The 114,643-nt window shown below is 73.0% G+C and carries 95 protein-coding genes, 1 tRNA gene and 1 pseudogene (1 of these 97 cut by a window edge); 66 read left to right on the forward strand and 31 right to left on the reverse strand.

Annotation, left to right across the window (positions count from 1 at the left end; translation table 11 throughout):
• Positions 1-92 precede the first annotated feature (92 nt).
• A pseudogene (locus ACUW6W_RS03925) lies at positions 93-224 on the reverse strand (ArsR family transcriptional regulator); the annotation flags it as partial.
• 78 nt (positions 225-302) lie between these two features.
• On the opposite strand from ACUW6W_RS03925, the gene ACUW6W_RS03930 reads away from it, so the two are divergent.
• The 3 genes from ACUW6W_RS03930 to ACUW6W_RS03940 all read left to right on the forward strand — a co-directional run bounded on the left by ACUW6W_RS03930 (position 303) and on the right by ACUW6W_RS03940 (position 1,793).
• Positions 303-677 (forward strand): ArsR/SmtB family transcription factor, encoded by a 375-nt coding sequence (locus ACUW6W_RS03930; protein ID WP_041103922.1) that lies wholly within the window; start codon positions 303-305, stop codon positions 675-677.
• A complete protein-coding gene (locus ACUW6W_RS03935; protein ID WP_002854089.1) occupies positions 677-1,588 on the forward strand; it encodes a cation diffusion facilitator family transporter in 912 nt (303 codons plus the stop codon). The genes ACUW6W_RS03930 and ACUW6W_RS03935 overlap by 1 nt, the downstream gene beginning before the upstream one ends.
• A gap of 64 nt (positions 1,589-1,652) precedes the next feature.
• Positions 1,653-1,793, forward strand: coding sequence for a hypothetical protein (locus tag ACUW6W_RS03940; protein ID WP_002854087.1), 141 nt, complete (start codon positions 1,653-1,655; stop codon positions 1,791-1,793).
• 271 nt (positions 1,794-2,064) lie between these two features.
• Here the strand turns inward: ACUW6W_RS03940 and merA are convergent, their stop codons facing one another.
• A complete protein-coding gene (merA, locus tag ACUW6W_RS03945) occupies positions 2,065-3,528 on the reverse strand; it encodes a mercury(II) reductase (protein ID WP_049146770.1) in 1,464 nt (487 codons plus the stop codon).
• A 56-nt stretch (positions 3,529-3,584) separates the two neighbouring features.
• On the opposite strand from merA, the gene ACUW6W_RS03950 reads away from it, so the two are divergent.
• Entirely contained in the window at positions 3,585-3,974 is a 390-nt protein-coding gene (locus ACUW6W_RS03950) for a heavy metal-responsive transcriptional regulator (RefSeq protein WP_036382791.1), read from the forward strand.
• A gap of 453 nt (positions 3,975-4,427) precedes the next feature.
• Here the strand turns inward: ACUW6W_RS03950 and ACUW6W_RS03955 are convergent, their stop codons facing one another.
• The 4 genes from ACUW6W_RS03955 to ACUW6W_RS03970 form a co-directional block, all read right to left on the reverse strand.
• Positions 4,428-5,444, reverse strand: a complete 1,017-nt coding sequence (locus tag ACUW6W_RS03955; RefSeq protein WP_036337237.1) for a CNNM domain-containing protein — start codon at positions 5,442-5,444, stop codon at positions 4,428-4,430.
• Entirely contained in the window at positions 5,444-6,865 is a 1,422-nt protein-coding gene (locus ACUW6W_RS03960; protein ID WP_041103920.1) for a hemolysin family protein, read from the reverse strand. Before ACUW6W_RS03960 ends, ACUW6W_RS03955 begins: the two co-directional genes overlap by 1 nt.
• A 339-nt stretch (positions 6,866-7,204) precedes the next feature.
• On the reverse strand, positions 7,205-7,699 hold the full coding sequence (locus tag ACUW6W_RS03965; RefSeq protein ID WP_060973785.1) for a GNAT family N-acetyltransferase: 495 nt from the start codon (positions 7,697-7,699) through the stop codon (positions 7,205-7,207).
• Positions 7,700-8,321: 622 nt separating this feature from the next.
• Complete coding sequence (locus tag ACUW6W_RS03970) at positions 8,322-8,948, reverse strand: DJ-1/PfpI family protein (protein WP_041102686.1); 627 nt, start codon at positions 8,946-8,948, stop codon at positions 8,322-8,324.
• Between the two features lie 1,008 nt (positions 8,949-9,956).
• On the opposite strand from ACUW6W_RS03970, the gene ACUW6W_RS03975 reads away from it, so the two are divergent.
• The 14 genes from ACUW6W_RS03975 (at position 9,957) to pyk (ending at position 26,892) form a co-directional block, all read left to right on the forward strand.
• Positions 9,957-10,220: a phosphoribosyl-ATP diphosphatase gene (locus ACUW6W_RS03975; protein ID WP_041102687.1), complete on the forward strand. Its 264-nt coding sequence runs from the start codon at positions 9,957-9,959 to the stop codon at positions 10,218-10,220.
• 54 nt (positions 10,221-10,274) lie between these two features.
• A complete protein-coding gene (hisG, locus tag ACUW6W_RS03980; RefSeq protein ID WP_041102688.1) occupies positions 10,275-11,123 on the forward strand; it encodes an ATP phosphoribosyltransferase in 849 nt (282 codons plus the stop codon).
• 46 nt (positions 11,124-11,169) lie between these two features.
• Complete coding sequence (hisF, locus tag ACUW6W_RS03985; protein WP_041102689.1) at positions 11,170-11,940, forward strand: imidazole glycerol phosphate synthase subunit HisF; 771 nt, start codon at positions 11,170-11,172, stop codon at positions 11,938-11,940.
• 116 nt (positions 11,941-12,056) lie between these two features.
• Entirely contained in the window at positions 12,057-12,437 is a 381-nt protein-coding gene (gene hisI / locus ACUW6W_RS03990) for a phosphoribosyl-AMP cyclohydrolase (protein ID WP_036315375.1), read from the forward strand.
• Positions 12,434-13,984, forward strand: coding sequence for a chorismate-binding protein (locus ACUW6W_RS03995; protein ID WP_069941448.1), 1,551 nt, complete (start codon positions 12,434-12,436; stop codon positions 13,982-13,984). Before hisI ends, ACUW6W_RS03995 begins: the two co-directional genes overlap by 4 nt.
• Positions 13,984-14,589: a Trp biosynthesis-associated membrane protein gene (locus ACUW6W_RS04000; RefSeq protein WP_036338648.1), complete on the forward strand. Its 606-nt coding sequence runs from the start codon at positions 13,984-13,986 to the stop codon at positions 14,587-14,589. The genes ACUW6W_RS03995 and ACUW6W_RS04000 overlap by 1 nt, the downstream gene beginning before the upstream one ends.
• 125 nt (positions 14,590-14,714) lie before the next feature.
• On the forward strand, positions 14,715-15,038 hold the full coding sequence (locus ACUW6W_RS04005) for an HGxxPAAW family protein (protein ID WP_010078761.1): 324 nt from the start codon (positions 14,715-14,717) through the stop codon (positions 15,036-15,038).
• Positions 15,039-15,043: 5 nt separating this feature from the next.
• Positions 15,044-15,850 carry an indole-3-glycerol phosphate synthase TrpC gene (gene trpC / locus ACUW6W_RS04010; protein ID WP_036338642.1) on the forward strand — a complete coding sequence of 269 codons (807 nt, stop codon included), beginning with the start codon at positions 15,044-15,046 and terminating at the stop codon, positions 15,848-15,850.
• A gap of 29 nt (positions 15,851-15,879) precedes the next feature.
• Positions 15,880-17,205: a tryptophan synthase subunit beta gene (gene trpB / locus ACUW6W_RS04015; RefSeq protein ID WP_070709870.1), complete on the forward strand. Its 1,326-nt coding sequence runs from the start codon at positions 15,880-15,882 to the stop codon at positions 17,203-17,205.
• Positions 17,202-18,008: a tryptophan synthase subunit alpha gene (gene trpA / locus ACUW6W_RS04020; RefSeq protein ID WP_020624216.1), complete on the forward strand. Its 807-nt coding sequence runs from the start codon at positions 17,202-17,204 to the stop codon at positions 18,006-18,008. Before trpB ends, trpA begins: the two co-directional genes overlap by 4 nt.
• Positions 18,009-18,010: 2 nt before the next feature.
• On the forward strand, positions 18,011-19,018 hold the full coding sequence (gene lgt / locus ACUW6W_RS04025; protein ID WP_020624215.1) for a prolipoprotein diacylglyceryl transferase: 1,008 nt from the start codon (positions 18,011-18,013) through the stop codon (positions 19,016-19,018).
• A gap of 204 nt (positions 19,019-19,222) precedes the next feature.
• A complete protein-coding gene (gene gltB / locus ACUW6W_RS04030) occupies positions 19,223-23,875 on the forward strand; it encodes a glutamate synthase large subunit (protein ID WP_135019267.1) in 4,653 nt (1,550 codons plus the stop codon).
• On the forward strand, positions 23,868-25,328 hold the full coding sequence (locus ACUW6W_RS04035; protein WP_049147616.1) for a glutamate synthase subunit beta: 1,461 nt from the start codon (positions 23,868-23,870) through the stop codon (positions 25,326-25,328). Before gltB ends, ACUW6W_RS04035 begins: the two co-directional genes overlap by 8 nt.
• Positions 25,329-25,404: 76 nt before the next feature.
• Positions 25,405-26,892, forward strand: a complete 1,488-nt coding sequence (gene pyk, locus ACUW6W_RS04040) for a pyruvate kinase (RefSeq protein ID WP_010078753.1) — start codon at positions 25,405-25,407, stop codon at positions 26,890-26,892.
• Positions 26,893-26,910: 18 nt separating this feature from the next.
• Here pyk and ACUW6W_RS04045 read toward each other — a convergent pair whose 3' ends face one another.
• On the reverse strand, positions 26,911-27,507 hold the full coding sequence (locus ACUW6W_RS04045; RefSeq protein ID WP_010078752.1) for an ANTAR domain-containing response regulator: 597 nt from the start codon (positions 27,505-27,507) through the stop codon (positions 26,911-26,913).
• Between the two features lie 177 nt (positions 27,508-27,684).
• On the opposite strand from ACUW6W_RS04045, the gene ACUW6W_RS04050 reads away from it, so the two are divergent.
• From ACUW6W_RS04050 to ACUW6W_RS04080, 7 genes are all read left to right on the forward strand, one after another.
• Positions 27,685-27,766, forward strand: a tRNA-Leu gene (locus tag ACUW6W_RS04050).
• Between the two features lie 70 nt (positions 27,767-27,836).
• Positions 27,837-30,710 carry a DUF4040 family protein gene (locus tag ACUW6W_RS04055; RefSeq protein ID WP_044658966.1) on the forward strand — a complete coding sequence of 958 codons (2,874 nt, stop codon included), beginning with the start codon at positions 27,837-27,839 and terminating at the stop codon, positions 30,708-30,710.
• Positions 30,707-31,138 carry a cation:proton antiporter subunit C gene (locus ACUW6W_RS04060; RefSeq protein WP_010078750.1) on the forward strand — a complete coding sequence of 144 codons (432 nt, stop codon included), beginning with the start codon at positions 30,707-30,709 and terminating at the stop codon, positions 31,136-31,138. Before ACUW6W_RS04055 ends, ACUW6W_RS04060 begins: the two co-directional genes overlap by 4 nt.
• Positions 31,135-32,805 (forward strand): monovalent cation/H+ antiporter subunit D family protein, encoded by a 1,671-nt coding sequence (locus ACUW6W_RS04065; RefSeq protein WP_010078749.1) that lies wholly within the window; start codon positions 31,135-31,137, stop codon positions 32,803-32,805. Before ACUW6W_RS04060 ends, ACUW6W_RS04065 begins: the two co-directional genes overlap by 4 nt.
• A gap of 38 nt (positions 32,806-32,843) precedes the next feature.
• Positions 32,844-33,278 (forward strand): Na+/H+ antiporter subunit E, encoded by a 435-nt coding sequence (locus ACUW6W_RS04070; RefSeq protein WP_252411503.1) that lies wholly within the window; start codon positions 32,844-32,846, stop codon positions 33,276-33,278.
• A complete protein-coding gene (locus ACUW6W_RS04075; protein WP_127435056.1) occupies positions 33,275-33,559 on the forward strand; it encodes a monovalent cation/H+ antiporter complex subunit F in 285 nt (94 codons plus the stop codon). The genes ACUW6W_RS04070 and ACUW6W_RS04075 overlap by 4 nt, the downstream gene beginning before the upstream one ends.
• Positions 33,560-33,572: 13 nt before the next feature.
• Complete coding sequence (locus ACUW6W_RS04080; protein ID WP_041102700.1) at positions 33,573-33,950, forward strand: cation:proton antiporter; 378 nt, start codon at positions 33,573-33,575, stop codon at positions 33,948-33,950.
• Between the two features lie 31 nt (positions 33,951-33,981).
• On the opposite strand, the gene ACUW6W_RS04085 is transcribed toward ACUW6W_RS04080, so the two are convergent.
• Positions 33,982-34,500 (reverse strand): PaaI family thioesterase, encoded by a 519-nt coding sequence (locus tag ACUW6W_RS04085; RefSeq protein ID WP_127435055.1) that lies wholly within the window; start codon positions 34,498-34,500, stop codon positions 33,982-33,984.
• A gap of 67 nt (positions 34,501-34,567) precedes the next feature.
• Here ACUW6W_RS04085 and polA point away from each other — a divergent pair, with 67 nt between their 5' ends.
• The 3 genes from polA (at position 34,568) to rpsA (ending at position 40,338) form a co-directional block, all read left to right on the forward strand.
• A complete protein-coding gene (gene polA / locus ACUW6W_RS04090) occupies positions 34,568-37,381 on the forward strand; it encodes a DNA polymerase I (RefSeq protein ID WP_230277975.1) in 2,814 nt (937 codons plus the stop codon).
• Positions 37,365-38,738 (forward strand): GNAT family N-acetyltransferase, encoded by a 1,374-nt coding sequence (locus ACUW6W_RS04095; RefSeq protein WP_135019263.1) that lies wholly within the window; start codon positions 37,365-37,367, stop codon positions 38,736-38,738. Before polA ends, ACUW6W_RS04095 begins: the two co-directional genes overlap by 17 nt.
• 142 nt (positions 38,739-38,880) lie before the next feature.
• On the forward strand, positions 38,881-40,338 hold the full coding sequence (rpsA, locus tag ACUW6W_RS04100) for a 30S ribosomal protein S1 (RefSeq protein ID WP_036315338.1): 1,458 nt from the start codon (positions 38,881-38,883) through the stop codon (positions 40,336-40,338).
• 135 nt (positions 40,339-40,473) lie between these two features.
• On the opposite strand, the gene ACUW6W_RS04105 is transcribed toward rpsA, so the two are convergent.
• The gene (locus ACUW6W_RS04105; RefSeq protein WP_230277976.1) at positions 40,474-41,691 is read right to left on the reverse strand and encodes a class I SAM-dependent methyltransferase; all 1,218 of its coding nucleotides are present in this window, start codon (positions 41,689-41,691) and stop codon (positions 40,474-40,476) included.
• The gene (locus tag ACUW6W_RS04110) at positions 41,684-42,385 is read right to left on the reverse strand and encodes an IMPACT family protein (RefSeq protein ID WP_127445868.1); all 702 of its coding nucleotides are present in this window, start codon (positions 42,383-42,385) and stop codon (positions 41,684-41,686) included. Before ACUW6W_RS04110 ends, ACUW6W_RS04105 begins: the two co-directional genes overlap by 8 nt.
• 154 nt (positions 42,386-42,539) lie before the next feature.
• Here ACUW6W_RS04110 and coaE (ACUW6W_RS04115) point away from each other — a divergent pair, with 154 nt between their 5' ends.
• From coaE (ACUW6W_RS04115) to ACUW6W_RS04145, 7 genes are all read left to right on the forward strand, one after another.
• Positions 42,540-44,909: a dephospho-CoA kinase gene (coaE, locus tag ACUW6W_RS04115; protein WP_041102705.1), complete on the forward strand. Its 2,370-nt coding sequence runs from the start codon at positions 42,540-42,542 to the stop codon at positions 44,907-44,909.
• Positions 44,906-45,553 (forward strand): dephospho-CoA kinase, encoded by a 648-nt coding sequence (coaE, locus tag ACUW6W_RS04120; RefSeq protein WP_041102706.1) that lies wholly within the window; start codon positions 44,906-44,908, stop codon positions 45,551-45,553. The genes coaE (ACUW6W_RS04115) and coaE (ACUW6W_RS04120) overlap by 4 nt, the downstream gene beginning before the upstream one ends.
• 37 nt (positions 45,554-45,590) lie before the next feature.
• Complete coding sequence (uvrB, locus tag ACUW6W_RS04125; protein ID WP_041102707.1) at positions 45,591-47,720, forward strand: excinuclease ABC subunit UvrB; 2,130 nt, start codon at positions 45,591-45,593, stop codon at positions 47,718-47,720.
• A 76-nt stretch (positions 47,721-47,796) separates the two neighbouring features.
• Positions 47,797-48,435 (forward strand): SatD family protein, encoded by a 639-nt coding sequence (locus ACUW6W_RS04130; RefSeq protein ID WP_041102708.1) that lies wholly within the window; start codon positions 47,797-47,799, stop codon positions 48,433-48,435.
• Positions 48,432-49,151, forward strand: a complete 720-nt coding sequence (locus tag ACUW6W_RS04135; RefSeq protein ID WP_049147866.1) for a hypothetical protein — start codon at positions 48,432-48,434, stop codon at positions 49,149-49,151. Before ACUW6W_RS04130 ends, ACUW6W_RS04135 begins: the two co-directional genes overlap by 4 nt.
• 82 nt (positions 49,152-49,233) lie before the next feature.
• A complete protein-coding gene (locus ACUW6W_RS04140) occupies positions 49,234-50,166 on the forward strand; it encodes a TerC/Alx family metal homeostasis membrane protein (RefSeq protein WP_049147867.1) in 933 nt (310 codons plus the stop codon).
• A 16-nt stretch (positions 50,167-50,182) separates the two neighbouring features.
• Positions 50,183-51,442, forward strand: a complete 1,260-nt coding sequence (locus tag ACUW6W_RS04145; RefSeq protein WP_049147868.1) for a TerC family protein — start codon at positions 50,183-50,185, stop codon at positions 51,440-51,442.
• Between the two features lie 53 nt (positions 51,443-51,495).
• On the opposite strand, the gene ACUW6W_RS04150 is transcribed toward ACUW6W_RS04145, so the two are convergent.
• Both ACUW6W_RS04150 and ACUW6W_RS04155 read right to left on the reverse strand, forming a co-directional pair.
• The gene (locus tag ACUW6W_RS04150) at positions 51,496-52,962 is read right to left on the reverse strand and encodes an alpha/beta fold hydrolase (protein ID WP_049147869.1); all 1,467 of its coding nucleotides are present in this window, start codon (positions 52,960-52,962) and stop codon (positions 51,496-51,498) included.
• A 32-nt stretch (positions 52,963-52,994) separates the two neighbouring features.
• Positions 52,995-55,628, reverse strand: a complete 2,634-nt coding sequence (locus tag ACUW6W_RS04155; RefSeq protein WP_454179845.1) for a DEAD/DEAH box helicase — start codon at positions 55,626-55,628, stop codon at positions 52,995-52,997.
• A 42-nt stretch (positions 55,629-55,670) separates the two neighbouring features.
• Between ACUW6W_RS04155 and ACUW6W_RS04160 the strand changes: the two genes are divergently transcribed.
• A complete protein-coding gene (locus ACUW6W_RS04160; protein WP_036382741.1) occupies positions 55,671-56,594 on the forward strand; it encodes a methyltransferase domain-containing protein in 924 nt (307 codons plus the stop codon).
• 30 nt (positions 56,595-56,624) lie between these two features.
• On the opposite strand, the gene ACUW6W_RS04165 is transcribed toward ACUW6W_RS04160, so the two are convergent.
• Positions 56,625-57,305, reverse strand: a complete 681-nt coding sequence (locus tag ACUW6W_RS04165) for an MBL fold metallo-hydrolase (RefSeq protein WP_036315309.1) — start codon at positions 57,303-57,305, stop codon at positions 56,625-56,627.
• Positions 57,306-57,419: 114 nt separating this feature from the next.
• Here ACUW6W_RS04165 and uvrA point away from each other — a divergent pair, with 114 nt between their 5' ends.
• The 11 genes from uvrA (at position 57,420) to secG (ending at position 70,421) form a co-directional block, all read left to right on the forward strand.
• On the forward strand, positions 57,420-60,404 hold the full coding sequence (gene uvrA, locus ACUW6W_RS04170) for an excinuclease ABC subunit UvrA (protein ID WP_036315307.1): 2,985 nt from the start codon (positions 57,420-57,422) through the stop codon (positions 60,402-60,404).
• A 40-nt stretch (positions 60,405-60,444) separates the two neighbouring features.
• Positions 60,445-61,116 (forward strand): lysophospholipid acyltransferase family protein, encoded by a 672-nt coding sequence (locus tag ACUW6W_RS04175; RefSeq protein ID WP_036315306.1) that lies wholly within the window; start codon positions 60,445-60,447, stop codon positions 61,114-61,116.
• Complete coding sequence (gene uvrC / locus ACUW6W_RS04180) at positions 61,109-63,034, forward strand: excinuclease ABC subunit UvrC (protein ID WP_036315391.1); 1,926 nt, start codon at positions 61,109-61,111, stop codon at positions 63,032-63,034. The genes ACUW6W_RS04175 and uvrC overlap by 8 nt, the downstream gene beginning before the upstream one ends.
• Positions 63,031-63,927, forward strand: coding sequence for an RNase adapter RapZ (gene rapZ, locus ACUW6W_RS04185; protein WP_036315303.1), 897 nt, complete (start codon positions 63,031-63,033; stop codon positions 63,925-63,927). Before uvrC ends, rapZ begins: the two co-directional genes overlap by 4 nt.
• Complete coding sequence (locus ACUW6W_RS04190; RefSeq protein WP_036315301.1) at positions 63,924-64,970, forward strand: gluconeogenesis factor YvcK family protein; 1,047 nt, start codon at positions 63,924-63,926, stop codon at positions 64,968-64,970. Before rapZ ends, ACUW6W_RS04190 begins: the two co-directional genes overlap by 4 nt.
• Positions 64,971-65,001: 31 nt before the next feature.
• Complete coding sequence (gene whiA, locus ACUW6W_RS04195) at positions 65,002-65,967, forward strand: DNA-binding protein WhiA (protein WP_036315298.1); 966 nt, start codon at positions 65,002-65,004, stop codon at positions 65,965-65,967.
• Between the two features lie 149 nt (positions 65,968-66,116).
• Complete coding sequence (locus ACUW6W_RS04200; protein ID WP_036315296.1) at positions 66,117-66,743, forward strand: superoxide dismutase; 627 nt, start codon at positions 66,117-66,119, stop codon at positions 66,741-66,743.
• Between the two features lie 185 nt (positions 66,744-66,928).
• On the forward strand, positions 66,929-67,939 hold the full coding sequence (gap, locus tag ACUW6W_RS04205; protein ID WP_041105191.1) for a type I glyceraldehyde-3-phosphate dehydrogenase: 1,011 nt from the start codon (positions 66,929-66,931) through the stop codon (positions 67,937-67,939).
• Between the two features lie 107 nt (positions 67,940-68,046).
• Positions 68,047-69,294: a phosphoglycerate kinase gene (locus ACUW6W_RS04210; protein WP_049147874.1), complete on the forward strand. Its 1,248-nt coding sequence runs from the start codon at positions 68,047-68,049 to the stop codon at positions 69,292-69,294.
• Positions 69,295-69,296: 2 nt separating this feature from the next.
• On the forward strand, positions 69,297-70,088 hold the full coding sequence (gene tpiA / locus ACUW6W_RS04215; RefSeq protein WP_036315288.1) for a triose-phosphate isomerase: 792 nt from the start codon (positions 69,297-69,299) through the stop codon (positions 70,086-70,088).
• 81 nt (positions 70,089-70,169) lie between these two features.
• The gene (gene secG / locus ACUW6W_RS04220; RefSeq protein ID WP_036315286.1) at positions 70,170-70,421 is read left to right on the forward strand and encodes a preprotein translocase subunit SecG; all 252 of its coding nucleotides are present in this window, start codon (positions 70,170-70,172) and stop codon (positions 70,419-70,421) included.
• Between the two features lie 93 nt (positions 70,422-70,514).
• Here secG and ACUW6W_RS04225 read toward each other — a convergent pair whose 3' ends face one another.
• From ACUW6W_RS04225 to tkt, 5 genes are read right to left on the reverse strand one after another with little or no spacing between them, the layout of a single operon-like run.
• Positions 70,515-71,456, reverse strand: a complete 942-nt coding sequence (locus ACUW6W_RS04225) for a glucose-6-phosphate dehydrogenase assembly protein OpcA (RefSeq protein WP_036315284.1) — start codon at positions 71,454-71,456, stop codon at positions 70,515-70,517.
• Positions 71,453-73,015 carry a glucose-6-phosphate dehydrogenase gene (gene zwf, locus ACUW6W_RS04230; protein WP_036315281.1) on the reverse strand — a complete coding sequence of 521 codons (1,563 nt, stop codon included), beginning with the start codon at positions 73,013-73,015 and terminating at the stop codon, positions 71,453-71,455. Before zwf ends, ACUW6W_RS04225 begins: the two co-directional genes overlap by 4 nt.
• A complete protein-coding gene (locus ACUW6W_RS04235; protein WP_036315278.1) occupies positions 73,005-74,606 on the reverse strand; it encodes a glucose-6-phosphate isomerase in 1,602 nt (533 codons plus the stop codon). The genes zwf and ACUW6W_RS04235 overlap by 11 nt, the downstream gene beginning before the upstream one ends.
• Before the next feature lie 56 nt (positions 74,607-74,662).
• A complete protein-coding gene (gene tal / locus ACUW6W_RS04240; protein WP_036338557.1) occupies positions 74,663-75,781 on the reverse strand; it encodes a transaldolase in 1,119 nt (372 codons plus the stop codon).
• Between the two features lie 59 nt (positions 75,782-75,840).
• Positions 75,841-78,015 carry a transketolase gene (gene tkt, locus ACUW6W_RS04245; RefSeq protein ID WP_095353369.1) on the reverse strand — a complete coding sequence of 725 codons (2,175 nt, stop codon included), beginning with the start codon at positions 78,013-78,015 and terminating at the stop codon, positions 75,841-75,843.
• Between the two features lie 262 nt (positions 78,016-78,277).
• Here tkt and ACUW6W_RS04250 point away from each other — a divergent pair, with 262 nt between their 5' ends.
• Positions 78,278-79,261, forward strand: coding sequence for a heme o synthase (locus ACUW6W_RS04250; protein ID WP_049147876.1), 984 nt, complete (start codon positions 78,278-78,280; stop codon positions 79,259-79,261).
• Between the two features lie 87 nt (positions 79,262-79,348).
• On the opposite strand, the gene ACUW6W_RS04255 is transcribed toward ACUW6W_RS04250, so the two are convergent.
• The 3 genes from ACUW6W_RS04255 to ACUW6W_RS04265 are packed head-to-tail and all read right to left on the reverse strand — an operon-like array spanning position 79,349 to position 82,146.
• Positions 79,349-80,365 (reverse strand): COX15/CtaA family protein, encoded by a 1,017-nt coding sequence (locus tag ACUW6W_RS04255; RefSeq protein WP_049147877.1) that lies wholly within the window; start codon positions 80,363-80,365, stop codon positions 79,349-79,351.
• A 42-nt stretch (positions 80,366-80,407) separates the two neighbouring features.
• On the reverse strand, positions 80,408-81,184 hold the full coding sequence (locus ACUW6W_RS04260; RefSeq protein ID WP_134377164.1) for an ABC transporter permease: 777 nt from the start codon (positions 81,182-81,184) through the stop codon (positions 80,408-80,410).
• The gene (locus ACUW6W_RS04265; RefSeq protein ID WP_230277980.1) at positions 81,181-82,146 is read right to left on the reverse strand and encodes an ABC transporter ATP-binding protein; all 966 of its coding nucleotides are present in this window, start codon (positions 82,144-82,146) and stop codon (positions 81,181-81,183) included. The genes ACUW6W_RS04260 and ACUW6W_RS04265 overlap by 4 nt, the downstream gene beginning before the upstream one ends.
• A gap of 143 nt (positions 82,147-82,289) precedes the next feature.
• Between ACUW6W_RS04265 and ACUW6W_RS04270 the strand changes: the two genes are divergently transcribed.
• From ACUW6W_RS04270 to ACUW6W_RS04290, 5 genes are all read left to right on the forward strand, one after another.
• Positions 82,290-82,982, forward strand: a complete 693-nt coding sequence (locus ACUW6W_RS04270; RefSeq protein WP_223247562.1) for a helix-turn-helix transcriptional regulator — start codon at positions 82,290-82,292, stop codon at positions 82,980-82,982.
• 76 nt (positions 82,983-83,058) lie between these two features.
• Complete coding sequence (gene sufB, locus ACUW6W_RS04275; protein WP_036315257.1) at positions 83,059-84,531, forward strand: Fe-S cluster assembly protein SufB; 1,473 nt, start codon at positions 83,059-83,061, stop codon at positions 84,529-84,531.
• A 1-nt stretch (position 84,532) separates the two neighbouring features.
• Entirely contained in the window at positions 84,533-85,771 is a 1,239-nt protein-coding gene (gene sufD, locus ACUW6W_RS04280; protein ID WP_101967463.1) for a Fe-S cluster assembly protein SufD, read from the forward strand.
• A gap of 46 nt (positions 85,772-85,817) precedes the next feature.
• A complete protein-coding gene (gene sufC / locus ACUW6W_RS04285; RefSeq protein WP_127435201.1) occupies positions 85,818-86,582 on the forward strand; it encodes a Fe-S cluster assembly ATPase SufC in 765 nt (254 codons plus the stop codon).
• A gap of 1 nt (position 86,583) precedes the next feature.
• Positions 86,584-86,910, forward strand: coding sequence for a metal-sulfur cluster assembly factor (locus ACUW6W_RS04290; protein WP_002855327.1), 327 nt, complete (start codon positions 86,584-86,586; stop codon positions 86,908-86,910).
• Between the two features lie 108 nt (positions 86,911-87,018).
• Here ACUW6W_RS04290 and ypfJ read toward each other — a convergent pair whose 3' ends face one another.
• The gene (gene ypfJ, locus ACUW6W_RS04295) at positions 87,019-87,966 is read right to left on the reverse strand and encodes a KPN_02809 family neutral zinc metallopeptidase (protein ID WP_127435200.1); all 948 of its coding nucleotides are present in this window, start codon (positions 87,964-87,966) and stop codon (positions 87,019-87,021) included.
• Positions 87,967-88,088: 122 nt separating this feature from the next.
• Between ypfJ and abc-f the strand changes: the two genes are divergently transcribed.
• Complete coding sequence (abc-f, locus tag ACUW6W_RS04300) at positions 88,089-89,687, forward strand: ribosomal protection-like ABC-F family protein (RefSeq protein WP_060974284.1); 1,599 nt, start codon at positions 88,089-88,091, stop codon at positions 89,685-89,687.
• A 30-nt stretch (positions 89,688-89,717) separates the two neighbouring features.
• Here abc-f and ACUW6W_RS04305 read toward each other — a convergent pair whose 3' ends face one another.
• Genes ACUW6W_RS04305 through ACUW6W_RS04315 form a run of 3 tightly spaced genes read right to left on the reverse strand, consistent with a single transcriptional unit; the run spans position 89,718 to position 91,464 of the window.
• Positions 89,718-90,632, reverse strand: coding sequence for an SURF1 family cytochrome oxidase biogenesis protein (locus ACUW6W_RS04305; RefSeq protein WP_127435199.1), 915 nt, complete (start codon positions 90,630-90,632; stop codon positions 89,718-89,720).
• Positions 90,629-91,000, reverse strand: a complete 372-nt coding sequence (locus tag ACUW6W_RS04310; RefSeq protein ID WP_036336831.1) for a hypothetical protein — start codon at positions 90,998-91,000, stop codon at positions 90,629-90,631. Before ACUW6W_RS04310 ends, ACUW6W_RS04305 begins: the two co-directional genes overlap by 4 nt.
• Positions 90,997-91,464 (reverse strand): DUF3099 domain-containing protein, encoded by a 468-nt coding sequence (locus ACUW6W_RS04315; RefSeq protein ID WP_134377165.1) that lies wholly within the window; start codon positions 91,462-91,464, stop codon positions 90,997-90,999. Before ACUW6W_RS04315 ends, ACUW6W_RS04310 begins: the two co-directional genes overlap by 4 nt.
• A 169-nt stretch (positions 91,465-91,633) precedes the next feature.
• On the opposite strand from ACUW6W_RS04315, the gene ACUW6W_RS04320 reads away from it, so the two are divergent.
• Positions 91,634-92,380, forward strand: coding sequence for a beta-ketoacyl-ACP reductase (locus tag ACUW6W_RS04320; protein ID WP_127435563.1), 747 nt, complete (start codon positions 91,634-91,636; stop codon positions 92,378-92,380).
• A 37-nt stretch (positions 92,381-92,417) separates the two neighbouring features.
• A complete protein-coding gene (locus ACUW6W_RS04325; RefSeq protein ID WP_127435562.1) occupies positions 92,418-93,176 on the forward strand; it encodes an SDR family oxidoreductase in 759 nt (252 codons plus the stop codon).
• A gap of 73 nt (positions 93,177-93,249) precedes the next feature.
• Here the strand turns inward: ACUW6W_RS04325 and serB are convergent, their stop codons facing one another.
• Positions 93,250-94,086 carry a phosphoserine phosphatase SerB gene (serB, locus tag ACUW6W_RS04330; RefSeq protein ID WP_134377167.1) on the reverse strand — a complete coding sequence of 279 codons (837 nt, stop codon included), beginning with the start codon at positions 94,084-94,086 and terminating at the stop codon, positions 93,250-93,252.
• An 86-nt stretch (positions 94,087-94,172) separates the two neighbouring features.
• On the opposite strand from serB, the gene ACUW6W_RS04335 reads away from it, so the two are divergent.
• From ACUW6W_RS04335 to ACUW6W_RS04360, 6 genes are all read left to right on the forward strand, one after another.
• Positions 94,173-94,997 (forward strand): ABC transporter ATP-binding protein, encoded by an 825-nt coding sequence (locus tag ACUW6W_RS04335; RefSeq protein ID WP_052520061.1) that lies wholly within the window; start codon positions 94,173-94,175, stop codon positions 94,995-94,997.
• Positions 94,994-95,839 (forward strand): sulfite exporter TauE/SafE family protein, encoded by an 846-nt coding sequence (locus tag ACUW6W_RS04340; RefSeq protein WP_041103831.1) that lies wholly within the window; start codon positions 94,994-94,996, stop codon positions 95,837-95,839. The genes ACUW6W_RS04335 and ACUW6W_RS04340 overlap by 4 nt, the downstream gene beginning before the upstream one ends.
• Positions 95,832-96,674, forward strand: coding sequence for a TrmH family RNA methyltransferase (locus ACUW6W_RS04345; RefSeq protein WP_454179853.1), 843 nt, complete (start codon positions 95,832-95,834; stop codon positions 96,672-96,674). The genes ACUW6W_RS04340 and ACUW6W_RS04345 overlap by 8 nt, the downstream gene beginning before the upstream one ends.
• Positions 96,675-96,783: 109 nt before the next feature.
• Positions 96,784-97,041, forward strand: coding sequence for a type B 50S ribosomal protein L31 (locus tag ACUW6W_RS04350; protein ID WP_036336843.1), 258 nt, complete (start codon positions 96,784-96,786; stop codon positions 97,039-97,041).
• Between the two features lie 103 nt (positions 97,042-97,144).
• Positions 97,145-98,203: a lipoate--protein ligase family protein gene (locus ACUW6W_RS04355; protein WP_127435501.1), complete on the forward strand. Its 1,059-nt coding sequence runs from the start codon at positions 97,145-97,147 to the stop codon at positions 98,201-98,203.
• 388 nt (positions 98,204-98,591) lie between these two features.
• Entirely contained in the window at positions 98,592-99,221 is a 630-nt protein-coding gene (locus ACUW6W_RS04360; RefSeq protein ID WP_230277982.1) for a hypothetical protein, read from the forward strand.
• Positions 99,222-99,302: 81 nt separating this feature from the next.
• On the opposite strand, the gene pepN is transcribed toward ACUW6W_RS04360, so the two are convergent.
• A complete protein-coding gene (gene pepN / locus ACUW6W_RS04365) occupies positions 99,303-101,951 on the reverse strand; it encodes an aminopeptidase N (RefSeq protein ID WP_134377169.1) in 2,649 nt (882 codons plus the stop codon).
• A 103-nt stretch (positions 101,952-102,054) separates the two neighbouring features.
• Positions 102,055-103,299, reverse strand: coding sequence for a glucose-1-phosphate adenylyltransferase (glgC, locus tag ACUW6W_RS04370; RefSeq protein ID WP_044658929.1), 1,245 nt, complete (start codon positions 103,297-103,299; stop codon positions 102,055-102,057).
• 113 nt (positions 103,300-103,412) lie between these two features.
• Between glgC and glgA the strand changes: the two genes are divergently transcribed.
• Complete coding sequence (gene glgA, locus ACUW6W_RS04375) at positions 103,413-104,609, forward strand: glycogen synthase (RefSeq protein WP_044658928.1); 1,197 nt, start codon at positions 103,413-103,415, stop codon at positions 104,607-104,609.
• Between the two features lie 76 nt (positions 104,610-104,685).
• Here glgA and ACUW6W_RS04380 read toward each other — a convergent pair whose 3' ends face one another.
• Both ACUW6W_RS04380 and ACUW6W_RS04385 read right to left on the reverse strand, forming a co-directional pair.
• Positions 104,686-106,809: an acyl-CoA dehydrogenase family protein gene (locus tag ACUW6W_RS04380; RefSeq protein ID WP_044658927.1), complete on the reverse strand. Its 2,124-nt coding sequence runs from the start codon at positions 106,807-106,809 to the stop codon at positions 104,686-104,688.
• Positions 106,806-107,519, reverse strand: coding sequence for a TetR/AcrR family transcriptional regulator (locus ACUW6W_RS04385; protein WP_036315211.1), 714 nt, complete (start codon positions 107,517-107,519; stop codon positions 106,806-106,808). Before ACUW6W_RS04385 ends, ACUW6W_RS04380 begins: the two co-directional genes overlap by 4 nt.
• A 127-nt stretch (positions 107,520-107,646) precedes the next feature.
• On the opposite strand from ACUW6W_RS04385, the gene ACUW6W_RS04390 reads away from it, so the two are divergent.
• Genes ACUW6W_RS04390 through ACUW6W_RS04400 form a run of 3 tightly spaced genes read left to right on the forward strand, consistent with a single transcriptional unit; the run spans position 107,647 to position 111,268 of the window.
• Positions 107,647-108,990, forward strand: a complete 1,344-nt coding sequence (locus ACUW6W_RS04390) for an acetyl-CoA C-acetyltransferase (protein ID WP_036315208.1) — start codon at positions 107,647-107,649, stop codon at positions 108,988-108,990.
• Positions 108,991-109,022: 32 nt separating this feature from the next.
• A complete protein-coding gene (locus tag ACUW6W_RS04395) occupies positions 109,023-110,372 on the forward strand; it encodes a 3-oxoacyl-ACP reductase (RefSeq protein ID WP_144819784.1) in 1,350 nt (449 codons plus the stop codon).
• A 2-nt stretch (positions 110,373-110,374) separates the two neighbouring features.
• Positions 110,375-111,268 (forward strand): MaoC/PaaZ C-terminal domain-containing protein, encoded by an 894-nt coding sequence (locus ACUW6W_RS04400; RefSeq protein ID WP_144819790.1) that lies wholly within the window; start codon positions 110,375-110,377, stop codon positions 111,266-111,268.
• Positions 111,269-111,335: 67 nt separating this feature from the next.
• Here the strand turns inward: ACUW6W_RS04400 and malQ are convergent, their stop codons facing one another.
• On the reverse strand, positions 111,336-114,643 hold the 3' portion of the coding sequence (malQ, locus tag ACUW6W_RS04405; protein WP_101965456.1) for a 4-alpha-glucanotransferase. The gene runs 202 nt beyond the window's last position; 3,308 of the gene's 3,510 nt are visible here — the last part of the coding sequence; its start codon lies off the right edge, out of view; it ends in the stop codon at positions 111,336-111,338.

The following is a 114,643-nucleotide window of genomic DNA, read 5'->3' on the forward strand; positions in this document are numbered from 1 at the left end:
GATCAACTCCCATTGGGTGTCAGAGAGCATCTGGAACCGGGACATGTCCCCAGGGTCTCAGCTGACTCGTGCATCTATTCTCAGACACGCCCTAGGTCGCGGGCGAGTACCGCCGGGTAGCTCGGGCCCTCGAGGAGTGTCATGAGGATGCGGGAGCGGGTCGGGTCGGCCATCGCCCGGCCCAGCCGGTTCATCACGTCCAGCCGCGAAGCAATAGTCAGCATGCGCTGACCATACAGAACCTGCTGACCTCTCGTGTGTGGCTCCCGCTGCTGATATCTGCATAGGTGTATGGTCGTGGCATGAGTGTGACGCCGTTGGATTCGTGTCAGGTCACCGCCGTCCATCCGGAGAAGGTGGCGCTGACCCGGGAGAGGATCCCCGACGAGCGCGAGGCCGGCAGGTTGGCCGGGCTGTTCAAGCTCCTGGGGGACCCGCGCCGTGCCCGGGTGCTGTATGCGTTGCTGGAGGCCGGCGAGCTGTGCGTGTGTGACCTGGCGGCGTCGGTCGATGTCGCGGAGGCGTCGGTGTCCCAGGTGCTGCGGGTGCTGCGTTCCGCTGGGGTGGTCGAGAACCGCCGGGAGGGGCGGATGGTGTACTACCGCCTCGCTGACGGGCATGTGCGGATGCTGCTGGACGTCTCCCGTGAGCACGCCCGCCACGAGGGGCAGGGCTGATGGGGGCGGGACACAGCCATGCCCCGGCGACCGGGCATGCCGGTGGCCGCTACCGTCGGCGGCTGGCGGGGGCGTTCGCCCTGACGGCGGGCTTCTTCCTGATCGAGCTGGTCGCGGGGCTGGTGTCGGGGTCGTTGGCGCTGCTGTCGGATGCCGGGCACATGGCTGCCGATGTGGTGGTGCTGGGTGCGGCGCTGCTGGCGACGCGCATCGCGAGCCGGCCGGACTCCACGGGGCGACGCACCTATGGCTCCTACCGGGCCGAGGTGTTCGCCTCGGCGTTGGCGGTGCTGGCGATGCTCGCGGTCGGGGTGTACGTGGTGGTCGAGGCCATCAGCCGGCTGGGCGACGCGCCGGAGGTGGCCTCCGGCGCCATGCTCGCGGTCGGCTTCGCCGGCCTGGTGATCAACATCATCTCCATGCTGCTGCTGCGCAGCGGGGCCAAGGACAGCCTGAACGTCAAGGGCGCCTACTACGAGGTGATCGCCGACGCCGCCGGGTCGGTGGGTGTCATGGTCGCCGGCGTGCTGATCATCCTCACCGGCCAGCCGATCTGGGACGTCGTGGTCGCGGCGCTCATCGCGGTCTTCGTCATCATCCGGGCGGTGGTTCTGGGCAGGCAGGTGATCGCGGTGCTGGGCCAGCACGCCCCGGAAGGGGTGGACCCGGAGGACGTCGCCGGTGACCTGGACGCGGTCGAGGGGGTGGAGGAGGTCCACGACCTGCACCTGTGGACCCTGACGTCGGGGATGAACGTGGCCACGGCCCACCTGGTCGCTGACCAGGGCGCGGACCACGGCGCCGTGCTTGCCGGCGCGCGCCGGGTGCTGCGCGACCGTTACGGTATCGCCCATGCCACCTTGCAGGTGGAGGGCGCCGGCAGCGACGGCTGTCACGACCTGAGCTGGTAGCACTCGGCACGGAAGCCCGCTCGCGAGAGCCGCACATGCTTGAGCAACGTCTTAGGAGCGCGCGATGACCGCGAAGCACGGCAAGGGCCCCGGGCCGGACGAGGGCCAGCGGCCGGCCCGGCGCGGGGTGGTGCTCACCCTGCTGGGGATCGGTCTGGTCGCCGCGGCTTACGTGGTGACGATCGTGGTCATGGTGGTGCGGTGACGCGGCCCAAACGGACCGCGGCCTCATGGCGGCGCCGCAAGGCGGTCATCGCGTCGTCCAGTGCTGTCCTCGTCGGGTCGAGCACGTAGAGGTCGTGAAGACGTCCAGATATAGGCCTGGGACGGGAGTTCTTGCATCGACTGAACTCCCCGGTGGTTGCAGGTCCGATACGCAGGGGTGCCAGTAAGTAGGGCTGATCGGCGCCCATTTTCTTGTCTCGCGCCCCGGGGCGAGGCGGTCCCCTATCGGTGTCCCTGTGTGCGGGGCAGGTTCACGCCGCGCAGCAGGAGAGCTTGGCGATGTCGGTGGTGAAGGCCTGCGCGGTGAGCTTGAGGCCTTCGGCCATGGTCAGGTAGGGGCTCCAGAGGTTGGCGACCTGGCTGGTGGTCATGCCGGCCTCGAGCATGTAGACCCCGGCGGCGGCGAGGTCGCCGGCGTCCTGGGCCAGGGCGGTAATGCCGATGATGCGGCCGGTGTCGGCGTCGGTGACCATCTTGATGAACCCGCGGGTGTCGCGGTTGACGATCGCGCGTGGGACGTGCGCGAGTGACAGGACACGGCTGTCGTAGCGGATCCCGGCAGCGGAGGCCTGCCGTTCGGTCATCCCGACGGCGGCCAGGGCGGGGCTGGTGAACACGACCCGGGGCAGGTGGCGGTAGTCGACCTCGAGGCCGGCGCCGGTGAGGGCGTTGTCGGCGACGAGGGCGCCGTGGGCCGCGGCGACGTACACGAACTGACGGTGGGCGGTGACGTCACCGGCAGCCCAGACGCGCGGGTTGGTGCTGCGCAGATGGCTGTCGACAACCACCTCGCCGTGGTCGCCGGTGCGCACGTCGACGGTGTCGAGACCGAGCGTGGCGGTGACCGGGCGGCGCCCGGTGGCGACGAGTACCTCGGCCGCCCGGAGTTCCTGTGAGCCGTCAGTGGTGGTGGCAGTGACCGTGACCTCGCCGGTGGCCGGGTCGCGGCGGACCGCGCTGGGCACCGCGCCGCGGATGATCTGGATGCCTTCGTCCGTGAAGATCTCATCCAGGGCGGTGGACGCCTCGGGTTCTTCCTGGGACGCCAGCCGTGAGCGGACCAGCATGGTGACCCGGACGCCGAGCCGAGCGAAGAGCTGGGCCTGCTCCATCGCGACGTAGCCGCCGCCGATGACCAGCAGCGACTCCGGGACGTGGTCCAGTTCCATCGCGGTGGTCGAGGTCAGGTAACCGGCCTCCTGCAGGCCGGGGACCGGCGGCGCCCAGGGCCTGGAGCCGGTGGCGATGAGGTAGTGCGCGGCCCGGACCGTCTCCACCGTGCCGTCAGGGCCGGTGACGCGCAGTGCCGGCTCGCTGGGTGTGCCGACGAACGTGGCGTCCCCGGGGTGGAGATCCCATCCGTACTCGGTGGCCAGGTCCAGGTACTTCTCGCCACGCAGTGACCCGACGAGCCGATCCTTGCCGGCGATCAAGGCGGGCATGTCGACCGGCCGGACTTCGGGGAGCGGCAGGCCGGGGAACCGGGAGGCGTCGAGTGTGACGTGGCGGGCCTCGGCGGTCGCGAGCAAGGCCTTGGAGGGCACGCACCCGGTGTTCACGCAGGTACCGCCGACGGTGCCACGCTCGATCATCACCACCCGTCTGCCGAGGTTGGTGGCGCGGATCGCGGCCGCGAACGCCGCCCCACCGAACCCGATCATTGCCAGGTCATACGACCTGCTGTTAGCCGTTGCCGTCATGAACTCCTCCTTCATCGCCCTCAGGATCGACCTTCCAGTGCACTGGAAGGTCAAGGGGGAGAATGAGTGGCATGCGGATCGGTGAGGTGGCTCGGGCGTCGGGCACGACGAGCAAGACCCTGCGGTACTACGAGGAGGTCGGGCTGCTACCCGCCGCGGACCGCACCCCGGCGGGCTACCGGGACTACGGCGCCGAGGTGCTCGACCGGCTGGACTTCATCCGCCGGGGGCAAGCGGCCGGGCTGACCCTGGCCCAGATCGGTCAGGTGCTGGACATCCGCGACCGGGGGCAGGCCCCCTGCCGGCACGTCACCGACCTGCTCGACACCCGCCTTGATGTGATCGACCGGCAACTCGCCGAGCTCGCGCAGCTACGCACCACGATCGCCGACCTGCGCGAGGACGCCGCCGCCGGCGACCCGGCCACGTGCTCCCCCGAGGATGTCTGCCGCTACCTGTGACACCGAAGTTCACGGGCCCGTGGCAGCGCATGGCGGCCCACTCTGTTGCGTTGGGGTGTTAGACCTTTCGCAACGGTTCTGTTGCGCGGGGTGCACCCTATCGCGACGCCTATTCCTCCGGCCTGCCGTCGGCCGCTGTCCCGGTGAAGGATCGGCTTGCGGAACGTGAGCCTCACTCGCAGCGCCCTCTTGCCCGCGTGCTTGGAGGCCGCCACTGAGCTCCGACAGAACCCCGCCATATAGCGGCGCAAGCCACACATGACACCGGGCGGCACACCGAGCAGCCGCCACAAACGACCGATTTAGCCGTTACACGCCCGTGAGTCGGAGCATGACTGAGCCCATTGAGGCCGGAATGGGGGGCGAGGCCACTGTGCCGATTCTGATTCTTTGTCCACACCACCGCGGGGGCCGTTTCAGCGGCCCCCGCGGTGGTGTTGCCGAGGTGTGGACTCAAGCCGCGCGGGGCAACACTCCGCGCAAGACGTCGGTGAGGGTGACGACCCCAGTGAACCGGTTGTCCTGGGTTACTGCGGCCAGCTGGCGGCTGTTGCGGCGCATGGAGGCAAGTGCTTCGTGCAACGGTGTGGTGGAGGGCAGCGTCAGAGCCTGCTGGATAAGCGGCTGGATTGGCGCAGAAGGCTCCATCGTGAGGGTGTCCCGCACGTGGACGACGCCCGGAACGCTCTCAGGGGTATGGTCCGGCTGGACCAGGATACGCAAGTGCCCTGAGCACGCAGCGGCATTCTGGACCGCCTCGACGTCGGCGTCGGGGGCGACCTTGACCGGGTGCTGACCCTGGGGGAGGAGGTCCCCGAGAGTGAGGGTCTGAAGGTCCAGGGCACCGGCCAAGGCTTCATGGTTCTGCCGGTCCAGGGTGCCGGCGGCGGCGGAGTGCTCAACCAGCTGACGAATGGCCGCTGCGTCGTAGCCGCCCACGGCGGCTTGGTCCACGGGGGTGACGCCGCTGAGGGTCACCAGGCGGTTGGCCAGCCGGTTGGCCAGCAGCAGCAGGGGGCGAACGGTCCAGACGAAGGCGCGTGCGGGCACGGCCACGGCTTTGGCTGCGGTCTCGGGGTGGGCAATGGCCCAGGACTTGGGGGCCATCTCCCCGATGACCAGGTGAAGGAAGGTCACGGCCAGCAAGGACAGGACGAAGGAGGCGGTTCCGGCTGCCGCTGCGGGGATGCCCCAGTCCTCCAGGACGGGGCCGAGCCATGCGTCGACGGCCGGCTTGGTGATCGCCCCCAGGGCGAAGGTGCACAAGGTGATGCCCAACTGGGCTGCGGCGAGCATGAGGGTCAGCTCGTCGACTCCCTTGAGAGCGGCCCGCGCGGCGCGGCTGCGTCCTGCCTCGGCCTCTAGCCGGTGCCGGCGGGCGCCCAGCAGGGAGAACTCCATGATGACGAAGATCGCGCTGAGCACGATCAGCGCTGTGGTCACGAGCATGACGATCAGTGGACCGTGCATCATCGCTCCTCGTCCGTGGTGGCGTCGGGCTGGGCCTCGTGGGCGGCATGGCTGCCGGCGGTGTCAGAGCGGGGCACCTCGATGAGGTGGATCCGCAGTCGAGCCGGGACCCTGCGTTGGATGGAGAGGACCTCGACCTGCAGGTGGCGGTCGTAGACCTCCTCAGCCCCGAAGTCTCGTGGGTCCTCGGGCAGGTCGATCGTGATGACCTCGCCTTCCCGGGGCAGACGGCCCAGAGCGTCGATGGTCAGACCGGCGGCGGACTCGGCCTCGGTCACGGGCAGGGGGTGCCCGACGAGGCGCTCGAGCTCGTCCAGGTGGGCCTCTGCGCTCAGGACCCAGGAGTGCAGGCCTGTGGCGGTGATCTCCTCCTGGGGGTGCAGGTCGTGCTCGTCCGTGAGCTCGCCCACGAGCTCCTCCGCGAGGTCTTCCACTGTGAGCACGCCGACGAAGCCGCCGAACTCGTCCACGATGCACGCCATCTGCTGCCCTGAGCCGTCGAGCTCCCGGGCTGCGTCGGGCAGGGACATCATCGTGGGCAGCACCAGTGCAGGGCGCATCAGGGCGGACACGGGGGTGTCCGGGGCCATCCGGGTCTCACCGAGCAGGTCGGTGAGGTGGACTACCCCGAGCGGTTCGTGTTCGTTCGAGATCACCGGGTAGCGGGTGTGGCCGGTGGCCATCAGGTCGCGCACCTGAGCCAGGGAGGTCTGGGGCTGAACCTCGTCCACACGCGAGCGGGGCACCATCGCGTGCTGCACGTCCTGGTCTGGGAAGTCCAGCACCCGGTCGATCAGGACGGAGACCTCCGCGGGCAAGGATCCGGACGCTCTGGAGTCCAGGGCAATGCGGTCCAGGTCCTCGGCGGTGGCGGTGCTGTCGACGTCGTGCACTGGCTCGATGCGCAGGAGCTTGAGCAGCACCTCGGCCGCCTTGTCGAAGACCCAGATGAGCCAGCCGAACAGGCCGAGGTAGATCTGCGTGGGCCTGGCCAGAGCGCGGGCCAAGGGCTCGGGGTTGGCGATGGCCAAATTCTTGGGGTACAGCTCGCCGATGATCATCTGCACCAGGGTGGCCACCATCAGTACGCCCAGCGTGGAGATGGCGATGACCACTTCAGAAGGCAGTGCGGTGCCGCCGAGCAACTCGGTCAGGGCCGCACCCACCATCGGCTCTGCCACGTAGCCCACCATGAGGCCTGTGACCGTGATCCCCAGCTGCGCGCCGGAGAGCATGAAGGAGGTGCGGCGAGTGACCTGCAGTGCGCGGGCGGCGGCGCGGTCGCCGGCCTTGGCGGCGGTCTGCAGGCGGACGCGGTCGACAGACATGTACGCGAATTCCTGGGCCACGAAGAAGCCGTTGGCGGCGATGATCGCCAGGATGATGAGGGATCCGAGGATCAGTGTCAGGACTGGATCCATGCCTGAGTCACCTCCCCACGAGGTGCAGGCGACCCCGCCAGCTGCGGGGTGGGGTGGGGGTGACGCTCGGACTGTCACCAGGGCAGGCGGCTGGGCCGTCGCTCATGTATTCAGGGGCTCCAAAAGGGGTCGAATGAATAATGGCGGCACATTACCACCGGTAACCGGTCGCAGGGCAGGGTGGGGTGTGGCCTCGCCGCCGACATCGGGCATCTGCCCGCCAGGATGTCCAGCCGGGTATGAGTACGCGACACGACTCCATCCTGTCGCCCAATACCCTGCCACGTTGGGAGACACGCCCTCGACGCCCCAAGGCGGGGGACGTGGGGGAGGGGCCGGTCATCCCCTGGGGGTCACCGGGCCCTCCCATCGGACTTCGCCGTCCACGACCTCGCCGGTCGGGCTCATTCCGATACGACGGGCCACGGCGACTGACGCCTCATGGTCGGGGTGGATATGGGCGATGACCTGTTTCGCGCCCATGTCCGCGAGTTCAGCCAGCAGGAGAGCAGCTGCTGCTGAGGCGCAGCCCTGGCGTTGCCACGGTGCTCCGATGACCCAGGCGATTTCGGCGGGCTGGCCAGAGACCGGGATAGTGGCTTGAACGTAGCCGAGTGCTTCCCCGGAGGTCTCGAATACCACCACGTGATTGAGCCAGGTCTCGGTCTCATCAGCCGAGTGGCCCCGGCTCTGAAGGGTGTACTGGCGGGTGAGCCCCTCGACGGTCGGCGGTTCACCCCCGGTGTACTGGTAGAGGGCCGGGTCGGCTAGGACCCTGGCCATCTCGGGTGCATCCCCCGGGGAAAGTGGCCGGAGGCGAACCTGTTCCGTCATGAGGGCAAGCAGAGCCCGGCGGGCCGGAGATGTCAACCAGTTCGTCGGCGCCGGTCGAAGTGAAGTACCTGGTCCCTGCCTCGGACAGTCTCGAACTTGTGTCCATGCATATGGCGCGAGCCAGGATGGCCACAAACGACCGATTGAGCCGACCGGATGCCCCCCGAAGGAGCCCCTGCCCGGAGTGCCGGGAGGACCACGAGAGCGGACGATGACCACGACGCCCCCGCGCAGCAGCGCGAGGGCGTTCGCGTTGGGCTCGGTGGCCACCCCGAGCCCCGCCGCTGCGTTGGCCCCGGCACGACCCCAGGCTGCCCTAGGCCCCACCCCGTGGCGGAAGCAGTTGGAGGTGCCCGCCCGGCCCCGAGCGGACACCACCCCCTGTCGAGGACCCTGCGGGACCACGCTGGTACGTCAGCCGGCGTGCGCTGGACAGGTGTCCGCGTGGTCCTGTGGATGGACCGGCGCAGGAGAAGATGCCCCTGGGGCACGTCGCCGGCGCATGTCGGTGAGGCCCGAAGGGAGAGGAGTGCGACACGATGTGGGAGCCACCGGTCGTGGGAGGCAACGACGACGGCTCGGGGTAGTCCGGGTCGCCGCCATGGGGTCGGAAGGGAAGAGATCAGCTCAAGCCGTGGCGGGCGGCGAACGGGTCCCGGGAGCTGTCCGTGTGGGGCTCGTACTCTGCGCGGCGTGTGGCCGCTTCGGCGACGGCCTCGCCATGCAGCTCGGTGATCAGTGCGGCGGTCATGTCCATGCCTGCGGCTACACCAGAGGACGTCCACCGGTTCCTGTCCTGGACCCACCGGGACTGTGCCTTCCAGTCCACGTGCGTGCCGAAGCCGGCGGCCCACGTGAAGGCACGTTTGTTCGAGGTCGCCTGATGACCCTCGAGCAGACCGGCCGCGGCGAGGAGAGCCGAACCGGTGCACACGGAGGCGAGGATCTGCGCTGTGCCGGCCACATGCCGCAACCAAGTGAGGAACTCCTGGTCGTGCACGAGCCGCCGGGTCCCCTGGCCGCCGGGGACCAGCAGGATGCCGGGCTGGGCGAGGTCTGCGTAGGCGAGGTCTGCGACGACCTGGGCGCCGTGGGAGCTGGTGACCGGGCCGGGCTGAGGGCCGACGTATTCCACGCTCACTTGTGGGACCAGCCCGAAGAGCTCGGCGGGGCCGAAGACATCCAGCAGTTCGAAGCCCTCGAAGAGCACGATGCAGACACGACGTGGTGCCGGGGGAGTCGCCGTCATGTCGCCCATCCTCGCACCGGCCGGCAGCACAGGGTGTTGAACGCCGGGTTCGGTGGAGGATGATTCGCTGCGCTATCCCCGGTGCCGAGTCCTCGTTGGGCCAGCCCCGCGCCGTCAAGTCGGGTATACCCCTTTACCCGCCCCGCCCACCCACAAGGCCATCGCGTCAGTCACGGCCCCGGCCCGGGCTGTTGGACAGAAGTGGAGGAGGGTCCATGACGTGGTGGGACAGACCGTCGGGGACCTGCAGGCCAGCCCCGGTGGGAGTCGGCCGACGCCCCGCACGGTGGTGCGCCGGCGCGGGGGACGGAATGGGGCACCTTCATCATGGTGGGTCATGGTCCAATCCGAGGGTCCGAGCACGGCGTTCTGCTCCCCGTCTAGGAGGGGGAGGAGGGCCACGCCGGCGATTCCTCCGCAGGACCGCTCGCCAAATCATGCCGGTTCCCCGTCGGCGACGTAGGCGCGGCCGCGCCGCCCACCAGTGGCCTCCGGGACCTGGACCCGAGGTCAGCACGCGTGGACAGTCCACGAGATGGATGCGTGCGTCGCCCAACAGATCTGTGCGGTGGGCCCGGGCGGAGTTCGGGGCAGTGATCTACCGGGCGGTGTCACAGGTGTGCAAGGAGCGGTGTCGTCGCTGGGGTCAGGAACGAGCGTGTCGTGCCCACCTGTCGGAGCTCGCCCGGGCCGTCCGTTCGGACCGCACGGGCGCGTTCAGCCCGTCCCCCCTCACCCCCCACCGCGTGGGCCGCTGGGAGGTGGATCGGATGGCCGCCCGGAGGACGACCGAGTCTCGTGGATTCGTCCTGGAGCCGCGATGCCTCGCGCTCGTGTCCCGATGGGGGATGGAAGAGCATGCAGGCCGGGGAGGGGGAGGATGCTGGGCGGCCTGGACGTACCACGTGGGCTCACAGGTGCAGCGCGTGGCGAAGACCCCGCCGTCCCGTCCGTCACAATGACCGACTGCGGTCCGGGCTGGAGGGGCCGGGTCGCTAGGGTGGTCCCGTGAAGACCTTCGACGAGCTGTACGCGGAACTGACGCGCAAGGTGCAGGAGCGCCCCGAGGGCTCCGGCACCGTGTCCCAGATCGACGCCGGCGTCCATGCGATCGGCAAGAAGGTCGTCGAGGAGGCGGCCGAGGTCTGGATGGCCGCCGAGTACGAGTCGGATGAGGCCGCCGCCGAGGAGATCTCTCAGCTGCTGTACCACGTGCAGACCATGATGATCGCCCGCGGTATCAGCCTCGAGGACGTCTACCGTCACCTCTGAGGCCGCCGGCCCCATTCCCCGCCCGCCCCACCGCATCCCCGAGGAGACCGACGCGTGCTGCGCATCGCCGTGCCCAACAAGGGCGCCCTGTCCGAGTCCGCCCGCGAGATCCTGACCGAGGCCGGCTACCGGCAACGCCGGGACTCCCGCGAGCTCGTCCTCGTGGACCCCGAGAACCAGGTGGAGTTCTTCTACCTGCGCCCACGGGACATCGCCGTCTACGTCGGCCAGGGCACCCTCGACGTCGGTCTGACCGGCCGCGACCTGTTCTGCGACGCGCAGGTGGGGGACACCGCCGAGGAGATCATGCCGCTCGGCTTCGGCCGCTCCGTGTTCCGTCTCGCCGCCCCCGCCGGCTCCTTCACCTCCGCCGAGCAGCTCGCCGGCAAGCGCATCGCCACGAGCTACGACGGCCTGCTCTCCGACTACCTGGCCCGCACCGGCCTGGACGCCACGGTGGTGCACCTCGACGGCGCCGTGGAGTCCTCCGTCAAGCTCGGCGTGGCGGACGCGATCGCCGACGTCGTGGAGACCGGCAGCACTCTGCGCGCCGCCGGCATGGAGGTCTTCGGCGAGCCCATCCTCGACTCGGAGGCCGTGCTGATCGGCCGCGCGGGGGAGCGCCCCGAGGGCCTCGACGTGCTGCTGCGCCGCCTCAAGGGCGTGCTCGTGGCCCGCCGCTGGGTCATGATCGACTACGACATCCGCCGTGACCTGCTGGAGGCGGCCACCGCGGTCACCCCGGGGTTGGAGTCACCGACGGTCTCCCCGCTGCGGGACGAGACGATGGTCGCCGTGCGCTCCATGGTCCGCAAACCGGACGCCAACCGCGTCATGGACGAGCTGTACGCCCTGGGCGCCCGCGGCATCCTGATCTCCGCGATCCACGCGATCCGCCTCTGACGGCCCGCGCCGTCCCGCCCGAGCCCCCCGAGACGAAGGAGCCGACGTGAGCCTCGCCGTGCGTGTCATCCCCTGCCTGGACGTGGACGCCGGGCGCGTGGTCAAGGGCGTGAACTTCGAGAACCTGCGTGACGCGGGCGACCCGGTCGAGCTCGCTCGCCGCTACAACGCCGCCGGCGCCGACGAGCTCACGTTCCTCGACGTCACCGCCTCCACCTCGGACCGCGCCACGACCTACGAGGTCGTGACCCGCACGGCCGAGGAGGTCTTCATCCCGCTGACCGTGGGCGGCGGCGTGCGCACCGTCGAGGACGTGGACCGGCTGCTGCGCACGGGGGCGGACAAGGTCTCCGTCAACACGGCGGCCGTGGCCCGGCCCGAGGTGATCACGGAGATCACCCGCCGCTTCGGGTCCCAGGTCCTCGTGCTCTCCCTCGACGCCCGGCGCACGGAGGACCCGGGCTGCGCCTCCGGCTACGAGGTCACCACCCACGGCGGCCGCCGGGGCACCGGCATCGACGCCGTCGCCTGGTGCCGGGAGGCCTCCGAGCGCGGGGTGGGGGAGATCCTGCTCAACTCGATCGACGCGGACGGCACCCGCGAGGGCTTCGACCTGGAGATGATCCGGGACGTGCGCGCCGTGACGCGCGTGCCGCTGATCGCCTCCGGCGGCGCCGGCGAGCCCGAGCACTTCCCGCCCGCCGTCGCGGCCGGCGCGGACGCGGTGCTCGCCGCCTCCCTGTTCCACTTCGGCCCGGACGACATGCTCGCCCGCGTCAAGGACGCCCTGCGGCAGGCGGGGCACACCGTCCGCTGACCCCGGACGGAACCGTCCGCGCGGCGGCCGCGTCGTCGCGGGGGCGCCGGCCCGAGGGTGCGGGGGAGCCTACCCCGGCGGCCACGCCCCGCTCCGGCTCCCTAGACTGGACCTCCATGAGCATCTCCCCGCCCGACGACCTCGTGGCCACCGTGACCTTCGACGACCGGGGCCTGGTGCCCGCCATCGCCCAGCAGGAGGGCACCGGCGAGGTGCTCATGATGGCGTGGATGAACGAGGAGTCCCTGCGCGCGACGCTCGAGACCGGCTGGGCCACCTACTGGTCCCGCTCGCGCGGCGAGCTGTGGCGCAAGGGGGAGACCTCGGGCCACCTGCAGCGGGTGCGCGCGGTCCACGCGGACTGCGACGGCGACACCCTGCTGCTCACCGTGGACCAGACCGGCCCCGCCTGCCACACGGGCACCCGCACCTGCTTCACCGGCCGCGAGATCGTCATGCCGGCGGCCGCCGTCGACCCCGAGGAGGCCGCCCGATGACCGCCGCCACCACTCCCTCCCGTGCGGAGTTCCTGCGTCTGGCGGACACCGCCCGCGTGATCCCCGTGGTCCGCACGGTGCTGGCGGACGGCCTCACGCCGCTGGCGATCCATCGGCGCCTGGCCGGCTCCCGCCCCGGCACCTTCCTGATGGAGTCCGCCACCCCGGGCGCGGCGTGGTCCCGGTACAGCTTCATCGGGGCCGGCTCATCCGTCACCCTGACCTCGCGGGACGGCGAGGCGCACTGGCAGGGCACCCCGCCCGAGGGGCTGCCCACGCAGGGCCGCGCCCTGGACGTGCTCGCCGCGTGCCTGCGCCTGCTGCGCACGGACGTGCGCGCCGAGGTCGGAGGCGCTCTGCCGCACCTCGTCTCCGGCATGGCCGGCTTCCTGGGCTGGAGCACGGTCCGCGCGTGGGAGCGCCTGCCGCACCCGCCCGAGGACCACCTCGGCCTGCCCGACCTCGCGATGAACCTCGTCACCGACCTGGCCGTGCACGATGCCCTGGACGGCACCGTGACGCTGATCGCCAACGCGGTGAACGGCAACGGCCTGGCCACCGGCGCGGACCGCGCCTACGACGACGCGCTCGCCCGCCTGGATGCCATGGTCGAGCGCCTGGCCGCCCCGGCCGCGGACCCGGTCAGCGACGTCCCGCGCCGCTGGCTCGAGGCGGACGCGGACGGGGTCGCCGCCCAGGCCGAGGACCGGTGGGGTGCCGAAGGCTTCCGCGAGGCCGTCGCGAAGGCCCAGCGGGCGATCCGTGACGGCGAGGTGTTCCAGGCCGTCGTCTCCCGCCGCCTCTCGGTCACCACGGACGCCACCGGTCTGGACGTGTACCGCGTCCTGCGCACGGTGAACCCGAGCCCCTACATGTACCTCTTCTCCTTCGAGACCCCGGACGGGGAGCCGTACGAGATCGTGGGCTCCTCGCCCGAGGCGCTCGTCACCGTGCGGGACCGCCGCGTGGTCACCCATCCGATCGCCGGCTCACGGCGGCGCGGGGCCACCGAGAAGGACGACCGCCTCCTCGGCAAGGACCTGCTGGAGGACGAGAAGGAGCGGGCCGAACACCTCATGCTCGTGGACCTCTCCCGCAACGACCTCTCGCGCGTGTGCCGCCCCGGCACCGTCGAGGTCACCCAGTTCATGGAGCTCGAGGCGTTCAGCCACATCCTCCACCTGGTCTCGCACGTGGAGGGCCGCATGCGCGACGACGTCGACGCGCTCGACGTCCTCCGCGCCGCCTTCCCCGCCGGCACGCTGTCCGGCGCCCCGAAGCCCCGCGCCCTGCAGCTGCTGGACGAGTGGGAGCCGACCGAGCGCGGGCCCTACGGCGGCGTCGTCGGCTACTTCGACCTGGCGGGCAACATGGACATGGCGATCAACATCCGCTCGGCCACGCTGCACCGCGGCCAGGCACATGTGCAGGCCGGCGCCGGCATCGTCGCCGACTCCGATCCCGACGCCGAGACCGCCGAGACCGTCACCAAGGCGACGGCGCCGCTGCGGTCCGTGCTGACCGCGGGCGAGCTGGGGCAGGCGTGATGCGCCGCCGCACCGTGGTCCTCGCCGCGCTGGCCGCCGGCGCGCTCGTGCTGCTCACGGCGGGCCGCACCTGGGTGACCGCCACGGGCCTGTCCGGCGGGATCGCCTCCGAGGCGACGACGTCGGGCGGCGCCGCCGCGCCCGTCGCCACCGCCATGGCCCTGGTCGTGATGGCCGGTGCCCTCGCCCTGACCACCGCCCGGCGCCTCGGCGCCGTGATCGTCGGCGTGCTCATGGCGCTGGCTGGGGTCGTGATCGCCTCGACCTCGGTCACCGCCGCCCTGGATCCGGCGACGACGGCGGCCGCCGCGGTCGCCGACGCGACCGGGACCACTGCGCTCGCGCAGGACTACGCCGTGACGGCGTGGCCGTGGGTCGCGGCGGCTGGCGGCGTCCTCGCGGCGCTGTGCGGCGTCGTGGCGGCACTGGCGGGCCGTGGCTGGCGTTCGTCCCGGCGCTACGAGAAGGCGCCTGCGGCCTCCGAGCCCGGCCCGGCCGCCGCCGGGGAGCAGCCCGCGCAGTCCGCCCGCGAGGCGGCCCAGCGCCGGCGCGTGGACCAGATGGACGCGTGGGACGAGCTGTCCCGCGGCAACGACCCCACGTGAGTGCCCGTCTCTCGGACCGCCCCGCACCGCCCGGGTCGTCCCGGGTCACGCGGGCCCGGTCCCGTGCCCGCATGGCACAATGAGGGACAGTCGTCATGTACACCACGCACCAGTGAGGGACAGCCATGAGCCACACCGCGAACACCGCGCACACCGAGCCCACCACCCGTCGCGCCGCCCGCCGCGGCGCCGTCGAGGACGTCGTCGTCACCGAGGACGGCCTGGTGCTCAACGACCCGACCCACCTCGAGCTGCCGGGCCACGGCAACTCGCCCGGCGCGTGGGCCATGGTGGCGCTCGTGCTCGTCGGCTTCGTGGCCGGCTGCGTCGGCCTGCTCGCCGACTGGAGCGTCGTCGTGTGGATCGGGCTCGCCCTGATGGCCGTGGGCGTCGTCGTGGGCATCGTCGCCGGCAAGGCCGGCGCGGGTCGCGGCCAGCACGGTCACTGATCCGCGTGTCCGTCCTCCAGGAGATCATCGACGGCGTCCGTGAGGACCTCGAGCCTCGCCGCCGTGCCCTGCCCGAGGCGCGCCTGTCCGAGCTGGTGGCCGCCGCCCCCGCGCCGCGTGACGCCCACGCGGCCCTGCACGGCGGACGCACCGACCCCGCGGGGATCCGGGTGATCTCCGAGGTGAAGCGGGCGAGCCCCTCCAAGGGGGCGCTCGCCGAGATCCCCGAGCCGGCCACCCTGGCCCGCGCGTACGAGCGCGGCGGCGCCAGCGCCGTCTCCGTGCTCACCGAGGCCCGCCGCTTCGGCGGCAGCCTGGCCGACCTGGACGCCGTGCGTGCCGCCGTCGATCTGCCGGTCCTGCGCAAGGACTTCACCGTCACCGAGTACCAGATCCACGAGGCCCGCGCCCACGGGGCCGACCTGGTCCTGCTGATCGTGGCCGCCCTCGACGACGCCGAGCTGGCCGGCTTCCTGCAGCTCACCGAGTCCCTGGGCATGCACGCCCTCGTGGAGGCCCACACGCCCGAGGAGATCGAGCGCGGCGTCGCCGCCGGCGCCCGCATCCTCGGCGTCAATGTGCGCAACCTCAAGACCCTCGACGTCGACCCGGCCCGCTACGCCGCGCTGGCCGACGGGCTGCCCGAGGACGTCGTCCGGGTCGCCGAGTCGGGCGTCGAGTCCGAGGAGCAGATCAAGGCCTACGCCGCCGCGGGCGCCGACGTCGTGCTCGTGGGCGAGGCCCTCGTGCGCCACGGCGCCCCCGAGGAGGCGCTGCGCGCGTTCCGCGCCGCGTCCCTCACCGTCCGCTGACCGAACCAGACCCGAGGAGCGTGGTCGCCATGAGCGCCGACCGTCCGAGCACCGAGCCCGCGATCGAGTTCGAGGGGCCGTATCAGGGTCAGGCCGGGCCCTACTTCGGCGACTACGGGGGGCAGTGGATGCCCGAGTCCCTCATGGCCGCGCTGCAGGAGCTCACCCGCACCTACGAGGAGGCGCGGCAGGACCCCGCCTTCGAGGCCGAGCTGCGGACCCTGTTCCGGGACTACGTGAACCGGCCCTCCCTGCTGAGCGAGGTGCCGCGGTTCGCCGCGGACACCCCCGGCGTGCGCATCTTCCTCAAGCGCGAGGACCTCAACCACACCGGCTCGCACAAGATCAACAACGTGATCGGCCAGGCGCTGCTCGCCCGCCGCATGGGCAAGACGCGTCTGATCGCGGAGACCGGCGCCGGCCAGCACGGCGTGGCCACGGCGACGGCGGCCGCGCTGTTCGGCATGGAGTGCACCGTGTACATGGGGGAGGAGGACACCCGCCGCCAGGCCCTGAACGTGGCCCGCATGCAGATGCTCGGCGCTGAGGTGATCCCCGTGGCGATCGGCGCCCGCACCCTCAAGGACGCGATCAACGAGGCCCTGCGGGACTGGGTCGCCTCCGTGGACACCACGCATTACCTGATGGGCACGGTCACGGGCCCGCACCCGTTCCCCGCCATGGTGCGCTACTTCCACTCCGTGATCGGCGAAGAGGCCCGCGAGCAGATCCTGGCGCAGGCCGGCCGCCTGCCGGATGCCGTCGCGGCGTGCGTGGGCGGCGGGTCCAACGCGATGGGCCTGTTCCACGGCTTCCTCGACGACCCTGGGGTGGAGCTCTACGGCTTCGAGGCCGGCGGCGAGGGCCTCGAGACCGGCCGCCACGCCGCGTCCATCACGCTCGGACGCACCGGCGTGCTGCACGGCGCCCGCACGTACCTGATGCAGGACGAGGACGGGCAGACGATCGACTCCCACTCGATCTCCGCGGGCCTGGACTACCCGGCCGTCGGCCCGGAGCACGCCTTCCTGCACGACACGGGCCGCGCCGTCTACGAGCCGGTCTCGGACACCGAGTGCATGGACGCCTTCCTCCGGCTCACGCGCACCGAGGGCATCACGCCCGCCATCGAGTCGGCCCACGCCCTGGCCGGCGCGCTGCGCCTGGCCCGCCGCTGGGCGGACGAGGGCCTCGTGGGGCCGGACGCCCCGGAGGGTCAGGAGCGGATCATCATCGTGAACCTCTCCGGCCGCGGGGACAAGGACGTCGCCACCGCGGCGGCCTGGTTCGGCCTCGGCACGGCCACGGAGGAGAAGGACCCGCTCGAGGAGATGACCCCCGGAGAGGAGCAGTGACCGGCATGACCGTGCACTCCAAGACCGCCGCGGCCCTGGATGCCGCGAAGGTGGCCGGCCGCACCGGCCTCGTCGCCTTCCTGCCGGCCGGCTACCCGTCCGTGGACGAGTGCGTCGAGGCCGTCGTCGCCGCCGCGGACAACGGCGCCGATGTCATCGAGCTGGGCCTGCCCTACACGGACCCCGTGATGGACGGCCCCGTGATCCAGGCCGCGACCCAGGCCGCCCTGCAGGCGGGTTTCCACGTGGCCGACGTCTTCGACATCATCCGACGGGTGACCCAGCGCACTGACGCCGCGGTGCTGGTGATGACGTACTGGAACCTCGTGGACCGCATGGGCGTCGACGAGTTCGCGCGCCGCCTCGCCGAGGCCGGGGGCGCCGGTCTCGTCACCCCTGACCTCGTGCCCGAGGAGGCCGGCGCCTGGATGGAGGCCTCGGACCGTCACGGCCTGGACCGCGTGTTCCTCACCGCGCCCTCGTCCACGGACGAGCGGGTGCGCCTCACCGTCGACTCCTCCCGCGGCTTCGTGTACGCGGTGTCGGTCATGGGCGTCACCGGCACCCGCGACGCGGTGTCCACCGTCGCCGAGACCGTGGTCCGCCGGGCCCAGGATGCCGGGGCGGAGCACGTGTGCGTCGGCCTCGGCGTCTCCCAGGCCGCGCACGTCCGCGAGATCGGCGCCTACGCCGACGGCGCGATCGTCGGCACGGCCCTGGTGCGCGCGCTGACGGACGGCGGGCCGCAGGCCGTCGGCGCCCTCGCCCGCGAGCTGGCCGCCGGCGCCGTCCGGGAGGGCTGAGCATGACCGCCCTGGCCTCCCTGGCGTCCCCCGCCGCCCTCGCACCCCTGGCCGCGTTCCCCGCCCCCACCTGGGACGGCTTCGAGATCGGCCCGGTGAAGATCCACGCGTACGCGCTGAGCATCATCCTGGGCATCGTCCTGGCGCTGTGGCTCGCCGAGCGTCGGTGGCGCGCCCGCGGCGGCCCCGAGGACCGTGTGCTCGACATCGCCCTGTGGGCCATCCCGTTCGGCTTCGTGGGCGGTCGGCTCTACCACGTGTTCTCCTCACCGGACCGGTACTTCGGGCCCGGCTTCGACGGCACGGGCGACCCGATCCAGATCCTGTACGTGTGGAACGGTGGACTGGGCATCTGGGGCGCGATCGCCCTCGGCGCCGTGGGCGCGTGGATCGCGTGCCGCCGCTACGGGCTGCGGCTGACGGCCTTCGGCGACGTCGTCGCGCCGGGCATCCTGCTGGCCCAGGCCATCGGCCGGTGGGGCAACTGGTTCAACCAGGAGCTCTTCGGCGGCCCGACGACCCTGCCCTGGGGGCTCGAGGTCGACCCGGCCAGCCCGAACTTCCCGGCCGGCTACGCCCCGGACACGCTGTTCCACCCCACGTTCCTCTACGAGTGCCTGTGGAACCTGGCCGGGGTCGCGCTGCTGCTCCTCGTGGACCGCGCGCTGCACCTGCGCCACGGCCTCATGCTGTGGTCCTACGTCGCCTGGTACACCGTGGGCCGCACGTGGATCGAGATGCTGCGCATCGACGACGCCGAGATGGTCACGCTCTTCGGCGTCACCCAGCGGCTCAACGTGTGGACGTCCCTGCTGGTGTTCGTCATCGCCCTCGCGTTCATCGTCGGGATCCTGCTGCGCCATCGCGGCGCGGCCGCCGGCCCCCACGCCCACCAGAGCGTGTGGCGCGCCGGGCACGCCCCCGAGGGCGACGACGGCGCCGCCGTCGCCGCGGGCCGCTCCGGGTCCCACGCCGTGGGCGCGGCGGAGGACGACGCCGTCCGGCGCTGACCCGCTCCCCGGCGCGCCCGCGAGGGGCGCCCGGGGCCCCGGTGTCCCACATGGTGGACATTCGGCGTGTCACAGTAACGTCCGGTTCCGCACAGTGGGACGTCGCGCCCGGTAGTGTGTCTTCCACCTCGGGGCCGTCGGCCCCGTGCGTCGGGGCCAGCGCCGTCCCCGTCCGAGCCCCTGCTCTCCGGAAAGGACGGCACCATGCCCGTGGCATCCTCGCCCGCCTCGGCCCCCCGCGCGGGGGGACCGGTGGATCCCTTCGTCCGCTATGCGGACATCCCCGCCGCCCAGGGCCTCTACGACCCGTCCCGGGAGACCGAGAACTGCGGCCTCGCCGTCATCGCCACCCTGCGGGGCACCCCGGGCCACGACATCGTCCAGCACGCGCTGACCGCCCTGCGCGCGCTCGAGCACCGCGGGGCGGTGGGCGCCGACGAGGGCACCGGCGACGGCGCCGGCCTGCTGACCCAGATCCCCGACGAGCTGTTCCGTGCCGTCGTCGACGCCGAGCTGCCCCCCGTGGGCGAGTACGTCGCCGGCACCGCCTTCCTGCCGCCCGTCGACGGCGAGCGCGCCGAGGCGAAGGAGGCCGTCGAGCGGCTGGCCGAGGAGGAGGGGCTGCAGGTCCTGGCGTGGCGCGAGGTGCCCACCGACCCCTCGGCCCTGGGCGTCGGCTCCCGGGCGGCCATGCCCGCGTTCGAGCAGCTGTTCCTGTCCCTGGCGGACGGTCAGGACGGCACCGAGCCGGGGCAGTCGCTGGACGTGCGGGCGTGGCGGGTGCGCCGCCGCGCCCAGTCCCGCGCCGGCGTCTACTTCCCCTCGCTCTCGTCCCAGACGATCGTCTACAAGGGCATGCTGACGACGGCCCAGCTGGAGCCGTTCTACCCGGACCTCTCCGACGAGCGGTTCACCACCCGGCTGGGCGTGGTCCACTCGCGGTTCTCCACCAACACGTTCCCCTCGTGGCCGCTGGCCCAGCCGTTCCGCACCATCGCGCACAACGGCGAGATCAACACGGTCAAGGGCAACCGCAACTGGATGCGCGCCCGTCAGGGCCAGCTCAAGCACCCGATGCTCGGCGAGGTCCCCGAGGACCTGTTCCCGCTGATCAGCCCCATCGGCTCAGACTCGGCCTCCTTCGACGAGGTCGCGGAGCTGCTCATGCTCTCCGGGCGCCCGCTCACCCAGGCGATCATGATGATGATCCCGGAGGCGTGGGAGAACCACGCGACCATGGACCCGGCCCGCCGCGCCTTCTACCAGTACCACTCCATGCTCATGGAGCCCTGGGACGGACCGGCCGCCGTCGCCTTCTCCGACGGCACCCAGGTGGGCGCCGTGCTGGACCGCAACGGCCTGCGCCCCGCCCGCTGGTGGGTCACCGACGACGGCCTCGTCGTCCTGGCCTCCGAGGTCGGCGTCGTGCCGATCGAGCCCTCGGCGGTGGTGCGCAAGGGGCGCGTGGCCCCGGGGCGCATGTTCCTCGTGGACACCGAGCAGGGCCGGATCATCGGCGACGACGAGATCAAGGCCGAGGTCGCCTCCGCCCAGCCGTGGGAGGACTGGGTGCGCCAGAACCTCCTGGACCTGGAGTCGCTCCCCGAGCGCGAGCACGTCCGCCACACCTCCGAGTCGATCCTGCAGCGTCAGCGCATCTTCGGGTACACCTCGGAGGAGCTGCGCATCCTCGTCGGGCCGATGGCCCAGACGGGCGCCGAGCCGCTCGGTGCGATGGGCACGGACACGCCCATCGCCGTCCTCGCCAAGCGGCCCCGGCTGCTCTTCGACTACTTCGTGCAGTCCTTCGCCCAGGTGACGAACCCGCCGCTCGACGCGATCCGCGAGGAGCAGGTGACCTCGATGCGCACCGCGATCGGCCCGCAGGGCAACGTGCTCTCCCTCGAGCAGGTGCGCACCCGCCAGGTCGACGTCCCGTTCCCCGTGATCGACAACGACCAGCTGGCCCGCATCCAGCACCTGCGCGACGCCGACGGCACCCGCCTGACCCTCAAGGTGAACGGCGTGTACCGGGTGGCCGGAGGCGTCGAGGAGCTCCGCGCCCAGCTGAAGGCGATCTGCGAGCAGGTCTCGGCCGCCGTCAACCGCGGCGTGGAGTACGTGGTGCTGTCCGACCGCGGCGCCACCGCCCAGTGGGCGCCGATCCCGTCCCTGCTGCTGACCTCCGCCGTGCACCACCACCTGCTGGCCTCGGCCAACCGCACCAAGAGCTCGCTGATCGTCGAGGCGGGCGACGTGCGCGAGGTCCACCATGTGGCCGTCCTGCTCGGCTACGGGGCCTCCGCGGTCAACCCGTACCTGGCCATGGAGTCCGCCGAGGAGCTCGTGCGCACGGGAGAGGTCTCGGGCGTCACCGCCGAGCAGGCCGTGGCGAACCTGATCAAGGCGCTCGGCAAGGGCGTCCAGAAGATCATGTCCAAAATGGGCATCTCCACGGTCGCCTCCTACACCGGCGCCCAGACGTTCGAGGCGCTCGGCCTGTCCCGGCGCTTCGTGGACCGCTACTTCGTGGGCACCACGAGCCCGCTCGACGGCGTGGGCATCGACGTCGTCGCCGCCGAGATCCAGGCGCGCCACGAGTTCGCGTATCCGCCGGACGGCAACGACATCAACCCGTACCGCGAGCTCGAGGTGGGCGGCGAGTACCAGTGGCGGCGCGAGGGCGCGCCGCACCTGTTCAACCCCGAGACCGTGTTCCGCCTCCAGCACTCCACGCGGGAGCGGCGCTACGACGTCTTCAAGGACTACACGCGTCGCGTGGACGACCAGGCGGAGGAGCTCATGACCCTGCGCGGGCTCATGCGCCTGCGCACGGGCGAGCGGCCGCCGGTGCCCGTCTCCGAGGTGGAGCCCGTCGAGTCGATCGTGCGCCGCTTCTCCACCGGCGCGATGTCCTACGGCTCCATCTCGCAGGAGGCGCACGAGACCCTCGCGATCGCCATGAACCGCCTCGGCGCCCGCTCGAACTCGGGCGAGGGCGGCGAGGACCCCGAGCGCCTGCTGGACCCGGAGCGCCGCTCGAAGATCAAGCAGATCGCCTCGGGCCGGTTCGGCGTCACCAGCCTGTACCTGGCCACCGCGACCGACCTGCAGATCAAGATGGCCCAGGGCGCCAAACCCGGCGAGGGCGGCCAGCTGATGGGGACCAAGGTGTACCCGTGGGTCGCCCGCACGCGGCACTCGACCCCGGGCGTCTCCCTGGTGTCGCCGCCGCCGCACCACGACATCTACTCGATCGAGGACCTGGCGCAGCTGATCCACGACCTCAAGCGGGCCAACCCGACCGCGCGGGTCCACGTCAAGCTCGTCTCCGAGTCCGGCGTGGGCACGGTGGCCGCGGGCGTCGCCAAGGCGCGCGCCGACGTCGTGCTCATCTCCGGCCACGACGGCGGAACGGGCGCCTCCCCGCTGAACTCCCTCAAGCACGCGGGCACCCCGTGGGAGATCGGCCTGGCCGAGGCGCAGCAGACGCTCATGCTCAACGGCCTGCGCGAGCGCGTCACCGTCCAGGTGGACGGGCAGCTCAAGACCGGCCGGGACGTCGTGATCGCCGCACTGCTCGGGGCCGAGGAGTTCGGCTTCGCGACCGCCCCGCTCGTGGTCTCCGGCTGCATCATGATGCGCGTGTGCCACCTGGACACGTGCCCCGTGGGCGTGGCCACCCAGAACCCCGAGCTGCGCGCGCGCTTCACGGGCAAGCCCGAGTTCGTCGTCAACTTCTTCGAGTTCATCGCGCAGGAGGTCCGCGAGCTGCTCTCGCAGCTGGGCTTCCGCACGCTCGACGAGGCGATCGGCCACCGCGAGCTGCTCGACGTGGACGCGGCCCTGCACCACTGGAAGTCCGAGGGCCTGGACCTCTCGGGCATCCTCGCGGACCCCTCCGTCGGCCGGCGTCCGGGCCACGAGGACGCGCCCATGCGCCGCACCACCGAGCAGGACCACGACCTCGCCTCCCACATCGACCACCGGTTCATCGCCCGGCTGGGGGACACGCTCACGACGGGCACGCCCGTCGTGATGGACGAGGCCGTCGTGAACACGGACCGGTCCGTGGGCACGCTGCTGGGCTACCACGTCACGAGCACGCGGCTCGCCGACGAGCTGGACGACGACACGATCACCGTGCGCCTGACGGGCGAGGCCGGCCAGTCCCTCGGCGCCTTCCTGCCCGCCGGCGTCACCCTGCGGCTCTCGGGCGACGCCAACGACTACGTCGGCAAGGGCCTGTCGGGGGGACGCGTGATCGTCCGCCCCGACGCCGAGGCCCCGTTCGTGGCCGAGGAGAACACCGTGGCCGGCAACGTGATCGGCTACGGCGCCACCTCGGGCCAGCTGTTCCTGCGCGGCCGCGTGGGGGAGCGGTTCCTCGTGCGCAACTCCGGCGCCACCGCGGTGGCCGAGGGCATCGGCGACCACGGCCTGGAGTACATGACCGGCGGTGAGGCGCTGATCCTCGGCGAGACCGGCCGCAACCTCGCCGCCGGCATGTCCGGCGGGCGGGCCTGGGTGCTGGACCTGGACCGGGAGGACCTGAACCCACTCGCCGTCCGCGAGGACGCCCTGATCCTCGAGGCGCCGTCCGCGCAGGACCGGCTGCGGATCGCCGAGCTGCTGGAGCTGCACCGCGCGGAGACGGGCTCCGCCGTCGCCGCCGCGCTGCTCGCCGACCTGCGGGCCGGCGGGGACGCCGCCGACGCCGCGTGGGACCGCTTCACGACCGTCCTGCCCCGGCAGTACGACCTCGTGCTGCGCACCCGTCAGGCCGCGACGGCCGAGGGACTCGACCCGGACGGGGAGGCCGTCTGGGACCGACTGCTGGAGGTGACCCGTGGCTGATCCGCGCGGATTCCTGAAGAACCGGGAGCGCGTCGAGCGCCCCACGCGTCCGGTGCCGGTGCGCATCATGGACTTCAAGGACGTGTACGTCCGCCAGGACGAGGCGATCGTGCGCACCCAGGCCGGCCGGTGCATGGACTGCGGCATCCCGTTCTGCCACTCCGGGTGCCCGCTGGGCAACCTCATCCCGGAGTGGAACGACCTGGTCCGGCGGGGACGCTGGGCCGAGGCCGCCGCGCGACTGCACTCGACCAACAACTTCCCCGAGGTCACCGGGCGGATCTGCCCCGCCCCGTGCGAGGACTCCTGCACCCTGGGCATCAACCAGCCCGCGGTCACCATCAAGCAGACCGAGGTGGCGATCGCGGAGCAGATCTTCGACAACGACTGGCTCGAGCCGGTCGTGCCGGCCCGCCTGAACGGCCACACCGTGGCCGTCGTCGGCTCGGGCCCGGCGGGACTGGCCGCGGCGCAGCAGCTCACCCGCGCCGGCTTCACCGTGGTGGTCTACGAGCGCGACGAGCGCCTCGGCGGCCTGCTGCGGCTGGGCATCCCGGACTTCAAGCTGGAGAAGGACGTCCTGGACCGGCGCCTGGCGCAGATGGAGGCCGAGGGCACCCGGTTCCGCACCGGCGTGGAGATCGGCGTCGACCTGCCCTGGGACCAGCTCAAGGCCCGCTTCGACGCCGTGATCGTGGCGACCGGCGCCCCCGTGGCCCGCGAGCTGCCCGTCCCCGGCCGCGGCCTCGACGGGATCCACCTCGCCATGGACTACCTCGTGCAGTCCAACCGCGCGGTCGCCGGCGACGAGGTCCCGGACCAGATCTCCGCCGAGGGGCGCCACGTGGTGATCCTCGGCGGCGGCGACACGGGCGCGGACTGCATCGGCACCGCGCACCGCCAGGGGGCGGCGTCCGTGACGACGCTGGCGATCGGCCAGCAGCTGCCGGTCGAGCGCCCCGTCCACCAGCCGTGGCCCACGATCCCCAAGGTCCACCAGCAGACCACGGCCGACGCCGAGGGCGGCGCCCGCGCGCACCTTGCCTCCACGGTCGAGTTCCTCGGCGACGAGCACGGCCGCGTGCGCGCCCTGCGCGTGGCGGAGACCGAGTACCGCGAGGACGGCACGCGCGGGCCCAAGGCGGGCACCGAGCGCGAGGTCCAGGCGGACCTGGTGCTGCTGGCGCTGGGCTTCACCGGCATCGAGGAGGGGCTGCTCACGCAGCAGCTCGGCGTGCACGTGACACGCGGGCTCGTGGCCCGGAAGGACGGGTACGAGACCGACGAGCCGGGCGTGTTCGCGTGCGGCGACGCCGGGCGCGGCGCCTCCCTGGTGGTCTGGGCCATCGCCGAGGGGCGTGCGTGCGCGCAGGAGGTCGACGAGTCGCTCGAGCGCTGGTCCCGACTGCCGCACCCCGTGGACCCGGACGACCGCGGCCTCGTCCTCGGCTGAGTCCTCCGTCTCATCTTCCGACGCCACGCGGGCCCGCCCTCCACCGAGGGCGGGCCCGCCCCCTATCGTGGGTCGCATGCGACACGCGAAGATCATCGCCACCTTTGGGCCCGCCACCGACTCCGACGAGACCACCCGCGCCATCATCCGCGCGGGGGCGGACGTCGTCCGCCTCAACATGAGCCACGGCGACCACGCGGTGCATGAGACGTCCTACGAGCGGGTGCGTCGGCTGAGCGTGGAGGAGCGGCGCCCGGTCGCGATCTTCGCGGACCTCCAGGGCCCCAAGATCCGCCTCGGCCGCTTCACCGACGGCCCGCATCTGCTCGAGAGGGGCGATCGGATCACCATCACCACCCGGGACGTGCCCGGGACCCGCGAGCTGGTCGGCACCACCCACAAGGGGCTGCCCGGGGACGTCGCCCCCGGTGACGTGCTCCTGGTGGACGACGGCAAGGTGCGCCTGCGCGCCGTCGAGGTCACGGACACGGACGTGCTGGCCGAGGTCGAGGTGCCGGGCATGGTCTCGGACAACAAGGGGATCAACCTGCCCGGCGTGGCGGTGAACGTGCCGGCCCTGTCCGAGAAGGACGAGCGGGACCTGCGCTGGGCGCTGCGCACCGGCGTGGACATGGTGGCGCTGTCCTTCGTGCGGGACGCCGCGGACGTGGACCGGGTGCACGAGATCATGGACGAGGAGGAGCGCCGGGTCCCGGTCATCGCCAAGATCGAGAAGCCCCAGGCGGTGGAGAACCTCGAGGCCATCGTGGACGCGTTCGACGCCATCATGGTGGCCCGCGGCGACCTCGGCGTGGAGCTGCCGCTCGAGGACGTGCCCGTGGTGCAGAAGCGCGCAGTGGACCTCGCCCGCCGCTGGGCGAAGCCGGTCATCGTGGCCACGCAGGTGCTCGAGTCGATGATCGACAGCCCGCGCCCGACGCGCGCCGAGGCCTCGGACTGCGCCAACGCCGTGCTCGACGGCGCGGACGCCGTCATGCTCTCGGGCGAGACCTCGGTGGGCGCGTATCCGGTCGAGACGGTCCAGACGATGGCCCGGATCATCGAGTCCACCGAGACCCACGGCCTCGAGCTCATCCACCCGCTCGGCTCGCGTCCCCGCACGCGCGGCGGCGCGATCACCCGGGCCGCCGTCGAGGTCGCGAACCAGCTCGAGATCCCGTTCCTCGCCACGTTCACCGAGTCCGGCGACTCGGCCCGTCGGCTCAGCCGCCTGCGGCCGCGTCAGCCGATCTACGCGTTCACCCACCACGAGCACACGCACAACATCCTGTGCCTGACCTGGGGCGTCTACCCGAAGATGGTCCCGTTCCAGGACTCCACGGACAAGATGACCCTCCAGGTGGAGCAGTCGCTCACATCGGAGGGCATCGCCCAGCACGGCGACCTCGTGGTCATCGCCGCCGGGTCCCCTCCCGGGGCCGTGGGCTCCACGAACACGCTGCGCGTGCACCGCGTGGGCGACGACGCCGCGGGCGGCTCGTCCGCCGCCTCGCCGCAGACGCGCGAGCCGGTCGGCTTCTGGCCGGCCCGCTCCCCGCTCTGACGAGCGCGCGGGCGCCGCTCAGCCGACCTGGTCGATGACGGCCTGCGCGACCTCCCGCATGGTCAGGCGCCGGTCCATGGAGGTCTTCTGGATCCAGCGGAAGGACTCGGCCTCGGTCAGGCGCATCCGCTCCTGGAGCAGCGCCTTGGCCCGGTCCACGATCTTGCGGGTCTCCAGGCGGTCGCCCAGGTCCCGCACCTCGGCCTCGAGGCTGCGCAGCTCGTCGAAGCGGGCCACGGCCAGTTCGATGGCGGGGACCAGGTCGGCCTCGGTGAAGGGCTTGACCACGTAGGCCATGGCCCCGGCGGTCCGGGCGCGCTCCACCAGCTCGCGCTGGCTGAAGGCGGTCAGCATGACCACGGGGGCGAGCCGTTCCCCGGCGATCTCGCCCGCAGCCGCGATGCCGTCCATCACGGGCATCTTCACGTCCATCACCACGATGTCCGGGCGGTGCTCGCGCACGGCCTCGACGGCGGCGCGGCCGTCGCCGGCCTCGGCGACCACCCGGTAGCCCGCCCCGGTGAGCACCTCCACCAGGTCGAGGCGGATGAGGGTCTCGTCCTCGGCGACGACGGCCCGCAGGCCGGTCTCCTCGGGAGGCGTCAGCGTGGACACGGCAGCTCCTTCGCGCGGGCCGGGACGGCGTCGGTGCGGCGCCGCTGGTGGTCCACCAGGCTACCGTGCGCGATGAGTGCGGCGCGGGCGCGGCGGCGGTGACCCCCCCGCCGGAAGGCCGGGGACGCCGGGTCGGGGCGCTGATAGGGTGATCGAGTCCCGCCTCCGGGCGGCACTGCCCGAATGGTGGAATCGGTAGACACGCCGCACTCAAAATGCGGTGCCGAGAGGCGTGTGGGTTCGAGTCCCACTTCGGGCACCGTCGGCGCGCGGCCACCCGCCGTGGGCGCCGTGTCCGTGACCGATCGACCCGAGATGAGTGGTGTCCTGTGCTCCTGACCAGCCTCCTGCTGACCCTCCTCTCGGTGGTGGCGGCCGTCCCGGCCTCCCGGGCGCTGGGCAGGGACGCGGGCTGGGTCCTGGCCGCACCCCTGCTGGCCGCGGCCGGCGTGCTGATCGCGGCGTGGACGGGCGACGTCCGGACGGAGCACCATCCGTGGATCCCCGCGGTCGGGGTGGACCTCGACCTCCGGCTGAACGGCCTGGCCCTGGTGTTCGCCATGATCGTCCTCGTCATCGGCGCCGCGATCCTCGCCTACTCCAGCCGGTACCTCAGTCGGGACCGCACGGAGAGCCGACCCGGCTCCTTCTACCTGCTGATGACCGCGTTCGCGGCGTCGATGCTGCTGCTGGTGCTCGCCGACAACATCGTGGTCCTCTTCGTCGCGTGGGAGTTCACCTCCTTCACCTCCTTCTTCCTCATCGGGCGCTCGGGGGACCATGCCCGCGACCCCGCGATCCGGACCCTGCTCGTGACCGTGGGCGGCGGCCTCGCGCTGCTGGCCGCCGTCGCCCTCATGGCCGTGCGGACCGGCACTGCCTCGCTGTCCGGGGTGTTGGCCTCGGACGTGTGGTCCGAGGCGGGCTTCACCACCACGGTCGCCGTCCTGCTGGCGGTGGCCGCGTTCACCAAGTCCGCCCAGTTCCCGTTCCAGGCGTGGCTGCCGGACTCCATGGTGGCCATCTCCCCGGTCTCCGCCTACCTGCACGCCGCGGCGATGGTCAAGGCCGGCATCTTCCTGCTGCTGGTGTTCAGCCCGGTCCTGGCCGGGAACCCGGTGTGGTCCGCGCTGTTGATCGGCTCGGGCCTCATCACGGCCCTGCTGGGCGCCGTCTCCGCGATCCGTCGCCACGACCTCAAGGGTCTGCTGGCCTACTCCACGATGAGCCAGTTGGGCCTGCTGGTGACCGCCATCGGCATCGGCACCCCCGTCGCGCTTACCGCGGCGATCGTGCACACCGTGGCGCACGCGCTGTTCAAGTCGGCGCTGTTCATGCTGATCGGCGTGGTCGACCACGAGGCCGGCACCCGCGACCTGCGAGAGCTCGCGGCCCGCCACGTGCGCATGCCGGTCACCGGCACGGCGATCGCCGTCGCCGCCCTGTCGATGGCGGGCATCCCGCCGCTGTTCGGCTTCATCTCCAAGGAGGGCCTGGTCGAGGCCGCTCTCGGGACCCCCGGTCCCGCATGGCTCCCCGTCCTCGTCACCGCCGGCATCGCCCTGACCTCCGTGTTCACCGTGGCCTACTCCGGCCGTCTCGTGCTCGGCGCCCTGGGCCTCTGGGGTCCAAGCCCGGACGGGGCCGCCCATTCGTGGCCGACCGGCCGGGAGGACGAGGTCCACGAGGCTCCTGCCACCTTCTGGGGCGTGCCCGTGCTGGCCGCGGCCGCGGGCGTGGCCCTGGGCCTGCTGCCCGGTGTGCTGGACACCCCCGTCTCCTACGCGGCCGAGGCCGCCTCCGGCGCGGAGGTGCACGCGCACCTGGCGCTGTGGCACGGCGTGAACACGGCCCTGCTCGTCTCCGCCGCCATCATCGTGCTCGGTCTGCTGCTGGTGGCCTTGCGCCGCCCGGTGGAGCGCGTGGCCTCCCACGCCGCCCTGCCGTTCTCCGCCCTGGATGCGGTGGACGAGGTTCGGCACCGGCTGATCGGCGTCGGCGCGGTCGTCTCGCGCGCCTCCGGCACCCTGGCTCCCCGCCCCCACCTCCTCATCCCCGCCCTGGTCCTGGGGCTCCTCGCCGTGGCCGGTGTCGCCACGATCGAGGATTTGCCCGCCGTCGTCGGCCAGCCCTCGCGCTGGCACGACTGGGTGCTGGTCGTCCTGGTGGGTGCCGGCGTGATCGCCACCATCCGCGCCAAGACGCGCATCGCCGCCATGGTGGTGGTCGGCGTCGTAGGGTTCGGCATGACCCTGTGGTTCCTCACCCTCGGCGCCGTGGACGTGGCCCTGACCCAGCTGATGGTCGAGGTGCTCACGGTGTGCGTCATGGTGCTGCTGCTGCGCCGCCTGCCCGCCCGCTTCAGCGACGAGCCGACCCCGCGCAGGATGCAGGCGGTCCTCGCCGCCTCCGTCGCCGGCGTCGCCGCGACCCTGGGCGTGCTCGCGTTCACCGGCCGCTCCAGCATGTCGGAGATCGCCCACTTCTACCTGACCCAGAGCTATGCCCAGGCTGGGGGGACCAACGTGGTGAACGTGATCCTCGTGGACTTCCGCGCCGTGGACACGTGGGGCGAGATGACCGTGCTCGGGGCGACGGCGCTGACCATCGCGGCCCTGTTGCTCAACCGTCGGCCGACGCCTCCACAGCCCTCCGCCGTGGACATGCGCTCCCCACTCGCCCACGTGCGCGAGAACCTCGTCCACATCCGGGTGTTCGGCCGTGTCTTCGGCGTGCTGATCATCCTGCTGTCCGCGTTCCTGCTGCTGCGCGGGCACTACGAGCCCGGCGGCGGCTTCATCGCCGCACTGGTCGCCGGTGCCGGCTACGCCCTGCTCTACCTGGCCGCCGACTCGGACACGGCCCCGGAGTTGCGGTGGCCGTACCTGGCCTTCATCGGCTCGGGCATCGCCGTCGGCACCGCGACGGGGATCGTCGGTTACCTCACCGGCAAGGGCTTCCTCGGAGCCGCGGGAGTGAAGGTCCTGGACTACGGGCTCTCCACCACGCTCGCGTTCGACATGGGCGTGTACCTGGCCGTGATCGGCCTGATCGTGGCCGCGTTCTCCCTGCTCGGCCCCGAGCGGCCGGGTGAGGACCCGCTCCGCGCCTCGAGCCGTGACCCCGGCGTCGCGCCGGCGGCCCCGTCCTCCGATCCCTCGGCCCCGACCACCACGACTGCACGAGAGGAGGTCACCCGATGACCGTCGCCCTTACCGTGGGACTTCTGACCTTCGGCGCGTTCTACCTGTTCTCCAAGCGCGAGCTGCTGCGCGTGATCCTCGGCATGGTCCTGCTGGGCCACGCCGCCAACCTGGCCATCATCGCCGCGGGCGGCACCGACCGCCGCGGGCTGCCCTTCGCGGGGACCTCAGACGTCGAGGTGCAGGCCGATGCCCTGCCGCAGGCCTTCGTCCTGACCGCTATCGTGATCGCCTTCGCGATCACCGTGCTGCTGCTCGCGCTGGCCGTCACCGGGCGCGCGGACGACGCGGTGGCCTCGCCGGGGGAGACCCGCGACTCCCTGGAGCAGGCCGCCGCCGACGCACGCTTCCCGCGCGAGGAGCGGCACGCCGCGGCCGGCCGGATCGCGCAGCACTACGCCGGCCAGGGCCCGGAGGTGCGTCGATGAGCGCCGTCCCGCTGGGCCAGCTGCTGCCCCTCTTCGCCGCCGTCCCGCTGCTGTCCGCCGGTCTGCTCGTGCTGGCGGGGGAGCGTCCCCGCCTCCACCGGGCAGTCCTGTTCGCGGTGCTCGGACTCGTCACCACCGGCGGGCTGGCCCTGGGCGTCCACGCCCTCGACGGGTCCGTGCTCGCCACCTCGCTGGGCGGCTGGCCCGGGGGCATCGGGATCGGCTTCGCAGCGGACATGCTGTCCGCCCTGATGCTCGTGCTCACGAGCGCCCTCACGATCGTGGGCGCGGCGTTCGCCTACGGCTCCCGCGTCGCTAACTCCCAGTTCTTCGCCCCGCTGCTCCTGATCCTCATCGGCGGAGTCAACGGCGCCCTGCTGACGGCGGACCTGTTCAACCTGTTCGTGTTCATCGAGGTCATGTTGGTGCCCAGCTACGGCCTCTACGTCCTCTCCGCCAACCGCCGTGAGCCCCTGCGCCGAGTGGACGGGGCGCGGCTGTACGTCACCCTCAACCTGCTAACCTCCACGATCCTCCTGGTCGGCGTCGGCTTCGTCTACGGGCTGACCGGCTCGGTGAACCTCGCGATGCTCGCCGGGTCCGCCGCGGCGGACCCACGCATCGCGATCGCCGCGGGCATGGTGCTGTTCGCACTGTCCATCAAGGCCTCGGTGGCCCCGCTGCACGGCTGGCTGGCCTGGGCGTACTCCTCGACCTCCCCGGCGGTGACGGCCCTCTTCGCCGCCCTGCACACCAAGGTCGCCGTGTACGGGCTCTACCGGATCTACTCCGTCATGTACGACGGCGATGCGCGTCTGCTGCCGCTCATCCTGGTCCTGTCCCTCGCCACCCTCGTGGTGGGTGCGCTCGCCTCGGTCGGTGAGCACGGTGTGCGCGCCGTGTTGTCGTGGCAGATGGTGAGCGGCATCGGCGGCATCCTCGTCGGACTCGGGCTCTCCACGCGCCTGGGTCTCGCGGCGGGCCTGTTCTACCTCGTGCACCACATGGTGGCGATGGGCTGCCTCCTGATGGCGGCCGGCGCGATCGAGGTGCGCTACGGCACCGGCCGTCTCGCGGACCTGCAGGGCCTGGCCCGGCGCGAGCCGCTGATCGCCGTCGCCTTCTTCGTGGGCCTGCTCTCCCTGGTCGGCATCCCGCCCTTCTCCGGGTTCGTGGGCAAGCTCATGCTCGTCAGCGCCGGCCTGGACGCCGGCCGCGGTGTCACCGCTGCGCTGGTGCTGGGCGCCTCCCTGGTGAGCCTGTGGGCTCTGCTGCGGGTGTGGGACGCCTGGTTCTGGGGCGCTCCGACGGCCCCACACGGGCACCGCGAGCGCCTGGCCACCGCGGCCATGCCCATCGTGGGCCGGGCGGGCTCCGTGCCGTCGCCCTCCGGCCGCGGCTCGAGCACCGACCACGAGCGCACCGAGTCGTGGGCCTCGCAGGAAACCCTCGATCCGCCCACGGGCGTGCTGCCGGTGACCGTGGATCCGGACGAGGACGTCACGCGCTCCCGCATCCCAGGCCGGCTGGCCGCCCCCGCCGTCGTCCTAGCTATGGCCACCCTCGCCCTCGGGCTCGGCGGTCAGGCCCTGTGGACCGTCACCGACCTCGCGGCTCAGGGCCTGATGGACCCCAGCAGGTACATCGAGGCGGTGCTCAACCCATGAGCACCGCACTCCCGCAGCCTCCGGAAGGAGACGCCCCCATGCACACCGTCGCCCCCGCCGACGGGACCGTCGACCTGACGCCCGGCACGGCCTCCGCCGTGTCCTGGCCTTGGCGGTGGCTCGTGTTCTGGTGCTGGTACGCGTGGGCCCTGGTGACCTCTTCGAAGGCGGTCATCAAGGACCTCGTCACCCCCGGCGTCCAGGCGCGCTCGGGCATCGCCCGCGTGCGCAGCAACTGCCGCACGGACGCCGAGGTCACCCTGCTCTCGGCGCTGATCACCCTGACGCCCGGCACGTTGACGCTGGGCACCCGGCGTGCCGGCGCCGTCGGTGACGAGGACGGTGACCCGGACGCGCGGCGCCTGCTCTACGTGCACGGCCTGTACGCTGACGACGCCGACGCCCTGCGCGCGGAGATCCACGACATGGAGGCGCGCATGCTCCACGCGATGCGGAAGACGGGGGTGGCATGATGCCCTTCGCCTACGACTGGTCCCTGGTGGGGATCGACCTGGCCATCGCGCTGCTGACCGTGTCGGCGCTCGTGTCCGCGTACCGGATCGTGGTGGGCCCGCTCGACGCGGACCGCGCGGTCTCGGGCGACCTGCTCACGTTCAGCGTGCTCGGGATGCTCGTGCTGTTCGGCGTCCGGGCGGACAACCCGTGGACGTTCGACTTGGTCCTGATCGCCGCGGTCGTGGCCTTCCTGTCCGGCATGTCCCTGGCCCGCGCGCTCACGCGCGGCGAGCGTTGAGGAGGTCGCACCCGTGGACGTCGTCCTGACCGCCGCCGGCTCCGTGCTCGTGGTGATCGGAGCCCTTGCGTTCGTCACCGCGGGACTCGGTCTGATCCGGTTCCCCGACCCCTACACCCGCGTCTCCGCCGTGGGCACCGCCGGCGGCGTCGGGATGATCCTGATCGTGGTGGGCGCCCTGCTACTGGCCCCGGGGGTGGCCGCGTTCGTGAAGGTGGCCCTGATCCTGGTGCTGCAGCTGGGCTCGGCCTCGGTGGCCACCATGGCCCTGGGCCGCTCGGCCTACCTCACTGGGGTGCCCATGAATCCGGGGCACTACGACGAGCTCGCCGAGGATACCCCCGGCCGCGAGGGTGGCCGAGCGGCCCCGCGCCTTCCGGACATGGACTGAGGCACGGGCCGGCCCGCCCGGGCGGCGTGCCTCAGCGCGCGTCGAGGAGCATGTTCGTCATGCGCACGGTCGAGAGCCGCCGGCCCTGCTCGTCCGTCATCACCACCTCATGGGTGACGAGGGTGCCGCCCAGGTGGACGGCGGTCGCGGTGCCGGTCACGAGGCCCGAGCGGACGGCCCGGTGGTGCGTGGCGCTGATCTCGACCCCGACGACGTTGCGGTCCGGCCCGGCGTGGATCTTCGCGGCCATCGAGCCCAGGGACTCGGCGAGGACGAGGTGGGCGCCGCCGTGCAGCAGCCCGACGGGCTGCTCGTTGCCCGCCACGGGCAGCGTGGCGACGGCGCGCTCGGCCGTGAGCTCGAGGAAGCGCAGACCCATCTTCTGGGCGAGGGGGCTGATCGCCGCGCCGCCGAGGGCGGTGACAAGCTCGGGCGTCAGACCGGCCTCGGCGCAGGCCGCCTCCAGCTCGGCGGGGCTCAGCTCGGGGGTGACGCCGGGGCGGTACACGCGCTCGGAGGCGGCGGGGGTGGTCTCGGTGTGCTCACTCATGAGCACTAGGCTGGCACACGCGACCGGCGCGCCCCGCGCCGCGCGCCGAGAGGAGACGTGAGCACCCATGGCGGCAGATCCGACCCCAGAGGCCCCGCAGCGGCTGCTGGTCCTGGACGGACACTCGATGGCGTTCCGCGCGTTCTACGCGCTGCCCGCCGAGAACTTCGCCACGGACACGGGCCAGAACACGAACGCCGTGTACGGCTTCACCGCCATGCTCCTGACCATGATCCGGCAGCAGCGGCCCACGCACGTGGCCGTGGCGTTCGACCTCTCCGGGCCCACGTTCCGCTCCGAGGAGTACGGTGAGTACAAGGCGGGCCGCTCCGAGACGCCCGCGGAGTTCGCGGGCCAGATCGAGCTGACCGTGAAGGTCATGGAGGCCCTGGGCATCCCCACGCTCACGCTGGAGGGCTACGAGGCCGACGACATCGTGGCCACGCTGTCCGCGCGCGCCGAGGAGGCGGGGTGGGAGGCCGTCGTCGTCTCCGGTGACAGGGACGCGTTCCAGCTCATCTCCGAGCGCACCACCGTGCTCTACCCCAAGAAGGGCGTCTCCGACATCCCGCCGATGGACGCGGACGCCGTCATGGCCAAGTACGGGGTCGCCCCCGCCCAGTACCCCGAGCTCGCGGCCCTCGTCGGCGAGGCCGCGGACAACCTGCCCGGCGTCCCCGGCGTCGGTCCCGGGTTCGCCGCGAAATGGCTGAAGCAGTACGGGGACCTCGACGGCGTGCTCGCACACGCGCACGAGATCACGGGCAAGAAGGGGGAGGCGCTGCGCGAGCATCTCGAGGACGTGCGCCGCAACCGCCGCCTCAACGCCCTCGTGCGCGACCTCGACCTGCCGATCGGGCTCGAGGCGATGCGGCTCGAGATGCCCGAGCGCGAGCCCGTGGAGGAGCTGTTCGACGCGCTGCAGTTCAACCGCATCCGGGAGCGCGTGTTCGAGGTGTTCGGCGAGCGGGTGGGCGAGGACGCGCCGCCCCCCGAGGTCGAGGCCGCCCCGGAGTTCACCGAGGCGACGACGGCCGAGGACGTGCGATCCTTCCTCGCCGCCGAGGCCGGCAACCTGCTCGGCGTCCACGTGGACGTCGAGGGCCCGGCCCTGCTGCCCCGCCGCAAGGTGCCCGTGCCCGGCACGTTCGGCACGCCCGTCGGCGTCGCGCTGGTGGGCGAGCACGCGGGCCTGCACGTCACCCTCGACGGCGACGCCCCGGACCCGGCGCTGGTGGCCGCCGTGCGCGAGGCCCTGGGCGAGGGCGGACTGGCCAAGGCCGTGCACGACCTCAAGCGCACGCTCAAGGCGCTGGCCGCGCCCACCGAGGGCGACGGGCTCGGCCCGGACGCGGCCCTGGACGGCGTGGTGGACGACGTGCTGCTCTCGGCCTACCTGATCCAGCCGGACCAGCGGGACACCTCGCTCGAGGCGCTGGCGGAGGCGCATCTGCACACCCCCCTCACCGCCCCGCGCGAGCCCGCGCAGCAGCGGGCGCAGGGGACGTTCGACCTCGACGGCGGGCAGGCCGCCGCCGAACGCGCGGACCGCGCCGCGGACGCCGTGCGGGCCGCCTGGGTGGTGCGCCGTCTCTCCACCCAGTTCACGCCCCAGGTGCTCGACCGCGGGGCCCAGCGGCTGCTGCAAGAGCTCGAGATCCCGCTCTCGCGGCTGCTCGCCCGGATGGAGCTGACCGGCATCGCCGTCGACGTCGACGCCCTGACCGGCCTACGCGAGGACTTCACCGACGCCGCCGACGCCGCCAAGGAGTCCGCGTGGGCGTCCGTCGCGGAGGAGACCGGCGGGATGCAGGTCAACCTCGGCTCGCCCAAGCAGCTGCAGGAGGTGCTGTTCGAGCGGCTCAACATGCCGCGCACGCGCAAGACGAAGACCGGCTACTCCACGGACGTGGACTCGCTGCAGGACCTGCTCGAGCAGACCCGGCACCCGTTCCTCGAGAACCTGATGGCCCACCGTGACGCCACGAAGCTCCGGCAGACCGTGGAGGGGCTGCTCGAGACCGTCGCCACGGACGGCCGCATCCACACCACCTACTCGCAGACCGCCGCCGCCACGGGCCGGCTGTCTTCGCTGCACCCGAACCTCCAGAACATCCCGGTGCGCACCGAGGCGGGCCGCCGCATCCGTGAGGTGTTCGTGGCGGACGAGGTGGCCGGCGAGCAGGCCGTGCTGCTCTCGGCCGACTACTCCCAGATCGAGATGCGCATCATGGCGCACCTGTCCGAGGACGAGGGGCTGATCCAGGCCTTCCGCGAGGGCGAGGACCTGCACTCGTTCGTCGGCTCGCAGGTGTTCGGCGTGGACCCGGACGACGTCACCGCCGAGCAGCGCGCCAAGGTGAAGGCGATGAGCTACGGCCTGGCCTACGGGCTGTCCTCCTTCGGGCTGTCCAAGCAGCTGAAGATCTCGGTGGACGAGGCGCGCGGCCTCATGAAGGGCTACTTCGACCGCTTCGGCGGCGTGCGCGACTACCTGCGCGACGTCGTCGCGCAGGCCCGACAGGACGGGTACACCTCGACGATCGAGGGGCGCCGCCGCTACCTCCCGGACCTCAGCTCGGACAACCGTCAGCTGCGGGACATGGCCGAGCGCGCCGCGCTCAACGCCCCCATCCAGGGCTCGGCCGCGGACATCATCAAGCGCGCGATGCTCGACGTGCAGGCCGGCCTCGAGGAGCACGGGCTGGCCTCGCGCCTGCTGCTGCAGGTCCACGACGAGCTCATCCTCGAGGTCCCGGCCGCCGAGCTCGACAAGGCCACGGCGCTCCTGAAGGAGCGGATGGGCCGGGCCGCCGAGCTCTCCGTGCCGCTCGACGTGCACGTCGGCCAGGGAAGGAGCTGGCATGACGCCGCACACTGACGCGCCGGAGGGTCCGTCGCTGCGGCGGCTGGCCGACGCCGCCGAGGACCGGCTCGGCGAGCACGGCCTCGCGCTGCGCGACCTCGGGGTCCTCGGCCCCGAGGACCCCGCCGCATCGCACTTCGCGGCCGCGGTCGAACGGGGCTTCTACGAGACGGTGCCCACGGGCGCCGCGCTCCGCCAGCAGCTCGAGGCCCACGCGGCCGACGGACGGCGCCGGCTCGGCGTCTACGCGCCGGGGGACGACCCGGCGGCCCGCCGCCCCGCCGCCACCTTCGAGGACTTCGTGCAGCCGCTGACCACGTGGCCCGGCCGCACCGTCGACGCCTGGCTGATCACCGACGTGACCGTCTCGCCGGACGCCCGCCGGCGCGGCGTGCTGCGGGCCATGATGCTCAGGTCCCTCGCGGACGCCCGCGACGCCGGCCTGTGCGCGGCCGCCCTGACCGCGACCGAGGCCGCCATCTACGGCCGCTTCGGCTTCGGGGCCGCCACCCGGTGGCACGCCGTGCGGATCGACGTCTCGGGCGCCCCCGCGTTCACGGGCGCCCCGGCCGGCGGGCGGGTCACGGTCGAGGAGCCGCGGGAGATCCCCGGCCTCGTGGACGAGCTGTACGGGCGGGTGCTGCCGGCCACCCCGGGCTCGGTCCAGCGGACCTCGTTCAGCGTGCCTCGCTGGGAGGACCGCGAGGCGAGTCGGAACGAGGGGCGCGGCTCGGGGCTGTACGCGGCGGTCCACCGCGACGACGACGGGCGGGTCCAGGGCGTCGCGCTGTATCGGTTCGAGGGCTGGGAGAAGGAGCCGCCCACGATCACCGTCACCGCGTTCCTCGCGGCGACCGCCGACGCGCGGCGCGGGCTCGTCCACCACCTGGCCCGACTGGACCTGGTCGAGCGGATCGAGTGGGGCCGCGCGCCCGAGCCCGGTTGGCTCGAGGCGCTCTTCGTCGACGAGCGGCGGGTGAGTCGGCACCGCGGCTCCGACGACCTGTACCTGCGGGTCCTGAACCTGCCCGCCGCCATGGCGGCCCGTGGCTGGGCGGGCGACGGGGAGGTCGTCGTCGCCGTCGAGGACGCGCTCGGCGCGATCGACGGGACGTGGCGGCTCACCGTCCGCCAGGGGCGCGGCGCCGCCGAGCGGTTGGGCCCCGCGGCCGACGCCGTGGGCCTGGGCGCGGGACTCCGGCTCGACGCGGCCCGGTTCTCCGCGCTCTGGCTCGGCGGGCACTCCCGCGGGGCCGGCGCCGCGGTGCTGGCGGAGGCCGGTGTCGTGGCGGAGCTGCGGGCCGGCGCGGCGGAGGCGTTCGACGGGCTTGTGCGACCCAGCCGACCCCTGCACACCCTCGTCGGCTTCTGATACGCTGGACGAGCACATTCGTGCGCGTTTGATACATGTCCATCACGACCCACGCCGGGTGGGGCCCCTCTGGTGCCCGGATGCCGCCCACCGGCGGCATCGATCCCGACGTGACCCCCGATCCCAACGGAGTCCCTCCTACATGACCACCACTTCCAACGCCCCGCAGGTCGCCATCAACGACATCGGCTCTGCCGAGGACCTGCTCGCCGCCATCGACGCGACCATCAAGTACTTCAACGATGGCGACCTCGTCGAGGGCACCGTCGTCAAGGTGGACCGCGACGAGGTCCTGCTCGACATCGGCTACAAGACCGAGGGCGTCATCCCGTCCCGCGAGCTGTCCATCAAGCACGACGTGGACCCGGACGAGGTCGTGGCCGTGGGCGACACCGTCGAGGCCCTGGTCCTCACCAAGGAGGACAAGGAGGGTCGCCTGATCCTCTCGAAGAAGCGCGCCCAGTACGAGCGCGCCTGGGGCGACATCGAGAAGATCAAGGAGGAGGACGGCGTCGTCGAGGGCACCGTCATCGAGGTGGTCAAGGGCGGCCTCATCCTCGACATCGGCCTGCGCGGCTTCCTCCCGGCCTCCCTCGTGGAGATGCGCCGCGTGCGCGACCTGGCCCCCTACATCGGCCAGAAGCTCGAGGCGAAGATCATCGAGCTGGACAAGAACCGCAACAACGTGGTCCTGTCCCGCCGCGCCTGGCTCGAGCAGACCCAGTCCGAGGTCCGCTCCAACTTCCTCCACAAGCTGGAGAAGGGCCAGGTCCGCAACGGCACCGTGTCCTCCATCGTCAACTTCGGCGCCTTCGTGGACCTGGGCGGCGTGGACGGCCTCGTGCACGTCTCCGAGCTGTCCTGGAAGCACATCGACCACCCGTCCGAGGTCGTCGAGGTGGGCCAGGAGGTCACCGTCGAGGTCCTCGAGGTGGACATGGACCGCGAGCGTGTCTCCCTGTCGCTGAAGGCGACCCAGGAGGACCCGTGGCAGCTCTTCGCCCGCACCCACGCCCTCGGCCAGGTCGTGCCGGGCAAGGTCACCAAGCTCGTGCCGTTCGGTGCGTTCGTCCGCGTGGAGGACGGCATCGAGGGCCTCGTGCACATCTCGGAGCTGGCCTCGCGCCACATCGACACCGCCGAGCAGGTCGTGTCGGTCAACGACGAGCTGTTCGTCAAGGTCATCGACATCGACCTCGAGCGTCGCCGCATCTCCCTGTCCCTCAAGCAGGCCAACGAGGGCGTGGACCCCGAGGGCACCGAGTTCGACCCGGCGCTCTACGGCATGGCCGCGGAGTACGACGAGGAGGGCAACTACAAGTACCCCGAGGGCTTCGACGTCGAGACCAACGAGTGGATGGAGGGCTTCGAGACCGAGCGCGCCGCCTGGGAGCAGCAGTACGCCGACGCTCAGGCCCGCTGGGAGGCCCACAAGGAGCAGGTGCGCCGCTCCCTCCAGGAGGAGGCCACCGCCGGCGCCGACGCCGGTGCGGGCCTGGGCGGCTCGTCCTACTCCTCCGAGGCCCCGTCCTCGGACGGAGGCACCCTGGCCTCCGACGAGGCCCTCGCCGCCCTGCGCGAGAAGCTCACCGGCAACTGATCGCCGCCGTGCGTGGCCGTCCCTGACGGCCCGCGCCGAGCACCCGACGCCCCGTCCCTCCCTCCGGAGGGGCGGGGCGTCGTCGCGTCCCGGGGGACTGGCCGCGGGGGAGCGGACGGGACCCGGCGGCCGCGCTCAGCGGCGCTCGGAGACCGTCACGGTGAACGTGCGGTCGCGCGCCGTCTGCCGGGTCGGCCCGACGAGGTCCTCCAGCACCGGCCGGTACCGCAGGTGCGAGTTCCAGACGCACCACAGCCGGCCGCCCGGCTCCAGCACCCGCGCCGCGGCCGCCACCAGCCGGTGGGCCACGGAGGGGTCCACGGCGTTGCCGTCGTGGAACGGGGGATTCAGGAGCACGCACTCCTCCGTCCCGTCCGGCCACGTGGCCAGGGCGTCGTCGCGCACGGCCCGGACGCGGTCCGCCACGCGGTTCGCGCGGGCCGTGGCCAGCGTCGAGGCCACCGCCACGGCGGACTGGTCGGTGGCCAGCACGGTGACGTGCGGCCACAGCCGCGCCGCCCCGACCGAGAGCAGCCCGTTGCCGCAGCCCAGGTCCACGACGCGCCCGGGCGGGCGCGGGTCGTCGGCGAGCGAGGCGAGCAGCAGACGGGAGCCCGGGTCGGCGGCGGCACCACCGAAGGCGCCGGCGTGGGCCACCAGATGCAGGCTCCCCACGCCGGGGACGTCGCGGTCGGCCTCCTCCGGCGGCCGGGGGGTCACGTCGGGACGCGGGCCCCGGGCCGTGAGCACGCGCGCCTTGCGGCGTCCCCGTCCGGTGACGACGTCCTCGAACGCCGCGCCGAGCACCCCGTTCATGCGCGGACTCATGTGCTTGTCGCGGCCGCCGGCCAGCAGAACCACGCCGGGGTCGGCCGCGCCCGCCGCGATCCGGGACAGCCGGTCGAGCTCGTCGAGCGAGCGGGGCAGCGGCAGCAGGACCGTCCGGGCTCCCCGGGCCGCGTCCTCGGGCGTGGCCGTTCGCTCGAGCTCGCCCGCCTCCCCGCCGAGGCGACCGGCGGCGCGCCACGCGGCGAGGTTCGCGTCCAGCGAGCGCTCGGCGGAGGCGTCGTCCTGGTGGACCCGCACGTCGTGGCCGGCCGTGAGCAGGGGCAGGGTCAGGGCGCCGTGTCGGTCCTCCAGGACGGCCACCGGGCCGGGGACGTGCCCGCTCGCGATCCACCCGGCCAGGGTGTCGAGCAGGAGCAGGTCCGCCGCGTCGTGGGCCTGGCGGTCGGGCTCGGGCGGCAGCGGCCACCGATCCAGCGCCGCGAAGTCCACGCCCGCGGTGAGGTCGTCCGGCAGCCCGCCGTGGGCGACATCGGGGGTGACCCCCCGGGGCAGCGGTTCACTCATGGTCCACCCAGTCCTCTCCGATCCGTTCCGCATGCCCCGCGCCAGCCGTGACGTCCGCGAGCCGCTCCGCGAACGCCGCGCGGGCCTCCTCGGTGTCCGGCACGCCGACCGTCAGGCGGACCGCCGCGGCGCCGTAGCTCGCCTCCAGCACGGACACGCCCGCCGCGCGCAGCTCGTTCTCCCACCGGCCGGCGTCGGTGTGGGGCGCCTCCACCGCGAGCAGGGCCAGCCGGGAGCGGGTGCGCAGCGGGGCGGCGTCGAGTGCCCCGGACACCGAGTCCGAGTAGGCGCGCACCAGGCCCCCGGCGCCCAGCTTGATCCCCCCGAACCAGCGCACGACGACGGCGCACACGTCCGTCAGGTCGGTCCGGCCCGGCGCGGTCTCGCGTTGGAGGAGGGCCTCGAGCATGGGGACGCCGGCGGTGCCGGCGGGCTCGCCGTCGTCGCTGGAGCGCATCCGGTCCCGGGCGGGGCCGAGGACGAACGCGCTGCACACGTGCCGCGCGTCGTGGTGCCGGCGCCGCAGGACGGCGACCATCTCGCGGGCCTGCGCCTCGTCCTCGACGCGCCCGAGGTAGGTGAGGAAGCGGCTGCGGCGGATCTCCACCTCCCGTTCCAGCCAGCCGTCGGGGTCGCGGGCGGACGCCGGCAGGACCGTGCAGCGCACGGTCGGGGCGGGGGCGGGATCGGGCATGTCCCCACCCTAGGGGCTGGCCGTGGACGCGAACGCCGTCGAGCCCGGACGTGAGCTTCGGTACAGTGGGGGACCGTGCCACCCGGCACCGGCCCACCGGTGAGCGAGCACGCGTGCCGCCGCGGGCCTCCCACGACCCTGTCCCGGGAGACTCATGACTTCCCCGCTCACTCGCCTGCACGACACGTTGGGGCTCCGCACGAGTCCGGCGATCTTCTTCGGCTCGGCCGCCGCGGTCGTGCTCTTCACCGCCGCGATGGGCCTGTTCCCTGGCCCGGTCCAGGCGGCCTTCGGCGTGGTCTCGAGCTGGCTGCGCTACGACGTCGGCTGGATCTACACCCTCAGCCTGACCCTGCTGGTGGCGTTCCTGTTCATCCTCGCCGTGACCCGGTACGGCCGGGTCAAGCTCGGCGACGACGACGCGGTGCCGGAGTACTCCGGCCTGACCTGGTTCGGCATGATGTTCGCCGCCGGCGTCGGCGCGGTGCTGATGTTCTGGGGCATCGCGGAGCCGATGAACCACTACGCCAACCCGCCCATGGCGGGGACGGAGCCGTTCTCCGACCGCGCGGCCTCGGAGGCCATGGCGATCGCGAACTTCCACTTCGGCATCCACATGTGGGCGATCCTGCTCGTCCCGGGCCTGTGCTTCGGCTACTTCACGTACAAGCGCAAGCTGCCCCCGCGCGTGTCCTCCGCCTTCCAGCCCCTCCTCGGCGATCGCATCCACGGCCCCATCGGCAAGACGATCGACATCATCGCCGTGGTCTCCACCGTGTTCGGCCTCGGCGTGTCCGTGGGCCTGGGCGCCCTGCAGATCAACGCGGGCATGAACTACGTGCTGGGCACCCCCGTGGCCGGCTGGGTCCAGGCGCTCATCCTGGCCGTCGTCACCGCCGTGGGCACGGCCTCCGTGCTGGTCGGCATGGACAAGGGCGTCAAGCGGCTGTCCTACGCCAACATCCTGCTGGCGATCGCCCTGCTCGTGTACGTCCTGATGTGGGCCGTCTCCAGCATGGACGTCATCCGCGGCACCGTGCAGGCGATCGGCGAGTACGCCTCCATGCTGCCCGTGCTCTCCACCTACAACGACACGTACAACTCGGGCCAGTGGTCCGGTGACTGGACCGTCTTCTACTGGGCCTGGACCGTGACGTGGGCGCCCTTCGTGGGGATGTTCTTCGCCCGCATCTCACGCGGCCGCACCATCCGCTCCTTCATCATGGCCGGCCTCGGCCTGCCCACGGCGTTCGTCATCATCTGGATGGGCATCTACGGCTACTCCGCGTTCCAGTCGGACCGCGCCACCGCGCCGGCGCCGGGCCAGGGCGGTGACCTCACGCAGACGATCGTCACCGACGGCAACGTCCAGGCCGCCCTGTTCCAGCACCTGCAGGGCACGCCGCTCTACACGGTGGCCGCGGTCGTGGCGCTCGTGGTCATCACGCTGTTCTTCATCACCTCGATCGACTCGGGCGCGCTCGTGATGGACGCGATGGCCAATGGCCACGAGGATGCCGCGCCCCGCCGCCAGTCCGTGTTCTGGGCCGTGTCCATCGGCGCGGTCTGCGCGGCCATCATCCTCACCGCGGGCGAGAACGGCCTGGCGGCGCTGCAGGAGGTCATCATCGTGATCGGCCTGCCCATCCTGCTCATCACCGTCACGCAGGCCGCACTGCTGCTGCAGGCCCTGCGCGAGGACGCGGGTGCCGCGCGGCCCATGCGGACCCGCCAGTGGAAGCAGGTGCTGCCGGTCGAGGAGTACCGCCGCCGCGCCACCGAGGACGGCGTGGACGTCTCGGACTTCGTGATCCGCCCCGAGTTCGAGGTCGGCACCGAGCCGGAGAACGACACGCACACCCCGAAGACGTGGCACCAGCAGCGCATCGACGCGGCCAAGGCCCTCGTCACCGTCGGCCTGACCGGCGGCATCGCCGCGGGCCGCACCGAGGTCGGCGCGGAGCTCGAGCGGCTGGGCGCCGTCGTCGTGGAGTTCGACGACCTGATGGGGGAGATCCTCGTGCCCGGCAACCCCGTGCTCGAGGAGCTCCGCTCGGTCTTCGGCGAGGACATCGTCCGCGCGGACGGCACCCTGGACGCGCGCACCCTCAACCGGCTCACCACCGAGAGCTCGACCGCCCGGACGCGCATGTACGAGATCGTCTCCCCGGCGGTGCGCGACGAGGCGAACCGCCGGGCCCGCGAGATCGGCGAGGACTCCGTGCTGGTGGTCGACCTGGCCCTGCTGGCCGAGACCGGCTCCGGACAGGACTTCGACCAGGTGCTGGCCGTCTCCGCTCCCGCCGAGGTGCGCGTCGCCCGGCTCATGGAGTCCCACGACATGACCCGCGAGCGGGCCTGGGCCTTCATCGACGAGGAGGCGGCGGACGAGGAGCGGGCCGAGATCGCGGACACCGTGATCGAGAACGACGGCTCGCTCGAGGACCTGCAGGAGGCCGTCCGGGCATACTGGGAGGCCAAGATCCAGCCTCAGCTCGAGGCCGCCCGAGGAGAGCGCGTATGACCGAGACCGACCCGGTGGCCGAACGGCCGCGCGTCCATGTGGGCCTGACCGGCGGGATCGCCGCCGGCAAGTCCGCGGTGGCCCGTGTCCTGCAGGAGCGTGGCGCGCTCCTGGTGGACTCGGACGCCCTCGCCCGGCTGGTCCTCGAGAAGGGCACCGACGGGCTGGCCGCCGTCCAGGACGAGTTCGGGGACCGCGTCGTCACCGCGGACGGTGAGCTCGACCGCGTCGAGATGGCCCGCATCGTCTTCGGGGACGAGGGCGCCCGACAGCGCCTGAACCGCATAGTGCACCCCCGGATCCGGGCTGCGGCCCGGCGCATCGTCGCCGAGGCCGGGCCGGACGCCGTCGTGGTCCAGGACGTGCCGCTGCTGGTGGAGACCGGGCAGGCGGACGCGTTCGACCTCGTGATCGTGGTGGAGGCCCCGCTCGAGGAGCGCCTGCGCCGGATGGTGGAGGACCGCGGCATGAGCCGCGCGGACGCCGAGGCGCGGATCGCGGCCCAGGCCACGGACGAGCAGCGGCGCGCCGTCGCGGACGTGGTCATCGTCAACGACGCCGACCTCGAGCGGCTCGCGTCCGTGGCGAACCAGGTGTGGGACCGGTTCCTCGCCCCCGGCGCGGCTGAGCCCTCGGCGGACTGACCGCCGGGGTGTCCGGGGCGCGACGTAGGGTTCTGCCATGAGCCTGGCCCAGAAGATCAACCGCGTCGTCGCCCCGTTCGAGGTCATCTCCCCCTACCAGCCCTCCGGTGACCAGCCGAAGGCCATCGCCGAGCTCGCCGAGCGCGTGGAGGCGGGGGAGAAGGACGTCGTCCTGATGGGCGCCACCGGCACGGGCAAGTCGGCGACGACGGCGTGGCTCGTCGAGCGCCTCCAGCGGCCCACGCTGGTGATGGTGCAGAACAAGACGCTCGCGGCGCAGCTGGCCAACGAGTTCCGGGAGCTGCTGCCCAACAACGCGGTCGAGTACTTCGTCTCCTACTACGACTACTACCAGCCCGAGGCGTACGTCCCGCAGACGGACACCTTCATCGAGAAGGACTCCTCCATCAACGAGGAGGTCGAGCGGCTGCGCCACTCGGCCACGAACGCGCTGCTGACCCGGCGGGACGTGATCGTGGTGGCCACCGTCTCCTGCATCTACGGCCTCGGCACGCCCGAGGAGTACATCGAGCAGATGGTCACCCTGCGCCGCGGTGCGGAGATGGACCGGGACGTGCTCCTGCGGCGGTTCGTGCAGATGCAGTACGTGCGCAACGACGTCGACTTCCACCGCGGCACCTTCCGGGTGCGGGGGGACACCGTGGAGATCATCCCCATGTACGAGGAGCTCGCGGTGCGCATCGAGTTCTTCGGGGACGAGATCGAGTCCATCCAGACCCTGCACCCGCTCACCGGCCAGGTGGTGCGCGAGGAGGAGGAGATGTACATCTTCCCGGCCTCGCACTACGTGGCCGGCGACGAGCGCATGGGCCGGGCGATCACCACCATCGAGGACGAGCTGCGGGAGCGGCTGCAGGAGCTGGAGTCCCAGGACAGGCTCCTCGAGGCGCAGCGGCTGCGCATGCGCACCACGTACGACCTCGAGATGATGCAGCAGATGGGCTACTGCAACGGCATCGAGAACTACTCGCGCCACATCGACGGCCGTCCCGCCGGCTCCGCCCCGCACTGCCTGCTGGACTACTTCCCGGACGACTTCCTGCTCGTGGTGGACGAGTCCCACGTGACCATCCCGCAGATCGGCGCGATGTACGAGGGGGACATGTCCCGCAAGCGCACCCTCGTGGAGCACGGCTTCCGCCTGCCCTCGGCCATGGACAACCGCCCGCTGAAGTGGGATGAGTTCCTCGAACGGATCGGGCAGACCGTGTACCTCTCCGCGACGCCGGGCGCCTACGAGCTCGGCCAGGCGGACGGCTACGTCGAGCAGATCATCCGGCCCACCGGGCTGGTGGACCCGCAGGTGGTGGTCAAGCCGACCGAGGGCCAGATCGACGACCTGCTCGAGCAGATCCGGGTGCGCACGGCCAAGGACGAGCGCGTCCTGGTGACCACGCTGACCAAGCGCATGGCCGAGGACCTCACGGACTACCTGCTCGAGGCGGGGGTGAAGGTCGAGTACCTCCACTCGGATGTGGACACGCTGCGCCGCGTGGAGCTGCTGCGGGAGCTGCGCAAGGGCACCTTCGACGTGCTGGTGGGCATCAACCTGCTGCGCGAGGGCCTGGACCTGCCCGAGGTCTCGCTCGTGGCGATCCTGGACGCGGACAAGGAGGGCTTCCTGCGCTCCACCACCTCCCTCATCCAGACCATCGGCCGCGCCGCCCGCAACGTCTCCGGCGAGGTCCACATGTACGCCGACAACGTCACGGACTCCATGCGGCGGGCGATCGACGAGACCGAGCGGCGCCGGGCCGTGCAGATCGCGTACAACGAGGAGCACGGGATCGACCCCCAGCCGCTGCGCAAGCGCATCGCGGACATCACGGACCAGCTGGCCCGGGAGGACGCGGACACCGCCGACTTCCTCAAGGGCATGGGCGGCGTGAAGTCCGGGTTCGACTTCGGCATGGGCCACCGAGGCCTCAGCTCGCTGGACCGGGACGCGACCACAGGGGAGGGCACCGAGGCTCCGGCGGTGGACCCGGCGTCGCTGCCCGCCAAGGACCTGGCCGATCTGATCGAGCAGATGTCGAAGCAGATGCACCAGGCGGCGGCGGACCTGCAGTTCGAGCTCGCCGCCCGCCTGCGCGACGAGGTCGGCGAGCTCAAGAAGGAGCTGCGGCAGATGAAGCGGGAGCAGTGACCACCCGGCATGATGCCGACCCAGGGTGTTATGAAAACACTGATGAATGTCGTCATATCAGTGATAGTGTGACGCCATGAGCGCAGCACCCCCGGTCGCGGCCGTGATCGCGGACATCGTCGGCTCCCGCGCCCTCCCGGACCGGGAGCGCGCGCAGGAGCAGATCCTGGCCGCCTTCGCGGCCGCGGAACAGGACGTCCCGCCGCTGCGCCCCGCCTGGGCCAGCGTCGGCGACGAGTTCCAGGCGCTGCACCGCACCTGGCCGGACGCGCTCCGGCTGACCGTCCGCGTCACGCTCGCCCTGCCCCCGGGCCTCGACCTGCGCTTCGGGATCGGCCTGGGGCAGCGGCGGGCCCTGGACGCCGGCGGAGACGGCATCGAGGACGGCACGGCCTGGTATCGGGCCCGCGAGGCCGTCGAGCGCGCCCACGAGCGGGCCGCCGGCGCCGCGACCGCCTTCCGTGCCGCGGACCCGTCCCTCACCGCCGCCGTGGACGGGCTCGTCCTGCTGCGCGACCACGTCCTCGGTCGGCTCAAGGCCCGCGAACGCCGGATCGCCGCCGCCCTGCTGGGCGGGGCGACCCAGGCGGAGGCCGCACGGGCGGAGCGGATCACGCAGTCCGCGGTGTCGCAGGCCGTCGCGCGGTCCGGGATCGACCGGCTGCTCGAGCTGGACGACGAGCTCGCCGCCGCGGCGACGGAGGTCGCGCCGTGACCGCCCTCGCACTGCTCGCCCTGGGGCTGCACGACCTGCTCGACGCCGTCCTGCCGGGCGCCTGGCCCGCCCCCCGGCGGCGGTGGCTGGCCCGGGCCGGCGCGGCCGTGGCCGCCGCCCTCGCCGCGGTGCTGGTGGCTGTCCTGGCGCCGACCGGCGTGGCCGTCGCGGTGGGCGGCGGCCTGGTGGCCCTCGGCCTGCTGATGGGCTGGACGTGGCTGCACCCGGACCGGCCGCTCGGGGTGGTCGCGGTGGTGGCCGCGGTCGGCCTCGTGGCCGTGCTCGAGTCGACCCTGGCGCCCGCGGGCCTGCGCTCCGCGCCCCCGGCCCTCACGCTGCTGGCGGTGGCGGTGGCGCTGACCGAGACCGGCAACCGGGTCACCCGCGCGGTCCTCGCCCTGGCGGGCCGGCTCGCCGACGGGGGCGACGAGGAGGCGGGGGACGCCGCGGCCGACGGCCTGCGCGGCGGCCGCTACATCGGGACCATGGAGCGGCTGCTCATGGTCGTGCTGGGGCTCGCGCAGGCCTATCCGGTGATCGCGGCCCTGATGGCGGCCAAGGGCATCGTGCGCTTCCCGGAGATCTCGGCGGACCGCGGAGCCGGCTCGCGCGCGGAGGAGTTCCTCATCGGCTCCCTCGCCAGCTGGGGCCTGGCCGCCGCCGGCGCCGTCGTCGTCTGGCTCGCCCTCGGCTTGACCGCCCCCGGCGCAGCCTGAGACCGGGCCCACCCGCATCCGCGCGCGGGGCCGCACCCGTCTAGACTGGCGCGGCCCCCACGAAAGGAACCCCTCCAAGGACGTGCTCTGTCCCGCCTTCGAGACCACGACCCTTGTGGTCCTCGGCGTCATCCTCCTGCTCGACCTGCTGTACGTCGCGCGCCGCCCCCACGAGCCCTCCATGAAGGAGGCCGGCCTGTGGATCGGGTTCTACGTGGCGCTGGCGCTGGTCTTCGCGGGGCTGCTCTTCGCGGGGCTGCTCTTCGCCCTGGGCGATGCGCAGCACGGCACCGAGTTCCTCGCCGGCTGGGTCACCGAGTACAGCCTCAGCGTGGACGACCTGTTCGTGTTCCTCATCATCATGGCCACGTTCCAGGTGCCCCGCCGCTACCAGCAGGAGGTGCTGATGGTGGGCATCATCATCGCGCTGATCGCCCGCGCGGTGTTCATCGCGGTCGGCGCCGTCGCCATCGAGCACCTGACGTGGGAGTTCTACATCTTCGGCGCCTTCCTGCTCTGGACCGCCTGGCAGCAGCTCAAGGACGACGGCGGGGACGAGGAGTCCGAGCCGGGCGTCGTGGCCCGCCTGACCCGCCGCCTCAACGTGGCGCCGGACTACGACGGCAACCGACTGCGCACCACCGTGGACGGCCGGCGCATGTTCACCCCCATGGTGGTCGTGTTCATCACGATCGGCCTGACGGACGTGATGTTCGCGGTGGACTCCATCCCGGCGATCTTCGGCCTCACCCAGAACTGGTTCATCGTCCTGACCGCCAATATCTTCGCCCTCATGGGCCTGCGCCAGCGGGCCCGACGACGCCCCGCTCCGCCCGCCGCGGGTCGGGGCGTCGTCGTGCGACCGGGTAGACTGACCGGCGACGTAGGGGAGTATCCCGAACACTGTGGACGTCAGCACGCCGCGGCCGCCGAGAGCGCGCCGCCGGCCGGACACAGGGGCCCGGGCCGCGGTCGCGGCGGGCGGAGAGACTTGCGGCACCGTCCTGACCCCTGACGCCGAGAGGTGACCCGTGGAAATCAACGGCCTGACCTGGGGCTTGACGATCGCGCTGATCGTCGGGCTCCTCGCGTTCGACTACTTCGCCCATGTCCGCAAGGCGCACACGCCGTCGATCCGGGAGGCCGCGATCTGGTCCGGCGTCTACGTCGGCCTCGCGCTCGTCTTCGGCCTCGTGTTCTTCGCCTTCGGCGACACCCAGCACGCGGTCGAGTACTACACCGGCTACCTGCTGGAGAAGGCGCTCAGCGTCGACAACCTGTTCGTCTTCCTGGTCATCATGGCCAGCTTTCGGGTGCCGCGCGAGTACCAGCAGAAGGTGCTCCTGTTCGGCATCACCTTCGCGCTGATCTCGCGCACCCTGTTCATCCTGCTGGGCGCCGCCGTCATCGCCGCGTGGTCCGACGTGTTCTACCTCTTCGGCCTGTTCCTGCTGATCATCGCCGGCGGCCAGCTCAAGGGCGAGATGTCCGGCGACGCCGAGGGCGCCCAGGACGAGGCGGACAACGTGATGGTCCGCCTGGTCAAGCGGTTCCTGCCCGCCTCCGAGCAGTTCGACGGCGACCGCCTCTTCACGACGGTGGACGGCAAGCGCCTCATGACGCCGATGCTCCTCGTGATGATCGCGATCGGCGCCACGGACATCCTCTTCGCCTTCGACTCCATCCCCGCGATCTTCGGCGTGACCCAGGAGGCGTACATCGTCTTCACCGCCACGGCGTTCTCGCTCATGGGCCTGCGCCAGCTGTACTTCCTGATCGACGGCCTGCTCGACCGCCTCGTCTACCTGGCCTACGGGCTCTCCGCGCTGCTGGCGTTCATCGGCGTGAAGCTGATCCTGCACGCCCTGCACGAGAACAACCTGCCGTTCATCAACGGCGGCGAGAACGTGCCCGTCGTCGAGATCCCCACGACGCTGTCCCTCGTGGTCGTCGTCGTGATCCTGGCGATCACCGTGGCGATCTCCCTGGCCTCGCCGAAGGGCCAGGCCCTGCGGGCGCTGCAGAACGCCGAGAAGTACTCGTACCGGTACTCGAAGCTGCCCGAGGACGCCGACCCGGCCGAGCGCGAGCGCGCCGCCGCCCTGATGGATCGCTGGACGGCCCGGGCCGAGGCCGTGGACCAGCGCTGGCGCGACCAGCTGCTCGAGCACAAGGACGCGTGGTCGGCCATCATCCGCACGGCCCACGAGACCCGGCTCGCCGATCCCCGTGACGACGACGCGCGCGGGGTCTCCGAGCAGATCGTGCGGCAGGACGGGCCCACCGTCTGAGCCGATCACGGCGCCGGGGGAGCCCTCCGCCGGCGCCCGGGCCCCCGGGCCGGTCAGTCGACCGGGTCGGGGGCCGTCGTCGTCCCGGCGCCGTCCGGCGCGGTCATCGCCAGGAGCCGGTCGAGGATCGCCGGCCCGTCGTCGGCGATGCCGTCGTGGTGGAAGGCGCCGGTCTCCCACACCCGCAGGCCGCGGACGCGCCGCGCGGTCTCGATCGAGAGGTCCCGGTCCACGTACACGTCGTCCGCGTAGACGGCGGCGGCCACGGGGACGGTGTTCTGCGCCAGGGAGGCCACGTCGTAGAGCGGGCCCCACTGCGTGCGCTCGGCGAGCAGCCGCGCCGTGCCGGCCAGGGGCCGCAGCCGGGGGTCGACCTCGACGGACCAGGGCATGACGTGTTCGCCCGTGGGCAGCGGGACCGTGGTCGCCTCCGGGTCGAAGTCCGGGTGCTCGGCGAGCATCCGGGACGCCGACCAGCCGGTGTCCGCCCGGCCGCCGGCCAGGTCCGCCGGCTGCGCGTAGATCGCCTCGTGCAGCACGGTGTAGAGCGGGTTGACGAGGCGGTCGTCCTGGTCGGCGACGGCGGCCAGGAACGTCTCGGACAGGCGCGGCGCGGGCCCGGTGCGGTCCACGGCCTCGGCGAGGACCCAGTGCAGGCGGTCCACGCGGGTGTTGCCGCCCAGCAGCATGCCCAGGGCCTGGGCCCGTCCCACGGTGAGCGGCCCGCCGCCGGGCAGGGGGATCGGGGCGCCCGCGTCCTCGGCGGCGCGGATCAGCCCCACGGCCTCCGCCCACGCGTCGCGGTCGGCCGGGTGCCGGTCGAAGAACTCCTCGGCGCGGGCCCGCATCCGGGCGTAGGTGGCCCGGTAGACCCGGTCGGCGTGGCCGGTGAGCGGGGCGAGGCCGCCGGTCACCAGGCTGCGCTGCAGGCCCTCGGGGTGGAAGGAGAGGTAGCTCAGCGTGCAGAACCCGCCGAAGCTCTGGCCCAGCGTGGTCCACGGCCCGGCGCCGAGGGCGAGGCGCAGCATCTCGGCGTCCCGCACGATCGAGGGCGCCCGCAGGTGCACCAGGTGCTCGGCGCGGGCCTCGTCCGTGGCGAAGGCGCCCGGGGCGGTCAGGGTCGCCACGGTGGCCGGGGTCGAGCGCCCCGTGCCGCGCTGGTCCAGCAGCAGCACGCGGTGGCTCTCGGCCAGCGCGCCGAGCCAGCCGCTCAGGCGCGCCGGGCGGGGCCCGGCACTGCCGGGGCCGCCCTGGAGGTACAGGGCCCAGGGACGCTCGCCCCCGGGGTCGTCCTTCGCCCGGATCTCCCGGGCGAAGACGGTCAACGTGCCGCGCCGGTGCGGCCCGACGCCGGTGCCCGCCGCGTCCTGCGCCTCGGCTTCGGCGAGGCCCAGCGCGTGGTCGATCGGCACCGTGAACCAGTGGTCCACCGTGACGGTGCCGTCGTAGAGCTCGGTGCGCTCGCCCACGCGGTGGCGGGCCGGCTCGAGCGGGGCGAAGCCGCGCGGGTCGCCCGCCACGGGCCGTCCTGCCGCCCGGGCGTCCCCGGCGCTCACAGGCCCCACCCGGACTCGGGCGCGCCCACGGAGACCACCCGGATCACGGGGTGGCCCGCCTCGTCGGAGGCGTCCAGGTCGACCACGGCGTTGATCCCGTGGTCCAGGTCCCCGTCGGGGTCCTTCAGGATCTGCCGCACCGCCCACCAGCGCGGGCCGGCCAGCTCCAGCGGGGCGGCGACGTCGGGGGCCGCGGTCACGCGGAACAGCTCGGGGCCACGCGCGGCGGGGCCGTCGTCGATGTCCTCGTGGTCGTCGAAGTAGGCGTCGAGGGCGTCGGCCCAGTCGTCGGCGGACAGGTCGCCGGACAGGCGCGCGAGCGCCTCGTCCCGCTCGTCGCCGAACAGGCGCACCCGCTGGAACATCGCGTTGCGGACCATCACCCGGAACACGGGCTCGTTGTCCGTCAGGCGAGGCGGCACCGGCGGCTCGAGCGCCTCCATGTCCCGGCGCAGCTCGTCGATGTCCCCGGCCACCAGGTCCTCCCACTCCTCCAGGAGGGACGAGTCGGTCTGCTTCACCATCTCGTCCAGCCAGTCCAGCAGCACCTGGAGCTCCTCGGTGCGGGCCGCTTCGGGCACCGTGTGGCGCAGCGCCTTGACCGCGTCCGTGAGGTAGCGCAGCAGCACGCCCTCGGACCGGGCGATCCCGTAGAACCGCACGTAGTCGCCGAAGCCCATGGCCCGCTCGAACATGTCGCGCACCACGGACTTGGGGGTCAGCTCGAACTCCGCGAGCCACGGGGCGTCCTGCCGGTAGAGCTCGAACTGCTGCTCGAGGAGCTCGGCCAGCGGCCGCGGGTGGGTGATCTCGTCGAGGGCCCGCATGCGGTCGTTGTAGTCCATGCCCTCGGCCTTCATGGCGGCCACGGCCTCGCCCTTGGCGTGCTTGACCTGGGCGGAGAGCACCTGGCGCGGCGGGTCGAGGGTCGCCTCGATCACGGAGACCACGTCGAGCGCGTGGTCGGGATCGGCCGGGTCCAGCAGGTCGAGCGCGGCGAGGGCGAAGGGGGAGAGCGGCTGGTTGAGCGCGAAGTCCGGCTGCAGGTCCACCGTGAGGTCCACGGTGCGGCCCTCGGCGTCCGGCTCGGGCAGACGCTCGACGACGCCCGTGGCCAGCAGCTCCCGGAAGATCCCGAGCGCGCGGCGCATGAGCACCGCCTGGCGGGCCGGGGTCTCGTGGGTGCCGCGCAGCAGGCGCCGGACCGCGATCACCGGGTCGCCGGGCCGGTCGAGGATGTTCAGCAGCATGGAGTGCGTGATCCGCATGCGGGAGACCAGCGGCTCCGGCTCGGCGGAGACGAGGCGCTCGAACGTCGCCGGCCCCCACGAGACGAAGCCGGCCGGCGGGGTCTTGCGCTTGCCGGACTTCACGGACTGCTTCATGCGCTTGGCCCGCTCGGCCTCGTCCTTGACGTTCGCGAACTTCGCCGCGGCCTTGCGCTCGGCCGCCTTGTTCTCGATCACGTGCTCGGGGGCCTGGACCACCACGGTGCCGGAGGTGTCGAAGCCGGCCCGGCCCGCCCGGCCGGCGATCTGGTGGAACTCGCGGGCCTGGAGCAGGCGGGTCTTCTCGCCGTCGAACTTGGAGAGCGCGGTGAGCAGCACGGTGCGGATCGGCACGTTGATCCCGACGCCCAGCGTGTCCGTGCCGCAGATGACCTTGAGCAGCCCGTCCTGGGCCAGCTTCTCCACGAGGCGGCGGTACTTGGGCAGCATGCCCGCGTGGTGCACGCCGATGCCCGCCCGGACGAGGCGGTTCAGGGTGTGCCCGAAGCCCGCGGAGAAGCGGAAGCCGGCGATCCGCGCGGCGATCGCCTCCTTCTCCTCCCTGGACGTCACCGAGATCGAGGACAGACCCTGGGCCGTCTCCACGGCGTCCAGCTGCGAGAAGTGCACGATGTACACCGGTGCCTGGTGGGTGCCCACGAGCTCCTCGATCTTCTCCTGCAGCGGCACCTCGGACCACTCGAACGTCAGCGGGATGGGGCGCTGCGCGTGGGCGACGACGGCGACCTCGCGCCCGGTGCGCTCGGTCAGGTCCGCCTCGAGGCGGGTCGTGTCGCCGAGGGTGGCCGACATCAGCAGGAACCGGGCCTGCGGCAGCTCGAGGAGGGGCACCTGCCAGGCCCAGCCGCGGGAGGGGTCCGCGTAGTAGTGGAACTCGTCCATCACCACGGTGCCGATCTCCATGCCCGAGCCCTCGCGCAGCGCGCGGTTGGCGAGGATCTCGGCCGTGCAGCAGATGATCGGCGCGTCACCGTTGACGGTGGAGTCACCCGTGACCATGCCCACGTTCTCCGCGCCGAACACGTCCACCAGCGCGAAGAACTTCTCCGAGACGAGCGCCTTGATCGGCGCCGTGTAGTAGGAGACGGCGTCGTGGGCGAGCGCGTCGGCGTGCGCGGCCAGCGCCACCAGGGACTTGCCGGAGCCGGTGGGCGTCGCCAGGATCACGTGCCGGCCCTGGACCAGCTCGAGGGCGGCCTCCTCCTGGGCGGGGTAGAGCGAGATCCCGCGGTCCTCGGTCCAGGCCGCGAAGGCCCCGAAGACGTCGTCGGCGTCCGGGGCCGGCGGGAGCGCGTCGATGCGGTCGGTCAGCGAGGGCGGGTTCGTGGCGGCAGAAGTCATCGCCCCCAGGGTATCGGCCGCTCCGCGCGATACGGTGCCGCCATGAGTCAGATCGCGCCCGAGAGCCCGCACCCGGACACCGACGCCGTCGTGGGGGACGTGACCGGCCGACAGGGCGGGGGGTTCACCTGGGATCCCGCGCAGTACGAGGGCTTCGCCGAACACCGCGCCCGCCCCTTCCACGACCTGGTGGGGCGCGTGCGCGCCGAGGCCCCGCGCGTCGTGGTGGACCTGGGCTGCGGCCCGGGGACCCTGACCCGGACGCTGGCCGAGCGCTGGCCGGACGCCGAGGTGATCGGTCTGGACGACTCGCCCGCCATGCTGGAGCGGGCCCGGGAGCAGGCGGCCCGCACGGGCGCCCCCGCCAACCTGCGCTTCGAGGCGGTCGACGCCTCGCAGTGGCGCCCGTCGGGGGCGACGGACGTCGTGGTGTCCAACGCGATGCTCCAGTGGATCCCGACGCACCGTCGCCTGATCCGGCGCTGGCTCGGGGACCTCACGCCGGGGGCGTGGTTCGCGGCGCAGATCCCGCGGCCCTACGAGCAGCCCTCCCACGCGGCGATCGTGGCGCTGGCGGAGGACCCGGCCTTCTCCGAGCCGCTGCACGGGGTGGCGACGACCCGCACCGTGGCGCCGCCCGAGGAGTACACGCGGCTGTTCCTCGAGGCGGGGTGGTCCCCGGTCGTCTGGGAGACGGAGTACCAGCAGGTGCTGACGGGCGAGGACCCGGTGTTCCGGTGGACCTCCGGCGCGGCCCTGCGACCGAGCCTGCAGGCCCTGGCCCGCTGGGACGCCGAGGAGGGCGCCGCCGAGGGCGCCGGGCTGCTCGAGGCGTTCGTGGACCGGTACCGCGCCGCCATGCGCGAGGCGTACCCGCCGGTGCCCGGTGTCACGGCCGACGACGGCGGCCCGGTCACGATCTTCCCGGCCCGGCGCCTGTTCATGGCGGGGCAGAAGCCGGCCTGACGCTGGGCCCGGGACCGCCCGGGCGCACCGTCACCAGCCGCGCTCGGCCCACTCCGGCAGGTGGGGGCGCTCGGCGCCCAGGGTCGTGGAGGCGCCGTGGCCGGGGTGGACCACCACGTCGTCGTCGAACGCGTCGAAGATCCGATCGCTCACGTCCGTGAACAGCTGACGGAACCGGCCGTCGTCGCCCTCGGTGTTGCCCACCCCGCCCGGGAAGAGGGAGTCGCCGGTGAAGAGCACGGCCGGCTCGTCCGCCTCGGGGCGGCACACCAGCGCGATGGACCCGGGCGTGTGGCCGCGCAGGGCCACCACCTCGAGCCGGAGCCCGTCCGCCCCCACGGTGTCCCCGTGGCGCAGGCGCACGTCGGGGGCGACCCCCGTGGCCTCGGCGATCGCGTCGGCGTCGTCCTCGCCGGCCGCCGTGCGGGCCCCGGTCAGGGAGGCCAGCGCCGGCAACGCGCGCACGTGGTCCCAGTGTCGATGCGTGGTGACGATCATCTCGAGGCGCGGCTCGCACGGGGTGTCGTCCGCGGCCGAGGCGATGAGGTCGCGGATGGCCTCGGCCTCGGCGGCGGCGTCGATCAGCACCTGCGCCCCCGTGGTCTTGGAGGTGAGCAGGTACACGTTGTTGTCCATCTCCGACACGGAGCAGGTGCGCACCGTGACGGCGGGCAGATCGTGCAGGAGGCGGTTCCGGGCGGTCTCGGGCATGCGCAACAGTGTACGGACGGGGCGGTGAGGCGCCAGGGCGGGCCCGGCCCGCGGTGGGTTCGCCCACAGGCGAGACCCCGGTGTCGTGTCCGTACCCGCCCCTATGCTGGCCGCGTGCCCAAGAACTCCTCCACCACCGTCTCCTCCGCCGTCGAGGCCCACCCCGGCGGCCTCGCCTCCGGCCCCGGCGGCGCGCGCTCGGGCGAGCGGGACCGCATCGTCGTCCAGGGCGCCCGCGAGCACAACCTGAAGGACGTGGACGTCAGCTTCCCGCGGGACGCCATGGTCGTGTTCACGGGTCTGTCCGGCTCGGGCAAGTCCTCCCTGGCCTTCGACACGATCTTCGCCGAGGGCCAGCGACGCTACGTCGAGTCGCTCTCCTCCTACGCCCGCATGTTCCTGGGCCGGGTGGACAAGCCGGACGTGGACTTCATCGAGGGCCTGTCCCCGGCCGTGTCCATCGACCAGAAGTCGACCAACCGCAACCCGCGCTCCACGGTGGGGACCATCACCGAGATCTACGACTACATGCGCCTGCTCTGGGCGCGTGTCGGGGTGCCGCACTGCCCGCAGTGCGGCGAGCCGGTGAGCCGGCAGACCCCGCAGCAGATCGTGGACCAGCTCGAGGAGCTGCCCGAGCGCACCCGCTTCCAGGTGCTCGCGCCCGTGGTCCGCGGCCGCAAGGGCGAGTTCGTGGACCTGTTCAAGGACCTGTCCACGCAGGGCTTCGCCCGCGCCGTCGTGGACGGGGAGACCGTCCAGCTCTCGGACCCGCCCGTGCTGAAGAAGCAGGTCAAGCACACCATCGCCGTCGTCGTGGACCGCCTCGCCATGAAGGAGGGCATCCGCCAGCGCCTCACCGACTCGGTGGAGACCGCCCTGAAGCTGGCGGACGGCCTCGTCGTGGCCGAGTTCGTGGACGTGGAGCCGGTCGCCGAGAAGGGCAGGAAGAACACCGCGGAGTTCGGCGGGCGGGACGCCGAGGGCAACCCCCGGTACCGCTCGTTCTCCGAGAAGCTCTCCTGCCCCAACGGGCACGAGCAGACCGTGGACGAGATCGAGCCGCGCTCGTTCTCCTTCAACAACCCGTTCGGCGCGTGCCCCGAGTGCACCGGCATCGGCTCCCGTCTGCAGGTGGACCCGGACCTCGTCGTCGCCAACGACGAGCTGTCCCTGCGCGAGGGCGCCGTCGTGCCGTGGTCGCTCGGCAAGTCCACCTCGGACTACTGGCTGCGCGTGCTCGGCGGGCTGGGCAAGGAGATGGGCTTCTCCCTGGACACCCCGTGGAAGGACCTGACGGAGGCGGAGCGCGACGCCGTCCTGCACGGCAAGGACTTCAAGGTGGAGGTGACGTTCCGCAACCGGTTCGGCCGCGAGCGCCGCTACACCACGGGCTTCGAGGGCGTCATCCCCTACGTGATGCGCAAGCACGGGGAGACCGAGTCGGACGGCGCCCGCGAGCGCTACGAGTCGTTCATGCGGGAGATCCCGTGCCCGGCGTGCCACGGGGCCCGCCTCAACCCCACGGTCCTGAACGTGCTCGTGGGCGGCCTGTCCATCGCGGACGCCACCCGCCTGCCCATGCGGGAGGCCATGGAGTTCTTCTCGGGGCTGCGGCTGACGGACCGGGAGCGGCAGATCGCGGACCAGGTGCTCAAGGAGATCCTGGCCCGGCTGGCGTTCCTGCTGGACGTCGGCCTGGAGTACCTCAACCTGGAGCGGCCGGCCGGCACCCTCTCTGGAGGCGAGGCCCAGCGCATCCGCCTGGCCACGCAGATCGGCTCCGGGCTGGTCGGCGTCCTCTACGTGCTCGACGAGCCGTCCATCGGCCTGCACCAGCGGGACAACCGCCGCCTCATCGAGACCCTCCTGCGCCTGCGGGACCTCGGCAACACCCTCATCGTCGTCGAGCACGACGAGGACACGATCGCCGAGGCGGACTGGATCGTGGACATCGGTCCTCGCGCGGGCGAGCACGGGGGCGAGGTCGTGCACTCGGGCTCCCTGGCGGATCTCAAGGCGAACACGCGGTCCGTCACCGGCGACTACCTCTCCGGGCGCCGCTCCATCGCGGTGCCGGAGCGGCGTCGCGTCCCGGAGAAGGGGCGCGTGCTGACGGTCCGCGGCGCCCAGGAGAACAACCTGAAGGACGTCTCGGTGGAGGTCCCGCTCGGGGTCCTCACGGCCGTGACGGGTGTGTCCGGCTCGGGCAAGTCCACGCTGATCAACGAGATCCTCTACAAGGTCCTGGCCAACCGGCTCAACGGCGCCAAGCTCGTGCCCGGCCGGCACCGGTCCGTGGAGGGGCTCGAGCACCTGGACAAGGTGGTCCACGTGGACCAGAGCCCCATCGGGCGCACGCCGCGCTCCAACCCCGCCACCTACACCGGCGTGTTCGACGCGATCCGCAAGCTCTTCGCAGAGACCCCCGAGGCGAAGGTCCGGGGCTACCAGCAGGGCCGGTTCTCCTTCAACATCAAGGGCGGGCGCTGCGAGGCGTGCGCGGGGGACGGCACGCTGAAGATCGAGATGAACTTCCTGCCGGACGTCTACGTGCCGTGCGAGGTGTGCCACGGGGCCCGGTACAACCGGGAGACGCTCGAGGTCACCTACAAGGGCAAGAACATCGCCGAGGTCCTCGACATGCCGATCGAGGAGGCCGCGGACTTCTTCAGCGCGTACACCCGCATCTCGCGGTACCTGGACACGCTCGTCGACGTCGGTCTGGGCTACGTCCGCCTGGGCCAGCCCGCCACCACGCTCTCGGGCGGCGAGGCCCAGCGCGTGAAGCTGGCGGCCGAGCTCCAGAAGCGCTCCAACGGCCGCACCATCTACGTGCTGGACGAGCCGACCACGGGGCTGCACTTCGACGACATCCGCAAGCTCCTGCACGTGCTCCAGTCCCTCGTGGACAAGGGCAACACGGTGCTCACCATCGAGCACAACCTCGACGTGATCAAGAGTGCCGACCACGTGATCGACCTCGGCCCCGAGGGCGGCTCCGGGGGCGGCACGATCGTGGCCGCGGGCACGCCGGAGGAGGTCGCACACGTCGCGGAGAGCCACACGGGCCGGTTCCTCGCGGAACTGCTCGCGTAGCATGGACCCCGCCCACGCAGGACGCGGACGAAGGAGAGCCATGGCGACGTCGGAGCCCGTGCGCAGGAGCGCCGCCGCGCTCCTGCGGCTCACCTGCCGCCCCGAGGTCGTCGGCATGGAGCACGTCCCTGCGCGGGGCCCCTTCGTCATGGCCTCCAACCACCTGTCCTTCGTCGACTCGGTGATCCTCCAGGCCCTCGCCCCCCGCCCGGTCCACTTCTTCGCCAAGGAGGAGTACTTCACGGGCACGGGCCTGCGGGGCCGCGTCCGGCGGCGGTTCTTCGAGTCCGTGGGCTCCGTCCCCGTCCGCCGGGGCGAGCAGGCCGCCTCCGTGGCCGCGCTCGAGTCCCTCGTGGGCCTGCTCGAGTCCGGCCAGGGCGTCGGCATCTACCCGGAGGGCACCCGCAGCCGCGACGGCCGCCTCTACCGCGGCCGCACCGGTGCGGCCTGGCTGGCCCTGGCCACCGGCGCACCCGTGGTGCCCGTGGGCCTCGTCGGCACGCAGCACCTCCAGCCGCCGGACACGAACGGCTTCCGTCCCCACCGGTTCTCCGTGCGCGTGGGCGCGCCCCTGGACTTCGGCCACCCCGGGCGTCGACACACCCTGCCGCAGCGCCGCGACGCGACGGCGGCGATCATGGACGCCATCGGCGCGCTCTCGGGGCAGGAGCGGGTGGACGCCTACAACGCCGCCCCGGGTGCCCGTGGCTGATCCGGCCTCCTACCGCCCGGCTCCGGGCGAGATCTCCACGTCGCCCGGCGTCTACCGCTTCCGCGACGCGGACGGACGCGTCGTCTACGTCGGCAAGGCGAAGAACCTGCGCGCCCGCCTGAGCTCCTATTTCCAGGACCCCGCCCGGCTGGCCACCAAGACCCGGACCATGGTGTTCACGGCGGCCGCGGTCGAGTGGACCGTCGTCGGCTCCGAGCTGGAGGCGCTCCAGCTCGAGTACACGTGGATCAAGGAGTACCGCCCCCGGTTCAACATCATGTACCGGGACGACAAGTCGTACCCGTACCTGGCCGTGACCATGAACGAGCAGTTCCCGCGCGTCCAGGTGATGCGCGGCGACCGGAAGCCCGGCGTGAAGTACTTCGGCCCGTTCCACCCGGCCAAGGCGATCCGCGAGACCGTGGACCTGATGCTGCGCGTCTTCCCGGTCCGCACGTGCTCGGCCGGCGTGTTCAAGCGGGCCCGCGCCCAGGACCGGCCGTGCCTGCTCGGCTACATCGGCAAGTGCTCGGCGCCCTGCGTGGGCCGGATCAGCCCGGCGGACCATCGCGCGCTGGCCCAGGACTTCTGCGACTTCATGGCCGGGGACGCGAACCGGTTCATCCGCGAGCTGGAGAAGGCCATGGCCCGTGCCGTCGAGGAGCTGCGCTACGAGGACGCGGCCCGGCTGCGGGACGACATCGCCGCGCTGCGCCGCGTGTTCGAGCGCAACGCCGTGGTGCTGCCGGAGAACACGGAGGCGGACATCTTCGCCCTGCACGCGGACGAGCTGGAGGTCGCGGTGCAGGTGTTCCACGTCCGGCAGGGACGCATCCGCGGCCAGCGCGGCTGGGTCATGGAGCGCGTGGAGGACGTCGCCGAGCCGGAGATGGTCGCGCACCTGCTCCAGCAGGTCTACGGCGACCTCGAGGGGCCGGAGCGCATCCCGCACGAGATCCTCGTCCCGGTCGAGCCCGACGACGCCGCACAGCTCACCGAGTGGCTCTCGGGCCTGCGCGGGTCCCGGGTCGCCGTGCGCGTGCCCCGGCGGGGCTCGAAGGCGGACCTCATGGAGACCGTCCGGGAGAACGCGGAGATGGCCCTCAAGCTGCACAAGTCGCGGCGGTCCGGGGACCTCACCACCCGCTCCGCCGCCCTGCGGGAGCTGCAGGAGGCCCTGGAGATCACCGAGCCCCTGCTGCGCATCGAGTGCTACGACATCTCCCACTCCCAGGGCACCAACGTGGTCGGCTCGATGGTCGTCATGGAGGACGGGCTGCCGAAGAAGAAGGACTACCGCCGCTTCAACGTCACGGGGGAGGCCGCCCGGGACGACACGGCGTCCCTGCGCGACGTCCTGCGGCGCCGCTTCGCCCGCCTGGCCAAGGAGCGCGCGGAGGGCGCCCCGCTCTCCGGTCAGGTCGAGGGGGACGATCAGGAGGCGGGGCGCCGCTTCGCGTACCCGCCCTCGCTCGTGGTGGTCGACGGCGGCCCGCCCCAGGTGGCCGCGGCCGCGGCGGTCCTCGAGGAGCTGGGCCTGGACGACCTGCCCGTGGTCGGGCTGGCCAAGCGGCTCGAGGAGGTGTGGCTGCCGGGCGACGAGTTCCCGGTGGTCCTGCCGCGCACCTCGGAGGGCCTGTACCTGCTCCAGCGCATCCGTGACGAGTCGCACCGGTTCGCGATCGCGGGCCACCGCAGCCGGCGGTCCAAGGCGATGACCGTCTCCGCCCTGGACGGGATCCCGGGCCTGGGCCCGGCCAAGCGCACCGCGCTGCTGAACCACTTCGGCTCCGTCGCCGAGATCCGGGCCGCCGGCGTGGACCGGCTGACCGAGGTCGCCGGCATCGGGCCGCGGCTGGCCGAGGCCGTCCACACGGCGCTCACGGCCGACACGCCCGCGGATACAGTGGAGTCATGACCGAGGAGACCCTCCAGCCGGAGAAGCCGCCGACATCCGAGGTGCTCGTGATCGCCGGGATGTCCGGCGCCGGACGGACCACCGCCGCGCACGCGCTCGAGGACCACGGCTGGGACGTGGTGGAGAACATGCCGCCGGCCCTGTTCGGCACGCTGGCCGAGCTCATCGCCCGCTCGCCGGAGGCGTTCCCGCGCCTGGCGATCGTGGTGGACGTGCGCTCGCGCTCCTACTTCGAGGAGCTGTACGCCGCCCTGCAGCACCTGGCCAACAGCGGAGTGGAGTATCGCACCGTGTTCCTCGATGCGGAGGACCACGTCCTCCTGCAACGCTTCGAGGCCGGCCGCCGCCCCCACCCGATGCAGGGCAACGCCCGGCTGCTGGACGGCATCCGCGCGGAGCGGGACGTCGTCGAGCCGCTCAAGGCGCGTGCCGACGTCGTGGTGGACACCACCGAGCTGAACGTGCACGGCCTGGCCACGGAGATCACCGAGCTGTTCTCGGAGTCCGGCCCCGTCACGCTGCGCCTGACCATCATGAGCTTCGGGTTCAAGTACGGCGTCCCGGCGGACGCGAACTTCGTGGCGGACATGCGCTTCATCCCCAACCCCCACTGGGTGCCGGCGCTGCGTCCGCACACGGGCACGGAGGCCGCGGTCGCGGACTACGTGCTCTCCCGCCCCGGTGTCGAGGACTTCCTGCGCACGTACGTCGCCATGCTGGGGCCGGTGTTCGAGGGCTACCGGCGGGAGAACAAGCACTACGCCACGCTCGCCATCGGCTGCACGGGCGGCAAGCACCGCTCCGTGGCCGTCGCCGAGGAGCTGGCCCGGCGCCTGGCCCAGGTGCCCCACGTCACGGTGCACGTCCAGCACCGGGACATGGGGCGCGAATGACGTCCCCGCTCACCGGCCAACTGCCCCTGCCGCCCGGGATGGGTTCGGAAGGGCGCGGGGTGGGTGCGGGCATGTCCCGCCCCACGGCCCGCGTCACCGCCCTCGGCGGCGGCCACGGCCTCTCCGCGTCCCTCGCGGCCCTGCGGCACGTGGCCGGGCACCTCACGGCCATCGTCACGGTGGCGGACGACGGTGGCTCCTCCGGCACCATCCGCCGGGAGATGGCGGTGCTGCCGCCCGGCGACCTCCGCATGGCGCTGGCCGCCCTGTGCGACGACACCGACTGGGGTCGGACCTGGGCCCACGTCATGCAGCACCGCTTCCGCTCCACCGAGGTGCCCGCCGACCAGGCCACCCTGGACAACCACGCGCTCGGGAACCTCCTGATCGTCGCCCTCTGGGAGCTGCTGGGCGACCCGGTGGACGGGCTGCGCTGGGCCGGCGCCCTGCTGCGGGCGCACGGTGAGGTCCTGCCGGTCTCGCGGGTGCCGCTGACCATCGGCGGGGACGTGCTCAGCGCCGGCCCGGACGGCCGCCTGCGCACCCGATGCGTGGAGGGCCAGGTGGCCCTCGCGGTCGCCGCGTTCGAGGGGCGCGTCACCGACGTCCGCCTGAGCCCGTCCGACGCCCCCGCCACCCCGGAGGCGCTCTCGGCGATCGAGCTGGCCGACTGGGTGGTGCTCGGACCCGGCTCGCTGTACACGTCGGTGCTGCCGCACCTGCTGATGCCGGACGTGCGCGCGGCCCTCGCCGCCACCACCGCCCGGCGCCTCATGGTGCTGAACCTGCGCACGGGAGACCAGGAGACCACCGGCCTCACCCACGCCGACCACCTCAAGGTGCTGCGCTCCTATGCGCCGGACCTCCGGCTGGACGTGGTGATCGCCGACGTGGACGCGGTCACCGACCGGGCGGCGGTGGAGGCCGAGGCGGCCCGGATGGGCGCGCGCGTGGCGTTCAGTAGAGTGAGCAGTGCCCAGGATCCCCAGGTCCACGACCCGCTGCGCCTGGCCGTCGCGATCGACGAGGCGATGACCCACTGACGCGCGCACCTCGCCGAGAAGGAGCACGAGCATGGCGCTGACCATGACCCTCAAGGAGGAGCTGGCCCGTGTGCCGGTCGCCGCGACCCCGGAGCGGCGGGCGGAGACCGCGGCGATGCTGCGGTTCGCCGGGGGGTTGCACCTCGTGGCCGGCCGCGTCGTCGTGGAGGTTGAACTGGACCACGGCGCCAGTGCGCGCCGCCTGCGCGCCGCCATCACCGAGCTGTACGGCCTGGCCCCGGAGATCGTGGTGGTCTCCGGCGGCAACCTGCGCCGTGGTCAGCGGTACGTGCTCCGGGTCGTGCGCGGGGGAGAGGACCTCGCCCGGCAGACCGGGCTCATCGACCAGCGGGGACGGCCCGTGCGTGGCCTCGCGCCGGTCCTCGTCAGCGGGACGACGGCGGCCACCGCCGCCGTGTGGCGCGGGGCCCTGCTGGCCCACGGCTCCCTCACCGAGCCCGGCCGCTCGGCGGCCCTCGAGGTGACCACGCCGGGCCCGGAGGCCGCGCTCGCGCTGGTGGGGGCCGCGCGTCGGCTCCGCGTGGCGGCGAAGGCGCGCGAGGTGCGTCAGTCGGACCGCGTCGTGGTCCGCGACGGCGAGGCGATCGCCACGCTGCTCGCCGCCGTCGGCGCGGAGCAGACCGCGACCCTCTGGCGCGAGCGGCGCGAGCGCAAAGAGGTCCGGGCCACCGCCAACCGCCTGGCGAACTTCGACGACGCCAACCTGCGCCGTTCCGCCCAGGCCGCTGTCACGGCCGGGGCGAAGGTGGAGCGGGCCCTCGAGATCCTCGGGGACGAGGTGCCCGACCACCTTCGCTACGCGGGACGGCTGCGCCTCGAGCACAAGCAGGCCTCCCTCGACGAGCTCGGCCGCCTCGCGGACCCGCCGATGACCAAGGACGCCGTCGCCGGGCGCATCCGCCGGCTACTGGCCATGGCGGACAAGCGGGCCGCCGAGCGGGGCATCCCCGGGACGGACGCGGCCTCCGAAGGCTGAGCGCGGGATCACCGTCGACGGGATCTGGCCCCGGCGCTCCGCCCCCGATCACAATGGAGACGGATGGAATACGCCGCCGAGACGCGAGGTTGCCCGAGGTGGAGGCCGAGGGCGTCCTGCCCGCAGCCTCGCCTGACCAAGGAGGAAGCATGACCGAATACACCCTTCCGGAGCTGGACTACGACTACGCCGCGCTGGAGCCGCACATCTCGGCCCGCATCATGGAGCTGCACCACTCCAAGCACCACGCCACGTACGTCAAGGGCGCGAACACCGCCCTGGAGAAGCTGGCCGCCGCGCGTGAGGCCGGCGACTTCGGCTCCGTGAACCAGCTGTCGAAGGACCTCGCCTTCAACCTGGGCGGGCACACGAACCACTCGATCTTCTGGAAGAACCTCTCGCCGGAGGGCGGCGACAAGCCGACCGGCGAGCTGGCCGCCGCCATCGACGAGTACTTCGGCTCGTTCGACCAGTTCCAGGCCCACTTCACCGCCGCCGCCCTCGGCATCCAGGGCTCCGGCTGGGCCGTGCTGGCCTACGAGCCCATCGGCGGCAACCTGGTGATCGAGCAGTTCTACGACCAGCAGAACGGCGTGCCGGTCGCCACCATCCCGCTGTTCCAGCTGGACATGTGGGAGCACGCCTTCTACCTCGACTACCAGAACGTCAAGGCGGACTACGTCAAGGCGATCTGGAACATCGTGAACTGGGCCGACGTGCAGGCCCGCTTCGAGGCCGCCCGCGCCGGCGCCTCCGGCCTGATCCTCCCGGCCTGATCCACACCGCGCACCGGGGCGCTGACGTCGTGGCCCCACGACGTCAGCGCCCCGATGCGGGGAGGGGCTCGGCGCTCCGGCCCTGTCCCCACCGCGCGCCCGGACCGGGCGCGACCGCTCGACCGTACCGCCCCGGACCCACCGCCACGGGGACCACGCAACGCGAACTAACGAGAGAGACCACCATGACCAAGATCGCCATCAACGGCTACGGCCGCATCGGACGCAACATCGTGCGCGTGCTCAGGGACCGCGGCCACGAGAACCTCGAGCTGGTCGCGGTGAACGACCTCGCCGACCCCGAGGACCTGTTCTGGCTGACCCAGTACGACACCATCCTGGGCCGCTACCCGGGCGAGCTGGAGCGGACCGAGAAGGGGTTCCGCATCGACGGCCGCGACGTCGCGTTCTTCCAGGAGGCCGACCCGACGAAGCTGCCGTGGGGTGAGCTCGGCGTGGACCTGGTCATCGAGTGCACCGGCATCTTCACGACCGGCCCCAAGGCGCAGGCCCACCTCGACGCCGGGGCCAAGAAGGTCCTCATCTCCGCTCCCGCCAAGGAGGTCGACGGCACCTTCGTGATGGGTGTGAACGAGCACACCTACGACGCGGAGACGATGCACATCGTCTCGAACGCCTCGTGCACCACGAACTGCCTGGCCCCGATGGCGAAGGTCCTCAACGACGAGTTCGGCATCGTGGACGGCATCATGACCACGATCCACGCGTACACCGGCGACCAGAACCTGCACGACAACGTGCACAAGAAGGATCGCCGTCGGGCGCGCGCCGCCGCCCAGAACATGGTGCCCACCTCCACGGGCGCGGCCAAGGCCATCGGCGAGGTCATCCCGGAGCTGAAGGGCAAGCTCGACGGCTTCGCCATGCGGGTGCCCACCATCACCGGCTCGGCCACCGACCTGACCGTGGAGCTGACGCGCCACGTGGAGGTCGAGGAGATCAACGCGGCGTTCAAGAAGGCCGCGGAGTCCGGTCCGCTGCAGGGCCGCCTGGTCTACTCGGAGGACCCGATCGTGTCCTCGGACATCATCACCTCCCCGGCGGCGTGCACCTTCGACGCCCCGCTGACCAAGTCCATCGGCCAGACCGTGAAGATCATCGGCTGGTACGACAACGAGTACGGCTACACCTCCCAGCTCATGGACTTCGCAGACCTCATCGGCTCGAAGCTCTGAGCCCGCACGGCGCCCGACGGCCCGGGCCGACGGTTCCTCCGTCGGCCCGGGCCGTCCGCCTAGACTGCACCGTGAACCGACCCCGCTCCGGCACCCCAGGAGGCATCATGCCCGCACCGACCCTCACCGATCTGCTCGAGGCCGGCGTCGCCGGCCGCACCGTGCTCATCCGGTCCGACCTGAACGTCCCGCTGGACGGGGACACCGTCACCGACGACGGCCGCATCCGGGCCTCGCTGCCCGCGATCCGGGACCTGGCCGAGGCCGGTGCGCGCGTGATCGTCATGGCCCACCTGGGCCGCCCCAAGGGTGAGCCGGACCCCGCGTACTCCCTCCGTCCGGTCGCCGCGCGCATGGCCGAGCTGCTGGGCGCCGACGTCGCCCTGGCCGCGGACGTGACCGGGGACGACGCGCGCGCGAAGGCCGCCGCCCTGCAGGACGGCCAGGTGCTGTTGCTGGAGAACGTGCGCTTCGACGCCCGCGAGACCTCCAAGGACGATGCCGAGCGCGCCGCGCTGGCCGGCGAGATGGCGGCGCTGGCCGGCGACGACGGCGCCTACGTGGGCGACGCCTTCGGCGCGGTCCACCGCAAGCACGCCTCCGTGTTCGACGTCGCGGCACAGCTGCCGGCCCACCAGGGCCCGCTGGTCGCCGCCGAGCTCGAGGTGCTCACCCGTCTGACCGAGTCCCCGGAGCGGCCCTACGTCGTCGTGCTGGGCGGGTCGAAGGTCTCGGACAAGCTGGCCGTGATCGACAACCTGCTGGACAAGGCCGACACGCTGCTGATCGGCGGCGGCATGCTCTTCACGTTCCTCAAGGCGCAGGGCCACGAGGTGGGCGCCTCCCTGCTCGAGGAGGACCAGCTCGACACCGTCCGCGAGTACCTGCGCCGCTCCGAGGCCGGGGCCGCCCGCATCGTGCTCCCCACGGACATCGTCATGGCCTCCGGCTTCGCGGCCGACGCCGAGCACGAGGTCCTGGCCGTGGACGCCCTCACCTCGGGCGCGCACGGCGCGTCCGCCATGGGCTTGGACATCGGCCCCGAGACGGCCCGGGCGTTCGCGGAGCAGATCCGCGGCGCCCAGACCGTGTTCTGGAACGGCCCCATGGGCGTGTTCGAGTTCCCGGCCTTCGCGGAGGGCACCCGGGCGGTGGCCCGGGCCCTCACCGAGGCCTCCGCGGCCGGCGGCCTGTCGGTGGTCGGCGGCGGCGACTCCGCGGCGGCCGTGCGCACGCTCGGCTTCGCCGACGACGCGTTCGGCCACATCTCCACCGGCGGCGGCGCCTCCCTCGAATACCTCGAGGGCAAGGAGCTCCCGGGCGTCACCGCCCTGGCCGGCGAGGGGCGGGCGTGAGCATGGCGGAGCAGACCACACGCGTGCCGCTGATCGCGGGCAACTGGAAGATGAACCTGGACCACCTCGAGGCCGTCACCCTGGTGCAGCGCCTCACGTGGCTCCTCACGGACGCGGACCATGACCAGGAGGCCGTGGAGGTCGCGGTGTTCCCGCCCTTCACGGGCCTGCGGGCCGTGCAGACGCTCGTCACCGGCGACCGCCTGGACCTCGCCTACGGCGCGCAGGACCTCTCGCCCGAGGACGCCGGCGCCTACACGGGCGACGTCTCCGGCGCGTTCCTGGCCGCGCTGGGGTGCCGCTACGCGATCGTGGGCCACTCCGAGCGTCGCACCCTCCACGGGGAGGACGACGCGCTCGTCGCGCGCAAGGCCGCCGCGGCCCTGCGCCACGGCCTCACCCCGGTGATCTGCGTGGGCGAGGGCCTGGAGGTGCGCCAGGCCGGCCGGCACGTCGAGCACACGCTCGCCCAGCTGGAGGGCTCGATCGCGGGCCTGTCGGCGCAGGACGTGGCCGGCGTCGTCGTCGCCTACGAGCCCGTGTGGGCGATCGGCACGGGCGAGGTCGCCGGCCCCGAGGACGCGCAGCAGATGTGCGCGGCCCTGCGCGCCCGCGTGGCCGCACTGCACGGCGACGACGTCGCCGCCGGACTGCGGATCCTCTACGGCGGCTCCGTGAAGTCCTCCAGCGCGCCGGCGCTGCTGGCGCAGCCAGACGTGGACGGCGCCCTCGTGGGCGGCGCCAGCCTCGACGCGGACGAGTTTGCTAAGATCGTCCGGTTCGACCAGGCCTGATCCGTCCGGCCCGACCGACCGCATTCTCCGTGACGGCCCCGGCGCGCGCCGGGGCCGCACCTCGACCCGAGGAGCCCTCCCGTGGACGTCCTGACCCTGGCCCTGCAGATCCTCGTGGTCGTGCTCAGCGTGGTCATCGTGCTGCTCATCCTGCTGCACAAGGGCCGCGGCGGCGGCGTCTCGGACATGTTCGGCGGCGGCGTGACCAGCTCGATGAGCTCCTCGGGCTCCGCCCAGCGTCTGCTCACCCGCCTGACCGTCGGCTCCGTGGTCGCCTGGGGTGTCGTGATCGCCCTGCTCGGCGTCCTGCCGCGTCTGACCATGGAGTCCTGAGGCCGCCCCGCCGGGCCCCGACGCGAACGCCCCGCACGGAAGATCCGTGCGGGGCGTTCGCGCGTCCCGGACCGGTGGGGCGCCGGGGGCCCCTCAGCGTTCGGAGGCCTGCACGGGGGAGAGGTCCGTGCGCGGCAGGCCCTGGTGGAGCACGGCGCCGAAGACCTCGTCCGGGTCCAGGCGGCGCAGCTCCTCGGCCAGGCAGTCCTGGATCGTCCGGCGTGGCAGGGAGATGCGCTGCACCGGCCGGCCCTGCTGATAGAGCCGGGCCACCTGCGACTGCGAGCGGGAGAGCACCACGTCCCCGTCCGTGCACCGCAGGCGCACCGCACGGATCCCGTGGCCGACCTTCGAGTGCGCGATCGTCACGGGCACCTTCAGGGTCAGGGTGAGCCACGCCGCGAGCAGCATGGTGCTGGGGGAGTCCGGCGCCCCGTCCACCGTCACCGAGCGCAGGGTGGCCACGTCGAGCGTGTCGAAGATCCCGGCCACCTGGATCCGCCACAGCGTCAGGCGCGTCCAGGCCAGGTCGGTGTCCCCCTCATGGTGGCCCGCGCGCAGAGCCCACAGGGCGGGCTCGGCCGCGGACGCCGAGGCCGTGTCCGTGATCCGGCGGTGGGCCAGGCGACCGAGCGCCGTCGCCGAGGGGACCCCGGGTGGCACCCCGGGCCACCACACGACGATGGGCGCATCGGGCAGGAGCAGCCCGGAGACGAGCGACTCGTCGGCGTGGGCGTTCTCCCCGGCGCACCACAGCACCACGACGTCGGAGGCGCCGGCGTCGCCCCCGACCCGGATCTCGGCGTCCAGGCGGGTGGGGGCCGCGGGGTCGCCCAGGGCCAGGACGACGATGCGGCACGGGTGTTCGAGCGAGGCCGCGTTGGCGGCCTGGACGGCGGACTCGATGCCGGCGTCGTCCGTGCTGATCACGAGCGTGAGGACGCGGCCGAGGGCCACGACCCCGCTCTTCTCGCGCAGCTGCGTGATGCGCTTGGCCACCTGGGAGGTGGTGGTGTCGTGCATGCGGATCTTCACGGGCGCCTCCAGCTTCGTCCGTCGCGGGCCATGAGGGCGTCGGCCGAGGGCGGTCCCCACGTGCCCGGGGCGTAGGGCTCGGGCTGGGTGCCCAGGCTCGCCCAGTGCTCCTCGAACGGGTCCACGATCCGCCAGGACAGCTCCACCTCGGCCTGGCGCGGGAACAGCGGCGGCTCCCCGAGGAGCACGTCGAGGATGAGACGCTCGTACGCCTCGGGGGAGTCCTCGGTGAAGGCGTGGCCGTAGCCGAAGTCCATCGTGACGTCGCGGATCTCGGTCTGCGTGCCGGGCACCTTGGACGCGAAGCGGATGGTGACGCCCTCGTCCGGCTGCACCCGGATGACGATGATGTTCTGCCCGAACTCGTCCCCGTCGTGGACGGGGAACAGCAGGTGCGGGGGCTTCTTGAAGACGACGGCGATCTCCGTCACCCGCCGGCCGAGGCGTTTGCCGGCCCGCAGGTAGAACGGCACGCCCTGCCAGCGCCGCGTGCGGATGCCCACCTTGAGCGCGGCGTACGTCTCCGTGACGGACGCCGGGTTGAAGCCCTCCTCGTCGAGGAATCCCGTGACCCGCTCGCCGCCCTGCCAGCCGGAGGTGTACTGGCCGCGGGCGGAGGCCGCCGCGAGTCCCTCGGGCGTGTCCGGGACGGTCACGGCCTCGAGGACCTTCTCCTTCTCCGCGCGCAGATGGTCCGCGTCGAACGAGATCGGCTCCTCCATCGCGGTGAACGCGAGCAGCTGCAGGAGGTGGTTCTGGATGACGTCGCGCGCCGCGCCCACGCCGTCGTAGTAGCTCGCCCGTCCACCGATGCCGATGTCCTCGGCCATCGTGATCTGGACGTGGTCCACGTGCTCCGCGTTCCAGAGCGGCTCGAACATCCGGTTGGCGAACCGGAACGCGAGGATGTTCTGCACCGTCTCCTTGCCGAGGTAGTGGTCGATGCGGAACACCGCGTCCGAGGGGAAGACGCGCTCGATCACAGCATTGAGCTCCTGCGCGCTGGCCAGGTCGTGGCCGAAGGGCTTCTCGATGACCACGCGGCGCCACGGGCCCTCGGCCGGCTGCGACCGGTCGGCCAGGCCCTGGTCGGCCAGGTGGCGGGAGACGGCCTCGAACCAGTCCGGCGGGATGGAGAGGTAGAACGCGGTGTTCCCCCGCGTGCCGCGTGAGGTCTCGAGCTCGGCGAGCACCTCGTCGAGACGGACGTAGGCAGCCTCGTCGTCGAACGCGCCGGAGACGAAGCGCAGACCGCCCTGGAACTGGTCCCACACGGTCTCGTCGAACGTGGTCCGGGAGGAGGCCTCGACGGCGGCGCGCACGTAGTCGGCGAACTCCTCGTCGGACCAGCTGCGGCGACCGAAGCCGACGAGGGAGAACGCCGGCGGCAGCAGGCCGCGTTGGGCCAGGTCGTACATGGCCGGCAGGAGCTTCTTCTTCGCCAGGTCGCCCGTCACGCCGAACAGCACGAGCGCCGACGGGCCCGCGATGCGGGTCAGGCGCCGGTCACGGGGGTCGCGCAGCGGGTTGCGGGGGGCGGTCCGGGACTCACCGGCCACGGACGGCGCTCCTCAGGGCCTCGATGCCCGCGTCGCGGCGGCGCAGGTGCAGGGTGACCACGGGGCGGCCGAGATCGCCCAGCACCCGGGCGTCGCCCGCTGCCTGCGCGGCGATGAGCCTGCCCAGGGAGAACGGGCGGCCGGGCACCTCGAGGTCCAGGCCGGCGTCGCCGGTGATCTGCAGGAACACGCCGACGGCCGGGCCGCCCTTGTGGAACTGTCCGGTGGAGTGCAGGAACCGCGGACCCCAGCCGAACGTGACCGGGCGGCCGACCAGGTCCGCCAGGTCCGCGCGCAGCTCCTCGAGCTCGGCGTCGTCATGACGGGAGAGGTAGGCGTGGACCGCCAGGTAGCCGCCCTCGGGCACCAGTGCCGCCGTGGCGCGCAGCACGCCGGCCAGGTCCGGGGCAGAGGTCACGGACGCCGGGCCGGAGACCTCGACACCCTCCACCTCGCCGTCGGCCGGCCGCTCGGCGGCGGGGCCGTCCAGCAGGGTGCGGGCGGCGGCCTTGGCGGCCTCCACGTCCGGCTGGTCGAAGGGGTTGATCCCGAGCAGGCGGCCGGCCACCGCGGTGGCCACCTCCCACAGCAGCAGCTGGGCGCCGAGCGAGCCGGCGACCTGCACGCCGTGGCCCGGGGCCGCGACGTCGTCCTCGCCGACGAGCTGCACCTGCAGCAGGTCGGGGGCGTCCCACACGGTCTCGGGGTCGCCGGGGGCGACGACGACGGGCAGCAGCCCGGTGCCGTCCTTGCCCGTGGACTCGGCGATCAGCTGCTCGATCCAGGCCGGCAGTCCGGCGATGCCGGACCCGTGGTCGGCGAAGACGAGCTTGTCGCGCAGCGGGCGGGTGCCGCCCAGGGCCGCGCCGAGCTGCAGGCCCGGGTTGTCCTCGTCGTCGGCGATCAGCAGGTCGAGCACGGCCTCCGCGTCGTCCAGCAGGGCCGCGACGTCCACGCCGGCCAGGCCGGTGGGGACCAGGCCGAACGCGGTGAGGGCCGAGAAACGCCCGCCCACGGTCGGGTCCGCGGTGAAGACGGCGCGCCAGCCGGCGGACTCGCACGCGGCGTGCAGCGGTGAGCCCGGGTCCGTGACGGCGACCAGGCGGGTGCGGGGGTCGATCCCAGCGTCGCGGAACGCGGCCTCGACGACGCGGCGCTGCGAGTCGGTCTCCACGGTGGAGCCGGACTTGGAGGAGACCACCAGCACGGTTCGCTCGAGGTCGCGCTCGAGGGCGCGGGAGACCTGGAGCGGGTCCGTGGAGTCCAGGACCTCGAGCTCGACGCCGGCCGTCGCCGCGATCACCTCGGGGGCCAGGGACGAGCCGCCCATGCCCGCCAGGACCACGCGGTCCACGCCCTCGGCGCGCAGCTCCCGGGTCAGCTGGGCGATGTGCGGGACGAGGGCGCGGGAGTCCTCGAACAGGTCGATCCAGCCGAGCCGCTTGGCGGCCTCGTCGCGGGCCGGCGCCCCCCACAGGTCGGCGTCCTGCGCCCCGAGGCGGGAGGCGACGCGGTCCTGGAGGAGGGCGGGCAGATGGCGGTCGATCGCCTCGAGGGCGGCTCCGGTGGCGGTGAGGCCGAGGGTGCTCATGGGGGGTCCTTCCGTGCGCGTGGCGAGCGGGCGGCGGGGTCGGGGGGCGGGTGCGGTCAGCGATGGGCGTCGAGCCCGGAGCGGACCGAGCCGAGCAGCTCGTCCCACGCGGCCTCGAACTTCTCCAGGCCCTCAGTCTCCAGCACGTCCACGACGTCCTGGTAGGACACGCCTGCCGCGCCGACCGCGTCGAGCAGGGCATCGGCCTCGGCGTAGGCGCCCGTGACGGTGTCCGCCGCAATCACCCCGTGGTCGGCGACCGCCTCGAGGGTCTTCTCCGGCAGGGTGGTCACGGTGTGCGGTGCCACGAGTTCGGTGACGTACAGCGTGTCCGGCAGGGCGGGGTCCTTGACGCCGGTGGAGGCCCACAGGGGCCGCTGCACGGGGGCGCCGGCCGCCTCGAGCAGGCGCCAGCGCTCCGAGTCCAGGGCCTGCTCGAAGGCTCGGTAGGCCAGGCGCGCGTTGGCGACGGCGGCCCGGCCGGTCAGCGCCTCGGCCTCGGGGGTGCCGATCGCGCGCAGCCGCGCGTCGACCTCCGTGTCCACACGGGAGACGAAGAAGGAGGCCACCGAGTGGAGGCGGCGGACGTCGTGCCCGTTCGCCCGGGCCTTCTCCAGGCCGGTGAGCCAGGCGTTGAGCACCCGGCGGTAGCGGGGCAGGGAGAAGATCAGGGTCACGTTCACGCTGATGCCCGCGCCGAGCACGTCCGCGATGGCGGACAGGCCCTCCACGGTCGCGGGGATCTTCACCATGAGGTTGGGACGGTCGACGGCCGCCGCCAGCTCGCGGGCCTGCGCCACGGTGCCGGCGGCGTCGCGGGCCAGGCGCGGATCGACCTCAAGGGAGACGAAGCCGTCCGCCCCGCCGGTGCGCTCGTGGACGGGCGCGAGCACGTCGGCGGCGCGGCGCACGTCCTCGGTCGTCAGGGCGACGACGGCCTCGTCCACCGAGGCGCCGGCCGCGGCGAGTTCGCGCAGCTGTCCCTGGTAGGCGCCCGCGTCCGCGAGGGCGACCGCGAAGATGGACGGGTTCGTGGTGACGCCGGTGACCGAGCGGGTGGCGATCAGCTCTTCGAGCGTGCCCTCGTCCAGCCGCGTGCGGGAGAGGTCGTCGAGCCAGATCGACACACCGGCCTGGGCCAGCGCGGCGGTGTTCGGGTTCTGCGGGGTGCTCATGGTCTGCGGGTGCCTTCCCTTCGGGGTGGACGTGCTCGGGGCGCCGTGGGCGCCGGGCCTCAGAGGAGGCCGCGGGTCACCTCGGCGACGTGCTCGCCAGTGAATCCGTACTTCTCCATCAGGCGGGCGCCGTCGGCCGACTCGCCGTAGTGCTCGAGGCTCACGCGGGCGCCCGGGGAGGAGGCCGTCACCGTGTGCTCGAACCACGGCATCGCGATGCCGGCCTCGACGGAGACGCGGACCGGGGCGTCGGGGCCGTCGGGCAGGACCTCGGCCCGGTAGGCCTCGTCCTGCTCGGCGAACCACTCGAGGCAGGGGGCGGAGACGACGCGGGTCGGGACGCCGTCGGCCTGCAGCAGCGCGCGGGCCCGCACGGCCACGGAGACCTCGGAGCCGGTCGCGATCAGCAGCGCGCGGGCCGGCGTCGGCGCGCCGTCGGCATCCGTGGCGTCGATGAGGACGTAGGCGCCGCGGGCCACGCCCGAGGCGGGGGCGAAGCCGTCCGTGTCCCGGGGGAGCACGGGCAGGCTCTGCCGGGACAGGACGAGTCCGGCCGGGCGGTCCCGGTGCTCGAGCACCGTCCGCCACGCCCACGCGGTCTCGTTGGCGTCGGCCGGGCGGACGACGTCGAGCCCGGGGATGGCCCGCAGGGCGGCCAGGTGCTCCACCGGCTGGTGCGTGGGGCCGTCCTCGCCGAGGCCGATGGAGTCGTGCGTCCACACGTACGTGCTCGGGGTGCCCATGAGGGCGGCCAGGCGGACGGCGGGGCGCATGTAGTCGGAGAACGTCAGGAACGTGCCCATGTAGGCACGGGTCAGGCCGCCGATCGTGATGCCGTTGACGATCGCCCCGGCCGCGAACTCGCGGACGCCGAAGTGCAGGGTGCGGCCGTACTCGTGGCCCTGCCACGTGGCGGTGGAGCGGCGGGCCGGGATGAAGGAGGGCTCGCCCTTCATGGTGGTGTTGTTCGACCCGGCGAGGTCGGCCGAGCCGCCCCAGAGCTCGGGCATGACCGGCGCGAGGGCCGTGAGCACCTCTCCGGAGGCCGCGCGCGTGGCCAGGCCCTTCTCGTCCGCGTCCCAGGACGGGAACGCGTCCGCGAAGCCAGCGGGCAGCTCTCGTCCGGCCAGTCGGTCGTACAGCCGCGCGTTCTCCGGGTTCGCCTCGCGCCAGGCCTGGAACGCCGCCTCCCAGCCGCGGCGGTACTCTGCCGAGCGCTCGGCGATGGACCGGGCGCGGGCCAGGAGCTCGGGGTCGACGTCGAAGGTCTTGGTCGGGTCCAGCCCGAGGCTCTCCTTGAGGCCGGCGACCTCGTCCGTGCCGAGCTTGGAGCCGTGGATGCCGCCGGTGTTCTGCTTCGTGGGGGAGGGCCAGCCGATCACGGTGCGCAGCTTGATCAGCGAGGGCCGGCCGGTCTCGGCCTTGGCCGCGACGAGGGCGTCGTACAGGGCCTCCACGTCCTCCGTGTACTCGGTCACGGCGTGGCCCTGGGCGCCGTTGGTCCAGTCGACCTCCTGCACGTGCCAGCCGTAGGCCTCGTAGCGGCGGACCACGTCCTCGGTGAACGCGATGTCCGTGTCGTCCTCGATCGAGATGCGGTTCGCGTCGTAGACGACGACCAGGTTCCCGAGCTCCTGGTGCCCGGCCAGCGAGGAGGCCTCGGCGGCGACGCCCTCCTGGATGTCCCCGTCGGAGGCGAGCACGAACACGTGGTGGTCGAACGGGGAGGTGCCGGGGGCGGCGTCGGGGTCCATCAGCCCGCGCACGCGGCGCTGCTCGTACGCGAAGCCGACGCCCATCGCCAGGCCCTGGCCCAGCGGACCCGTGGTCACCTCGACGCCGTGGGTGTGGCCGTACTCCGGGTGGCCCGGGGTCCTGGATCCCTCGGTGCGCAGCCCCTGGATGTCCTCGATCTCGAGCCCGGCGCCCGCGGCGAACAACTGCAGGTACTGGATGAGCGAGGCGTGGCCCGCGGAGAGGATGAAGCGATCCCGGCCCTCCCAGCGGTCGTCCGTGGGGTCCAGGTGCATGACGTTCTGGTACAGCTGCCACGCCACGGGGGCCAGCGAGATCGCGGTGCCGGGGTGGCCGTGCCCGGCCTTCTCCACGGCGTCCGCCGAGAGCGCCTTGAGCGTGTCCACCATCCGGCGGTCCTGCTCCGAGTAGACGAACCCGCGGGCCGGGGCCACCCGGTCCAGGGTCGGGGGGGTGGACGGCTGCGCGGCGTCGGTCACGGGTTCTCTCCTGGCGGATCGGGAGCGTCGGGGTGCGGCCCCGGCCGACGCCGGGGCGTCGCGGCGCGGGGCCGTCGTCCCAGCCTAGCCGCGCGACGGCGGGGCGGGCCCGACCGGGCGCCTCATGACATGCTTCGCCCCCGGGCGAACAGCCGTTGACACGAGTAGACTGGGTCAAGGCCTGACCGCAGGCGGACCGCCCGAGTGGCCGATCCGAACCCCGGGACGGGCACGCCCACCGTCCCCTCACCGTGAGAAGCAGATGTCATCCTCCCTGGAGTCGCCGTCCGCCGCCCGCGTCGCCGCCGCCGAGCCCGGCGTCGTCGACCGGTCCCCGCTGCCCCTGCGCCGCAAGGTCCGGGCGTACGTCGAGCTGACGAAGCCCCGGGTGATCGAGCTGCTGCTGGTGACCACGCTGCCGACCATGATCTTCGCGCAGCGCGGCTTCCCGGACGTGCTCACCATGATCGCCACGCTCGTCGGCGGTGCGCTCGCCGCCGGCGCCTCCGGCACCTTCAACTGCTACATCGACCGCGACATCGACCGGGTCATGAAGCGCACCGAGAACCGGCCGCTCGTCACCGGCGAGGTCACCCCCCGCGAGGCCCTCGTGTTCGCGTGGGTGCAGACGGTCGTGTCCATCCTGATCCTCGGGTTCGGCGCCAACTGGCTGGCGGCCGGCCTGGGCGTGGCCGCCATCTTCTTCTACGTGGTCGTGTACTCGCTCGTGCTCAAGCGCCGCACGGAGCAGAACATCGTGTGGGGCGGCATCGCCGGCTGCTTCCCCGTGCTGATCGGCTGGGCGGCCGTGCGCGAGACCGTCGAGTGGCCGGCCATCGTGCTGTTCCTCGTGGTCTTCCTGTGGACGCCCCCGCACTACTGGCCGCTGTCCATGAAGTACAAGCGCGACTACCAGCAGGCCGACGTGCCGATGCTCGGCGCCATCGCCTCCGCGCGCCACGTCTCCAACCAGGTCGTGCTCTACGCGTGGGCCACCGTGGCGTGCTCCCTCCTGCTCGTGCCGATGGGCTGGGCCGGCATCGTCTACACCGCGGTCGCGCTCGTCGTCGGAGGCTGGTTCATCTGGGAGTCCCACGTGCTGCAGGTGCAGGCCCAGCGCGAGGACTTCGAGGACCGCAAGGCCATGAAGGTCTTCCACCTCTCCATCACCTATCTGACGCTGCTGTTCATCGCCCTGGCCGTGGACCCGTTCGTGGGTGCGCCGCTGATGCACTTCGGCGCCTGACCTCGGGTCCGCCCCGGGCGCTCCCCGGGACGCAGACGACGACGGCCCCGCACCAGCCGGTGCGGGGCCGTTCGCGTGCGCGGGGTGTCAGCCCGCAGCGACGGTGCGCGCGGGCGTGGCGGTCTCGACCGCGGCACCGGGTCCGGCCGTGACGTAGCGGGCGACCTGCCGGTCCCAGGCCTCCGTCGCCGACGCCACGAGCAGTGCCGAGCCGAGCATGTGCAGCAGGACCACACCGATCGGCAGGCCCGTGAAGTGCTGGGTGTAGCCCACGGCGGCCTGGAACACGAGGGCGAGCAGGAGCCGCAGCACGGCGGCGCGCTGCAGGCGGGAGGCGCCGGCCGCGCGGCGCACCGTGAAGAACAGGACCAGGGCGGCCGCCAGGAGCAGGTACACCGGGACCACGTGGGCACGCGTGACCAGCAGCGGGTCGAACTCGTGGCGCGGCGAGCCGGGGTCGCCGGAGTGCGGGCCCGTGCCGGTCACCACGGTGCCCAGGTACACGGCGGCCCACGTCAGCGCGAACGCCGCCCAGGCGGCGGCACGGGACCGGCCGGTGGTGGCGCCGTCCACGAGGGGCACCCCCGCCCGGCCGGCACGGCGCTCGGCGGCGATGCGCACCACGAGCAGGGTCGCCACGGCCACCATGATCGAGGACACGATGAAGTGGCCGGCCACCCACCACGGGTTCAGATTCGTCAGGACCACGACGCCGCCCACGAGGGCCTGCGCGGGAATGCCGGCCAGCAGGCCCACGGAGAGCCAGAAGGGGCTCCGGTGGGTGCCGCGCAGGTTCCACAGGGACAGGAACATGGCGGCGGCGATGACCACCAGGACGAACGTCAGCGTCCGGTTGCCGAATTCGATGTAGCCGTGGATGCCCATCTCCGGGGTGTTGGTGAGGGACTCGGGCGAGCACTTGGGCCACGTGGGGCAGCCCAGGCCGGAGCCGGTGAGGCGCACGGCGCCGCCGGTGACGATGATGCCGATCTCGGACGCCAGTGACGCCACGGCGAGGGCCATGGTGGCCTTCGAGAGGCGCTGCGGCAGACGGGCGGCGAGTCCGGCCGGGGCGGTCCGGGCCGCGGGGGTGGTGGTGGACACGGTGTCCTTCCGATCGTTCGATGCAGGGGGACGGGGAACGGCTCAGGGCCGCCAGCGGAACCAGCGGAGCGCGGCCGCGACGGCCACGGCGCCCCACAGGGTGAGCACGAGCAGGGGGACGGGCGACCAGGCCCCGTCCAGGAGGGCGGCCCGCAGGGCCGTGCCCAGCGCGCCGGAAGGGAGCAGGCCCACGCCGGGGACCCGGGCGGGGAACACCGTGCCGCCGACGGCGCCGAACAGCACCCACAGCAGGTTGGCGACGGCGAGGGTCGCCTCCGGCCGGGCCGTGCCGGCGAGCAGCAGCCCGAGGGCCGTGAAGGCGGCGGCCCCCAGTGCGAGGGCGACCAGGGCCGGCAGGATCCCCTCGGGGTCCGGACGCCACCCGAGCGCCAGGCCGACGCCGCCGATCACGCTCACCTGCACCAGCAGGAGGGCCACCACCGCCAGGGCCTTGCCGGCGACGAGGCCGAGCGTGCCCAGCGGGGTGGTGGCCAGGGCGGCGAGCACGTCGTAGCGACGCTCGAAGCCCGTGGCGATCGCGGTGGCCGTGAACGCGGAGCTGATCACGGCCAAGGCGAGCACGCCGGGCACGGCCACGTCCAGGCCCGATCGGCCCGGGGCGTCGAGCAGGCCGGTGACGTGCACGCCCACGAGCGCGAGCAGGGGCAGCACCACGGTCACGAGCAGCTGCTCGCCGTTGCGCAGCGCGGTGCCGGTCTCGTAGCCGGCCTGACGCAGGACGCGGGCGGCCAGCGGGGCGGCGCCCGCGTGGGCTCCGGTGCCGGCCGGGGCGCGGTGGTCGACGACGGGCGTGCTCATGCGGCGGTCTCCCGGAGGATCTGCTCGAGGCGCAGTCCGGCGCGCTCGAATCGGGTGGGCATCAGGGCGTGCTCCCGCCAGCTCGCCGCGAGGACGGCCAGGTCGTCCGGGCCGCGGACGCCGGCCACGCGCAGGCGGGCGGACTCGCCGAGGCCGGCCGCGCGCAGCGGCGCGGGCAGGGTGTCCGCCCAGGCGCGGACGGCGTCGGGGGAGGCGTCGCCGAAGTCCACGTCGACGACGTCGCCCTCGGCCACGCGCGTGAGCTCGGACAGCGGGCCGGAGCGCACCACGCGGCCGGCGCGCAGGATGGCGACGTCGTCCGCGAGCCGCTCGGCGTCGTCGAGCAGGTGCGTGGTCAGCAGCACGGCGGCGCCGCGGTCGGTCTGTTCCCGCACGACGTCGTGCACGACGGGCCGGGTCTCCGGGTCGAGGCCCGCGGTGGGCTCGTCGAGGAACAGCATGTCCGGCCGGCCGACGAGGGCGGCCGCGAGCGCGACGCGCTGGCGCTGGCCGCCGGAGAGGCGGCGCAGGGGGCGGCCGGCGACCTCGGCGATCAGCAGGCGCTCCAGCAGCGGCTCGACGGGCAGCGGGTCGCGGTACAGGGACGCCACGTGGCCGACGAAGCGGCGGGCGGGGATCGCGGGCGGCAGGCCGCCCTCCTGCCACATCACGCCGATGCGGGCGCGCAGGTCGGCGGAGGCCCGCCACGGGTCTGCGCCGAAGACGCGCACGGTGCCGGCGTCGGGCCGGTCCATGCCGTGGCAGAGGCCGAGGGTGGTGGACTTGCCGGCCCCGTTGGGGCCGAGCAGCACCGTGACGGCGCCGGCACGGGCGGTGAGGTCGACGCCCCGCAGGACGGGGGTGCGGGACCGGCCGCGGCCGAGGCTCCGGTGGACGTCGCTCAGGCGCAGGACGGGCTCGTCGCGCGGCACGGGATCCGGGGTCAGGGGAGGTCGGGGCACTGTGCCAGTCTAGTCCTCGGGCCCTGCGACCCCGGCTCGTGGGGCCGGGGGTGCCCGGGCCTGCGGCGGGTTCCGCCGCGGGCGTCATCAAGCCAGGTGAGCCTCACTTGAACCGTTCCAGATCAATAGGTCATGATGGCGTGGTGTATTCGGATCAGTCTGCGTCGCCCCCCGCTCCGGCCCCGGCCGAGGGCACGCGCGAGCGTGTGCTGCAGCTGGTCCTGACGCGTGGACCCGTGAGCGCGGCCGAGATCGGCCGCGAGCTGGAGCTGACCGCGGCCGCCGTGCGCCGCCATCTGGACGCGCTCGAGGAGGACTCGCTCGTCGAGGTCAAGCGGGTCACCGCGGCCCGCGGCGCGGGACGGCCCTCCCGTCGCTACGTGGTCACCTCGCACGCGCAGGAGCACCTGCCCAAGGACCACCTCGCCGTCGCCCTGGACACCCTGGCCCGCCTCGAGGAGCTCGGCGGGGAGGAGGAGGTGCGCCGCACCGCGCGCCACGCCTTCCGGGAGATCGAGGAGCGCTTCACGGCCGCCGTCGACGGCCGGGAGACCGCGCTGCAGGACCGCACCCGGATCCTCGCGCGGGTCCTCGACGAGGCCGGCTACGCCGGCACGCTGCGCCACTTCGGCGCGGGCCTGGCGCCCACCCTCCGCGCGGACCAGGTCTGCCAGGGGCACTGCCCGTTCCAGGGAATTCCCGCCCGCCATCCGGAGTTCTGTGAAGAGGAGACCGCGCTGTTCGCCCGCCTGCTCGAGGTGGACGTGCGCCGGCTCTCGACCCTCGCCGCCGGCGCCCACGTGTGCACCACACACGTGCCGCTGGGCCGCGACTGAGCCGCGCGGGCCACGCCCCGGCTCCCGCCGACCACCCGACCGACCCCGACCGCAGTGACTAGTGAGAGAGGCTGAGATGACCGACCAGATCGTCCAGCGGGACTCCGCGGAGACCGCCGACCCCGGCGTGATCCAGGAGATCCTCGACAAGAACCCCGAGCTCAACGCCATCGGCGCCTACCAGTACGGCTGGGCCGACTCCGACGCGGCCGGCGAGAAGGCCGTCCGCGGTCTGAACGAGGACGTCGTGCGCGACATCTCCGGCAAGAAGGACGAGCCGGAGTGGATGCGCGACCTGCGCCTCAAGGCCCTCAAGTACTTCGAGCGCAAGCCGATGCCGGCGTGGGGCCCGGACCTGTCCGGCATCGACTTCGACAACATCAAGTACTTCGTGCGCTCCACCGAGGGCCAGGCCAAGACCTGGGAGGACCTGCCCGAGGACATCCGCAACACCTACGAGCGCCTGGGCATCCCCGAGGCCGAGCGCGAGCGTCTCGTGGCCGGCGTCGCCGCCCAGTACGAGTCCGAGGTCGTCTACCACCAGATCCGCGAGGACCTGGAGGAGCAGGGCGTCGTGTTCCTCGACACCGACACCGCGCTCAAGGAGCACCCGGAGATCTTCGAGGAGTACTTCGGCACCGTGATCCCGGTCGGCGACAACAAGTTCGCCTCCCTGAACACGGCCGTGTGGTCCGGCGGCTCCTTCGTGTACGTGCCCAAGGGCGTGCACGTGGAGATCCCGCTGCAGGCCTACTTCCGCATCAACACGGAGAACATGGGCCAGTTCGAGCGGACGCTGATCATCGCGGACGAGGACTCGTACGTGCACTACATCGAGGGCTGCACCGCCCCGATCTACCAGTCCGACTCGCTGCACTCGGCCGTCGTGGAGATCGTGGTGAAGAAGAACGCCCGCGTGCGCTACACCACCATCCAGAACTGGTCCACGAACGTGTACAACCTCGTGACCAAGCGCGCCGTGGTCGAGGCCGGCGGCACCATGGAGTGGATCGACGGCAACATCGGCTCCAAGGTGACCATGAAGTACCCGGCCGTGTACCTGACCGGCGAGCACGCCACCGGCGAGACCCTCTCCGTCGCGTTCGCGGGCAAGGACCAGCACCAGGACACCGGCTCCAAGATGGTGCACATGGCCCCGCACACGAACTCCTCGATCGTGTCCAAGTCCGTGGCCCGCAGCGGCGGCCGCGCCGCCTATCGCGGCCTGGTGCAGATCGCCGAGGGCGCGAACGGCTCCGCGAACTCGGTGGTGTGCGACGCCCTGCTCGTGGACACGGTCTCCCGCTCCGACACGTACCCGTACATCGACATCCGCGAGGACGACGTGACCCTCGGCCACGAGGCGACCGTCTCGAAGGTGTCCGAGGAGCAGCTCTTCTACCTCATGAGCCGCGGCATGTCCGAGGACGAGGCCATGGCCATGATCGTGCGCGGCTTCATCGAGCCGATCGCCCGCGAGCTGCCCATGGAGTACGCGCTCGAGCTCAACAAGCTGATCGAACTGCAGATGGAAGGATCGGTGGGCTGACATGACCGACACCGTGGAGAACACCCAGCGGACCATGATCCCGGGCATGGGCGAGGAGGGCGAGAAGCTCACCGTCGCGCAGAACCCGGCCGCCCGGGCCGGGGGCCGGGAGCGCAACGCCGCGGGCTCGCGCGCCGATCGCCTCAGCTCCTTCGAGCTGTCCGACTTCCCCGTGCTCACGGGGCGCGAGGAGGACTGGCGCTTCACCCCGCTCAAGCGCCTGGGCGGGCTGCACCTGCCCGAGGGCGACGACGCGCGCCTGACCGGTGCCGCGCCCGCCGTGGCCGTGGCCGAGCAGGCCGGCGTCACGGTGGAGACCGTGGCCCGCGACGACGCCCGCGTCGGCTCCGTCCTGACCCCCGACGACCGCGTGTCCGCCGCGGCCTGGAACTCGGTCTCCGAGGCCACCGTCGTCACGATCTCCGGCGAGGTCGCCGAGCCGGTGCGCATCGACGTCGTCGGCTCCTCCGCCGACCCGGCCGCGATGCACCTGACCGTGCTCGTGGAGGAGAACGCGCAGGCCGACGTCGTGATCGCCCACCGCGGCACCGCCGTGCTGGCCCAGAACGTCGAGTTCGACGTGCGCCGCGACGCCCGCCTGAACGTGGTCGCGCTGCAGGCCTGGGAGGGCGATGCCGTGCACGTCTCGGCCCAGCAGGCCTCGGTCGCCACGAACGCGCACTTCAAGCACGTGGCCGTGTCCTACGGCGGCGGCGTGGTGCGGCTGACCCCGACCGCGCGGTTCGCCGCCGAGCGCGGTGAGGCCGAGATGTACGGCCTGTACTTCGCCGACGCCGGGCAGCACCTCGAGAACCGCCTGTTCGTGGACCACAACCAGCCGGACTGCGTCTCGAACGTGCTCTACAAGGGCGCCCTGCAGGGCACGGACGCGCGCACCGTGTGGGTGGGCGACGTGCTGATCCGCAAGGAGGCCGAGGGCACGGACACGTACGAGAAGAACCAGAACCTGCTGCTCTCCGACGGGGCGCGCGCGGACTCGGTGCCGAACCTGGAGATCGAGACCGGCGTGATCGAGGGGGCGGGCCACGCGTCCGCGACCGGCCGCTTCGACGAGACCCAGCTGTTCTACCTGATGGCCCGCGGCATCCCCGAGACCGAGGCCCGCCGCCTGATCGTGCGCGGCTTCCTCAACGAGATCATCCAGAAGATCGGCATCGGCGACGTCGAGGACGAGCTGACCGCCGTCATGGAGGACGAGCTCCGCATCGCGCAGCTCTGACCGACGCCCCGCAGACCCCACCGCCTTCCACCCGAGGAGAACCACCATGGCAACCCTGCAGATCACCGACCTGCACGTGCAGATCGCGACCGAGAACGGCCCCAAGGAGATCCTGAAGGGCCTCTCCCTGACCATCGAGACGGGCGAGACCCACGCGATCATGGGCCCGAACGGCTCCGGCAAGTCCACCCTGGCCTCGACCATCGCCGGCCACCCGCGCTACGAGGTCACCTCCGGCTCCATCACCCTCGACGGTGAGGACGTCCTGGAGATGGGCGTCGACGAGCGCGCCCAGGCCGGCCTCTTCCTGGCCATGCAGTACCCCGTGGAGATCCCGGGCGTCACCATGACCAACTTCCTGCGCACCGCCAAGACCGCGCTCGACGGCCAGGCCCCCTCGCTGCGCACCTGGACCAAGGACGTCAAGGGCGCCTTCGAGGCCCTGCAGATCGACCCGGCGTTCATGAACCGCAACGTCAACGAGGGCTTCTCCGGCGGCGAGAAGAAGCGCGCCGAGATCCTCCAGCTCGAGCTGTTCAAGCCCAAGTTCGCGATCCTCGACGAGACCGACTCCGGCCTCGACGTCGACGCGCTGCGCATCGTCTCCGAGGGCGTCAACCGCGCCCAGGCGCAGAACGAGATGGGCACCCTGCTGATCACCCACTACACGCGGATCCTCAACTACATCAAGCCGGACCACGTGCACGTGCTGGTGGACGGCCGCGTCGCCGAGTCCGGCGGCCCGGAGCTCGCCGAGCAGCTCGAGGCCGAGGGCTACGCCCGCTTCGAGAAGGCCGCGGCGGGGGCCTGAGATGACGGAGACCACGAACCAGGCGCCCACGGAGGACATCCGTGAGGCCCTCAAGGACGTGATCGACCCGGAGCTGGGCGTCAACGTCGTGGACCTGGGCCTGCTCTACGGGCTGCACTACGCCGACGACGGCGCGCTGCTCGTGGACATGACCCTGACCACCGCGGCCTGCCCGCTCACGGACGAGATCGAGGACCAGGTCTCCCGCGCGATCGGCACCATGGTGGACGAGTGGCGGCTGAACTGGGTCTGGATGCCCCCGTGGGGCCCCGAGCGGATCACCGAGGACGGTCGCGACCAGATGCGCGCCCTCGGCTTCAACATCTGATCCGGCCCGGACCACGACGGCGGCCCGTCACCTTCGCGCAGAAGGTGACGGGCCGCCGTCGTGGTGGGGGAGTGCGGACGGGCCGGCAGGCGCCCCGGCGCTCCCGGCTCAGATGTCCAGGGAGGAGGCCCGGAAGGTGTCGCACTGGCGGATGTCGGGCTCCTGCTGGGAGCTCTGGTAGCCGCGCATGAACCAGGCCATGCGCTGCTCCGAGGTGCCGTGCGTGAACGCCTCGGGGTCCACCCGGCCGGTGTGGGTGGACTGGATGCGGTCATCGCCCACGGCGGAGGCCGCGTCGATGGCCTGGCGCAGCTGGCCCTGCGAGATCGGCTTCAGGAACGGCGCACCGGACTCGGGGTCCACGGTGGAGGCGGCGTGCCCGGCCCACATGCCGGCGAAGCAGTCGGCCTGCAGCTCCGCGCGCACGGCGCCGGAGGTGGGGCCGGTGGTCCCGTCCTTCGAGTGCTGCAGGTAGCCGGTCACCTGCTGGACGTGGTGGCCGTACTCGTGCGCCACGATGTACTCCTCCGCCAGCGGTCCGCCCTCGGCGCCGAAGTCGGTCTGCAGCGTCTCGAAGAACGCGGTGTCGAAGTACATGGACTCGTCCGCCGGGCAGTAGAACGGGCCCGTGGCCGAGGAGGCGCTGCCGCAGCCGGTGCTCACGCCGCCCTGGAACAGGGTGAGCTGCGGCTGGCGCCACTGGATGTCCGAGAACTGCGCGAGGTACTCGCCCCAGAACTCGTCCGCGGCCTCGGTGGTCGCGACGACGCGGCAGTCGGTGTTCTGGTTGGCGTCCGCACCGCTGGCGCACTCCTCGTCCGAGAGGGGCTGGCTCTGGCCGCCCGAGCCCGTCTGCTGCTGGTACTGGCTCTGGCCGACGGACCCGCCACCCGTGTCGATCCCGAGCTGCTCGGCCAGCCCGGGGGCGAAGATCGCGAGCAGCACCGCGAGCAGGCCGCCGCCACCGCCGATGGCGATGCCCCGGCCCCCCAGCCCGCCGCCACCGCCCGATCGGGCCCGGCCGGCGTCGATCTGCACGTTCTCGTTGAAGCTCATGGGGCCAGAGTGTAGACGGACTAGACTGGCCCGGCACCGCGCTGGCCCCCGCCCGTCGAGATCGGCCGGGCCCCGCCGATGCACCCCTGTTCCCCCCTCGACCCTTGGAGTCTGACACCCCCATGCTGACCGTCACCGATGTCGAACTGCGCGTGGGCGCCCGTCTCCTCATGGACGAGGTGAACTTCCGCGTGGACAAGGGGGACAAGGTCGGCCTCGTGGGGCGCAACGGCGCCGGCAAGACGACGCTGACCAAGGTGTTGGCCGGCGGCGGGCAGCCCACGGCGGGCACCGTGACCCGGACCGGGCGCATCGGCTATCTGCCCCAGGACCCCAAGGTCGAGGACATGGACCAGTCCGGCCGCGACCGCATCCTCTCCGCCCGCGACCTGGACCAGACCATCCGGCGCATGCGCGAGGCCGAGGCCGGGATGGCCGCCGTCGACGACGCCGAGCGGGAGCGGGCGATGAACCGCTACTCCCGCCTGGAGGCGGAGTTCGAGGCCCGCGGCGGCTACGCGGCCGAGTCCGAGGCCGCCCGGATCACGTCCAACCTCGGCCTGCCGGACCGCGTGCTGGACCAGCCGCTGCACACCCTCTCCGGCGGCCAGCGCCGCCGCGTGGAGCTCGCCCGCATCCTCTTCTCCGACGCGGACATCATGCTGCTGGACGAGCCCACCAACCACCTCGACCACGACTCGATCGTGTGGCTGCGCGACTACCTGAAGACCTACTCCGGCGGCCTCCTGATGATCTCGCACGACGTGGAGCTCATGGAGATGACCGTGAACAAGGTCCTCTACCTGGACGCGAACCGGCAGACCATGGACGTCTACAACATGACGTGGAAGAACTACCTCGCCCAGCGCCAGCAGGACGAGGCGCGCCGCCGCCGGGAGTTCGCCAACGCGGAGAAGAAGGCCTCGGCCCTCATGGCCCAGGCCGAGAAGATGCGTGCCAAGGCGACCAAGGCCACCGCCGCGCAGAACATGATCAAGCGCGCCGAGCGGCTCATGCGCGGCGTCGAGGGCGAGCGCGCGGTCGACCGCGTGGCCGCGATCCGCTTCCCCACCCCGCAGGCCTCCGGCAAGACGCCGCTGCGCGCCGAGAACCTCTCCAAGTCCTACGGCTCGCTCGAGATCTTCACGGGAGTGGACCTGGCGATCGACCGCGGCTCGCGCGTGGTGATCCTGGGCTACAACGGCGCCGGCAAGACGACGCTGCTGCGCATGCTCGCCGGGGAGGAGACCCCGGACACCGGCGAGGTCCAGGCGGGCCACGGGCTCAAGCTGGGCTACTTCGCCCAGGAGCACGACACCCTGGACCAGGACGCGTCGGTCCTGGACAACATGCGCCACGCCGCCCCGCAGCTCGGCGACACCCAGGCGCGCACGCTGCTCGGATCGTTCCTCTTCCAGGGCGACGACGTCGACAAGCCCGCCCGCGTCCTCTCCGGTGGCGAGAAGACCCGCCTGGCGCTGGCCACGCTCGTGGCCTCGAGCGCGAACGTGCTGCTGCTGGACGAGCCCACGAACAACCTCGACCCCGCCAGCCGCGAGGAGATCCTGAACGCGCTGCAGCAGTACGAGGGCGCCGTGGTGCTCGTGACCCACGACGAGGGCGCCGTCGAGGCGCTCGACCCCGAGCGCGTGGTGCTGCTGCCGGACGGGGTCGAGGACCTCTGGAACGACGACTACAGGGACCTCATCACCCTCGCCTGAGTGCGCGGGCCGCCGAGGCGGAGGGCGGGCTCAGTCGAAGAGCGCGTCCTCGGCCTCCTCATCCGTGAGCCGCCCGTCGCGCCGCCGGACCGGCTTGGCGCGGGGGACCCGGTGAGCGGAGAGCAGCCCGTCGTCCGCGGCGTCGTCGAGGGCGTCGGCCCGGTCGTTGCGGGCGCGCATCCACGCGGAGTACCCCCACACCCCGAAGCCCATGGCCGCGAACAGGTACCACTGGATCGCGTAGGACAGGTGCGGGCCCTCGTCGAGGGTGGGCTCGACGAGCTTCTGCGGCATCGGCTCCACCGCCGGGTCCTCCGTGACCATGATCCCGTAGGCCGTCCCGGCCACGGGCCCGCCCACGGTGTCGGCGATCTCGGCGAGGTCGATCGAGGGCACCTGGCCCTCCGGGGCGTCGCGGTCCAGGGCCGGCTCCCCGGGCTTGACCCGCACCACGACCTCGGCGTGGCCGGCGGGCGGGGCCGGCACGGCGTCCGGCTGACCCGGACTGTTGCCCACCGGGAGCCAGCCGCGGTCCACCACGACGACGGGGCCCTCGTCCGTCCGGAACGGCACGAGCACCTCGTAGCCGGGCTGGCCGGCCCGGGGGCGGTTGCGGACGATGAGCGTCTCGTCGACGAGGTACTCGCCGGTCAGTGTCACGGGCGTCCACTCGTCGTCGGTCTGGAACGCGGTGAACAGCCGGGAGGCCTCGGCGAACGGAACCGGGTCGTCGTCGTAGTTCTCCAGGACGCGGTTGACGCGGTGCTGGACCTCCACGCGGCGGTCCCACTGCCACTGCGCGAGCGCATGGCACAGGAAGGCGAAGAGGACGCACACCACGAAGCCGAGGATCCACGGGCCGGTGGCGAGGAAGCCGAAGCGCAGGGCAGGAAGGCGTTCGGCGTCGCGGGCGGTCGGGTCCGTCATGGGGGCGGGGGTGCTCATGGGCGCGGGGGCTCCTGCGGGGTCTCGGGCGTGTCGACCTCGGGCGCCTGCGTGGCGGCCGGATCGAGCGGGCGGGAGCGCCGCAGGAAGCCGCGGGCGCTCAGGAAGTCGTCCAGGAAGGGCCGATGGTCCGTGCAGGCCAGCCAGGTCTTCACGCGGTCCGGGGCGTGGACGCGCGGGTTGTTCCACTCCAGGGCCCAGGCGGCCTCCGCGGTGCAGCCACGACGCGAGCAGACCGGCCGCTCGGGCCCGTCCACGGCGGCGTGCGGGGATCGGGCAGTGGAGGCACCGGCGGCGGGGTCAAGGCGGCCGGACGCGAGGGCGCCCAGCAGGTCCATGCCCGGCTCACCCGGGACCGCGCCGATCACGCGCCGCCCCGTCCGGGCAGGCCGGGACTGCCGGCGGACGAGGACCCTCGGCCCAGCGCCCGTGGCGCACGGTCGCGCGGGTCGTCCACGAGGTCGCCGGTGAGCACGACCGGCTCGGGCGCCGCCGCGTCGTCGGGGCGGGGGGTCAGGGCCGGTCCCTGGGCGGGCACGGCGCGCAGGGTGCCGGCCTGCTGCGGGCCGGTGTTGTTCACGCGCACGACGGCGACGTAGGGCAGCACGACCGCGCCGAGGATGAACCCGAGCTGCCACCAGCCGTGGGTGAAGAGCGCGGCGACGAAGCAGGCGGTGCGGAGCAGCATCTGGACCAGGTAGACCCTCATGCGCGCCTCCCGGTCCGCGCTGCGGCCGGCGGCGGCGGTGGTGACCCCCTGGACCTCCGGTGTCGCCCCGCGCCCGGCGTGGGCGGGACGGCCGGCTCGGGAGCCGGCGGCGGAGCTGGTCATGGCGCATCCTCCTGGCACGTCGCGCCCTGCGGGGCCCCCGCGCGGCCGCGGACGTAGAGTGGTGGTTCACATGCCGGCGCGCCCGCCGTCGGCGGCGTCCCGCAGGACGGCGTCGACGGCGCCGCGCCGGTGCTCCAGTCTAGTCCCGTCCCGTCCGGAAGGTGTTCCCATGGCCGATCAGACCACCACGCCCGCAGCGGACGCGCAGGCCGCCGGCCGCAGCGTCCTCGTCACGGGGGGCAACCGCGGCATCGGCCTGGCCATCGCCCGGGCGTTCGCCGCGAACGGCGACCGCGTGGCCATCACCTCCCGCTCGGGGGAGGGGCCGGAGGGGGTCCTCGCGGTCCGGGCCGACGTGACGGACGCGGCCTCCGTGGACGCGGCCTTCCGCGAGGTCGAGCAGGCCCACGGCCCGGTCGAGGTGCTCGTGGCCAACGCCGGGATCACCCACGACCAGCTGCTGCTGCGCATGTCCGAGGATGACTTCACCTCGGTGATCGACACGAACCTCACCGGCGCCTTCCGCGTGGTGCAGCGCGCCACCAAGGGCATGATACGCCTGAAGCGCGGCCGCATCGTCCTGATCTCCTCCGTGGTGGGCCTGCTCGGCTCGCCCGGCCAGGTCAACTACGCCGCCTCCAAGTCCGGCCTCGTCGGGATGGCCCGCTCGATCACGCGCGAGCTCGGCGCGCGCGGCATGACCGCGAACGTCGTGGCCCCCGGCTACATCGACACCGAGATGACGCAGTCCCTCGACGACGAGCTCAAGGCCCAGTACAAGACGTCCATCCCGGCCGGCCGCTTCGCCGCCCCGGAGGAGGTGGCCGGCGTCGTGCGCTGGCTGGCCTCGGACGAGGCCGCGTACATCTCCGGGGCCGTGATCCCCGTGGACGGCGGCCTGGGCATGGGCCACTGACGACCACCGACCGCTGAGCAGACAGGAAGCACAGAACATGACCGAGCAGGACCTGGCCGGACGCGGCGTCGTCGTCACCGGCTCCTCCCGCGGCATCGGAGCCGCCACCGCCGAGCTGCTGGCCGCCCGCGGCGCGGGCGTCGTGGTGAACTACCGCCAGAAGGCGCCGCGCGCGAACAAGGTGGTGCAGAGGATCGAGGAGGCCGGCGGCCGCGCCGTGGCCGTGGGCGGCGACGTGACCGTCGCCGAGGACCGGGCCGCGCTGCTGGACGCCGCCGTGGAGCACTTCGGCTCACTCGACGTGCTCGTGCTCAACGCCTCGGGCGGCATGGAGTCCCAGTTCGGCGAGGACTACGCCCTGAAGCTCAACCGTGACGCCCAGGCCGCGCTGGCCGACGCCGCGCTGGAGCGCATGGGCGCCGGCGGGCAGATCGTGTTCGTGACCTCCCACCAGGCGCACTTCATCGACGAGGTCGCCACCATGGACTCCTACGAGCCCGTGGCCCGCTCCAAGCGCGCCGGCGAGGACGCGCTGCGCGAGCGCATCCCCGCGTTCACGGAGAAGGGCGTGGGCTTCGTGGTGGTCTCCGGCGACATGATCGAGGGCACCATCACCGCCACCCTGCTCGACCGCGCCGAGCCCGGTGCCATCGAGGCCCGCCGCGAGGCCGCCGGCAAGCTCTACTCGGTGGAGGAGTTCGCCGCCGAGATCGCCTCTCTCGTGGGCCGCGACGACCTCGAGGTCGGCCACACCGAGCTCGTGGGCGGCGCCGAGGACTTCCTCGGGCAGGACTGAACCGCACCACACCCCTGACCACGAGGGCCGGATCCGTGGGATCCGGCCCTCGTGGCATCTCGGCTCGGGCGGCTCAGAGACCGAGGAGCCACCGCAGGGGGGTGAAGGAGGGCACGTCGACGACGACGTCCGCGTGCTCCCGGAGGATCGGCTTGGCGCACAGCGCCACGCCGCAGCCGGCCGCCTCGAGCAGATCGATGTCGTTGGCGCCGTCGCCCACGCCCACGGCCTGCTCGGGGGTGAGCCCCGCGTCCTCGGCCCAGGCGCGCAGCATGGCGGCCTTGGCCGCGCGGTCCACGACGTCGCCGAGCACCCTCCCGGTCAGGTGCCCGTCCCGCACCTCGAGCTCGTTGGCGCAGTAGGCGTGCACGCCCCACGCCTCGGCCAGCGGGGCGAGCACCTGGGTGAAGCCGCCGGAGACCGCGCACACCCGGCCGCCGGCCGCGGTGATGGCCTCGATCAGCGCGAGGGCTCCGTCGGTGGGCCGGATGGCCCGCACCACGTCCGCCACGACGCCCACGGGCAGCCCCGCGAGCGCCTCGACGCGCGCGTGCAGCGAGGCGGCGAAGTCGAGCTCACCGCGCATCGCCCGCTCCGTCACCTCAGCGACCTCGGCCTCGCGGCCGGCGTGGGCGGCGAGCAGCTCGATGACCTCCTGCCGGATCAGCGTGGAGTCCACGTCCGTCACCACGAGGGGCGCCGGCGCGGCGGCGACCGCCGCCGGCAGCGTGAGCACGTCCCACCCGGAGCCCGGCTCCGGGGCCGCCGCCCACTCGTCCGCGGCGAAGCGCCAGCCCAGCAGGCCGTCGTCGGTGAGCCGCTCGGCGTCGTCGGGCACGCCGGCCGGGGGCGCGTCCGTGACGAGGAGGGCGGGGTCGGCGGTGACGACGAGGCGGCGCAGGGTGCTCATGCGCGGCATCCTAGGCGGGGGTGCGGGCGCGGCCGGGCGTGCGTCGCATCGGCGACGCGCCGGCCGGCCGGACTAGGCTGGCCCCCATGACCACCCCCGCGCCTCCCGACGACTGGTTCCTCCCGGATGAGGACGCCGTGCTGCAGATGCGCCGCGTGCGCGTGCGCCGCGGCACCACCGACATCCTCGGCCCCCTGGACTGGACGGTCCGCGCGGGGCAGCGGTGGATCGTGATGGGCCCGAACGGCGCCGGCAAGTCCACGCTGCTCCAGCTGGCCGCGGCCCGCCTGCACCCGACCGCCGGCGACGTCGGCGTGCTGGACGAGGTGCTCGGCGCCGTCGACGTGTTCGAGCTGCGCCCGCGCATCGGCCTGTCCTCCGCCCAGCTCGCCGCCCAGGTGCCCGCGAACGAGACCGTGCAGGACGCCGTCGTCACCGCCGCCTACGGGATCACCGGCACGTGGCGCGAGCGGTACGAGACGGAGGATCGCGCCCGCGCGCTCGGCCTCGTGGCGACCTGGGGGCTCTCCCGCCTCGCGCACCGCGCGTTCGGCACCCTCTCCGACGGTGAGCGCAAGCGCGTGCTCATCGCCCGTGCCCTGATGACCGATCCCGAGCTGCTCCTGCTGGACGAGCCCGCCGCGGGCCTGGACCTCGCCGGGCGGGAGGACCTCGTGCGCCAGCTGACGGCGCTCGCCACGGACGAGGACGCGCCCGCGCTGGTCCTCGTCACGCACCACCTCGAGGAGGTGCCCCCGGGCTTCACGCATGCCCTGCTGCTGCGGGACGGCGGCGTCGTGGCGGCCGGGCCCATCGAGTCGACGCTCACCGAGGAGCACCTCTCCGCGGCGTTCGGCACGGACCTGAAGGTGACCCGCACAGGCGGTCGGTACACCGCCGTGGCCCGGTGACGGGGCTGCTGACCGCGCAGCTGCTGGGCATGGACCTGTGGCAGGTCCTGCTCGTGCTGCTCGCGGGGTTCTGGGCCGGCACGATCAACTCGGTGATCGGCTCGGGCACGCTCGTCACCTTCCCGACGCTCGTGGCGGTCGGGTTCCCGCCCGTGACGGCCCAGGTCTCCAACGCGATGGGCCTGGTGGCCTCGGGCTTCTCCGGCACGTACGGGTACCGCCGCGAGCTGGCCCAGTCCCGGGCGCTCCTGCCGAAGCTGACCGTCGCGTCCCTGCTCGGCGGGGTCATCGGCGCCGCGCTGCTCACCACGCTGCCCCCGGCCGTGTTCGGCTACGTCGCGCCGGTGCTGCTCGTGGTGGCCCTGACGGTCGTCGTGCTGCAGCCGCGCATCCAGGGGTGGGTCAGGCGTCGGGCGGAGGACCAGGGACCGACCCCCGGCGCGGACTCTCCCGTGCCGGTGGGCCCCGTGACCCCGACGCTGTGGACGCTCGTGTTCCTGACCGGCATCTACGGCGGCTACTTCGTGGCCGCCCAGGGCGTCATGCTCATGGCGATCTTCGGCGTGCTGCTGGTGGGCGGCACCCTCGTGCACGCCAACGCCGTGAAGACGTGGCTGTCGCTGGTGGTCAACCTCACCGCCGCGGCGTTCTACCTGGTGTTCGCCTTCGACCGCATCGACTGGCGGGCCGTGCTGTTGATCGCGCTCTCCTCGCTCGTGGGCGGGCTCGTGGGCGCGCGGATCGGGCGGCGCATCTCGCCGACGGCGCTGCGCGTCACCATCGTGATCGTGGGCCTGGCCGGGCTGGTGGTCATGGTGATGCGGCAGGTCTCGGGTGGGTGAGGGCGGGACCCGCGAGGTGCGCCTGGAGCGGATCGAGGACCTCGCCGACCCCCGCCTGGCCCCCTACACGACCATGACGGACGCGGCCCTGCGCCGTCGCGTCGACGCGGAGCACGGCGTCTTCCTCGCCGAGTCCTCCCAGGTGGTCCGCCGCGCGCTGGACGCCGGGCACACCCCGCGCTCCTTCCTGCTGGGGGACCGCTACCGCGGGTCCTTCGCGGACGTGCTCGCCGCCCATCCGGACGTCCCGGTCTTCACCGGACCCGACGACGTGCTCGAGGCCCTCACCGGCTTCCACCTGCACCGCGGCGCCCTGGCCGCGATGGACCGCCCCGCGCCCCGGCCGCTCGCCGACGTCCTCGCGGGCGCCCGGCGCGTGCTCATCGCCGAGGACCTCGTGGACCACACGAACCTGGGCGCCGTGGTGCGCTCCGCCGTCGCCCTCGGCTGGAACGCACTGCTGCTCACCCCGCAGGCCGCCGACCCGCTGTACCGGCGCGCCATCCGCGTCTCGATGGGCACGGTGTTCCGCCTGCCGTGGGCGCGCCTGCCCGGTCCGGTCGCCGAGTCGCTGCCCGCGCTGCGGGCGGCCGGGTTCGCGGTGGCCGCCCTCGAGGTGACGGAGCGGGCCGTGGGCCTGGACTCCGCTCGGATCGAGCCGCTGCGGACCGCCGAGCGTCTGGCCCTCGTCCTCGGCCAGGAGGGGCCGGGGGTCCGGCCCGAGACCCTCGCCCAGACCGACGCCGACGTCGTCATCCCCATGCCCGCCGGCGTCGACTCGCTGAACGTGGCCGCGGCCGCGGCGGTCGCGCTGTGGGAGCTGCGCGCACGCTGACCGGCCCGGGTGCGGTAGAGTGGGCGGCTGGCCCGCCGTCCGGCGGACCCCCTGACCACACCTCTCGCGCCCCTGGTCCCAATCAGGCGGCTGAAACGAAGGATGCACCATGAAGTCTGAGATCCACCCGGATTACCGCTACGTCATCTTCAACGACCTCGCCTCCGGTGAGAAGATCCTCACCCGCAGCACCGCGAACTCCGAGAAGACCGCGGAGTGGACCGATGGCAACACCTACCCGGTGATCGACGTCGAGATCTCGGCCGCCTCGCACCCGTTCTACACGGGCAAGCAGCGCATCATGGACACCGCCGGCCGCGTCGAGCGCTTCAACGCCCGCTTCAAGGGCTTCGGCGGCAAGAAGTGACCGCGGCGGCCTGAGCCGCGCGCCCACCACGACGACGGGCCCCGGGCCCCCGGAGCGATCCGGGCGGTGCGGGGCCCGTCGCGTCGCCCGTAGGCTGGCGGGCATGACGACTCTCCACGGTGAATACAAGGTGATCGGCGGCAAGCTGGTCGCGGCGGACCTGAGCCTCGCGGACGGCCGGATCGCGACCGCGAGCATCAACGGCGACTTCTTCCTCGAGCCGGACGAGGCGCTCGAGGACCTCAACGCGGCGGTGGCCGGGCTGTCCGCGGACGCCGAGCACCGGGTCATCCGGGAGGCCGTCGAGCGGGGGCTGCGCTCCGAGGCCGAGCTGTTCGGCGTGGACGCCTTCGCGGTCGCCTCGGCCGTGCGTCGGGCCCTCGGCAAGGCGACCACGTGGGGGGACCACGAGTGGGAGGTCATCGGGCCGGAGCCGATGCCGATCGCGCTGACCGTGGCCCTGGACGAGGTGCTCACCCGGCAGGTGGCCGAGGGACGTCGCAAGCCGACCCTGCGCCTGTGGCAGTGGAACGAGCCGGCCGTGGTGATCGGCGCCTTCCAGTCGCTCGCCAACGAGGTGGACCCCGAGGGGGCGCGGCGGCACGGCATCAACGTGGTGCGGCGGATCTCCGGCGGCGGCGCGATGTTCATGGAGGCGGACAACTGCGTCACGTACTCGATGCACGTGCCGTCGTCGCTGGTCGACGGGCTGGAGACGGCGGAGACCTACCCGTTCCTGGACGAGTGGACCATGGACGCGCTCTCCCGGCTCGGCGTGCACGCGTTCTACCAGCCGCTCAACGACATCGCCACGGACCAGGGGAAGATCGGCGGCGCCGCGCAGAAGCGGGTGGGCACGGCCGGGCTGCTGCACCACGTGACGATGAGCTACGACATCGACGCGGACAAGATGCTCGAGGTGCTGCGCATCGGCCGGGAGAAGCTGCGCGGCAAGGGCGTGACCTCGGCGAAGAAGCGCGTGGACCCGCTCCGGCGCCAGACCGGCGTCTCCCGCGCCGAGATCTGGGAGACCATGATGACCACCTTCGAGGAGCGCTACGGCGCCCGCCGCGTCGAGCTGGACGAGGCCACCCGTGAGGAGGCCGAGCAGCTGGCCCGCACCAAGTTCACGACCCCCGAGTGGACCGCGCGGGTGCCCTGAGCCGCCTGACGGCGTCCCGGCACCGTCCGGCACGCTTCCGTCCGGGGGCGGTTTGCGGTGGTATTCGACGTGAGTACCGCCCGAAACCGCCCCCGACGCGTCGAGGTGTGGCGGGGCGGCTCTGTCAGGATCGGACCATGACCCCCGACGACGACGCCCCCGTCCGCCTGATCGCCCGCTCCGACGCCCCGGGGCGCCCACGGTCGACCGTGGACGTCCACTGCGCCCTCGAGCTGGAGCTGGCCTCCGGCCGCCGCGTGCCTCTGCTCACGGACCGCGGCTGGACGAGCCGGGCGGCGGCCGCACGCCTGCCCAGGAGGAGACGCGACACTGGGACGCGCTGGCAGCGGTCGCGGCCGAGGCCGGGGTGCCGGTGGGGGCCGCAACGTTGCGCGAGCTGCCGCTCGTGGGGGAGACCTCGCCCGAGCTGGCCGCCCTCGTGGACCGGGCGCACCGCGAGGCCCGCGCCCTGAACCGGCTGCTCGGCGTCCACCCGCTGGCCCTCGGCACGGTCGCGCCGGCCGACGTGCTGGGCGCCGACGCGACCGCCGCGCTGCGGACCGGGCTGGCCGCGGGACTCGGCGTCGCGCCGACGGCGTGGGAGGACCCGGGCGTCGTGCTCGCGCCCGCCGCGGACGCCGACCCGGAGCTGCTGCACGTGGTCCTGCTGCACACGACCGCGGTGGTCGCCGGGCCACCCGCACTCGTGGCCCGCCTCGCGGACGCCGACGTCTCCGACCTGCTCGACGACGCCTCCCTCGGCGCGCACCTGCGCCGCCCGGTGGAGGACGTGTCGGCGGCCTGGCTCCACGCGGCCGACCGGCAGGCGCTGTCCCTCGACCCGGACGGCGGGGCCGCGCACGTGGCGCGCCACGCCGAACTGACGGCCGTGCTGGAGACGCGGCCCGTCGTCGTCGAGCGGGTGGGGATGCGCGACCGGGACGCCCAGCGCGCCGCCGACGCCGTGGGCCTGCGCCGGGTGGGCCGGGAACGCGTGCTCCGCGTCGCCGCGCCCTGAGCCACCGTGGTCACGACACGCCGTCTGTCCCGCAGGGACGCGGCGTGTCGTGACCACTCCGGGCTGGACCGGGCCGGCGGCTCAGCCCGCCGGCTGCGCCGCCTGCACGCGCAGGGACCGCCGCAGGGCGTCCGTGTGCTCCACGACCAGGCGCCGTAGGGCCCCCGGGGCGTCGGGGTGCTCGTCCAGCCAGCGCTGGGCCGCGGCCAGCGTCGGGTGCGACTCCTGCGCGTCCGCGTCGCCGGCCACCGCGTCCTGGCGGCCCGGGAACAGCCCGCCGATCGCGCGCGAGGCCAGCCCGTTGGATCGTGAGGCCCACACCGAGGTCAGGCGCGGCCAGAAGCCGGACTCGTAGGGGGCGAGGAGCTCGACCTCGCCCGCGGCGAAGCCGGCCGCCGTGGCCGAGAGCAGGTCGTTGGACAGCTCCGTGCCAGTGGCCGTGCGACCGGACATGACCGCCTCCCACGCCGCGGCCTTGACCTCGGCATCGGGGCGGGCGGCCGTGGCGAGGCGATGCCACGTGACCGTCTGGGCGGTGCGGCCGGCCTCGAGCTCCGCGTCCAGGCGGTCCTGGTCGGCCCGGCCGGTCGCGGCGAGGGCCTGGAGCACGAGCCAGCGCAGCTCCGCGTCGATCGCCAGGCCCGGCGCCGACGTCGCCGCGTCCTCGCCGAGCAGGGCGGCCTCGAGGGCCGCGGCCATCCCGACGTCGGCCCGCGCCAGCGTCGCCCACGTGCGGGCCGCGGTGCGCTGGCGGTCGGAGCCGGCCTCGAGCGTCCGGGTCTGTTCGGCCAGCACCTCGCCCACCAGAGCGCGCAGCGCGTCCCGGTCCTCGGCGCGGGCGTACTGGCCCACGGCCGCGGCGGCCTGCGCCAGTACCTGCGCGTGCACGCCCACGGTCGCGATCCGCGCGGACAGCGTCGCCACCGCGTCGAGGAACCGGGCGACCGGCAGCTCGCCGTCGCGGGTCATCGACCACAGGGCGGCCCACACGGTGGCCTCCGCGAGCGGGTCCGCGATGGGGTGGGTCAGGGCCGCGCGCAGCGACCCCGCATCGAGCGCGACGGCGGCGTAGGTGAGGTCCTCGTCGTTGGGCAGCACGAGGCGGACGCCCCCGGGGACCTCGAGGTCCGGCAGGGGCACGGCCGCGCCCTCCGCCCCACCCGGCACATCGGCGGTGACCTGGGCGGTGCGGCGCAGGACGCCGTCCTGCCCGGGCATGAAGACGCCGACCTTCAGCACGTGCGGGCGGAGGATCGGCCCGCCCGTGACCGGGTCCGCGCCCTCCTGGCGCAGCACCGGGGCGTCGCCGTCGACGTCGACCCGCAGCCGGGGCACGCCGGAGGTGTGCAGCCACGCGTCCGCCCACCCGCGCATGTCCCGCCCCGAGGCGGCCTCGAGCGCGGCCATGAAGTCGTCGAGGGAGGCGTTGCCCCACGCGTGGGCGGCGAAGTAGCGGTGTGCGGCGTCGAGGAACGCGTCCCGGCCCACGTAGGCGGCCAGCTGCTTGAGCACGGAGGCGCCCTTGGCGTAGGTGATGCCGTCGAAGTTCTGACGGGCGGCCTCGAGGTCGACGATGTCCGCGACGATGGGGTGTGTCGTCGGCATCTGGTCCTGCACGTACGCCCAGGCCTTGCGGCGGGACGCGAAGGTCACCCATGCGGTCCGGAAGTCGGTGGCCTCGTCCACGCCGAGGGCGCCCATGTAGTCCGCGAACGACTCCTTGAGCCACAGGTCGTCCCACCAGTGCATCGTCACGAGGTCGCCGAACCACATGTGCGCCATCTCGTGCAGGATCACGTTGGCCCGGCCCTCGTACTGGACCGCGGTGGCCCGCGAGGTGAACACGAAGTCCTCGGTGAAGGTCACGAGGCCCGGGTTCTCCATGGCGCCGAGGTTGTACTCGGGCACGAACGCCTGGTCGTACTTGCCCCACGGGTACGCGACGCCGAAGAGGTCGTGGAAGAACGTCAGCCCCCGCTTGGTCACGTCGAACACGGCCTCGGGGTCGAACGCGTCGGCCATCGTGCGCCGGGTGAACAGCCGCAGCGGCACGGCCTGCGCGCCGCTGGCCGGGTGACCGTCCCAGGCGTCCTCCCACTGCGCATAGGGGCCGGCGAGCAGCGTCGTGATGTAGGTGGACTGGGGGAGCGTCGGGGCGAACTCCACCCGGACGACACCGTCCCCGGCCGGCGTCCGGGACACCTCCGGCCGGTTCGAGGCCAGCACCCAGTCCTCGGGTCCGGTGAGGGAGAAGGTGAAGGCGGCCTTGAGGTCCGGCTGCTCGAAGTCCGGGAACACGCGGCGCGCGTCGGCGGGCTCGTACTGGGTGTAGAGGTAGACCTCGCCGTCGGCGGGGTCCGTGAAGCGGTGCAGGCCCTCGCCCGACCGGGAGTACACGGACCGGCCGACCAGCTCCACCACGTTCTGCGCCGCCAGGTCGGGCAGCAGAACCCGGGCCTGGCCCACGACCTCGGTCAGGTCCAGCGTCGTGCCGTTGAGGGTCACCGACTCCACGCCGCCGTGGATCCAGTCCAGGTGGGTCTGCACGCCCGGCTCAGCGCACGCGAAGCGGATCACGGTGCGGACCGGATAGGTGTCGGCCGCGGCGTCCCGGGCGTCGGAGAGGTCCACGTCCACGACGTAGTCCTGCACCGTGAGCAGGCGGGAGCGGTCCGCGGCCTCCGCGCGGGTGACGTTGGTGGCGTCGAGGTCGGGGGTGGTGTCGGTCAAGGCGAGCCTCCGGTCGGGGATCCAGCGGGGACGGCGACGCGCGGACACACCGCGGCGTGCCCGCGCGTCGGCGGTGGTCCGGGACCGGCGGCCCGGGGCCGCGTCAGTGCGGCGTCGGGACGGGCTGGCCCTTGGAGAGCACCGTCAGGCCGGATTCTGTCACGGTGTAGCCGTTCGCCTCGTCCTCCGCCCGGTCGAAGCCGATGCGCGCGCCCGGGGGCACGACCACGTTCTTGTCCAGGATCGCGTTGCGCACGTGGGCCCCCTCGCCGATCACGACGGAGTCCAGCAGCACCGACTGCTCCACCCACGCCTCGTTGTGCACGCGCACGTCCGTGGAGAGCACGGACTGGGCCACGGTGCCGCCGGAGATGACCACGCCCTGGGAGAGGATCGAGTCGTTCGCCGAGCCGGGGCGGCGGGTGGACGAGCGCACGAGCTTGGCCGGCGGGGAGACGGACTGGCGGGTGTAGAGCGGCCACTCGCGGTTGTAGAGGTTGAACTCCGGCCACGGCTGCACCAGGTCCATGTGCGCGTCGTAGTAGGAGTCCAGGGTGCCGACGTCCCGCCAGTAGTGCTTGCCGGCCGTGCCGCCGGGCACCTCGTTGGCGGTGAAGTCGTACACCCCGGCCTCGCCGCGCTCCACGAACAGCGGGATGATGTCTCCGCCCATGTCGTTGTTCGACTCGGGGTTCTCCTCGTCCTGGTTCAGCGCCGCCACGAGGGCGTCCGTGTCGAACACGTAGTTGCCCATCGAGGCCAGGAACTGCGTGGGGTCGTCCGGCAGGCCGGGGGTCGTCTCCGGCTTCTCCACGAACGCCGCGATCCGCGTCCTGTCCTGCGGGTCCGTCTCGATCACCCCGAACGAGGAGGCCAGCTCGAGCGGCTGGCGCACCGCGGCCACGGTCGCCTTGGCGCCCGAGGCGATGTGCTGGTCCACCATCTGCTGGAAGTCCATGTGGTAGACGTGGTCCGCGCCGATGACGACGACGATGTCCGGCCGTGCGTCGTGGATCAGGTTCATGGACTGGTAGATGGCGTTCGCGCTGCCCGTGAACCAGTCCTTGCCCCGGCGCTGCTGCGCCGGCACGGAGGCAACGTAGTTGTTCAGGAGCGTGGACATCCGCCACGTCTCGGAGATGTGGCGGTCCAGCGAGTGCGACTTGTACTGCGTCAGCACCACGATCTCGCGGTACCGGCTGTTGACCAGGTTGGAGAGCGCGAAGTCGATGAGGCGGTACGTGCCGCCGAACGGGACGGCCGGCTTGGCACGGTCGGCCGTCAGCGGCATCAGGCGCTTGCCCTCACCGCCCGCCAGCACGACCGAGAGGACCTTCTTCTGCACCATCTGTGTCACTCCTCGTGAGCCGGGTCGTCGCGACCCGCACGCGTGCTCGGGGCGTGCGGGGCATCCGTGCCGCCAGACTATCGACCCCCGCCGGGCTGAACTAGGTTGGGGGCGTGCGCATCGACATCGTGAGCAAAGAGTTCCCCCCGTCCATCTACGGCGGTGCCGGCGTCCACGTCGCCGAGCTGACCCGTGTCCTGGCCTCCCGCGCCGACGTCCGCGTGCACGCCTTCGGCGCGCCGCGCGACCCGGACTACCACGGGGCCCGCGTCCTGACGTACCCGAACCCGCCCGGGTTCGACGCCGCCAACGGGGCCGTGCAGACCCTGGCCACCGACCTCACGATCCTCGGCGACCTCGAGGGCGCCGACGTCATCCACTCCCACACCTGGTACGCCAACCTGGCCGGCCACCTCGGCAAGCTCCTGCACCAGACCCCCCACGTCCTCTCCGCGCACTCCCTCGAGCCGCTGCGCCCCTGGAAGGCGGAGCAGCTCGGCGGCGGCTACGCCCTGTCCAGCTGGGCCGAGCGCACGGCGTACCTCGGGGCGGACGCGGTCATCGCGGTCTCGGACGGCATGCGCCGGGACATCCTGGCCTGCTACCCGGACGTGGACCCGGCGAAGGTGCACACGGTCCACAACGGCATCGACACGCAGGTCTGGACCCCGCAGACCGGCACCGCCGCACTGGAGAAGTACGGAATCGACCCGGACAAGCCCTCCGTCGCGTTCGTCGGCCGCATCACGCGCCAGAAGGGCGTGCCCCACCTGCTCCGTGCGGCCCTGCGGCTGCCGGAGGACGTCCAGCTCGTGCTGTGCGTGGGCGCCCCGGACACCGCGGAGCTGGCGCACGAGGTGAACGAGTTGATCTCCGAGCTGCGGCGCACCCGCCAGGGCGTCGTCGTGATCGAGGGGATGATCCCGCGCCACGAGGTGATGGAGATCCTCACGGCCGCCACCGTGTTCGCCTGCCCCTCGGTCTACGAGCCGCTGGGCATCGTCAACCTCGAGGCGATGGCGTGCGGCACCGCCGTCGTCGCCTCCGCCGTGGGCGGCATCCCGGAGGTCGTGCAGGACGGCGAGACCGGCCTGCTCGTCCCCTTCGAGCAGGTCGACGACGGCACGGGGGCGCCCGTGGACGAGGAGAGGTTCGCCGCCGACTTCGCGGCCGCGCTCACCCGCGTCGTGGAGGACCCGGAGCGCGCCCGCGCGATGGGTGAGGCCGGCCGGGCCCGCGCGATCGAGCACTTCTCGTGGGAGACCATCGCGGAGCGCACGATCGAGGTCTACGAGGCCGTGCTGCGCTGAGCCCGCCCGACCACGCACACGGGCCCCCGCCACCGCGAGGTGACGGGGGCCCGTGTGCGTCCGGGGACGGCCACGGTCAGCCGCGGCGACCCCGCGCCGCCTTCTCGCGGGCGCGCACGGCCTTCTCATCCTCCGGCTCCTCGCCGGCGGCCCGGCGGGCCGTGAACCAGGCGTGGGCCTCCTCCTGGCGCTGGGTCTCGGCGTCCGTGGCCACCGCCATGCGCAGGTGCTCGGGCTCGAGGCCGAACGACTCGACGAGCTCGAGGGCGAAGGGGCGCAGCCGCTCGGCCAGCCGGTTGACGTAGCCGCGCAGGGCCCGGGCGCGCTGGCTCGAGACGCGGCCGTGGGCCACGAACCAGCCGAGGTCGTCCTCGATGAGGCGCAGCGCGAACAGGTCGCGCAGCCACGTCAGGACGGTCTTCGTGGTCTCATCCGTGATGCCCTCCAGGGCGCGGGTGAAGGCCTCCCACTGCAGAAGCTCGCCGTGGTTGCGGGCGGCCTCGATGAGCTCGTGCTGGCGCGTGTTGAACGCCTCCGCCTGCGCCGCCTGGCCCTTGCCCCGGGCCCCCGAGAGGGTGCCGGCGATGTCGGCGGTCTTGGCACGGACGCGCTCGGTGAGCAGCTCATGCTGGACGGCGGGGTCCTTGAACCAGTTCGCCGAGCGGCGCTCGGACCCGCCGTCGGCCACGGACTGGACGGCCTTGTGCAGGCCCGCACGGTGGAGGGCGTCCGAGGCCTGATGGACCACGTAGCGGGAGACGGCGCCCACATTGAGACGTCCGAACTCCTTCGAGTAGTCGGTCAGCAGACGCTTGCCCACGAGCTGCAGGAGCACCGTGTTGTCGCCCTCGAACGTGACGTACACGTCCAGGTCGGCGCGCATCTGGGCCACCCGGTTCTCGGCGAGGAACCCGGCGCCGCCGCACGCCTCGCGGGCCTCCTGCAGGGTGTCCAGGGCGTGCCACGTGGTCAGCGGCTTCACGGCCGCGGCGAGCGTCTCGAGCTCCTGCCGGTCCACGTCCGTGTCGGAGCGGCCCGAGAAGACGTCGTCGAACTTCTCGACGAGCTCGTTGGAGGCGAAGGCGTCCGCGTAGGCGCGGGCCAGGCGGTCGATGAGGCGGCGCTGGTGGTTCTGGTAGTCCAGCAGCACCTCCTCCCGCTGCGGGTCGGAGGCCTTGAACTGGCGGCGCTGCTCCGCGTAGGCCAGCGCACCGTGCAGGCCGAGGAAGGAGGCCGTGGTGGCGGCGAGGGACAGGGAGACGCGGCCCTGGACGAGCGTGCCGAGCATCGTGAAGAAGCGACGCCCGGGGGAGGCGATGGGCGAGGAGTAGGTGCCGTCCTCGGCCACGTCGCCGTAGCGGTTGAGGAGGTTGGTGCGCGGGATGCGGACCTGAGTGAAGTGCAGACGGCCGTTGTCGATGCCGTTCAGTCCGCCCTTGAGGCCGTCGTCCTCGCCGCCCACGCCGGGCAGGAAGGCGCCCTCCTCGTCCCGGATGGGGACGTAGAAGCAGTGCACGCCGTGGTTGACGCCCCGGGTGATCAGCTGCGCGAAGACCGTGGCCGCCCTGCCGTGCAGCGCGGCGTTGCCGAGGTAGTCCTTCCAGGCGCCCTTGAACGGGGTGTGGATGACGAACTCCTGGGTCGCCTCGTCGTACGTGGCGGTCGTCGCGATCGAGGCGACGTCCGAGCCGTGCCCGATCTCGGTCATGGCGAAGGCGCCCGGGACGCTCAGGTCCATCGCGCCCGGCAGCCACCGGCGGTGGTGCTCCGCGGTGCCCAGGTGCAGGATCGCCGAGCTGAACAGGCCCCACTGCACACCGGCCTTGATCTGCAGGGAGGGGTCGGCGAGCACGAGGTCACCGAAGGCGGCGAGGTTGCCGCCGTGGTTGTCCTCGCCGCCGAACTCGCGCGGGAAGGCGCGGTGGACCGCGTTGCGCTCCACGAGGACGCCCAGCTGCCGCAGGACGCGGGCGCGGTGCTCGTCCATGCCGAGCAGCGGGTCGCGCCACAGGGCGGGATCCTTGACCAGTTCGCGGGATTCGCGGCGCTCCGCGGCCCAGCGGCCGAGGAGGGCCTCCTCGAGGGCCGCGGCGTCGAGGGAGCCGGGCGTCGGCCGCTCGGGCGCGATCTCGGCGACGTCGGAGGGAACCTCGGTGCTGGGCGTCGAGGACTGGGGGGCGAGCTTCTCGTGGACGGTCATGACGATGCTCCTGTTCGTGAGTGGGGGCGGGCGCGGACGGCGTCCGCCGCCGCGGGTTCGAGGGCGGCGCCGGGCGCGGCGCCGATGAGGCCGGTGAGCAGCCAGTCGGCGATGGCGCGGGCCATCGCCTCGACCGGGATGCGACCGGCGGCCGGGGTCCGCAGCCAGGTCTCGGCGGCGGCCCGGACGAGGCCGACGGCGGCGCGCGGCCACAGGGCGAGCGGGTCCGCCGGCGCCGGGGCGTGGCCCCGCGCGGCCATCCCGCGCGCCAGGCCCGACTCGAGCATGGCGTAGACGCGCTCGAGGAACGGGCCCAGCACAGGGGCCTCGGCCGCGGCGGGGGACGGGGCGACGGCGAACGCGTACACCTCGGGCGACGTCGCCGCGACCGTGAGGTACACCTCGACCATGCGACGCAGCGCCTCGGGTTCGGAGACCGGTTCGTCCGCGACCTCGAGCAGGCGGCGCTCCATGTGGGCGGTGACCCGCTCGGACACCGCCAGGCGCAGGCCCTCGCGGTCGCCGAAATAGCGGTAGTAGACGGTCTTGGAGGTGCCCGCGTGGGACGCGATCTCCTCCATCGAGGCGTGTGCGCCCAGGGCGTGCACGGCCGACCGGGCGGCCCGGACCAGTTCCAGACGGCGCTCGGCGCGGTGCCGGTCCCAGCGGACGCTGCGACCGTCCCGGGCGGTGGACGTGACGGGATTCACGAAACCGAGCGTATCAGGTACTGTGGATCACAGTCACCCACCCCGCCGACGTCCGTATCGTCCGTATCGTCCGGGGTGACAACGCCCCCGCCGCGTCGGCGGTGGGCCCGCCGTCGAGAGGACCGTCATGACCCACCACGAGACCCCCGCGTCCGAGACCGCCTCCCGCCCCGCCGTCGCCGGTGGAGCGCTGCGCCCCGCCGTCATCCTGGGCGGCAACCGCATCCCCTTCGCCCGTGCCAACACCGCCTATGCCGAGGTCGGGAACCAGGAGATGCTCACGGCCACGCTCGACGGCCTCGTCGCGCGGTTCGGGCTCCAGGGCGAGCGCCTCGGTCAGGTCACCGCCGGCGCCGTCCTCAAGCACCCGCGCAACTTCAACCTCACCCGCGAGGCCGTCCTGGGCTCCGCGCTCTCCGCCGCGACCCCGGCCGCCGACGTCCAGGTGGCCTGCGCCACCGGCATGGAGGCCCTGGGCACCCTGGCCAACAAGATCCGGCTCGGTCAGCTCGACTCCGCCATCGGCGGCGGCGTGGACTCGATCTCGGACGCACCCGTCTCGCTCTCCGACGGTGCGCGCCGCGTGCTGCTGCAGCTGAACACCGCCAAGACCATGAAGGACCGCCTGCGCGCCCTCGCCCAGCTGCGCCCCGGGCAGCTCGTGCCCGAGCCGGCCGGTGCGGGCGAGCCGCGCACCGGCATGTCCATGGGCGAGCACCAGGCCCTGACCACCCACAAGTGGGGCATCACCCGTCAGGCCCAGGACGAGCTCGCCGCGGCCTCCCACCGGAACCTCGGCGCCGCGTACGCCGCCGGGTACATGGACGATCTGGTGACCCCGTTCCACGGCCTGGCCCGCGACAACAACCTCCGCCCCGACTCCACGCCGGAGAAGCTGGCCGGCCTGAAGCCCGCGTTCGGTCGCCAGCTGGGGGACGAGGCGACCATGACGGCCGCCAACTCCACCCCGCTCACCGACGGCGCCTCCGCGGTGCTGCTCTCCTCCGAGGAGTGGGCCGCCGAGCGCGGGCTTCCCGTGCTCGCCGAGTTCGTGGACATGGAGAACGCCGCCGTGGACTTCGTCGACGGGCACGAGGGCCTGCTCATGGCCCCGGCCTACGCCGTCCCGCGCCTGCTGGCCCGGCACGGGCTCACCCTCGACGACCTCGACTTCGTGGAGATCCACGAGGCGTTCGCCGGCACCGTCCTGTCCACCCTCGCCGCCTGGGAGGACGAGGAGTACTGCCGCGAGCGCCTCGGGCTGCCGGGTGCGCTGGGCTCGGTGGACCGCGCCCGGCTCAACGTGCACGGCTCCTCGTTGGCGGCGGGTCACCCCTTCGCCGCGACCGGCGGCCGCATCGTCGCCCTGCTGGCCAAGATGCTGCACGAGAAGGGGGAGGGCTCCCTCGGCCTCATCTCCGTCTGTGCCGCCGGCGGCCAGGGCATCGTCGCCCTGCTCCGCGGCCGCTGAGCCCCGACCGACCCGACCCGAGAGGACCGACCATGACCGACCGTTACGGCACCTTCGTCGCCTCGCCCCTGGGCCGCCGCCTCACCGGCGCCCTGGGCCTGCCTCAGCCCGTCGAGCTGCGCCGGCACACCCCCGGCGACCCCGTGCTGCCCGGCTCCGTTCTCGTCCTGGGCGCGACCCCCGCAGCCGCGGACGCCCGCACCCTCTTGGCCTCGTGGGGCCTCGAGGTCGCCGACGCCCCCCGGGAGGGCGCCCGCCACGCGGCGATCGTCGCGTGCTTCGACGGGGTCGCCACGCCCGCGGACCTCGGCGCGGTGGCGCTGGAGATCGGCGGCGCGCTGCGCTCGCTGGGCTCCTCCTCGCGCGTGGTGACCGTGTTCGAGGACCCCGAGGCCGCCACGGACCCGACCCTGCGCGCCGCCCGCCAGGGCGTGACGGGCCTGACCCGCTCCATCGCGCACGAGATGCGTCGCGGCGGCACGGCCAACGGCCTGGTCCTGGGCGAGGGTGTGCCGCTCACCGCCCCCGGTGCGGCCGGCGCGCTGGCGTTCCTGCTCTCCGGCCGTGCGGCGTACGTCTCCGGCCAGTTCGTGCCCGTCGCCACCGCCGACGGCGCGGTCCCCGCCGACGCGGCGCGCCCGCTGGCCGGCAAGGTGGCCGTGGTCACGGGTGCCGCCCGCGGCATCGGCGCCGCTATCGTTCGGACGCTCGCCCGCGACGGGGCCGTCGTCGTCGGTGTGGACGTCCCGGCGGCGGGCGAGGCGCTGGCCGAGGTTGTGAACGAGGTGGGCGGCACCGCGCTGGCCCTGGACATCACGGCGCCGGACGCCGGCGCCCGCATCCTCGAGCACTGCCGCACCCGGCACGGCCGGATGGACGCGGTGGTGCACAACGCCGGGATCACCCGGGACCGGATGCTGGCCAACATGGACGCCGCACGCTGGGACTCCGTCCTCGCCGTGAACACCACGGCCCAGCTGGCCATGAACGAGGCGTTCCTCGCCGAGGACGCCCGGGACGTGGCGGGTCAGGGGCTGCGCATCGTGGGCCTGGCCTCCATCTCCGGCATCGCGGGCAACCGCGGCCAGACGAACTACGCGGCCTCGAAGGCCGGGGTCATCGGCCTGACCGCGGCGTCCGCCCCGGTCCTCGCGGCCCGCGGGGGCACGATCAACGCGGTGGCCCCGGGCTTCATCGAGACCGAGATGACCGCGAAGATCCCGCTCGCCACGCGCGAGGTGGGCCGGAGGCTCAACTCGCTCCAGCAGGGCGGCCTGCCGCAGGACGTGGCCGAGACGGTGGCCTGGCTCGCCTCGGACGCCGCAGGCGGCACCAACGGGGCCACGCTGCGGGTCTGCGGCCAGTCGAAGCTGGGGGCGTGAGGATGCAGACCACGCAGCTGTCCGCCCCGCCCTCCCTCGCCCGCCTCTACGTCCGGGCCGCCGGGCAGGCCGCCACGGACGCCGTCGTCCGCCGCCGGCGTCCCCGCGAGCTGCCGGACCGTCAGGTGGTCGTGACCGGCCACCGCATCCCGGCCGAGGCCGTGACCGCGTGGCGCGGGGCCGTCGGGTCCGCGGATCCGGCGGACCTGCCCTCGGTCCTGGTGCACACCCAGGTGTTCGGTGCCGCCATGGAGCTGATGGCCGACCCCGAGTTCCCGCTGCCCCTGCCCGGGCTGGTGCACCTGAGCAACACCGTCCTGCACCACCGGCCCGTCCCGGCTGAGACCGCCCTGCGCGTCACCGCGCGTGCGGTGGGTCTCGTCCCGCACCACGCGGGCACCGCGGTGGACGTCGTCGTGACCGTGGAGGGGCCCGGCGACGACGGCGGGGAGGCACTGCTGTGGGAGGGCGTCTCCCGGTACCTCGCCAAGGGCGTCCACCTCTCCGGCCTGCGTCCCGAGCGGCCCGCCCGCCCGGACTTCGTGCCCCCGACGCCGACCGCCCAGTGGCGCTTCGGCACGGGGGCCGGGCGCCGGTACGCGGGCGTCTCCGGGGACTGGAACCCGATCCACCTGACCGGCGTCTCGGCCCGCCTGTTCGGCATGAAGGGCGCGATCGCCCACGGGATGTTCCTGGCCGCCCGGATGCTCGAGGGCCGGGAGCCGGCCGGCGCCGGGTTCCGCTGGCACATCGACTTCGAGGCGCCCGTCGTGCTGCCGACCACCGTGGCCGTCCGCTACGAGCCCGGGCCCGACGGCGGCACGCGCGTGTGCGGCTGGGATGCGCGGCGCCGGCGCCCGCACTTCTCCGGGGAGATCACTCCGCTCGGGTCCTGACGGCCACCGGGCCCGCGCACCGGCCCGCCGAGACTCGCTGTCTCGGCGGGCCGGTGCGTTCGGGCGGTCAGGCGTCCAGCCCGGGCGACCGCCGCGGCACGGCGGTGACGGCCTCGAGCAGCCCGTCCGCGTAGGCCTCCCACGAGTGACCGGCGGCGTGGCGCACGGCGCCGGTCCCCAGTGCCGCCCAGGCGTCACGATCCGCCAGGATCTCGGCCAGGGCATCGGCCCACGCCTCGGGGGTGCCCGCCGTCACGTGGCGGCCGGACACGCCGTCGAGGACCGCGTAGACCAGTCCGCCGACCCGGTGCGCCAGCACGGGCGTGCCGCAGGCCTGTGCCTCGAGGGCGACCAGGCCGTAGGTCTCGGACGCGCTCGGCATCGCCACGACGTCCGCCGCCCGGAACTGGGCGGCCAGGGCGGGCGCGGGCACCGGCCCGGAGAACGTCACCAGGTCGGCGACCCCCTCCCGCGCGGCCAGGCCCGCCAGGTCCAGCTCGTCGTCCCCCGAAGCGGCCCCGTTCACGTGCAGGCGCACCCCCGGGTCGGCGCCCGCGCCACCGGCCCGCTCGCGCAGCACCCCGAGGGCGGCCACGAGCAGGTGCGGGCCCTTGTGCCGCTGCACGCGGCCGGCGAACAGGACGCGCAGGGCCCCGTCGTCCTCCGGGGCGCCCGGCCACTGCGCGGCGCCCTCCGGCGTGAACGTCTCGAGGTCGGCCCCGGGGGGCAGCACCCGGGTGCGGGCGCGGGGCACGTCCAGCAGCTCGCGCAGGTCGGCGACCTCGGCGGCGGAGTTGACCACGAGCAGGTCGGCCCGCTCGGCGACCTCGCGCTCGGCCTCGATCCGCGCGGCCGGCTCGCGCAGCTCGGGGTCCTCGAGCATCTTCGCCGCCGCCGTGGTGTGCATGGTCTGCAGGTACGGGGCGTGCGCCGCCCGCGCCAGCGCCGCGGCGGTGGACCCGGAGAGCCAGTAGTGGCCGTGCACGAACGCGACGGGCGGGGCGTCCGCGCCACCGAGGACGGGACCGCCCGGCACGGCGTCCGAGGCGAGCCAGTCCAGGGCCGCGCGGGTGAACTCGGCGCCGAGTCCCGCCAGCTCCTCCTTGGGCACGGGAGCGGACGGCCCGGCGGCGAGGTCCACGACCGTGACCGGCGGGGCCTGCCCGCCGGCGTCCAGCATCCGGACCCGTGCGCCATCCGCTCCCACCGGCTCCTCCGCCCGGGTCAGCAGGATCATCCGCACGCCCCGGCGGGCCAGGGCCACGGCGGCCTGCCGCACGTAGACGTTCATGCCGCCGGCGTCGCCGCGGCCGGGCTGGGCCAGGGGGGAGGTGTGCAGGCTGACCCCGATCCCCACCGGCACGGACGCCCGCAGTTCGGCGTCCACGGCGTCGAACAGCCGGGCCGCCGACGCCGAGTCCGCCAGGTCCTCGACGGAGACCATCCGTCCGGCGCCGTCGCCGAGCGGCACAGTCCAGTTCGGGTACTGGTCCTGGAGGGTGCCGGGCTGGTTCTGGATGCGCCGCTCGCCCACGGCGTCCACGAGCGCCACGCTGTGCAGGGCCGAGGGCGCCTGCGCGAGCAGGCGGTGCAGGGCCACGATCTGGCGTTCGCGCACCTCGGGGCCGGCGTCGGGGACGTCCACGTCCGCCTCGGCGAGCAGCCCGCGCCGGGCCGCGGCGGCGAGGAACGCGCGCACCTCCTCCGCCGACCGGCGGCGTTCCTGGGCGACGTCCACGGTGTAGAGGCCCAGCCGTTCGCGCAGGTCCACCTGGACGCCCTCGAGGTAACCGGCCGTGGGCGGCAGGTCGTGCGTGTTCACCGCCGCCATGGCCAGCCGCCGGTAGCGCTCCGGCGGGGTGGGCTCGCCGTCCTCCTGTTCGAACCACAGGATCGACGTGCCGAGCACGCCGGCCTCGGCCAGGCGGCGCTGCACCCACGGCTCGAACGTGCCGAGGTCCTCGCCCACCACGACGACGCCGGCCCGCTCGGCCTCGAGCGTGAGCACGGCGAGCATCGCCTCGTGGTCGTATTCGACGTACGCGCCCTGGGTGGCACCGGCGCCCTCCGGGATCCACCACAGGCGGAACAGCCCCAGGACGTGGTCCATCCGGATGCCGCCCGCGCCGCGCAGCACGGTGCGCAGCATGTCCCGGAACGCGGCGTAGCCGGTCTCGGCCAGGCGGCGCGGATGCCAGGGGTGCTGCGACCAGTCCTGGCCCAGCTGGTTGAACAGCTCGGGCGGCGCGCCGACGGACATGGTCGGCACCAGCACGTCCCCGAGCATCCACGCGTCCGCGGTCTCGCGGGTCGCCCCGACTGCCAGGTCCACCATGACGCCCATGCGCATGCCGGCCGCCCGGGCCCGCTCCTGCACGCCGGCGAGCTGCTCGGCGGCGATCCACTGCACCCAGCGGTGCAGGTCGACGTCGGTCGCGCGTTCGACGCGGACCCGCTCCGCCTCGACCCCGCCCGGCGCCCAGGCCGGGTCGGCGAGATCGGGTCCGGTGCCGTCGCCGTCCAGCCGCAGGACGGACCAGAGGGCGAAGTCGTCCAGGCCCGGGCCGGCCTCGGCGCGGAACCGTGCGTAGGCGGCCTCGCGCTCGGGGGAGCGGGGCACCTCGTGCACGCGGCGCAGCGCGGGCCACAGGACGGCGGCGACGGCGGCCCGATCGATCCGGCCGGTGCGCTCCAGCTCCGCCTGGACGCGGGCGCCGGCCGACCGCAGCTCCGCCTGCTCCGCGGCGGGCAGGTCGGCGAACTCGGGGATCGAGGGCACGTGCACGACCAGCGCCGAGAGGAACCGACGGGAGACGGGGGAGTAGGGGGAGTCCGCCGGATGGGGGCCGGGCTCGATCGCGTGCAGGGGGTGCAGCAGCAGGAAGTCGGCACCGTGCCGGGCGACGATCTCGGCCAGGGACGCCATGTCCGCCGCGTCGCCGATGCCCCACGAGTCCGCCGAGGTCACCGAGTAGCCCTGCGCGGCCGCGCCCCAGCCGCGGCGCTCGAGGAAGGGACGCGCCGTGCTCAGCCGGGTCGGGGCGCAGACCAGGACCGCGGAGGCGGTGGAGCCGGAGCCGCTGGTCACCTCCAGCCGGTGCCAGCCCGGGGCGAGGTCGGCGGGGATCTGAACGTGGACGCGCTCGCGTTCGACGCCGTCCACGAGGCGGACCTCGGACACCGGCTCGCTCACGCTCACCTCGAGGGTCCGCCCGTCCTCCGTGCGCACGCGGGCCACGACCGGCTCGCCCGCGGCCACGTGGCACGGCACGGACAGGCGGTGGCCGGACCGGGCGGCCACGGTGGGCGGGAGCACGTCCCGCCAGGGGGCCGTCTCCGCCTCCTCCAGCGCCTCGGCCAGAGCGGCGACCCCGT

Source organism: Micrococcus sp. 093350064-1, assembly GCF_053627955.1.

What these genes read in the sequence shown, in the direction of transcription:
- ACUW6W_RS03930 (WP_041103922.1), top strand. Translation starts at nt 303, where the DNA reads ATGAGTGTGACGCCGTTGGATTCGTGTCAGGTCACCGCCGTCCATCCG.
- ACUW6W_RS03935 (WP_002854089.1), top strand. Translation starts at nt 677, where the DNA reads ATGGGGGCGGGACACAGCCATGCCCCGGCGACCGGGCATGCCGGTGGC.
- ACUW6W_RS03940 (WP_002854087.1), top strand. Translation starts at nt 1,653, where the DNA reads ATGACCGCGAAGCACGGCAAGGGCCCCGGGCCGGACGAGGGCCAGCGG.
- merA (WP_049146770.1), bottom strand. Translation starts at nt 3,528, where the DNA reads ATGAAGGAGGAGTTCATGACGGCAACGGCTAACAGCAGGTCGTATGAC.
- ACUW6W_RS03950 (WP_036382791.1), top strand. Translation starts at nt 3,585, where the DNA reads ATGCGGATCGGTGAGGTGGCTCGGGCGTCGGGCACGACGAGCAAGACC.
- ACUW6W_RS03955 (WP_036337237.1), bottom strand. Translation starts at nt 5,444, where the DNA reads ATGCACGGTCCACTGATCGTCATGCTCGTGACCACAGCGCTGATCGTG.
- ACUW6W_RS03960 (WP_041103920.1), bottom strand. Translation starts at nt 6,865, where the DNA reads ATGGATCCAGTCCTGACACTGATCCTCGGATCCCTCATCATCCTGGCG.
- ACUW6W_RS03965 (WP_060973785.1), bottom strand. Translation starts at nt 7,699, where the DNA reads ATGACGGAACAGGTTCGCCTCCGGCCACTTTCCCCGGGGGATGCACCC.
- ACUW6W_RS03970 (WP_041102686.1), bottom strand. Translation starts at nt 8,948, where the DNA reads ATGACGGCGACTCCCCCGGCACCACGTCGTGTCTGCATCGTGCTCTTC.
- hisI (WP_036315375.1), top strand. Translation starts at nt 12,057, where the DNA reads ATGAGCATCTCCCCGCCCGACGACCTCGTGGCCACCGTGACCTTCGAC.
- ACUW6W_RS03995 (WP_069941448.1), top strand. Translation starts at nt 12,434, where the DNA reads ATGACCGCCGCCACCACTCCCTCCCGTGCGGAGTTCCTGCGTCTGGCG.
- ACUW6W_RS04000 (WP_036338648.1), top strand. Translation starts at nt 13,984, where the DNA reads ATGCGCCGCCGCACCGTGGTCCTCGCCGCGCTGGCCGCCGGCGCGCTC.
- ACUW6W_RS04005 (WP_010078761.1), top strand. Translation starts at nt 14,715, where the DNA reads ATGAGCCACACCGCGAACACCGCGCACACCGAGCCCACCACCCGTCGC.
- trpB (WP_070709870.1), top strand. Translation starts at nt 15,880, where the DNA reads ATGAGCGCCGACCGTCCGAGCACCGAGCCCGCGATCGAGTTCGAGGGG.
- lgt (WP_020624215.1), top strand. Translation starts at nt 18,011, where the DNA reads ATGACCGCCCTGGCCTCCCTGGCGTCCCCCGCCGCCCTCGCACCCCTG.
- gltB (WP_135019267.1), top strand. Translation starts at nt 19,223, where the DNA reads ATGCCCGTGGCATCCTCGCCCGCCTCGGCCCCCCGCGCGGGGGGACCG.
- pyk (WP_010078753.1), top strand. Translation starts at nt 25,405, where the DNA reads ATGCGACACGCGAAGATCATCGCCACCTTTGGGCCCGCCACCGACTCC.
- ACUW6W_RS04060 (WP_010078750.1), top strand. Translation starts at nt 30,707, where the DNA reads ATGACCGTCGCCCTTACCGTGGGACTTCTGACCTTCGGCGCGTTCTAC.
- ACUW6W_RS04065 (WP_010078749.1), top strand. Translation starts at nt 31,135, where the DNA reads ATGAGCGCCGTCCCGCTGGGCCAGCTGCTGCCCCTCTTCGCCGCCGTC.
- ACUW6W_RS04070 (WP_252411503.1), top strand. Translation starts at nt 32,844, where the DNA reads ATGCACACCGTCGCCCCCGCCGACGGGACCGTCGACCTGACGCCCGGC.
- ACUW6W_RS04075 (WP_127435056.1), top strand. Translation starts at nt 33,275, where the DNA reads ATGATGCCCTTCGCCTACGACTGGTCCCTGGTGGGGATCGACCTGGCC.
- ACUW6W_RS04085 (WP_127435055.1), bottom strand. Translation starts at nt 34,500, where the DNA reads ATGAGTGAGCACACCGAGACCACCCCCGCCGCCTCCGAGCGCGTGTAC.
- polA (WP_230277975.1), top strand. Translation starts at nt 34,568, where the DNA reads ATGGCGGCAGATCCGACCCCAGAGGCCCCGCAGCGGCTGCTGGTCCTG.
- ACUW6W_RS04095 (WP_135019263.1), top strand. Translation starts at nt 37,365, where the DNA reads ATGACGCCGCACACTGACGCGCCGGAGGGTCCGTCGCTGCGGCGGCTG.
- rpsA (WP_036315338.1), top strand. Translation starts at nt 38,881, where the DNA reads ATGACCACCACTTCCAACGCCCCGCAGGTCGCCATCAACGACATCGGC.
- ACUW6W_RS04105 (WP_230277976.1), bottom strand. Translation starts at nt 41,691, where the DNA reads ATGAGTGAACCGCTGCCCCGGGGGGTCACCCCCGATGTCGCCCACGGC.
- ACUW6W_RS04110 (WP_127445868.1), bottom strand. Translation starts at nt 42,385, where the DNA reads ATGCCCGATCCCGCCCCCGCCCCGACCGTGCGCTGCACGGTCCTGCCG.
- coaE (WP_041102705.1), top strand. Translation starts at nt 42,540, where the DNA reads ATGACTTCCCCGCTCACTCGCCTGCACGACACGTTGGGGCTCCGCACG.
- coaE (WP_041102706.1), top strand. Translation starts at nt 44,906, where the DNA reads ATGACCGAGACCGACCCGGTGGCCGAACGGCCGCGCGTCCATGTGGGC.
- uvrB (WP_041102707.1), top strand. Translation starts at nt 45,591, where the DNA reads ATGAGCCTGGCCCAGAAGATCAACCGCGTCGTCGCCCCGTTCGAGGTC.
- ACUW6W_RS04130 (WP_041102708.1), top strand. Translation starts at nt 47,797, where the DNA reads ATGAGCGCAGCACCCCCGGTCGCGGCCGTGATCGCGGACATCGTCGGC.
- ACUW6W_RS04155 (WP_454179845.1), bottom strand. Translation starts at nt 55,628, where the DNA reads ATGACTTCTGCCGCCACGAACCCGCCCTCGCTGACCGACCGCATCGAC.
- ACUW6W_RS04160 (WP_036382741.1), top strand. Translation starts at nt 55,671, where the DNA reads ATGAGTCAGATCGCGCCCGAGAGCCCGCACCCGGACACCGACGCCGTC.
- ACUW6W_RS04165 (WP_036315309.1), bottom strand. Translation starts at nt 57,305, where the DNA reads ATGCCCGAGACCGCCCGGAACCGCCTCCTGCACGATCTGCCCGCCGTC.
- ACUW6W_RS04175 (WP_036315306.1), top strand. Translation starts at nt 60,445, where the DNA reads ATGGCGACGTCGGAGCCCGTGCGCAGGAGCGCCGCCGCGCTCCTGCGG.
- rapZ (WP_036315303.1), top strand. Translation starts at nt 63,031, where the DNA reads ATGACCGAGGAGACCCTCCAGCCGGAGAAGCCGCCGACATCCGAGGTG.
- ACUW6W_RS04190 (WP_036315301.1), top strand. Translation starts at nt 63,924, where the DNA reads ATGACGTCCCCGCTCACCGGCCAACTGCCCCTGCCGCCCGGGATGGGT.
- whiA (WP_036315298.1), top strand. Translation starts at nt 65,002, where the DNA reads ATGGCGCTGACCATGACCCTCAAGGAGGAGCTGGCCCGTGTGCCGGTC.
- ACUW6W_RS04200 (WP_036315296.1), top strand. Translation starts at nt 66,117, where the DNA reads ATGACCGAATACACCCTTCCGGAGCTGGACTACGACTACGCCGCGCTG.
- gap (WP_041105191.1), top strand. Translation starts at nt 66,929, where the DNA reads ATGACCAAGATCGCCATCAACGGCTACGGCCGCATCGGACGCAACATC.
- ACUW6W_RS04210 (WP_049147874.1), top strand. Translation starts at nt 68,047, where the DNA reads ATGCCCGCACCGACCCTCACCGATCTGCTCGAGGCCGGCGTCGCCGGC.
- tpiA (WP_036315288.1), top strand. Translation starts at nt 69,297, where the DNA reads ATGGCGGAGCAGACCACACGCGTGCCGCTGATCGCGGGCAACTGGAAG.
- ACUW6W_RS04235 (WP_036315278.1), bottom strand. Translation starts at nt 74,606, where the DNA reads ATGAGCACCCTCGGCCTCACCGCCACCGGAGCCGCCCTCGAGGCGATC.
- tal (WP_036338557.1), bottom strand. Translation starts at nt 75,781, where the DNA reads ATGAGCACCCCGCAGAACCCGAACACCGCCGCGCTGGCCCAGGCCGGT.
- ACUW6W_RS04250 (WP_049147876.1), top strand. Translation starts at nt 78,278, where the DNA reads ATGTCATCCTCCCTGGAGTCGCCGTCCGCCGCCCGCGTCGCCGCCGCC.
- ACUW6W_RS04260 (WP_134377164.1), bottom strand. Translation starts at nt 81,184, where the DNA reads ATGAGCACGCCCGTCGTCGACCACCGCGCCCCGGCCGGCACCGGAGCC.
- sufB (WP_036315257.1), top strand. Translation starts at nt 83,059, where the DNA reads ATGACCGACCAGATCGTCCAGCGGGACTCCGCGGAGACCGCCGACCCC.
- sufD (WP_101967463.1), top strand. Translation starts at nt 84,533, where the DNA reads ATGACCGACACCGTGGAGAACACCCAGCGGACCATGATCCCGGGCATG.
- sufC (WP_127435201.1), top strand. Translation starts at nt 85,818, where the DNA reads ATGGCAACCCTGCAGATCACCGACCTGCACGTGCAGATCGCGACCGAG.
- ACUW6W_RS04290 (WP_002855327.1), top strand. Translation starts at nt 86,584, where the DNA reads ATGACGGAGACCACGAACCAGGCGCCCACGGAGGACATCCGTGAGGCC.
- ypfJ (WP_127435200.1), bottom strand. Translation starts at nt 87,966, where the DNA reads ATGAGCTTCAACGAGAACGTGCAGATCGACGCCGGCCGGGCCCGATCG.
- abc-f (WP_060974284.1), top strand. Translation starts at nt 88,089, where the DNA reads ATGCTGACCGTCACCGATGTCGAACTGCGCGTGGGCGCCCGTCTCCTC.
- ACUW6W_RS04305 (WP_127435199.1), bottom strand. Translation starts at nt 90,632, where the DNA reads ATGAGCACCCCCGCCCCCATGACGGACCCGACCGCCCGCGACGCCGAA.
- ACUW6W_RS04315 (WP_134377165.1), bottom strand. Translation starts at nt 91,464, where the DNA reads ATGACCAGCTCCGCCGCCGGCTCCCGAGCCGGCCGTCCCGCCCACGCC.
- ACUW6W_RS04320 (WP_127435563.1), top strand. Translation starts at nt 91,634, where the DNA reads ATGGCCGATCAGACCACCACGCCCGCAGCGGACGCGCAGGCCGCCGGC.
- ACUW6W_RS04325 (WP_127435562.1), top strand. Translation starts at nt 92,418, where the DNA reads ATGACCGAGCAGGACCTGGCCGGACGCGGCGTCGTCGTCACCGGCTCC.
- serB (WP_134377167.1), bottom strand. Translation starts at nt 94,086, where the DNA reads ATGAGCACCCTGCGCCGCCTCGTCGTCACCGCCGACCCCGCCCTCCTC.
- ACUW6W_RS04335 (WP_052520061.1), top strand. Translation starts at nt 94,173, where the DNA reads ATGACCACCCCCGCGCCTCCCGACGACTGGTTCCTCCCGGATGAGGAC.
- ACUW6W_RS04350 (WP_036336843.1), top strand. Translation starts at nt 96,784, where the DNA reads ATGAAGTCTGAGATCCACCCGGATTACCGCTACGTCATCTTCAACGAC.
- ACUW6W_RS04355 (WP_127435501.1), top strand. Translation starts at nt 97,145, where the DNA reads ATGACGACTCTCCACGGTGAATACAAGGTGATCGGCGGCAAGCTGGTC.
- glgC (WP_044658929.1), bottom strand. Translation starts at nt 103,299, where the DNA reads ATGGTGCAGAAGAAGGTCCTCTCGGTCGTGCTGGCGGGCGGTGAGGGC.
- ACUW6W_RS04380 (WP_044658927.1), bottom strand. Translation starts at nt 106,809, where the DNA reads ATGACCGTCCACGAGAAGCTCGCCCCCCAGTCCTCGACGCCCAGCACC.
- ACUW6W_RS04390 (WP_036315208.1), top strand. Translation starts at nt 107,647, where the DNA reads ATGACCCACCACGAGACCCCCGCGTCCGAGACCGCCTCCCGCCCCGCC.
- ACUW6W_RS04395 (WP_144819784.1), top strand. Translation starts at nt 109,023, where the DNA reads ATGACCGACCGTTACGGCACCTTCGTCGCCTCGCCCCTGGGCCGCCGC.
- ACUW6W_RS04400 (WP_144819790.1), top strand. Translation starts at nt 110,375, where the DNA reads ATGCAGACCACGCAGCTGTCCGCCCCGCCCTCCCTCGCCCGCCTCTAC.